This is a genomic window from Leifsonia sp. NPDC014704 (genome assembly GCF_043083605.1).
In the GTDB taxonomy this organism is placed as follows: Bacteria; Actinomycetota; Actinomycetes; order Actinomycetales; family Microbacteriaceae; genus Leifsonia.
Map to the genome: position 1 here is coordinate 1,175,657 of NZ_JBIBYW010000001.1, position 113,829 is coordinate 1,289,485.

The 113,829-nt window shown below is 70.2% G+C and carries 101 protein-coding genes, 2 tRNA genes and 1 pseudogene (1 of these 104 running past the window's edge); 58 read left to right on the forward strand and 46 right to left on the reverse strand.

Annotated features, from left to right (window positions below; all coding sequences use genetic code 11):
* The 10 genes from ACF1AJ_RS05745 to ACF1AJ_RS05790 all read right to left on the reverse strand — a co-directional run.
* Positions 1–290, reverse strand: partial view of an FHA domain-containing protein gene (locus ACF1AJ_RS05745; protein WP_391506486.1) — the 5' portion only. It extends 199 nt beyond the left edge of the window; 290 of the gene's 489 nt are visible here — the first part of the coding sequence; it begins with the start codon at positions 288–290; the stop codon falls past the left edge of the window.
* 58 nt (positions 291–348) lie between these two features.
* The gene (locus ACF1AJ_RS05750; protein WP_391506487.1) at positions 349–2,712 is read right to left on the reverse strand and encodes a transglutaminase family protein; all 2,364 of its coding nucleotides are present in this window, start codon (positions 2,710–2,712) and stop codon (positions 349–351) included.
* Positions 2,709–4,025 carry a DUF58 domain-containing protein gene (locus tag ACF1AJ_RS05755; RefSeq protein WP_391506488.1) on the reverse strand — a complete coding sequence of 439 codons (1,317 nt, stop codon included), beginning with the start codon at positions 4,023–4,025 and terminating at the stop codon, positions 2,709–2,711. Before ACF1AJ_RS05755 ends, ACF1AJ_RS05750 begins: the two co-directional genes overlap by 4 nt.
* Positions 4,026–4,078: 53 nt before the next feature.
* Positions 4,079–5,041, reverse strand: a complete 963-nt coding sequence (locus tag ACF1AJ_RS05760) for an AAA family ATPase (protein ID WP_391507445.1) — start codon at positions 5,039–5,041, stop codon at positions 4,079–4,081.
* Between the two features lie 18 nt (positions 5,042–5,059).
* Positions 5,060–10,333 carry an Ig-like domain-containing protein gene (locus ACF1AJ_RS05765; RefSeq protein ID WP_391506489.1) on the reverse strand — a complete coding sequence of 1,758 codons (5,274 nt, stop codon included), beginning with the start codon at positions 10,331–10,333 and terminating at the stop codon, positions 5,060–5,062.
* 131 nt (positions 10,334–10,464) lie between these two features.
* Positions 10,465–11,235 carry a hypothetical protein gene (locus ACF1AJ_RS05770; RefSeq protein WP_391506491.1) on the reverse strand — a complete coding sequence of 257 codons (771 nt, stop codon included), beginning with the start codon at positions 11,233–11,235 and terminating at the stop codon, positions 10,465–10,467.
* On the reverse strand, positions 11,223–12,929 hold the full coding sequence (locus ACF1AJ_RS05775; protein WP_391506492.1) for a serine/threonine-protein kinase: 1,707 nt from the start codon (positions 12,927–12,929) through the stop codon (positions 11,223–11,225). Before ACF1AJ_RS05775 ends, ACF1AJ_RS05770 begins: the two co-directional genes overlap by 13 nt.
* A gap of 5 nt (positions 12,930–12,934) precedes the next feature.
* Positions 12,935–14,224 (reverse strand): FHA domain-containing protein, encoded by a 1,290-nt coding sequence (locus tag ACF1AJ_RS05780; RefSeq protein ID WP_391506493.1) that lies wholly within the window; start codon positions 14,222–14,224, stop codon positions 12,935–12,937.
* 7 nt (positions 14,225–14,231) lie between these two features.
* Complete coding sequence (locus ACF1AJ_RS05785; RefSeq protein WP_391506494.1) at positions 14,232–15,047, reverse strand: PP2C family protein-serine/threonine phosphatase; 816 nt, start codon at positions 15,045–15,047, stop codon at positions 14,232–14,234.
* The gene (locus ACF1AJ_RS05790; protein ID WP_391506495.1) at positions 15,044–16,111 is read right to left on the reverse strand and encodes a TerC family protein; all 1,068 of its coding nucleotides are present in this window, start codon (positions 16,109–16,111) and stop codon (positions 15,044–15,046) included. Before ACF1AJ_RS05790 ends, ACF1AJ_RS05785 begins: the two co-directional genes overlap by 4 nt.
* A 212-nt stretch (positions 16,112–16,323) precedes the next feature.
* Between ACF1AJ_RS05790 and ACF1AJ_RS05795 the strand changes: the two genes are divergently transcribed.
* From ACF1AJ_RS05795 to ACF1AJ_RS05815, 5 genes are all read left to right on the forward strand, one after another.
* Positions 16,324–16,551: a KTSC domain-containing protein gene (locus ACF1AJ_RS05795; RefSeq protein ID WP_391506496.1), complete on the forward strand. Its 228-nt coding sequence runs from the start codon at positions 16,324–16,326 to the stop codon at positions 16,549–16,551.
* Between the two features lie 90 nt (positions 16,552–16,641).
* Positions 16,642–17,457, forward strand: coding sequence for an alpha/beta fold hydrolase (locus ACF1AJ_RS05800; RefSeq protein ID WP_391506497.1), 816 nt, complete (start codon positions 16,642–16,644; stop codon positions 17,455–17,457).
* Positions 17,454–18,845 carry a diguanylate cyclase gene (locus ACF1AJ_RS05805; RefSeq protein ID WP_391506498.1) on the forward strand — a complete coding sequence of 464 codons (1,392 nt, stop codon included), beginning with the start codon at positions 17,454–17,456 and terminating at the stop codon, positions 18,843–18,845. Before ACF1AJ_RS05800 ends, ACF1AJ_RS05805 begins: the two co-directional genes overlap by 4 nt.
* A gap of 44 nt (positions 18,846–18,889) precedes the next feature.
* A complete protein-coding gene (locus ACF1AJ_RS05810) occupies positions 18,890–19,462 on the forward strand; it encodes an XRE family transcriptional regulator (protein ID WP_391506499.1) in 573 nt (190 codons plus the stop codon).
* 75 nt (positions 19,463–19,537) lie between these two features.
* Entirely contained in the window at positions 19,538–19,780 is a 243-nt protein-coding gene (locus ACF1AJ_RS05815) for a hypothetical protein (RefSeq protein ID WP_391506500.1), read from the forward strand.
* Here the strand turns inward: ACF1AJ_RS05815 and ACF1AJ_RS05820 are convergent.
* From ACF1AJ_RS05820 to ACF1AJ_RS05835, 4 genes are all read right to left on the reverse strand, one after another.
* Entirely contained in the window at positions 19,750–20,544 is a 795-nt protein-coding gene (locus ACF1AJ_RS05820; RefSeq protein WP_391506501.1) for an HTH domain-containing protein, read from the reverse strand. The genes ACF1AJ_RS05815 and ACF1AJ_RS05820 overlap by 31 nt on opposite strands.
* A 185-nt stretch (positions 20,545–20,729) precedes the next feature.
* Positions 20,730–20,805 (reverse strand) — tRNA-Glu (locus ACF1AJ_RS05825).
* 74 nt (positions 20,806–20,879) lie between these two features.
* Positions 20,880–21,782, reverse strand: coding sequence for a diacylglycerol kinase family protein (locus ACF1AJ_RS05830; protein WP_391506502.1), 903 nt, complete (start codon positions 21,780–21,782; stop codon positions 20,880–20,882).
* A 76-nt stretch (positions 21,783–21,858) separates the two neighbouring features.
* Entirely contained in the window at positions 21,859–23,967 is a 2,109-nt protein-coding gene (locus tag ACF1AJ_RS05835; RefSeq protein ID WP_391506503.1) for a copper-translocating P-type ATPase, read from the reverse strand.
* A gap of 86 nt (positions 23,968–24,053) precedes the next feature.
* Here ACF1AJ_RS05835 and ACF1AJ_RS05840 point away from each other — a divergent pair, with 86 nt between their 5' ends.
* Both ACF1AJ_RS05840 and ACF1AJ_RS05845 read left to right on the forward strand, forming a co-directional pair.
* Positions 24,054–24,692, forward strand: a complete 639-nt coding sequence (locus ACF1AJ_RS05840) for an MBL fold metallo-hydrolase (protein WP_391506504.1) — start codon at positions 24,054–24,056, stop codon at positions 24,690–24,692.
* Complete coding sequence (locus ACF1AJ_RS05845) at positions 24,689–26,065, forward strand: cryptochrome/photolyase family protein (protein WP_391506505.1); 1,377 nt, start codon at positions 24,689–24,691, stop codon at positions 26,063–26,065. The genes ACF1AJ_RS05840 and ACF1AJ_RS05845 overlap by 4 nt, the downstream gene beginning before the upstream one ends.
* A 19-nt stretch (positions 26,066–26,084) precedes the next feature.
* Here ACF1AJ_RS05845 and ACF1AJ_RS05850 read toward each other — a convergent pair whose 3' ends face one another.
* Complete coding sequence (locus ACF1AJ_RS05850; protein WP_391506506.1) at positions 26,085–26,348, reverse strand: hypothetical protein; 264 nt, start codon at positions 26,346–26,348, stop codon at positions 26,085–26,087.
* Between the two features lie 107 nt (positions 26,349–26,455).
* Here ACF1AJ_RS05850 and ACF1AJ_RS05855 point away from each other — a divergent pair, with 107 nt between their 5' ends.
* Together ACF1AJ_RS05855 and ACF1AJ_RS05860 are read left to right on the forward strand one after the other, a co-directional pair.
* Entirely contained in the window at positions 26,456–26,644 is a 189-nt protein-coding gene (locus tag ACF1AJ_RS05855; RefSeq protein WP_391506507.1) for a hypothetical protein, read from the forward strand.
* Positions 26,645–26,708: 64 nt separating this feature from the next.
* Complete coding sequence (locus ACF1AJ_RS05860) at positions 26,709–27,470, forward strand: nuclease-related domain-containing protein (RefSeq protein ID WP_391506508.1); 762 nt, start codon at positions 26,709–26,711, stop codon at positions 27,468–27,470.
* Positions 27,471–27,579: 109 nt separating this feature from the next.
* Here the strand turns inward: ACF1AJ_RS05860 and ACF1AJ_RS05865 are convergent, their stop codons facing one another.
* Entirely contained in the window at positions 27,580–28,458 is an 879-nt protein-coding gene (locus ACF1AJ_RS05865) for a metal-dependent hydrolase (RefSeq protein WP_391506509.1), read from the reverse strand.
* A gap of 85 nt (positions 28,459–28,543) precedes the next feature.
* Here ACF1AJ_RS05865 and ACF1AJ_RS05870 point away from each other — a divergent pair, with 85 nt between their 5' ends.
* The 3 genes and pseudogenes from ACF1AJ_RS05870 to ACF1AJ_RS05880 all read left to right on the forward strand — a co-directional run.
* On the forward strand, positions 28,544–29,509 hold the full coding sequence (locus ACF1AJ_RS05870) for a Dyp-type peroxidase (protein ID WP_391506510.1): 966 nt from the start codon (positions 28,544–28,546) through the stop codon (positions 29,507–29,509).
* 296 nt (positions 29,510–29,805) lie between these two features.
* Positions 29,806–30,573 carry a hypothetical protein gene (locus ACF1AJ_RS05875; protein ID WP_391506511.1) on the forward strand — a complete coding sequence of 256 codons (768 nt, stop codon included), beginning with the start codon at positions 29,806–29,808 and terminating at the stop codon, positions 30,571–30,573.
* A gap of 471 nt (positions 30,574–31,044) precedes the next feature.
* A pseudogene (locus tag ACF1AJ_RS05880) lies at positions 31,045–31,449 on the forward strand (Dyp-type peroxidase); the annotation flags it as partial.
* Here the strand turns inward: ACF1AJ_RS05880 and ACF1AJ_RS05885 are convergent.
* Positions 31,359–32,270: a DMT family transporter gene (locus ACF1AJ_RS05885; protein ID WP_391507446.1), complete on the reverse strand. Its 912-nt coding sequence runs from the start codon at positions 32,268–32,270 to the stop codon at positions 31,359–31,361. The pseudogene ACF1AJ_RS05880 and the gene ACF1AJ_RS05885 overlap by 91 nt on opposite strands.
* A gap of 75 nt (positions 32,271–32,345) precedes the next feature.
* Here ACF1AJ_RS05885 and ACF1AJ_RS05890 point away from each other — a divergent pair, with 75 nt between their 5' ends.
* Entirely contained in the window at positions 32,346–32,855 is a 510-nt protein-coding gene (locus tag ACF1AJ_RS05890) for a MarR family winged helix-turn-helix transcriptional regulator (protein WP_391506512.1), read from the forward strand.
* A 126-nt stretch (positions 32,856–32,981) separates the two neighbouring features.
* Entirely contained in the window at positions 32,982–33,263 is a 282-nt protein-coding gene (locus ACF1AJ_RS05895; protein ID WP_018190622.1) for a hypothetical protein, read from the forward strand.
* Between the two features lie 15 nt (positions 33,264–33,278).
* On the opposite strand, the gene sufU is transcribed toward ACF1AJ_RS05895, so the two are convergent.
* Together sufU and ACF1AJ_RS05905 are read right to left on the reverse strand one after the other, a co-directional pair.
* A complete protein-coding gene (gene sufU / locus ACF1AJ_RS05900) occupies positions 33,279–33,716 on the reverse strand; it encodes a Fe-S cluster assembly sulfur transfer protein SufU (RefSeq protein ID WP_391506513.1) in 438 nt (145 codons plus the stop codon).
* Entirely contained in the window at positions 33,713–35,002 is a 1,290-nt protein-coding gene (locus ACF1AJ_RS05905) for a SufS family cysteine desulfurase (RefSeq protein ID WP_391506514.1), read from the reverse strand. The genes sufU and ACF1AJ_RS05905 overlap by 4 nt, the downstream gene beginning before the upstream one ends.
* 182 nt (positions 35,003–35,184) lie before the next feature.
* Between ACF1AJ_RS05905 and ACF1AJ_RS05910 the strand changes: the two genes are divergently transcribed.
* The 3 genes from ACF1AJ_RS05910 (at position 35,185) to ACF1AJ_RS05920 (ending at position 37,964) form a co-directional block, all read left to right on the forward strand.
* Positions 35,185–36,858 carry an HAD family acid phosphatase gene (locus ACF1AJ_RS05910; RefSeq protein ID WP_391506515.1) on the forward strand — a complete coding sequence of 558 codons (1,674 nt, stop codon included), beginning with the start codon at positions 35,185–35,187 and terminating at the stop codon, positions 36,856–36,858.
* 67 nt (positions 36,859–36,925) lie between these two features.
* On the forward strand, positions 36,926–37,123 hold the full coding sequence (locus tag ACF1AJ_RS05915) for a hypothetical protein (protein ID WP_391506516.1): 198 nt from the start codon (positions 36,926–36,928) through the stop codon (positions 37,121–37,123).
* A 37-nt stretch (positions 37,124–37,160) separates the two neighbouring features.
* Positions 37,161–37,964 (forward strand): alpha/beta fold hydrolase, encoded by an 804-nt coding sequence (locus ACF1AJ_RS05920; RefSeq protein WP_391506517.1) that lies wholly within the window; start codon positions 37,161–37,163, stop codon positions 37,962–37,964.
* A gap of 132 nt (positions 37,965–38,096) precedes the next feature.
* On the opposite strand, the gene ACF1AJ_RS05925 is transcribed toward ACF1AJ_RS05920, so the two are convergent.
* Positions 38,097–39,497: an MFS transporter gene (locus tag ACF1AJ_RS05925; RefSeq protein WP_391506518.1), complete on the reverse strand. Its 1,401-nt coding sequence runs from the start codon at positions 39,495–39,497 to the stop codon at positions 38,097–38,099.
* Between the two features lie 126 nt (positions 39,498–39,623).
* Complete coding sequence (locus ACF1AJ_RS05930; RefSeq protein WP_391506519.1) at positions 39,624–40,502, reverse strand: oxidoreductase; 879 nt, start codon at positions 40,500–40,502, stop codon at positions 39,624–39,626.
* 102 nt (positions 40,503–40,604) lie between these two features.
* Here ACF1AJ_RS05930 and ACF1AJ_RS05935 point away from each other — a divergent pair, with 102 nt between their 5' ends.
* The 3 genes from ACF1AJ_RS05935 (at position 40,605) to ACF1AJ_RS05945 (ending at position 44,944) form a co-directional block, all read left to right on the forward strand.
* Complete coding sequence (locus tag ACF1AJ_RS05935; protein ID WP_391506520.1) at positions 40,605–41,489, forward strand: helix-turn-helix domain-containing protein; 885 nt, start codon at positions 40,605–40,607, stop codon at positions 41,487–41,489.
* A gap of 69 nt (positions 41,490–41,558) precedes the next feature.
* Positions 41,559–44,135 carry a DUF4062 domain-containing protein gene (locus tag ACF1AJ_RS05940; protein ID WP_391506521.1) on the forward strand — a complete coding sequence of 859 codons (2,577 nt, stop codon included), beginning with the start codon at positions 41,559–41,561 and terminating at the stop codon, positions 44,133–44,135.
* Entirely contained in the window at positions 44,132–44,944 is an 813-nt protein-coding gene (locus ACF1AJ_RS05945; protein ID WP_391506522.1) for a hypothetical protein, read from the forward strand. Before ACF1AJ_RS05940 ends, ACF1AJ_RS05945 begins: the two co-directional genes overlap by 4 nt.
* A 62-nt stretch (positions 44,945–45,006) precedes the next feature.
* Here the strand turns inward: ACF1AJ_RS05945 and ACF1AJ_RS05950 are convergent, their stop codons facing one another.
* Positions 45,007–45,843, reverse strand: a complete 837-nt coding sequence (locus tag ACF1AJ_RS05950; RefSeq protein WP_391506523.1) for an alpha/beta fold hydrolase — start codon at positions 45,841–45,843, stop codon at positions 45,007–45,009.
* 99 nt (positions 45,844–45,942) lie between these two features.
* Between ACF1AJ_RS05950 and ACF1AJ_RS05955 the strand changes: the two genes are divergently transcribed.
* The 8 genes from ACF1AJ_RS05955 (at position 45,943) to ACF1AJ_RS05990 (ending at position 54,110) form a co-directional block, all read left to right on the forward strand.
* Positions 45,943–46,512, forward strand: coding sequence for a TetR/AcrR family transcriptional regulator (locus ACF1AJ_RS05955; protein ID WP_391506524.1), 570 nt, complete (start codon positions 45,943–45,945; stop codon positions 46,510–46,512).
* Between the two features lie 163 nt (positions 46,513–46,675).
* A complete protein-coding gene (gene hpaH / locus ACF1AJ_RS05960; RefSeq protein ID WP_391506525.1) occupies positions 46,676–47,461 on the forward strand; it encodes a 2-oxo-hept-4-ene-1,7-dioate hydratase in 786 nt (261 codons plus the stop codon).
* Positions 47,446–48,258 (forward strand): aldolase/citrate lyase family protein, encoded by an 813-nt coding sequence (locus tag ACF1AJ_RS05965; protein WP_391506526.1) that lies wholly within the window; start codon positions 47,446–47,448, stop codon positions 48,256–48,258. Before hpaH ends, ACF1AJ_RS05965 begins: the two co-directional genes overlap by 16 nt.
* A gap of 77 nt (positions 48,259–48,335) precedes the next feature.
* Complete coding sequence (locus ACF1AJ_RS05970; RefSeq protein WP_391506527.1) at positions 48,336–49,769, forward strand: fumarylacetoacetate hydrolase family protein; 1,434 nt, start codon at positions 48,336–48,338, stop codon at positions 49,767–49,769.
* A complete protein-coding gene (locus ACF1AJ_RS05975; protein WP_391506528.1) occupies positions 49,751–50,449 on the forward strand; it encodes a GntR family transcriptional regulator in 699 nt (232 codons plus the stop codon). Before ACF1AJ_RS05970 ends, ACF1AJ_RS05975 begins: the two co-directional genes overlap by 19 nt.
* Before the next feature lie 26 nt (positions 50,450–50,475).
* The gene (gene hpaE, locus ACF1AJ_RS05980) at positions 50,476–52,023 is read left to right on the forward strand and encodes a 5-carboxymethyl-2-hydroxymuconate semialdehyde dehydrogenase (RefSeq protein ID WP_391506529.1); all 1,548 of its coding nucleotides are present in this window, start codon (positions 50,476–50,478) and stop codon (positions 52,021–52,023) included.
* A gap of 56 nt (positions 52,024–52,079) precedes the next feature.
* Positions 52,080–53,213: a 3,4-dihydroxyphenylacetate 2,3-dioxygenase gene (hpaD, locus tag ACF1AJ_RS05985; RefSeq protein ID WP_391506530.1), complete on the forward strand. Its 1,134-nt coding sequence runs from the start codon at positions 52,080–52,082 to the stop codon at positions 53,211–53,213.
* A gap of 57 nt (positions 53,214–53,270) precedes the next feature.
* Positions 53,271–54,110 carry a hypothetical protein gene (locus tag ACF1AJ_RS05990; protein ID WP_391506531.1) on the forward strand — a complete coding sequence of 280 codons (840 nt, stop codon included), beginning with the start codon at positions 53,271–53,273 and terminating at the stop codon, positions 54,108–54,110.
* Between the two features lie 18 nt (positions 54,111–54,128).
* On the opposite strand, the gene ACF1AJ_RS05995 is transcribed toward ACF1AJ_RS05990, so the two are convergent.
* Complete coding sequence (locus tag ACF1AJ_RS05995) at positions 54,129–54,611, reverse strand: GNAT family N-acetyltransferase (RefSeq protein ID WP_391506532.1); 483 nt, start codon at positions 54,609–54,611, stop codon at positions 54,129–54,131.
* 51 nt (positions 54,612–54,662) lie between these two features.
* Here ACF1AJ_RS05995 and ACF1AJ_RS06000 point away from each other — a divergent pair, with 51 nt between their 5' ends.
* Together ACF1AJ_RS06000 and ACF1AJ_RS06005 are read left to right on the forward strand one after the other, a co-directional pair.
* The gene (locus ACF1AJ_RS06000; protein ID WP_391506533.1) at positions 54,663–54,875 is read left to right on the forward strand and encodes a hypothetical protein; all 213 of its coding nucleotides are present in this window, start codon (positions 54,663–54,665) and stop codon (positions 54,873–54,875) included.
* Between the two features lie 287 nt (positions 54,876–55,162).
* Positions 55,163–55,771: a DUF1349 domain-containing protein gene (locus tag ACF1AJ_RS06005; protein WP_391506534.1), complete on the forward strand. Its 609-nt coding sequence runs from the start codon at positions 55,163–55,165 to the stop codon at positions 55,769–55,771.
* Between the two features lie 34 nt (positions 55,772–55,805).
* Here the strand turns inward: ACF1AJ_RS06005 and ACF1AJ_RS06010 are convergent, their stop codons facing one another.
* Positions 55,806–56,132, reverse strand: a complete 327-nt coding sequence (locus tag ACF1AJ_RS06010) for a hypothetical protein (RefSeq protein WP_391506535.1) — start codon at positions 56,130–56,132, stop codon at positions 55,806–55,808.
* A gap of 112 nt (positions 56,133–56,244) precedes the next feature.
* On the opposite strand from ACF1AJ_RS06010, the gene ACF1AJ_RS06015 reads away from it, so the two are divergent.
* Both ACF1AJ_RS06015 and ACF1AJ_RS06020 read left to right on the forward strand, forming a co-directional pair.
* Positions 56,245–56,571, forward strand: coding sequence for a hypothetical protein (locus tag ACF1AJ_RS06015; protein ID WP_391506536.1), 327 nt, complete (start codon positions 56,245–56,247; stop codon positions 56,569–56,571).
* A gap of 399 nt (positions 56,572–56,970) precedes the next feature.
* Positions 56,971–57,660 carry an alpha/beta fold hydrolase gene (locus ACF1AJ_RS06020; RefSeq protein WP_391506537.1) on the forward strand — a complete coding sequence of 230 codons (690 nt, stop codon included), beginning with the start codon at positions 56,971–56,973 and terminating at the stop codon, positions 57,658–57,660.
* A 49-nt stretch (positions 57,661–57,709) separates the two neighbouring features.
* Here ACF1AJ_RS06020 and ACF1AJ_RS06025 read toward each other — a convergent pair.
* The 8 genes from ACF1AJ_RS06025 to ACF1AJ_RS06060 all read right to left on the reverse strand — a co-directional run bounded on the left by ACF1AJ_RS06025 (position 57,710) and on the right by ACF1AJ_RS06060 (position 65,973).
* Positions 57,710–57,781: transfer RNA gene (locus ACF1AJ_RS06025), tRNA-Gln, on the reverse strand.
* Positions 57,782–57,838: 57 nt separating this feature from the next.
* Positions 57,839–58,804: an NAD(P)/FAD-dependent oxidoreductase gene (locus tag ACF1AJ_RS06030; RefSeq protein WP_391506538.1), complete on the reverse strand. Its 966-nt coding sequence runs from the start codon at positions 58,802–58,804 to the stop codon at positions 57,839–57,841.
* 4 nt (positions 58,805–58,808) lie between these two features.
* Complete coding sequence (gltX, locus tag ACF1AJ_RS06035) at positions 58,809–60,326, reverse strand: glutamate--tRNA ligase (RefSeq protein WP_018190589.1); 1,518 nt, start codon at positions 60,324–60,326, stop codon at positions 58,809–58,811.
* Positions 60,327–60,350: 24 nt separating this feature from the next.
* Positions 60,351–61,136 carry a fumarylacetoacetate hydrolase family protein gene (locus ACF1AJ_RS06040; protein ID WP_391506539.1) on the reverse strand — a complete coding sequence of 262 codons (786 nt, stop codon included), beginning with the start codon at positions 61,134–61,136 and terminating at the stop codon, positions 60,351–60,353.
* Positions 61,133–62,008 carry a ketopantoate reductase family protein gene (locus tag ACF1AJ_RS06045; protein ID WP_391506540.1) on the reverse strand — a complete coding sequence of 292 codons (876 nt, stop codon included), beginning with the start codon at positions 62,006–62,008 and terminating at the stop codon, positions 61,133–61,135. Before ACF1AJ_RS06045 ends, ACF1AJ_RS06040 begins: the two co-directional genes overlap by 4 nt.
* Before the next feature lie 153 nt (positions 62,009–62,161).
* Positions 62,162–63,292 carry a branched-chain amino acid aminotransferase gene (locus ACF1AJ_RS06050; protein WP_391506541.1) on the reverse strand — a complete coding sequence of 377 codons (1,131 nt, stop codon included), beginning with the start codon at positions 63,290–63,292 and terminating at the stop codon, positions 62,162–62,164.
* 25 nt (positions 63,293–63,317) lie between these two features.
* Positions 63,318–64,373 (reverse strand): 3-isopropylmalate dehydrogenase, encoded by a 1,056-nt coding sequence (locus ACF1AJ_RS06055; RefSeq protein WP_391506542.1) that lies wholly within the window; start codon positions 64,371–64,373, stop codon positions 63,318–63,320.
* A gap of 73 nt (positions 64,374–64,446) precedes the next feature.
* Positions 64,447–65,973: an MFS transporter gene (locus ACF1AJ_RS06060; RefSeq protein ID WP_391506543.1), complete on the reverse strand. Its 1,527-nt coding sequence runs from the start codon at positions 65,971–65,973 to the stop codon at positions 64,447–64,449.
* A 59-nt stretch (positions 65,974–66,032) separates the two neighbouring features.
* On the opposite strand from ACF1AJ_RS06060, the gene ACF1AJ_RS06065 reads away from it, so the two are divergent.
* Complete coding sequence (locus tag ACF1AJ_RS06065; RefSeq protein ID WP_391506544.1) at positions 66,033–66,683, forward strand: TetR family transcriptional regulator; 651 nt, start codon at positions 66,033–66,035, stop codon at positions 66,681–66,683.
* Between the two features lie 254 nt (positions 66,684–66,937).
* On the opposite strand, the gene serA is transcribed toward ACF1AJ_RS06065, so the two are convergent.
* Entirely contained in the window at positions 66,938–68,530 is a 1,593-nt protein-coding gene (gene serA / locus ACF1AJ_RS06070) for a phosphoglycerate dehydrogenase (RefSeq protein WP_309858550.1), read from the reverse strand.
* A gap of 147 nt (positions 68,531–68,677) precedes the next feature.
* Here serA and ACF1AJ_RS06075 point away from each other — a divergent pair, with 147 nt between their 5' ends.
* Entirely contained in the window at positions 68,678–69,061 is a 384-nt protein-coding gene (locus ACF1AJ_RS06075) for a DoxX family membrane protein (RefSeq protein ID WP_391506545.1), read from the forward strand.
* Between the two features lie 21 nt (positions 69,062–69,082).
* On the opposite strand, the gene ACF1AJ_RS06080 is transcribed toward ACF1AJ_RS06075, so the two are convergent.
* The 9 genes from ACF1AJ_RS06080 to ACF1AJ_RS06120 all read right to left on the reverse strand — a co-directional run bounded on the left by ACF1AJ_RS06080 (position 69,083) and on the right by ACF1AJ_RS06120 (position 79,274).
* Positions 69,083–69,814 (reverse strand): copper homeostasis protein CutC, encoded by a 732-nt coding sequence (locus tag ACF1AJ_RS06080; RefSeq protein WP_391506546.1) that lies wholly within the window; start codon positions 69,812–69,814, stop codon positions 69,083–69,085.
* Between the two features lie 85 nt (positions 69,815–69,899).
* Positions 69,900–70,928, reverse strand: coding sequence for a ketol-acid reductoisomerase (gene ilvC / locus ACF1AJ_RS06085; RefSeq protein ID WP_391506547.1), 1,029 nt, complete (start codon positions 70,926–70,928; stop codon positions 69,900–69,902).
* A gap of 57 nt (positions 70,929–70,985) precedes the next feature.
* Positions 70,986–71,495: an acetolactate synthase small subunit gene (gene ilvN, locus ACF1AJ_RS06090; protein ID WP_309858537.1), complete on the reverse strand. Its 510-nt coding sequence runs from the start codon at positions 71,493–71,495 to the stop codon at positions 70,986–70,988.
* 2 nt (positions 71,496–71,497) lie between these two features.
* Positions 71,498–73,312, reverse strand: coding sequence for an acetolactate synthase large subunit (locus ACF1AJ_RS06095; protein ID WP_391506548.1), 1,815 nt, complete (start codon positions 73,310–73,312; stop codon positions 71,498–71,500).
* A 44-nt stretch (positions 73,313–73,356) separates the two neighbouring features.
* Positions 73,357–75,051: a dihydroxy-acid dehydratase gene (ilvD, locus tag ACF1AJ_RS06100; protein ID WP_309858532.1), complete on the reverse strand. Its 1,695-nt coding sequence runs from the start codon at positions 75,049–75,051 to the stop codon at positions 73,357–73,359.
* A 72-nt stretch (positions 75,052–75,123) separates the two neighbouring features.
* Positions 75,124–75,948: a trehalose-phosphatase gene (gene otsB / locus ACF1AJ_RS06105; protein WP_391506549.1), complete on the reverse strand. Its 825-nt coding sequence runs from the start codon at positions 75,946–75,948 to the stop codon at positions 75,124–75,126.
* 52 nt (positions 75,949–76,000) lie between these two features.
* A complete protein-coding gene (gene otsA / locus ACF1AJ_RS06110) occupies positions 76,001–77,503 on the reverse strand; it encodes an alpha,alpha-trehalose-phosphate synthase (UDP-forming) (protein WP_391506550.1) in 1,503 nt (500 codons plus the stop codon).
* Between the two features lie 131 nt (positions 77,504–77,634).
* Complete coding sequence (locus ACF1AJ_RS06115; protein ID WP_391506551.1) at positions 77,635–78,552, reverse strand: SGNH/GDSL hydrolase family protein; 918 nt, start codon at positions 78,550–78,552, stop codon at positions 77,635–77,637.
* A 35-nt stretch (positions 78,553–78,587) separates the two neighbouring features.
* On the reverse strand, positions 78,588–79,274 hold the full coding sequence (locus ACF1AJ_RS06120) for a helix-turn-helix domain-containing protein (RefSeq protein WP_309858520.1): 687 nt from the start codon (positions 79,272–79,274) through the stop codon (positions 78,588–78,590).
* Positions 79,275–79,395: 121 nt separating this feature from the next.
* Between ACF1AJ_RS06120 and ACF1AJ_RS06125 the strand changes: the two genes are divergently transcribed.
* Together ACF1AJ_RS06125 and ACF1AJ_RS06130 are read left to right on the forward strand one after the other, a co-directional pair.
* The gene (locus ACF1AJ_RS06125) at positions 79,396–82,314 is read left to right on the forward strand and encodes an MMPL family transporter (RefSeq protein ID WP_391506552.1); all 2,919 of its coding nucleotides are present in this window, start codon (positions 79,396–79,398) and stop codon (positions 82,312–82,314) included.
* Positions 82,314–84,191 carry a YhgE/Pip family protein gene (locus ACF1AJ_RS06130; RefSeq protein ID WP_391506553.1) on the forward strand — a complete coding sequence of 626 codons (1,878 nt, stop codon included), beginning with the start codon at positions 82,314–82,316 and terminating at the stop codon, positions 84,189–84,191. The genes ACF1AJ_RS06125 and ACF1AJ_RS06130 overlap by 1 nt, the downstream gene beginning before the upstream one ends.
* Before the next feature lie 79 nt (positions 84,192–84,270).
* Here ACF1AJ_RS06130 and ACF1AJ_RS06135 read toward each other — a convergent pair whose 3' ends face one another.
* Positions 84,271–85,425, reverse strand: a complete 1,155-nt coding sequence (locus ACF1AJ_RS06135) for an SLC13 family permease (protein ID WP_391506554.1) — start codon at positions 85,423–85,425, stop codon at positions 84,271–84,273.
* A gap of 62 nt (positions 85,426–85,487) precedes the next feature.
* On the opposite strand from ACF1AJ_RS06135, the gene ACF1AJ_RS06140 reads away from it, so the two are divergent.
* Positions 85,488–85,706, forward strand: coding sequence for a hypothetical protein (locus ACF1AJ_RS06140; protein WP_018190568.1), 219 nt, complete (start codon positions 85,488–85,490; stop codon positions 85,704–85,706).
* A gap of 129 nt (positions 85,707–85,835) precedes the next feature.
* Positions 85,836–86,297, forward strand: a complete 462-nt coding sequence (locus tag ACF1AJ_RS06145) for a hypothetical protein (RefSeq protein WP_391506555.1) — start codon at positions 85,836–85,838, stop codon at positions 86,295–86,297.
* A 9-nt stretch (positions 86,298–86,306) separates the two neighbouring features.
* On the opposite strand, the gene ACF1AJ_RS06150 is transcribed toward ACF1AJ_RS06145, so the two are convergent.
* Positions 86,307–87,683, reverse strand: a complete 1,377-nt coding sequence (locus tag ACF1AJ_RS06150) for a glucose-6-phosphate dehydrogenase (protein WP_391506556.1) — start codon at positions 87,681–87,683, stop codon at positions 86,307–86,309.
* 29 nt (positions 87,684–87,712) lie between these two features.
* Between ACF1AJ_RS06150 and ACF1AJ_RS06155 the strand changes: the two genes are divergently transcribed.
* Genes ACF1AJ_RS06155 through ACF1AJ_RS06165 form a run of 3 tightly spaced genes read left to right on the forward strand, consistent with a single transcriptional unit; the run spans position 87,713 to position 90,290 of the window.
* Entirely contained in the window at positions 87,713–89,488 is a 1,776-nt protein-coding gene (locus ACF1AJ_RS06155) for a glycoside hydrolase family 15 protein (RefSeq protein ID WP_391506557.1), read from the forward strand.
* Entirely contained in the window at positions 89,485–89,787 is a 303-nt protein-coding gene (gene clpS / locus ACF1AJ_RS06160; RefSeq protein WP_391506558.1) for an ATP-dependent Clp protease adapter ClpS, read from the forward strand. The genes ACF1AJ_RS06155 and clpS overlap by 4 nt, the downstream gene beginning before the upstream one ends.
* Positions 89,784–90,290 (forward strand): DUF2017 family protein, encoded by a 507-nt coding sequence (locus tag ACF1AJ_RS06165; protein WP_391506559.1) that lies wholly within the window; start codon positions 89,784–89,786, stop codon positions 90,288–90,290. Before clpS ends, ACF1AJ_RS06165 begins: the two co-directional genes overlap by 4 nt.
* A 278-nt stretch (positions 90,291–90,568) precedes the next feature.
* Here the strand turns inward: ACF1AJ_RS06165 and ACF1AJ_RS06170 are convergent, their stop codons facing one another.
* A complete protein-coding gene (locus tag ACF1AJ_RS06170) occupies positions 90,569–91,690 on the reverse strand; it encodes a hypothetical protein (RefSeq protein ID WP_391506560.1) in 1,122 nt (373 codons plus the stop codon).
* A gap of 185 nt (positions 91,691–91,875) precedes the next feature.
* Here ACF1AJ_RS06170 and ACF1AJ_RS06175 point away from each other — a divergent pair, with 185 nt between their 5' ends.
* The 10 genes from ACF1AJ_RS06175 (at position 91,876) to ACF1AJ_RS06220 (ending at position 104,416) form a co-directional block, all read left to right on the forward strand.
* A complete protein-coding gene (locus ACF1AJ_RS06175) occupies positions 91,876–93,963 on the forward strand; it encodes a hypothetical protein (protein WP_391506561.1) in 2,088 nt (695 codons plus the stop codon).
* A 7-nt stretch (positions 93,964–93,970) separates the two neighbouring features.
* Positions 93,971–94,993 carry a LacI family DNA-binding transcriptional regulator gene (locus ACF1AJ_RS06180; protein WP_391506562.1) on the forward strand — a complete coding sequence of 341 codons (1,023 nt, stop codon included), beginning with the start codon at positions 93,971–93,973 and terminating at the stop codon, positions 94,991–94,993.
* A 36-nt stretch (positions 94,994–95,029) separates the two neighbouring features.
* Positions 95,030–96,322: an ABC transporter substrate-binding protein gene (locus ACF1AJ_RS06185; RefSeq protein ID WP_391506563.1), complete on the forward strand. Its 1,293-nt coding sequence runs from the start codon at positions 95,030–95,032 to the stop codon at positions 96,320–96,322.
* A gap of 2 nt (positions 96,323–96,324) precedes the next feature.
* Entirely contained in the window at positions 96,325–97,302 is a 978-nt protein-coding gene (locus tag ACF1AJ_RS06190; protein WP_391506564.1) for a carbohydrate ABC transporter permease, read from the forward strand.
* Positions 97,299–98,210, forward strand: coding sequence for a carbohydrate ABC transporter permease (locus tag ACF1AJ_RS06195; RefSeq protein ID WP_309858479.1), 912 nt, complete (start codon positions 97,299–97,301; stop codon positions 98,208–98,210). The genes ACF1AJ_RS06190 and ACF1AJ_RS06195 overlap by 4 nt, the downstream gene beginning before the upstream one ends.
* 39 nt (positions 98,211–98,249) lie before the next feature.
* Positions 98,250–99,275 carry a hypothetical protein gene (locus ACF1AJ_RS06200; RefSeq protein WP_391506565.1) on the forward strand — a complete coding sequence of 342 codons (1,026 nt, stop codon included), beginning with the start codon at positions 98,250–98,252 and terminating at the stop codon, positions 99,273–99,275.
* Positions 99,272–100,330, forward strand: coding sequence for a glycosidase (locus ACF1AJ_RS06205; protein ID WP_391506566.1), 1,059 nt, complete (start codon positions 99,272–99,274; stop codon positions 100,328–100,330). Before ACF1AJ_RS06200 ends, ACF1AJ_RS06205 begins: the two co-directional genes overlap by 4 nt.
* Positions 100,331–100,437: 107 nt before the next feature.
* Positions 100,438–102,528, forward strand: a complete 2,091-nt coding sequence (locus ACF1AJ_RS06210) for an acyltransferase family protein (RefSeq protein ID WP_391506567.1) — start codon at positions 100,438–100,440, stop codon at positions 102,526–102,528.
* Positions 102,529–103,176, forward strand: coding sequence for an SGNH/GDSL hydrolase family protein (locus ACF1AJ_RS06215; RefSeq protein WP_391506568.1), 648 nt, complete (start codon positions 102,529–102,531; stop codon positions 103,174–103,176).
* A gap of 94 nt (positions 103,177–103,270) precedes the next feature.
* Positions 103,271–104,416 (forward strand): hypothetical protein, encoded by a 1,146-nt coding sequence (locus ACF1AJ_RS06220; RefSeq protein ID WP_391506569.1) that lies wholly within the window; start codon positions 103,271–103,273, stop codon positions 104,414–104,416.
* Here ACF1AJ_RS06220 and ACF1AJ_RS06225 read toward each other — a convergent pair.
* Positions 104,325–106,217 carry a glycoside hydrolase family 15 protein gene (locus tag ACF1AJ_RS06225; protein ID WP_391506570.1) on the reverse strand — a complete coding sequence of 631 codons (1,893 nt, stop codon included), beginning with the start codon at positions 106,215–106,217 and terminating at the stop codon, positions 104,325–104,327. The two genes, ACF1AJ_RS06220 and ACF1AJ_RS06225, sit on opposite strands and share 92 nt — an antisense overlap.
* A gap of 153 nt (positions 106,218–106,370) precedes the next feature.
* Here ACF1AJ_RS06225 and ACF1AJ_RS06230 point away from each other — a divergent pair, with 153 nt between their 5' ends.
* The 7 genes from ACF1AJ_RS06230 to ACF1AJ_RS06260 all read left to right on the forward strand — a co-directional run bounded on the left by ACF1AJ_RS06230 (position 106,371) and on the right by ACF1AJ_RS06260 (position 113,010).
* Positions 106,371–107,768 (forward strand): MFS transporter, encoded by a 1,398-nt coding sequence (locus tag ACF1AJ_RS06230; RefSeq protein ID WP_391506571.1) that lies wholly within the window; start codon positions 106,371–106,373, stop codon positions 107,766–107,768.
* A 100-nt stretch (positions 107,769–107,868) separates the two neighbouring features.
* Positions 107,869–108,210, forward strand: a complete 342-nt coding sequence (locus tag ACF1AJ_RS06235; RefSeq protein ID WP_391506572.1) for a YciI family protein — start codon at positions 107,869–107,871, stop codon at positions 108,208–108,210.
* A gap of 14 nt (positions 108,211–108,224) precedes the next feature.
* Positions 108,225–109,502: an RNA polymerase sigma factor gene (locus ACF1AJ_RS06240; protein ID WP_391506573.1), complete on the forward strand. Its 1,278-nt coding sequence runs from the start codon at positions 108,225–108,227 to the stop codon at positions 109,500–109,502.
* 44 nt (positions 109,503–109,546) lie between these two features.
* Entirely contained in the window at positions 109,547–110,389 is an 843-nt protein-coding gene (locus tag ACF1AJ_RS06245) for an NAD(P)-dependent oxidoreductase (RefSeq protein ID WP_391506574.1), read from the forward strand.
* 26 nt (positions 110,390–110,415) lie between these two features.
* Positions 110,416–111,525, forward strand: coding sequence for an acyltransferase (locus tag ACF1AJ_RS06250; RefSeq protein ID WP_018190545.1), 1,110 nt, complete (start codon positions 110,416–110,418; stop codon positions 111,523–111,525).
* A gap of 93 nt (positions 111,526–111,618) precedes the next feature.
* Complete coding sequence (locus tag ACF1AJ_RS06255) at positions 111,619–111,789, forward strand: hypothetical protein (protein WP_018190543.1); 171 nt, start codon at positions 111,619–111,621, stop codon at positions 111,787–111,789.
* A gap of 99 nt (positions 111,790–111,888) precedes the next feature.
* On the forward strand, positions 111,889–113,010 hold the full coding sequence (locus ACF1AJ_RS06260; protein WP_391506575.1) for a fatty acid desaturase family protein: 1,122 nt from the start codon (positions 111,889–111,891) through the stop codon (positions 113,008–113,010).
* Positions 113,011–113,829: the final 819 nt, after the last annotated feature.

Below are 113,829 nucleotides of genomic sequence, written 5' to 3' on the forward strand. Positions count from 1 at the left end.
AGCGCGATCGGCTCGGCATCGCCGGCGTGCGCGCCTCGAGACGGATTGCGGCCCAGGAGCACGGCTCGGGTCAGCGGCACGACCCGGCCGCCGGGCAGGAGGAGACGCCAGACGGGCCGGACAGGAGCGGCGGGGCCGTTCGGTCCGGGCGGCGGGCTGAAGGCCGGAAGGGCCCGGCCGGGAGCGACCGCCTCGATCCGTTCGGCCGAGGGCGCCGGTGTGTGCGTCGGCTGGGATGGACGTGACGGGATGAGGCCAGGTGGCGGAACGATGAACCCGCGGTCGTCCATGCCGCCCACTATACGGAAACGGGACGACCGGTCGAGGGGTCTGCGGCGCGCGCCCGCCTCACGCGCGGCGGGCGCGTCGGTAGCGGAAGGCCGCGAGCCGGGCGCGTAGCGGGCCGGCCGCCTTCGTGGCACGGGTGAGGGCGTCGTCGGCTGTCGTCCACGCATGCTGGACGCGCTCCTCGTCGACGACGCTGCCGTCGAACACGGCGGCGTCGACGTGCCGGGCCAGGTCGCGGAGGCCGCCGTCCGGAACCGGGAGATCCTGTGCGGCGGATTGCTCCTCGAGCGCGGCGGCCGCCTGGAGCCGCGTAGCACGCTCCGGGACGGCGAGCCCCAGCTCGGCGTATCCGTCGGTCAGCTCGTCCCAGGCGCCGGCCGCGCGCCGGTCGGGCGGCCCGGCGCTCTCGCGCTTGCGCCGTCGCCGGCGTTTGAGTGCGGCGATGATCAGCAGCGGGATGAAGTACGCCAGCAGCGGGATGCCGATGACCCCGAGCAGCACCCATGCCCAGACCGGCAGACGGAACGCCGACGCCTTGTCTTTCGGGTCGTTGTCCTTCGTTTTGACGGGCGTCAGGAGATCTTCGGCGCGCGGATCGGCGGGCGGCGGCTGCCGGACCTGCGGCTGCGGCTCGAGCTTCGGCTTCGTGGTCTGGTTCTTCGGCGCATCCGTCTTGGTCGGCGTCGGGAAGAACGGCACCCATCCGACGCCCTCGAAGGCGACCTCGTCCCAGGCGGTCACGTCATCGCCGGTGACCGTGGTGGTGCTGCCCGAGACCTTCGGCGCGAAGCCCATGACCACGCGGGTCGGGTAGCCGAGCCGTCGGGCCATGAGCGCGAACGCGCTCGGGTACTGCTCCTGGTCGCCGACCATCGGCGACTTGGACAGCAGGTCGGTCATGCGGTCGGCGCCCTGACCGGCGCGCGAGGGAACCGGGTCGGACGCCCGCCCGTGGCTGAGGTAGCCGAGCGACTTGAGCGACCGCTCGATGTTGCGCAGCTTCTGGATGGCCGTGTCGGCGGATCCGGCGTACTCCTCGGCCTTCGCCGACACCACGTCGGGGACGTTGGTGACCGACGGGAGTGTCAGCTTGGCCGGCGGGACCTTGGCGAGCGCCCGGTCGTTCGGGATCTTCTGCGCGGTCGCCCCGACCGTATAGGCGAGGCCGTTGCGCACACCGCTCGTGACAGCCGCCGTTCCCGTCGCGGTGTTGACGCGCACCGTCGATGTCGGGTCCTGGCCGGTGTGCGCGTCGAACGTGAGCGTGTTCGTGTAGCCGAGCGTCGGCAGCCACACGTCCGAGTAGCCGAGGACGTCGATGGCGGCGGTCGACGACGCACCGGGCGTGAACAGCGGTGGCCGCGGGATGGTGCTGCCGAGCAGCTCGAACGCGCCGGACGCGTCGCTGTCGCTCCCCGGGGACGCGACGGACCAGACGACGCCGTCGTAGCTGTCCATGGTGGCGAGCCGGATCACCTGGCCTTGTTTGAGCCCGGTGACGGTGAAGAGCTTCGTCTTCTGCAGTTCTTTCGTGTACTTCCGGAACCCGGCCAGAGGGCTCGGATAGTCGAGCGGATCGAATGGCGGCGTGATCTCGTCGCGCACGACGAATCGCGAGGCGGCCGGCGGCGCGAGCACCGACCCCGCCAGCGCTCCGACGAGCACCGCACCGAGCACGACCGCGGCGCCCCCGAGCAATCGGCTGCGCCGGACCCCGGAGTCGGTCTCCACACGGTCGCGCGCGAAGCGCGCGCGACGCCAGGCGAGCCACACGAGAGCCACCCCTGCGAACAGGACGCCGCGTATCCCGGCGAAGAACGCATCCCGCGTACCGAGCAGGATGGCCGCGAGCAGGAGCAGCGCCGGCCCGGCGAGCAGTACGGCTGCGCGACCCGAGGACGGACGCCGCACGCGCGGCAGCCAGCGGACGGCGAGGGTGACGGACACCAGGGAGACCAGCCACCCGGCGACGTAGGGCACCACCGCGACGTACGGAGGCGCCTCGAGCGGAGCCTGCAGGGTCACCGCGTCGGACCAGCCGAACACAGCGCCGATGACCAGCCCGGAAAGACTGTCGAGCGACGGCAGGACCCCGTACAGCGCCTGGCCGGGAAGCGCGAGCGGCGTGCCGAACAGGAAGTAGGCGGCCAGCGCGATGACGGTCGTCAGCGGCCACGACAGTCGCAGTAGCCGGCCCAGCAGCGCGACTCCCCCGCCGACCACGATGCCGCCGATCGCGGCCTGAGCGAAGGCGTAGTGCCCGAACGCCGGCTCGAATCCGGCGACCGCGAGCAGGCTGAGGCCGGTGAGGACGGCGACGTCGATCCATGTCGTCCGTGGCAGCGTGTCGAACAGCGGGGTCGTCGCGGAGGCGGGTCGCGCGTCCCGCCGACGGCCCGAGCCGGTGCCCGTCGCCGCGCTCATCGACCGGCTCGCTTCAGCAGGGACGGCAACTCGGGCAGGGCGGAGACGGTGATCAGCATCGAGCGCCCGAGCCGGGTCAGGCGCGGCTCCGCGGCCTCGTCGACCCGGATCACGATGGTCTCCGTGTCGGTCGACCACAGCGCGGAAGCGCCGCGAAGCTCGGCCGCGTCGACCTGCGAGCCGACAACGGTGACAGCGAGGCTCGGAGCGGGCAGGCGCAGGGTGGCCTGGCGCAGGAACTCGCGCAGGGTGGGGTGCGCCCCATCCACCGACTGGATGCGGCAGGAGTCGTCGAGCAGGGCGGTCGGCGTCTCGACGCGCATCGGTCCGCCCTGCCACAGGGCGCGGATCTCGGTCTCCTCGCGGATCACCTGGCACCCGACTGAGGCGAGGACCGAGACGCCGAGCTCGAACTCGTCGTCCGAGGCGAAGTGCGGGCGCTCGGCGTCGAACGCCAGCAGCAGCTGCGAGCGACGGGTCTCCTGGTACTGCCGGACCATCAGCTGACCCGTCCGTGCGGACGTCCGCCAGTGCACGTTGCGAATGTCGTCGCCCGGCTCGTAGGTGCGCAGGGCGTGGAACGCGAGGTCGCTGTCGGTGATGACCTTGGTGGTCTGCCCCTCGAGGTCACGGACGAGGCCGCGGGCCGTTGCGGCGAGCCGCACCGTCTTCGGGTGGACGAACAGCTCGATCTGCTCGGTCCACTGGTTCGTACGGCGCAGCAGTCCCAACTGGTCACCGCGCACGGACAGCGCGGGGCCGGCCAGGATGAGTGCCCGCCGCTCGGTCGGGACGGCGAACAGCTCTTCGGTCTCGGCCCCGGGGGCGAGCCGTGGGATGGTGAAGTCGGCCTGTCCCTCGCCGACGGGCAGTTCCATGCGTGTCGGCAGAACCGGCCGCGATCCGCTGTTGGCGACGGTCAGCCGTCCGAGAGCCCGGCCGCCGGCGACCACGCGGCGCGGGTTCAGCTCGATTCCGACCCGGTACGTCGAGCGGCCGAAGACGAAGGCGGCCGCGATCACGAACGCAGCGAGCAGCGTGGCCGCGATATAGACGAATTCCGCCCATCCGAGCCACACCGCCAGGACGATCGACGCCGCTGCGCTGGCGAGCACGATCCAGCCGAGGGTGCTGACAACGCCGACGACCGGCGCGATGCGGCGACCGACCGCACGCCCGAGGGGCGCGACCCGCGAGGTCACCGCGCCGGCCGCACGCGCGAGCGCTCCGCCGACGAGTTCCGCCGCGATGCGCGCCTGATCGGCGCCGGGTGTGCGACGACGCCGTCCGCGAGCGGGGCTGTCGGTGGTCATGGTTACGAAATCCTGTTGGGTCGATCGGGACGGAGAGAGGAGGGCGAGGCGGCTCAGGCTGCCCGATAGGCGGGCGGGGTGGCCGAAGCGACGGCCCGCTCGACGATGTCGGCCGCTGTCACTCCCGCGAACTCCGACTCCGGGTCGACGATGACGCGGTGAGCGAGCACCGGCTGGGCGAGATCGCGGATGTCGTCCGGTGTCACGAAGGTGCGACCTGCGGAGATCGCCCACGTCTTCGCCGCACGTGCCAGCGCCAAGGCGCCGCGGATGCTGACGCCGAGCGCCGCATCCTTGTCGTCGCGGGTCGCGGTGACGATCTCGCTCAGGTACCCCATGACGCTGGCGTCGGTGTGCACCTCCGACGCGAGCTGGGCGAGCGTCGTGACCGAGTCCGACGCGATGATCGGCCGCACGGCCGACGCGCGGGAGCGGTTCGACGAGTCGAGCAGCAGGTCGACGGTCGTCGCGTGATCCGGGTAGCCGAGCGAGGTCTTGATCAGGAAGCGGTCGAGCTGCGCCTCGGGCAGAGAGTACGTTCCGGCCTGCTCCACCGGGTTCTGCGTCGCGATCACGATGAACGGCGCGCCGACCGGGTGGCCGACGCCATCCACCGTCACGACGCCCTCTTCCATCACCTCCAGTAGCGCGGACTGCGTCTTCGGGCTCGCCCGGTTGATCTCGTCCGCGAGCACCACCGACGCGAAGATCGGTCCGGGGTGGAACTCGAACCGACCGCTTGACTGGTCGTAGATCGTCACGCCGGTGACATCGGACGGCAGAAGGTCGGGGGTGAACTGAATACGCAGTTGCGTGCCCTCGACCGTGTTGGCGAGCGCCTTGGCGAGTACCGTCTTGCCGGTACCCGGCACGTCTTCGAGCAGCACGTGGCCGCCGGAGAGCATGGCCGTGATCACCAGGCGGATGCTGTGCTCCTTGCCGAGGATCGCCTTGTCGACGTTCGCCACCAACTGCGTGAACGCCCCGGCGAACCAGTCCGCCTGCTCCTGTGTCACTGCCACTGCTGCATCTCCTTACTTGGACCAGTCCTGAACACTGCTCTGCTCACCGTTCACGACCACGTACGCTCCCGGATAGCCGCACCACGGCTCGATGTCGCTTCCGGCGTTGCCGTGGTAGTGGCCGTAGCCGCTCCCGTCGGTCGAGATCGACCGCGTCGACAACGTCCCTCCATTGCAGTGCACCTGCATGCTGAAGGTCCGGTTGGCCGGGAAGTTGTGGAGAGTCACGTCGTACGTGTAGCTGTGGACGAATCCAGGCTTGAGGTCGCCCTTCTTCAGGTCGATCGACGGAGCCGGCGGCGGCGGATCCTTGACCTCGACGCTGCCCGAGGTCGCGTGCGGCCCCTCCTTGTTTCCCGGGTTCGACGCGTATATCTCGAACGAGTACGTGCCGGCGCCCTTGTTGTTCGCCTTGGCACTCGTGCTGGTCGTCGTCTGCCACGACCCGCCGTTGAGACGGTAGTGGTACGTCGCCTGCCCACCGCCCGTGCCGTTCGGATTGGAGAGGGCGTTCCAGCTCATCGTCAGGTCGCTCGGGGCGTTCCCGCTGCTGGTGATCGAGAGTCCGCCCACCTTCGTCGGATTGCCGTAGGGGGTGACCGGCGTGCTTCCGGCCGACTCGTCACTCCATCCGTCCGCGTTCTGCGCCCGGACAGTGAACGAGTACGACTTGCCGTTCGTGAGCCCGCCGATCGTCACGTCGCCGACGGACGTCGTGGTCGCCGTGTGCCCCACACCGTCCGTCACCTCGTACTGCGTGATCGGCTTCCCGTTGTCCGCCGGCGCCTTGATCGAGACGGTCACCTTCCCGTCGCTCGCGCGCGGATTGGACGGAGCACTGGGCTTCGACGGCACGTCGTGGACGGTCACACGCAGCTGCCCGATGGCCGACGCGGTGCGCTTCGGGTCCTTCGTCGCATCCTCGACGTGGTAGACCACGTTCACGGCGCCGATCGCCGCCCCGGAGGACGCGCTGACGCTGATCGACGACCCGGTGTGGGTCACCGTCACGCCGGCCGGAGCGCTCTGCGCTGTCGCGTCGGTGATCGTGAGCGGCTGCCCCGGGAACGGGTTGACCCACTGGGCGTCGCTCGACGCGCCTGTGACCGTCGCGGTGTCCCCGCGCTTGACCTCGGCCGTCTGTGGCGGGTTCTTCTGCGTGGCGACCGGCCTGCTCGAACTCACCACCTGCACGTTCACCGTGCCGGAGATCGTGTGCGTCCCCGAGCTGATCGTCACCGCAATCGTCGCCGTCTCCCCCGCCTGCACCCCCAGCGGCGCCGACAGGGTCAGCGTCGACCCGCTCAAGGCCGACTGGATCTTCGGGTTGGACGACGTGCCGCCCGAGTACGTCAGCTTGTTGAGGATCTCGGGGTTCGGGTGGAAGCTGGACGCCCGCAGGTCGACCGACAGCGGCGCCTCCCCCGGCTCGATCTTCTCGCTGGGCGAGGTGAACGTCGGCGCGACATCGGACTGGTCCGGCTCCCCGACCGTGATCGGAAGGACCAGCGTGGTGATGCGGTCCGAACTCTGGCCGGCCTCCCGTCCGTCGTTCACCTTGAAGGTGATCGCCGCCGGTCCCCGGTATCCCTTCGCCGCCGTGAAGGTCAGCGTCTGCTCGTCGCCGTACGACGATCCACCCCAGCTGTTGGTGGCGCTGACGCCGGAAGCGCCAGTGAGCTTGTAGTCGCGGCCGGACGGGACGGTGAGGATGTCGGACAGCTTCCAGCTCTTCGACCCGTCGGCCTGCACGATCTGCTGCGGCAGGCCGTCCTTGATGCGCGGCGGGGCCGTGGCGTCGCCCTTCGGCGGGACCACGATGAACGCGGTCCCCTTCAGACCGGTGACGGTGTCGGTCAGCGTGTAGGCGATCGCGATCCGCTGCTCGCCGGGCTTCACGGTGATGGCGCCGTCCTGGCCGACGTCTGCGGCGGAGGCGTTCGGCCCGGTGACCTCGACCTTCAGGTCGTCCACGAGTCCGGACGGGTTCGTCGCGCCCTGGAGCGCGTTCACCTTGACGCTCTGCTTGTTCGCCACCTCGTCGGGCTCCAGGACATGGTCCACGGCGGTCGGCGGCACATCCTTGGCGTTCGGGGTCACCGTGACCTGGATGAACGCGCTGGCGACGCCGCCCTGCCCGTTGGTGATCTGATAGCGCACGACGAACGAGCCTTCGTCCTTCGGAGCCGTGACGAGAACGATCTTGCCGTGCACGGACGCCTTGAGACCCTCGTCCACCTGCAGCAGCTTCTTCTGCAGCGCGATCGCGTACCCGTTCGGGTCGGAGTCGTTGTCGAGTACGGGCACCGCGATGGTCCGGCCCGGCTTCACCTGAACCGGATCGTTGACCGCGATCGGAGGCCGCACCTGGCTCGGGCGCGGGATGACGGCGATCGACACCGTGCCTGTCGCCGTCTTCCCGTACGTGTCTTTCACCTGGTACGTGAACGTGTCGGTCCCGGCCGAGTCGGGGTACGCCTCGTAGGTGAAGGAGCGGCTGGTGGAGTCGGAGATCCGGCCGAGCGTCGGCTGCGTCGCGAGTCCCGAGAGCGAGACCGAGTCGCCGTCCGGGTCGATGCCGTCGAGCGGAACCTCCACCGGCACGGACGAGCCGGCGAAGGCACGCACGGTGAGCGGCTGCGGCTGAGGCGCACGGTCGGAGCCCTTCTCCGGGGCGCCGACGACGAAGGTCACGGTGGCCTGCGCCTTCTGGCCGTACTTGTCGGTGATCCCGTAGACCACGGTGTACTGGCCGGGCGTCGTCGGCGCCTGGTAGCGGACGGACTCGCCGCTGACGAAGGCGGTCGCGCCTTGGCCGGCACCGCTTGCGTCGCGCAGCTGCGTGTCGAGGGTGAAGGGGGCGTTGTCGGGCGAGTAGTCGTTCTCCATCACGGCCACCGTCGCGACATCGCCCGCTCGGACCGGCACCTGATCGTCGACGGCGACCGGCGGCTGGTGCTGCACGAGCGGAGGGACGGGGACGACGGTGATGCCGGCGGTCGCCTCGTTGATCCCGTCCGAGACGACATAGGAGAGCTGCACCTGCTGGGTGAGCACGGTCGGAGCCGTGACCTTCACCACCGCGTTGTCGAGCACTTCCACGTTGAGGTCCTCGGCGCCCTTGCCGACGGACACGGACCGCACGGCGAGCACGCGGCCGGACGGCGAGACGTCGTTCTCGAGGACGGCGACAGAGGTGGGCTCTCCGGGCCGGACGTAGGCCTTGTCGGTCACGGCGATCGGCGGAGCCTCGCTCGCACCCTGTGGCGCGATGTCGACGCGCGCGAGCCCCGTCGTCGTCTTGGGCCCCGCCCCGAGCGTGTAGACGAGGTAGTACTCCCCCGGCGCGTTGCTGCGGACGGTGATCGTGCCCCGCGAGCTGTCGGCCGTGACCTGGGCGCCGCTCCCGCCGTCAAGGCCCGCGCCGACCAGCGACAGCGGCTCACCCGACGGCGACTGGTCGTTGTCGAGGGGATGCAGCACCACCGGTCGCCCGGTGAACCCGTCGGCGAAGTCCGTCACGGCGACCGGGTCGAGCGTTCCCGCGGGCTTCACCGTCACGATCAGGCTGCCCGTGGCCGAGGCGCGGCCGTCGGAGATGGTGACGCGCACCTCCTTGGAGCCCGCCTGACCGGTCTTGCTGGTGAAGGTGACGTCGCCGTTGGGCTTGAACCGCACGTCGTCCTCGGTGGTCGCGGACGCGGCGACCAGGCTGAGGTCGTCACCGTCCGGGTCCGTCCAGTCGTTCAGCACGTTGTAGGTGACCGACTGGCCGACCTCGGTCTGGGCGGTGCTCGACCGGGTGGATGCGGGAGCCTCGTTCACGGCGGGCTGCTTGAGCGTCGCATCCACCTGAGCGGACGACGTTCCTCCGCGGCCGTCGTCGACCGAGTAGCGGAACGAGATCGTGCCGCTCAGGCCGTCCTTCGGCGTGAACTGGATGGCGCGGCCGCCCTCGACGAGCTGCAGCACGCCCTGATCCACCGGGATCGCCGTCACGTCCGAGATCGTCAGGACGTCGCCGTCCGGATCCGTGTCGTTCGTAAGCACGTGAAGCACTGTGGATCGGCCCGGGCGCACGCCGTACGTGTCGTTCACGGCGATGGGTGGCCGGTTCTGATCGGTCCGCTGCGCAAGAGTGTCGGCGAAGGACTGCACGACCGGCTTCTCCTCGCCGGTCTCGCCCTGCACGGTGGTGTCGTTCGGCTTGAGCTGCGCCCAGTTCTGCACGAGCCGCATGTTGGAGGAGACGACCCACGCGTTGCCGTCGCGCAGATTGTTCAGCGCGATGACGCCGTGGTTGACCCGGAACTCGAGGTCGTCGCCCGCGACCGGCTGGTCGATGTCGATGCCGACCGGCTTCTTGCCGTCGCACGCGTAGAGGTAGCGGCCGGAGCCGGACCACGCGCCGTACGAGCAGGCGCCGAGACGCACGGGGGCGGACACCGCATCGGCGCCGCCCTTCGAGGTCGCGCCGGCCGGGCTCGCGGTGACGGTCCCGCCGCCGAGCGGGACGCTGAGGAGGCTGTTCGCCGTGGCGACGACGGCGGCACGGTCGTCGGGCCCGGGCTGCTGGAGCCGGAGTCCCTTGGCGGGAAGGTCGACCGTCGTGCCGCCACCGGTGATCATCCGGTTGCGCTGCGTGTCGAGCACGACCGCCTGGTCGCCCACGGCGCTCACCTGGAACGCGCCGGGCACCGCGAAGTCGCGGGTCTCCGGCTTCGCGCCGGGCCCGTCAACCGTGATCAGCCGCTTGCCCTTCGGCGCGACCACGAACGTCGTGCCCGACTTCGCGACGGCGAGCTTCGCGCCGGCTCCTGCCTTCACGACCGGCTTCGTCTTGGTCTTGTCGAAGTCGAGACGGCCCGACGCATCCAGCACCCAGAGGTTGCCGTTCGGCGCCAGCACGGAGAGCGTCGTCCCGCCGTAGCCGACCTGCGAGTCCTCCGGAACCTGGATGCGTCCCCCGAGCGAGACGAAGGCCGGGTCGATCCTGTCCACGGTTCCGTGCGGGAGGTCGGTGAGGAAGTACGCGGATCCGTCCTGCAGCACGTCCAGATCGGCGCTCGCGCCCGTGACCGCGGCATCCAGCTCGTCGATCTGGTGATTGAGCCGGCCGCCGAGCAGCTTCTCGCCGTTGGTGACCCAGACGTCGCGGGTGTCGAGCTCGACCGCGTTGACGGGGAAGCCCTTGTGAAGGACGGCGATCGTCAGCGGGACCCCCGCGACGACCGCGAGTGCGGTGATCACGGCGGCGGTCTTCCGCTGCCGGAACCACGCACTCACTGAAACCAAGACTCTGCAATCCCTCGGGCCGGAAACCGCGTCTACGCTAACACGACCCCCCGACGCGTCCGGTATGGGGAGCACTCCCCATGCAGGCCGGTTCGATCCCGCCGGGCCACGCGGGAAGCGCCTCAGTCGTCCGTGCCACCGTCCTCCCCGGACGGCGTCCGGTCAAGTGCGGCGTCGGCATTGGTGTCGTCGTGCTGGTCGAGCAGCGGGAGGTCTTCGACGCCGACGAGACGGGTCGTCACCGCATACTCGACGAGCCGGGCGCGGCGGTTCGTCGCCAGCTTGCCACGGCCGCCGCGCAGCCCGGCGACGCCCAGCTTGTCGAGCTTGTCGCAGACGTTGTCGAGCTTGCGGTTGAAGGTCGTCATGCTCCAGCCCAGGCGCTCGGCGGCCTCGGCGGAGGTCGGGATGGTGCCGCGGCCGGGAACGGTCTGCGTCAGCACCCCCTCGGCGAGAGCGACGATCAGCTGGCGCTGGCTGGTGGTGAGCGTGACCGGCAGGACCGTGGTGGAGCCGCCCGCCGCATCCACCTGGACCGCGGTGTTGAAGTAGTCCTCGTCACTGGAGATGGTGAAGTCGTACGTCGTCGCGCCCGCGCTGAACATGACGTGCATCGTCTGGAACACGATCGGCAGCTTCGCGCCCGGCGCGAGCCACGCCTGCATCGTGCCGGTCGCATCGGTGACCGTTGCCGTCAGCAGGGTGCCCACGTTGCTCAGCCACCACATCCCGTAGTCGTGCCCGACGGTGAGGAAGCGGCGGTGCAGGTACGGGTTGTCGTCGATGGTGAGCTCGGCCTCGCGGCCGATGCCGAACTCGCTGCCCGGCTCGACGCTGTAGAGCTCGCCGCAGAACTCGACCGTGAGCGGCTTCGCGGCGGTCACGGTGCGCACGCTTTCAGCTGCTCGGAGGTGCGGCCGGCGCGGACCGTCGCGACGTCGATGCAGACCGGGACGCCGGGCGTGAGGTTCGTGAGGGTGACCTTCCGCTCGGCCGTGACGGAGGGGCCGTTGGTCGTGCCCTCCTGCTGCCAGGTGAACTGGTCGTCCTTCTGGGCGTCCGCCGTCTTCCACGTGAAGGTCGCGCTGGCGCCGTCCGGGGCGCGGACGGCGGAGACCAGCACCGGCGGCGGGACGACGGTGACGGCGATGCTGCCGCCGTCGGTCGGCTGGGCGCCCGGGCCGGTGGATGGAGAAGGAGCGGCGACGAGGTTGGCCACGATGGCCGCCGCGACCGCCAGGACGACCACGGCCGCGGCACCGACGCCGATCCAGGTGAGGAGGCGGCGTCGCGGGTCGCGCGGAGGGGCCGGTGCGTCTTGGGTGGATGCGTCGTCCGCGCCGTCCCGCGCCGCCCCGTCGCCCTCTTCGGCGGCCGGGCGCGAGCGGAGGATGGTGTGGTCCTGCACCGGCTCGGCCGACGGGTGGTCGTCGGTCGTGGCGGAGCGCGCGGGGGGCTGTGCGGAGATGGGCACGACGCCGCGGACGCGGGTGGCCTCGGGCTCAGGCGCCGCGGGCACGGCAGGGGCGGCCTGTCGCTCGGCAGACCGCGCGCCGACCGCAGTCGGCGCGGGCGCCGGCTGCTGCGCCCGGATCGTGGCCACCGACCGCGCCCGGGTCTCCTGCTCCCCGCCGTCCGGCGACGGGCCGGGGTGCGCATCCCCCACACTGAGGTTCGGCACGTCGATGCTGGTCGGCGCGAGGCCCAGCTCCAGCTCGACGCGCTGCAGGGCGCGGGCGAAGTCGACGGCGGTCTGGTAGCGGTCCTCGCGGCGGGTCGCCATGCCCCGTCGCAGGACGGAGGCCAGCGACGCCGGCACATCCGGCCGGTCGAGCGGCGTGATCATCCCGCGCTCGATGCGGCCCATCAGGTCGAGGGTGCCGTTCGAGCGTCCGGGGACCTCGAACGGCGTCCGCCCGGCGAGGAGGGTGTGCACGGTCGCGGCGAGCGAGAAGATGTCGCTGCGCACATCCGGGTCCGGGTCGTCCGAGAACATCTCGGGCGGCGACCAGGGAACGCTGAGCCCGACGCTGCGGCTGCCGGAGGTCGCGGTGTCCGACGGCGAGCTGCGCAGCTCGGACAGCGTCGTCGTGTGCACCGGCAGCTCCTCCAGCGCGGAGGCGATGCCGAAGTCGGTCAGTGCCGGCCAGCCGAGCGCGTTGGTGAGCACGTTCGCGGGCTTGATGTCGCGGTGCAGGATGCCCGCCGCGTGGGCGGTCGCGACCGCGCTCGACAACCGAACGCCGGTGCGCAGGGCGTCCTCGACGCCGATCCGCTCGCGCTTCAGGCGGTCGGCAAGCGACGGCCCGGAGCAGTACTCCATGACGAGGAAGGGGCGGTCGTCTCCGGCCACGCCCGCGTGGAAGATCGTGACGATGTAGGGGTGCGCGGAGAGCCGCGCCATCACGTTCGCCTCGGCGACGAAGCGGGCTCGCGCCGACTCGTCCACGCCGTCCGTCAGCAGCACCTTCACGGCGACGCTGCGCTTCGGCAGCTGCTGCTCGTAGAGGAAGACGTCCGAGAACCCACCGGATCCGAGCAGACGGATGAAGTGGAAGCCGTCGAGCTCGGGCGGCTGCGAGGCCATGCGCCTCATCCGGCTGCCTCGACGGTCAGCGTCGCCCCGCTGCCGAGGTCGATCACGGTTCCGAGGACGACGGTGGTCGGCTCGCCGCTGCGGAGCTTCTGCGGCGTCTTGCCCGGCAGCACGATCATGGTGCCGTTGCGCGAGTGCAGGTCGGTGACGACGACACTGTCGCCCTCGACCGCGACCGCGACGTGGGAGCGCGAGATGTCGTCCTCGGCGGTGGTGAGCGTGACCGGACGGGCGCCGCGGAGGGCGGGGACGGCCGAGACGCTCGGCGCACGGCCGACGACGACCGGTGCCGACAGCGGCTCCCTGCGGCCGTCGGAGAGCAGCACGGCGAAGGTCTGCGGCGCGGGCTCGCGCGCAGGCTCCCGCTCGGTCTCCGTCGGTCGTGCACGCTGCGGCAGGTCGCCGCTCATGACGGTGAGTCCGTCGTGATCGCCCGCGAGACGCCCCGCGGCCGGCGGGAAGGAGTCCGTGATGAAGCCCGGCAGGTCGATCTTCGGCGGGGCGGCGTCGCCCTCCTCCTCCGGGCGGACGGCGGCGTCCTCGACACTCCGCACCATCGTCGCCCCGAAGAGGTGGTCGTAGCCGGGCGCCTCGGACTGCGGCGCGGGCGCCGGGGCCGCGTCGGCGGACGGGACGTCGGCGAAGGTCGCCTCGGGGACGCGTGTGTGCGGATCGGGCTCAATTGGAGCTGGCGCGGGCTCGAACGCCTCGACGGCCGGTCCGGCGATCACCGGCTCGGGATCGACCTGCCCGGTGGCTGCCGATTCTGAGCCGACCGCGCGGCCGTCGAGGGCCAGCGCATCCACCGGTCCGGTCTCGCGCTCACGACGGGGCGGGGCCGCAACGGTCGCGCCGACATCCTCGGCCTGCTCCGCGGCGGACCAGACGACGCCGCCGGACCGCACGACGCCCTCCCCGAGCGGGAGCGTCTCCCCCGCGGCAGCGCCCAGGGTCACGGCGGTCGCGTCGGTCAGCTGCGTCTCGACCCACGACGAGACCCCGGAGGCCCGCACCGTGCGTTCGGCTCCGCCGTCGGCGACGGTCGCGCTGGCCGTCCCCCGCACCGCCAGCAGCACGGGCCCGGTGGATGCGTCCAGCAGGGCGAAGGACGGCGTACGGCTCAGCCCCCGGGCGACGAGCGCATCCAGTGTCTCGGCGAAGCCCGCGCGGACCGCCCCGAAGAGCGCTCGCAGCCGCGCGGGGTCGGTCTCGGCCACCAGCAGCGCCCGCGCACCCCCCGCGACGACCGCCCACTCCCCGGCTGCCGCCTGCTGCACTTCGAACACGGACGACCTACTCCCTCGGCTGCGTGTCTTCGAACTCCCGGCCGCTGCCGTCGGCGCGTTCTCGCGTGTCGACGGGGGCCGTGGCGTCCTCCCCGGTCACCGATTCAACCACGATCACGGTGATGTTGTCGTGGCCGCCGGCCTCGTTCGCCGCGTCCACCAGGGCGGACGCCGGGTCGGAGGGCCCGTGCGCGAGGATCTCGGCGATCCGCTGGTCGCTGAGCTCGCGCGTCAAGCCGTCGGAGCAGATGAGGAAAATCTGGCGGCCGCTCTCGGCGACCAGCTCGCTGTCCGTGTCCACGAAATCCTCGGCGCCGAGGGCTCGCGTGATGACGTTGCGCTCGGGGTGCACCGCGGCCTGCGCCTCGCTGATGAGGCCGGCATCCACCAGCTCCTGGACGGCGGAATGGTCCACGGTCAGCTGGCGCAGCTGCCGGCCGTCCCACGCGTAGACGCGCGAGTCGCCGACGTTGACGACCATCCACTGCTCCGCTGCCAGCTCCGGCACCCGGACGCGCACGATCCCCGCCAGCGTGGTGCCTGCCACGGCCGCACCCGACTCGTCGGCGCCGGAGAGCGACCGCACGGCGGCGTTCGCCTCGTCGATGGCGCGGATCACCTCGTCCGGTGTCGGCCGCGAGCCAGGCTGCAGGGTGCGCGCGAGGCTCTCCACGGCCGTCCGGCTGGCCAGGTCGCCGCGCGCGTGACCGCCCATGCCGTCGGCGACGACGAACACCGGATCCTGCGCAAGAGCGCTGTCTTCGTTGACGTGCCGGACCGCGCCCGTGTCGCTGCGGACGGTCACGCCGACGAGAGAGCTCATGTGCGGGGGTCCTCCTGCGTGCCGTCGACGACCGTTTCCTCGGCCTCGTCCTCGTCGGATTCGTCACCGTGAATGGCCTCGGCGACGCTGGTGCCGCTCATCCGCAGCTTCACCAGACTTGCAATCGTAGCGACAACCATGGCGCCCACGATCACCAGGAGCGAGGTCCAGGTGCTGATGTCGGGCGCCCACTCAATGTGCTCGCCGCCGTTGATGAACGGCAGCTCGTTCTCGTGCATGGCGTGGAACACCAGCTTCACACCGATGAAGGCGAGGATGAACGCGATCCCGTACTTGAGGTACACCAGCTTGTCGAGCAGGTGCCCGAGGAGGAAGTACAGCTGCCGGAGACCCATCAGCGCGAACACGTTCGCCGTGAACACGATGAACGGGCTCTGGGTGATGCCGAAGATTGCGGGGATGGAGTCGAGGGCGAACAGCAGGTCGGTGGTGCCCAAGGCGATGAACACGATGATCAGCGGCGTGAACATCCGTCGGCCGTCCACCACCGTGCGGAGCTTGTTGCCGTTGTACTGGGTCGACACCTTCAGGTGCTTGCGGGCGAACGTGATGAACCAGGAGTCCTCTGCGCCCTCGTCGTCGTGCTTGCCGAAGGCCTGGTTGAACGCCGTCCACAGCAGGAACGCGCCGAACAGGTAGAAGATCGCGCTGAAGCTGGCGATCAGACCGGCTCCCAGCAGGATGAACACCCCGCGGAAGATCAGCGCCAGGATGATGCCCACCATCAGGACTTCCTGCTGGTACTTCCTCGGCACAGCGAACCTGCCCATGATGATCACGAACACGAACAGGTTGTCGATGCTGAGGCTGTACTCCGTCAGCCACCCGGCGAGGAACTGCCCGGCGTGTTCCGCATCCCCCACCAGCAGCATCAGCAGGGCGAAGATCAGCGCCAGCGCCACATAGAAGGCGACCCAGAGCGCGGACTCGCGCGGGCTCGGGATGTGCGGCCTCTTGAAGATGATCAGCAGGTCGAAGGCGAGGATCAGCAGGAGGACGACGAAGGAGCCGATCTCGAACCAGAGGGGAAGCGCGGTGTGCAACAGGAGACCTTTCGGAGGGCGCGGAAAAACCACCGAAAGTCTCTCCTGCACCTCGTTGGTGCCGCTGTGCCCGGGTCCGCTGCTTCGCAGACCGTGCTGACGTGCACAGCGCCGGCCGGGCACAGGTTCGCACCTGCCGCCGAGCCGTCCGGGATACTCCCCTTCGCTTCGGACATCCTAGTGCCGTCGGCGGCCGGGCGTAGGGTGCGGACGTGGAGCGGGTGGCATTCGACAGCACGGTGATCGCGACGGCCGGCTACGACGCGGCGCTGCGCACGCTGGAGGTCGAGTTCGTGTCGGGTGAGGTGTACCGCTACTTTCTGGTACCCGCACGGGTGTGGCGCGAACTGCGCGACGCGGAATCGGCGGGCTCCTATTTCAACACCGCGGTGCGCGACCACTACCCGGAGGAGTGGATGCCGGGGTCGCGTACCACCTGAACGGCCGCGATCCCCGCTAGGCTCGGGATGCGGAGACGGCCCATTGACGCCGGAGAGGGGCCGTTCCTCACACCGAAGATGGGACCCTGGATGCTGCAACCGACCGATGCTGTCGACGTCCGACGTCGCAACAGCGTCCGCGAGTCCGGTGATCCGTCCGGACGCCCGATCGTCTTCGCGCACGGCTTCGGCTGCAGCCAGGAGATGTGGCGGCGGGTCCTCCCGCACTTCGAATCCGACTTCCGCGTGATCGTGTTCGACCATGTCGGCGCGGGCGATTCGGACGTGAGCGCCTATGACCGGGCGAAATACGACTCGCTCCACGGCTACGCCGACGACGTGCTCGAGATCCTCGAGGCGCTGGACCTCGATGACGCCGTCTTCGTCGGCCATTCCGTCAGCGCGATGATCGGCGTGCTGGCCGCCAACCGCTCCCCCGAGCGCTTCGGCCGCCTGGTGCTCGTCGGTCCGTCGCCGCGCTACATCGACGAAGGCGACTACGTCGGCGGTTTCACCCGCTCCGACATCGAGGGCCTGCTCGACACCCTCGACGACAACTATCTGGGGTGGTCGGAGGCGATCGCGCCCGTCATCGCCGGCAACCCCGACCGACCGGAGCTCGGCGCCGAGCTGACCGCGAGCTTCTGCCGGACCGATCCGGCGATCGCCGGGCACTTCGCCCGCGTCACGTTCCTCTCCGACAACCGTGCCGACCTTCCCGACGTCACCGTGCCCACCGTCGTGCTGCAGTGCTCGGAGGACGCGATCGCGCCCGCGCCGGTCGGGCGCTACGTTCACGCGCAGATCCCCGGCAGTGTGTTCGTGCAGCTCGACGCCACCGGGCACTGCCCGAACCTGTCCGGACCCGACGAGCTGGCCGCGGCCATCCGGAGCTCGCTGGCATGACGGCGGAGGAGATCCCGTCGGAAGGACTTGCGGCGGATGCGCTCTACGACCGCGCGCCGTGCGGTCTCGTCACGCTGACCGAGGGCGGCCGCATCCTGCGCGTCAACGCCACCTTCGCCGCGTGGACCGGTCGCCCGGCCGACGACCTCGTCGGGGCGGCGCTCACGGACCTGCTCGAGCCGGGTGCGCGGATCTTCTACGAGACCCGCTTCCTCCCGGTCCTCCACCTCCAGGGCGAGGTGCGCGAGGTCGCCCTGTCGTTCCGTACGGCCCACGACGACGCTCTGCCCGTGCTCGTCAACGCGGTGGTCGACGAGGCCGAGGCCGGCCCTCTCATCCACGTCGCCGTCTTCGACGCCAGCCGCCGCCAGGACTACGAGCGCCAGCTGCTCGCCGCCCGCCGCATCGCGGAGGGGTCGGAGGCGCGCACCCGCGTGCTCCAGAACGCGACCACCGCCTTCGGCGAGAGCGACACCGTGGAGATGCTCGCGCAGGCGCTGGCGGAGAGCGCGCAGCAGGGTCTGGGCGCGATGGCGGCCGCCGTCTTCCTCGACGGCCACGAACCGCACCTGGTCGGCGGGACCGTCCCGTTGGATGCCGCGCTGCTCCCCGGCGGGCTCCCCGCGGGCGGCCCCGCGCTCGCGACCTGGTCCGTCCGGGATGAGCTGGCCCACCCGGACGTGGCGGCGGCCCTCCGCGCGGCTCGACTCGACTCCCTCCTGACCGCTCCCCTCATCCACGCGGGTGCTTCGATCGGGACGCTGGCCTGCTACTTCTCGCGGCCTCCGGAGCTCGATGAGCACGCCGTCGAACTGCTCGGCTCGCTGTGCCGCCAGGCGACGCAGACGGTCGCGCGCCTCCAGTTGCAGGCGCAGCTCGCCGCGATCGCCCTGCACGACCCGCTCACCGGGCTCGCCAACCGGGTGCTTCTCCGCAGCCACATCACGGCGAGTGTCGCCTCGGCGATGGAACGACAGGAGCCGCTCGCCCTGATCTTCGTGGACCTGGACGACTTCAAGTCCGTCAACGACGAACTCGACCACACCGCCGGCGACACCGTGCTGAAGCTGATCGCCGCGCGCCTCGTCTCGGCGGTCCGCGGCGACGACCTGGTGTGCCGGTACGGCGGCGACGAGTTCATCATCGTCTGTCAGAACACCGACCACGAGCGTGCCTCCGCGATCGCCGAGCGCATCCGTGTCGCGGTCAAGCAGCCCCTCCACGACGACGGCTGGCAGCGTGTCATCACCGCCAGCGTCGGCGTCACCGTGCACGCGGCCGGACCGTCGCGCGTGCTGAGCGGCCCGGATCTGCTGCGGGTCGCCGACAAGGCGATGTACCGGTCGAAGGATGCCGGCAAGGACCAGGTCAGCGTCATCACGGTGTGAGGCGCCGGCTGTTATGCTTATCGAAAACGATAAGGAGGCGCGAGATGTCGATTGCAGAGATCGCCGGATCGGTGCGGCGCGCGCGGAGGATCCCGCAGACGGTCGTCGCATCGCGAACCGGCGAGGCCGCCTCCAACCTGTCGGTCATCGAGAACGGCCGCCGCTCCCCGCGCGCCGACAAGCTCGACAGCATCCTGCGCGCATCGGACGCGCGGCTGGCCGCTATCCCGACGACCCGTCCCGGTGCGCTCGAATCGAGTGCAGCCATCCGCCGTGCACTCCTGAGGTCGGACGACGCCGCCGCGTTCCGCGACTGGCTCACCTACAACGATGGTCTCGCTGCCGAGGACGCCGTCAATCGCGTGGTGCTTGCCGCGTTTCCTCCCGAGCCGACCGGCAGCAGCCTGTACGACGCGGCGCTTGCCGCGATCACCGAGTACCGCCTGTCGGAGACGCGGTCACCGATTCCGCGCTGGGTCGCAGAGGCGCGCACGCTCGATGAGCCGACCATCTTCGTCGGCTCGCGCTACGTGACGCACGTAGACGCAAACGAAGTTCCCGAAGCGTTCCTGCGCCGAGGCGTGTTGATTCCCGAAGCCACCCTGCGGAGCGTGTGACGTGAACTCTCTCAGTCGCGAGGACGTCATCGTCGGGCTGCGGCAGGTGGTTCATGAGACACGGTCTCTGTGTGGGTGGCCACACCTCCGTGCCTGCTCGCGATGAAGCTGAAGGCGGCGCGACGAGGTCGTGACGACGATGATGTGGCGGTGCTCCTCGCCTACCTCGGCATCGACTCGATCGACGAAGCCGAGGCGGTGTTCGAGTCGCAGTACCCCGGTGAGCTTCCGCCGCAGCGCGCGTACGACATGCTTGGCGACATCCTCCGGATCGGGATCCCCGAGATTCAGAGGCCTCCGGCGGTCGACCTGCGGTAGCGGTCGAGTCGCCCACATTGCGCGCATAAACCAGGTTGCCTGGCAGGTCGAGCGAATTGGGCTGAAGCCGTCGCCCACGAGCGTTGCAGTTGTGGCTCTGACTTCCGGTCATCTTGCTCGATACTGCCGAAGCGGATCCTTCTGCGGCCGACGGCCGCCATACTGTCCGTGTGGGCGAACGAAGCGAGAAGTTCCTGGACTGGGCGGCGAAGCCGCTCGGGCCGAATGGCGGCAAGGACCTGCGGATTTTCTGGAACGCCGTCCCACACCGGGCCGAGACAGCGAATCCAAAGGACAAAGACTGGTCGCAGAGCGAGCCCGATCCCAAAGCCCCCTAGCTCTCTGTGCCCGCGCGTGGTCTCGCCTCTGACGTCCGAGGCCATCGCAAACTTGGCTTCCCACGGCACCGAATCGGGATCAACGAAAAACGCTTCCAGGTCCTCCACCCGGATTCGGGTGAGGCGTGCGATGTTCTCGTGAGTCAGCTCGAACTGCGTCGTCAGCGTCTCGACGATCGCACGGATGCGCTCATAGTCGCCGATCTCTGCTCCCACAGTCAGCTGCCCGGCAAGCGTGGAGACGCGCAGAATCTCATCCTCCGAGAAGTCGTTCGCGGCTGCAGAGAGACCCAGGTCCAGATCCAAGAGACTTTTCAGGCGTGCGGGTGCAATACCGGTGATTGCCGTGAGGGCTTGCATCGAGATGCTTCCCTCCGCAATGAGCCGTCCGAACTCGTCCCCGACGTTCAATGCCTGCGCTGTCATGGCGGTTACCCTCGTGATCTTCAGAGCAAATGTGGTTCCCCGTATGCAGGGCCGACGCCACCCGAGCGCCGACCCTGCATCCCACAGCGAATCAGAGTCAGACGCAACGCAGGCCCGCTATTCGACGTCCGCGGTCGGGTAAGAAAAAAGCCCGCTTCCCTTGTGAATCAAGGGAAACGGGCTGTTGGTGACCCCAGCGGGATTTGAACCCGCGTTACCGCCGTGAGAGGGCGACGTCCTAGGCCGCTAGACGATGGGGCCGTCTGGCAACTAGAAGATCATGCCACAGATGGGCGTGCGGTGCCAAAACGGGGCCGGCGTCCCGGGCGCGTCGCTCAGGCGAGCACGCGAAGCGCGCCGGCGGCGACCGAGACCTCCACCGGGAGCGGTCCGATGCGCTCGCCGTCGGCGTAGGCGATGACGCCCTCCGCCTCGATCCGCACCGACGCGACACGGAGGATGCTGACCTCCGGGAGGCCGGTGTGCTCGCCACGGAAGACCTTCGGGAACATACGCAGGAACCGCACACGTGACATCGGCCCGACGATGAAGAGGTCGAGGAGGCCGTCGGAGAGGTCCGCGTCCGGGACGATGCGCATGCCGCCGCCGAGCGAGCGGTTGTTGGCGACCGAGACGAGCATGGCATCCACCTCGATCGTCCGGCCGTCGGCATGGATGCGGTAGGGTCGCGGCCTCAGCGTGGCCAGCTCTCGGAGCAGCGCGATGATGTACCGGCTGCGGCCCCGCGGTCGGGACATCAGGTTGGCGCGCTCGTTGACCGTCGCGTCGAAACCGGCGGAGACGACACAACCGAACCACGTGGTCAGTTCGCCGTGACGGATCGTCCCGGCGTCGATCGTGCGGGGCTCGCGCTGCAGCGCATCCAGGAGCCCGTCGATGGCCGCCTCCGTGTCGTCGATCGGGATGCCGAGGCCGTCGGCAAGGTCGTTACCGGTGCCGCTGGGGACGATGCCGAGCGGGATGAGCGTGTTCGCGACGAGGTCGATGCCGAGGTTGGCCATCCCGTCGCCGCCGACGACGACGAGCGCGTCGGCGCCGTCCGCCAGCACGCGGGCGGTCTCGCGGCGGAGCAGCTCGATGTTCGCCTCCCCCATCGCGACAACCCGGAGGCCGGCGTCGCGCAGGCGCTCGATGACTCGCGGGCCGACCTCGCGGCGGTGGCCGAAGGAGGCCATGGGGTTGACCGCGACGACCACGGCCAGCGGGAGTGCGGTCACGGTCCCGATGATGGCACAGGCGGCGCCCCGCCTGCCGAAGGCGGGGCGCCGGTGCGTCGGAGCAGACGGCCGCCCGTCAGAGGCGGACGCGGCGCAGCAACTGGGCGTTGATCGCGACGACGATGGTCGAGAGCGACATGAGCACTGCTCCGAACGCCGGCGACACCACGATGCCGACCCCGATCGCGACACCGGCCGCCAGCGGGAGGGCGATCACGTTGTAGCCGGTCGCCCACGCGAGGTTCTGCAGCATCTTCCGGTAGGTCGCGGCGGAGAGCGTGATCACCTTCGCGACGCCGCGCGGGTCGCTGGAGGCGAGGACGACGCCGGCCGACTCGATGGCCACGTCCGTCCCGGCGCCGATCGCGATCCCGACGTCCGCCTGCGCGAGGGCCGGGGCGTCGTTGACGCCGTCACCGACCATGGCCACGCGGGAGCCGTCCGCCTGGAGCCGGGCCACCGTCCCGGATTTGTCCCCAGGAAGGACCTCGGCGAACACCTCGTCGATGCCCAGCTGGGCGGCGACCGCGTCGGCCACGGCCTGCGCGTCGCCGGTCAGCATGGCGACCCGGACACCGCGATCCCGCAGCGACCGGACGGCCTCCCGCGACTTCGGTCGCACGACATCGGCGAGCGCGATCATGCCGGCGACACGGTCGCCGCGCAGGACGTAGACGACGGTCTGCCCCTCGGCCGAGGCCCGGTCGGCGGCCGCGCGGACCGCGTCGCCCGGGGTCGGGCCGCCCTCGGTCAGCAGCCGGGGCGCACCGACGGCGACCCGCTCGCCGTCGACGGTCGCGGCGGCTCCGCGTCCCCCGAGGGCCTCGAACCCGGACACCGGCTCGATCGTCACGCCGCGCTGACGCGCCTCGCGGACGATGGCGGCGCCGATCGGGTGCTCTGCCGGCGCCTCGACGGACGCGGCGAGCGCCAGCAGGGCGTCGGCATCGCCGTCGTCGGCGACCGCTGCGGTCACGCCCTGGCGGCCCTCGGTGAGCGTCCCGGTCTTGTCGAAGAGGACGACGTCGACGCGGCGGGCGTCCTCCATGGCGTGGCGGTCACGGATCAGCAGCCCGTTGCGGGCGCCGATGGCGGTGGAGATCTGGGCGACCAGCGGGATGGCGAGGCCGAGTGCGTGCGGGCACGCGATGATGAGCACGGTGACGACCCGCTCGAGAATGAACGCGGGGTCACCCGGCCGCAGCAGCGTCCACGCGATCAGGGTGACGGTGGCGACGGCGAGCGCGACGTAGAACAGCCACGCGGCCGCGCGGTCGGCGAGCACCTGGGTGCCCGACTTGCTGGCCTGGGCGTCCGCGACGAGCTTCATGATGCCGGCGAGCGCGGTGTCCCCGCCCGTGCGCCCGACCCGGACGACGAGCGACCCGCTCCCGGAGATGCTTCCGGCGACGACCTGCTCCCCCGGCCCGCGTGTCACCGGCTTCGACTCCCCGGTGAGGAGGGACTCATCCAGATCGCTGCGGCCATCGACGATCTCGCCGTCGGCGGGCACGGCCGATCCGGGACGCACGCGCACCAGCTCGCCGACGCGCAGCTCGGAGACCGGCACGGAGATGGGCTCGGCGTGGATGTCGGGCAGCCGCTCTGCCGTGTCGGGAAGGAGCTTGGCGAGCTCGCCGAGCGCGTCCTGTGCGCCCATGACGGCGGACATCTCAATCCAGTGACCGAGCAGCATGATCAGGATGAGGGTGGCGAGCTCCCACCAGAAATCCATGCCCGGGAGGCCCAGGGTCACGGCGACGCTGTAGCCGAAGGCGACCACGATGGCCAGCGAGATGAGGGTCATCATGCCCGGCTTCTTGACTCTCAGCTCGTCCACGGCGCCGCGCAGGAATACGAGCCCGCCGTAGAAGAAAATGATGACGCCGAAGACTGCGGGGATGTACTGGCTGCCCGGGAAGCGCGGCCCGTCGAGCCCGAGGATCTCCTGAAGGCCCTGCGAGAAGACCAGGGTCGGGATGGTGAAGACCAGCGTCAGCCAGAACTTCCGCTTGAAGATCGCCGGGTCGTGGCCCGCATGACCGGAATGGCCGTGCCCGGCGTGATCGTGCGCGGCGTGATCGTGCGCGCCGTGGTCGTGCCCAGCGTGACCGGAGTGGTCGTGCGCACCGTGATCGTGCTCGCCGTGGTCGTGGACCGTCGTGTGCTCGTTCTTCTCGTCCATGTCACCCGCAACAGTACCCCCTAGGGGTATATTCCTCAATCGTGTCGTCCTTGCATGCGCATCCCATCCGGTATTTCCTGGGAACCATGAGACTCACCAAGTTCGAGCACGCCGGCCTCCTCCTCGAGCAGGACGGACAGAAGCTGTTCGTCGACCCGGGCAGCTTCACCTCTCCCCTCACCGACACCGCGAACGCCGTCGCCGTGGTCATCACGCACGAGCACCCCGACCACTGGACCCCGGAGCAGCTGAATCGCGTTCTCGACCTCTCCCCCGACGTGAAGATCTTCGGCCCGGAAGGGGTGGCCGCGGCCGCTTCGGACTTCGACATCACGGTGGTCCACCCGGGCGACACCGTCGAGGTCGGCCCCTTCACGCTCCGATTCTTCGGCGGACGCCACGCGGTCATCCACGAGAGCATCCCCGTCGTGGACAACGTCGGCGTTCTGATCAACGATGTGCTGTACTACGGCGGCGACTCGTTCTCGGCTCCGGAGGGCGTCGAGGTGGATGTGCTGGCCGCCCCCGCCGGCGCCCCCTGGATGAAGATCGCCGAGACCATGGACTACGTCCTCGCGGTGAAGCCGAAGCGCGCTTTCCCCATCCACGAGATGGTGCTCTCTCGGGCGGGCAAGGACATGTCGAACGGGCGCCTGGCGTGGGCGACCGAGCAGAACGGCGGCACCTTCTACCCGCTGGAGCCCGGCGACTCCCTCGACCTGTGAGCGACCGCCCGGCGGTCGTCTGGTTCCGCGACGACCTGCGGATCGCGGACAACCCGGCTCTGCACGCGGCCGTCCAGACGGGCAGCCCGGTGCTCTGCGTCTTCGTGTGGGACGACGAGACGCCGGAACTCCGGACGCCCGGCGCCGCCAGCCGGTGGTGGCTGCACCACAGTCTGGCGTCGCTGACCGAGTCGCTGGAGCGTCTGGGCGCCGGGCTCGTCCTGCTGCGCGGGCGGAGCGAGACCGTGATCGAGACGGTGCTGCGCGAGGCACACGCGTCCGCGATCTTCTGGAACCGGCGCTACGGCGGGGCGGAGCGGCGCATCGACGAAGCGGTGAAGACCGCGGCACGTGCGTCGGGCGTCGAGGCCACGAGCTTCGCTGCCAACCTGCTCTTCGAGCCGTGGACGATCCGGACCGGGCAGGACACCCCGTTCTCGGTCTACACGCCGTTCTGGCGGGCCTGTCTCGCGGCCCCCGCGCCGCGGAAACCCGGACCCGCACCCCGTGACGTGCGTGGAGGAACCGCGCCCCGGTCCCTCGAGACCGTCGCACTCGACGACCTCGGGTTCCTGCCGACGCATCCTGACTGGGCCGGCGGCCTGCGCGAGACGTGGGAACCGGGCGAAAAGGCGGCGCACGAGCAACTGAAGCGCTTTCTCGCCGACGATCTCGGCGACTACCGCGAGCAGCGCGACGTACCCGGTGTGGATGCGACCTCGCGGCTCTCTCCCCGGCTGCGCTGGGGAGAGCTCAGCCCGCACCAGGTCTGGCACGCCACCGTCGAGAAGCGCCAGGGCGCCACGGCTCACAGCGCGTCGACCTTCCTCTCGGAGATCGGCTGGCGCGAGTTCGCCTATCACACGCTCTTCGAGCACCCCGACCTGGCGACGGTGAACATCCATCGCGAGTACGACTCCTTCCCGTGGCCGCGCTTGCATCCGTCTGCGCTTTGGGCCTGGGAACAGGGTCGCACCGGCGTGCCCCTGGTGGATGCGGGGATGCGCGAACTGTGGAGAACCGGTGTCATGCACAACCGGGTGCGCATGGTGACCGCGTCGTTCCTGATCAAGAACCTGCTGATCGACTGGCGCCACGGCGAGCAGTGGTTCTGGGACACCCTGGTCGACGCCGACCCCGCCAACAACGCCTTCAACTGGCAGTGGGTCGCCGGCAGCGGCGCGGACGCCGCGCCGTACTTCCGCATCTTCAACCCGGAGCTGCAGCGGCAGAAGTTCGACCCGCACGGCGACTACGTGCGCCGCTGGGTGCCCGAGTGGGACACTCCCGACTACCCCGAGCCCATGGTCGACCTCGCCGAGACGCGCCGGGCGGCCCTCGCCGCCTACGACGTCGTCAAACGCTCACGCTGACGCGGGCGCTGCCACGGGTTCAGCGCCCGTGCTCCGCGAGGATCTGATCCACGTCGATGCTGCGCAGCAGGGCCTCCCAGTCGATGGCGCGTGCCTCGTCGGCGACATCCTCGTCGGCGAGCACGCGCCCGGAGCGCTCCACCACGACGCCGCGCGGCAGCAGCCTGTTCAGCTCGGCCAGGATGGCATCATCCACCGCCTCGGTGTCGAAGTCGGCGCCGACGCGCGCGTAGTAGTCGCCGGACAGCGTGTAGGAGACGATCCCGGTTTCAATGCGGCTCATGTGCCGCATGCTAGCCCGTCCCGGCCGCGAATCGTCAAGCGGCTCCCCGATCCGGGCCCGGGCGCCGGTCGTGGGCCGGCGCGACCGACGCGGGTACAGTGCGCCGCATGACCGATCGACCGGATGACACCGCAGCACCCCGCGACGCCGACGAGCTCACCGACGCCGTGAGCGACCTCGGCAAGACCGACACGGATCGCCTCGAGGCGGTGCAGGAGCACAACGACTCCCTGGAGGAGCGTCTCCCCGACAGCAGCGAACTCCCCCGCACTCACGAGACCCCCGGGCAGGGGTAGCCGCGTCGATCCGTCCCCGACCGGGGACTGGGGCCACCGCCGGTGCGCTCGATAGCGTGGCCGGATGAGTGCACAGCGGATGCGAGACCGCGCCCCCGGGACGGCCGTGATGGAGCAGGTGGTCCGGCTGCAGGAGGCGGCTCCGCCGCGCTCGCCGCTTGCCCGGGCGTTCGGGATGGATCCGCTGCCGGCTGACGCCCAGCCGTGGTTCGCCGGTGCTCTGGGCGAGCGCCAGGTCGGTGCGACGCTGGGGCGGCTGCCGAAGGGATGGAGTGCGTTCCACGCCGTCCCGGTCGGCTCAGGGGAGGCGGATGTCGACCACCTCGTCGTCGGCCCGGGCGGCGTGTTCGTCATCAACACGAAGCACCATCGCGGCGCACGTGTGTCGGTCTACGACCGGTCCGTGCTGGTCAACGGCGTCAAGCAGCCCTACCTGCGGAACTCCGACCTCGAGGCCTCGCGCGTCCGAGGCCTGCTGGTGCGCGCCGGGATCGAAGCGCCCGTCCACGCGGCGATCGTGGTCGTCGGCGCGAAGGAGGTACGCATCCACCGCAAGCCCGTCCGCACCGCCGTGGTGCGCTCCGAGGTGCTCGTGCGCTGGCTCACCCGCCGGCCGGCGGCTCTGGATGCGGAGACCGCCGCGCGAGCGGCCCGCCTGTTCGACGACCCGGCCAGCTGGCGGGCCGTCGCCTCGCCGGGCGACACCGCGGAGCGCTTCGGCGCGATCGAGCGTGAGGTGCGCAGCGCGCAGCTGGTGCGCGCCGGCTGGGGACTCGCCGCCGGCCTCGCCCTCGCCGCTGCCGCCCTCCCGTTCCTCTCCCACTGACGACCCCGCCCACCGACGACCCACACCGACAGCTCCTGAGTTTTTCCGCGTTTTCGGCGACGAAAGACCGAAAAACTCAGGAGCTGATGGCGGGAGGGACGACGCGGGGTTAGGCGAGGTGCGCTGTGGTGCGCATCGTCAGGGTGACGGCACCCTCGGCGTCGGCGAGGTCGAGAGCGATGTCGGCGCCGGTGAGCTCGGTGAGAGACCGCAGGTGGGTGCCGCCGCAGGGGATCTCGACCGCCCCCTCGGACAGCTCGGCACGCCAGCGGCGCCGGTCGCCGAGACCCTGGCGAGCGCCCTCGCGCACGATCGAGATGGCGGCGCCGCTCGCGATCCAGTTGGCGAGCGTGCGATTCGCCGCGGCGGTCACCTCATCCAGCTGCGCCGGGAGGTCGGCGGCCGCGAAGCCCTTCTTCCGCAGGCTCTTGCCGATCCGGTACTCGTCGAGCGAGCCGCCCTCGAGGATGCGCGAGCTGGTGATGCCGAGCTGGTCGAAGTTCGGGCGTCCGCGGCCGTCGACGGCGACCTCCTTCGTCCACAGGCCGGCGAGCGCGTCGTTCAGCGCGAGGGACGCCAGATGGCAGGCGGTGTGCCCGGCGGAGAGGGCGCGACGACGAGCCGGGTCGACGCTGACGACAGCGGCGGTCCCAGGCTCGATGCCTGCAGCATCCTCGATCAGGTGGCACACGACGAAAGCCCAGCCCTCTGTTCCGGTGCGGACCGGCGCGTCGCCGACGTGCAGGGTGGTGCCGTCGGTCGCGCCGACCACCGCATCCACCACCTCGTAGGTACGCCCGTCGACGGTCAGCGTCCCGGCGTCGGCGGGCTGATCCGGCCACACCGGGTCGATCGGATGGAAAGCCGTCCGGTCGAGCACCACGGCGGAGCGGCCGTCCGGCAGCGGTTGGACGAGGACGACGGTCCCGGTGGAGGTCAGATCGCCGTCGGGATAGGTGACGGCGGTGTCGATGGAGGGCAGGCTCATCCCTCCAGCCTAGGTCGGAGCGGAACGGCACGCCCGTTCGTCCGGCGAGTGGCGACGCGACGCCCCGATACGGCAGCATGGCGGCATGGCGAACACCGGCGACCAGCCCTGGCAGCGCGTCCCCATCGATCCGCAGAGCGTCGACGCACCGCTCTCGCGCGCCGCCGTCTTCCTGGTGGTGACGGTCGACGACACGCCGGAGGCGCTCGCCACCGTGAAGGATGTGCTCGGCGGCATCACCGACCAGGTGAAGACGGTCGGATTCCGCGACCTCGGCGCCCGGCTCTCGTGCAACGTCGGGATCGGCGCCGCGCTCTGGCCGCGTCTCACCGACATGCCGCTCCCGCGCGAGCTGCACCCGTTCCGCGAGATCGCCGGGTCGGTGCACACCGCCGTCTCGACGCCGGGCGACCTAATGTTCCACATCCGCGCCGAGCGGAGCGACTTCACGTTCGAGCTGGAGCGCCAGCTCCTCGACTCCCTCGCCGGTGCTGTCGAGGTCGTGGACGAGGTGGTCGGATTCCGCTACTTCGACGCGCGCGACCTGCTCGGCTTCGTCGACGGCACCGCCAACCCGGCGGGCGGCGACATGACGCAGGCGACCGTCGTCGGCGACGAGGACCCGGATCACGCGGGCGGCAGCTACGTCGTCGTGCAGAAGTATCTGCACGACCTGGGCGCCTGGAACCGTCTGCCTGTGCCGTCGCAGGAGGGCGTGATCGGCCGCACCAAGGTCGAGAACATCGAGCTGGACGACGCCGAGCACGGCCAGAAGTCGCACAAGACTCTCGCGACGATCGTCGACGAGGCGGGGGTCGAGCACGACATCCTGCGCGACAACATGCCGTTCGGACGCCCCGGACACGGCGAGTTCGGCACCTACTTCATCGGGTACTCCCGCGCGCTCTGGGTGATCGAGCGGATGCTGGAGCGGATGTTCGTGGGCGACCCGGAGGGCAGCTACGACCGCATCCTCGACTTCTCGACCGCGGCGACCGGCTCGACATTCTTCGCGCCCACCCGCAGCTTCCTGGAGTCCCTCGCCGACTGACGGCGTTGCCGACGCTGCGACTCCCTGAACGGCGTGAGCCATAGTGCCGGCCCACAGAGCCCCCGGCTCCATCGCCCTCCCCACGGCGAACCTCAGCTCCACCGCGGTCAACGCATCCATCCGGTAACACAGCCCGACGCACCCACGGTTCCCTCCGACCTGGGTGGATTGGGGGTGCTTTTGTAGGCATAGCCGAATGGCTCGACTATCAGCCCGTCACGATCCCATATACGCCGTCGTCTATCCGGGTAACAGGGTCTTTCCCTGGATGCTCGCGCGAACTCGCGCGTTCAAAGATGAGCGAAGGAGATTCACATGCACCGACTGACGAAGGTGGCTTCGGCAAGCGAATTGCACTGGGCCTAATTCTCGGAACCGGGATCACCGCGGCGAATGCGGACGAGGCACCGGACTCGGCTGAGGCCGTGTTCAGCGACTTCGTGGACGCATTGAACGTCAGTGACGCAACCGATGCCGCCCTCAACCAGAAGTTCGACCAGCTACCTGCGGCTGAACAGGAGCGGGTCGCGGACGTGATCGAGGAGGACCCGCTGTCGCTGATGCAATTCAGCACGGGTGCACCTACCCTGACCTCGGGCAGCGAAACGGTCGCAGAACCGGCGCTTGCACGCAAGGTCGCTAGCTCCATCACGACAGCGGCGCATCACAGTGTTTCTACCAGCAGGCGAGCGTTGGCACGGAGCGTCGCCAGCGGACTTCACATCCACACTGCTGTATCGAGCCCCCGATACACTGCCACATACCCGGTGAACGCAAGCCTCTTCGGGATCACGACGGGCACCTTCAATATGCGTTACGTCTTCGAAGCAACCTCCACCAACGTCACCCGCAACCTGGAGTGCTCGGGGTGGTTCACCGGGGCAGCCGGCGTCTGGAACATCAGCACCAGCCAGAGCAACTACCTCTCCGGCGGTTCAGGCTCATGCACCGTCCGATACAACATGGCGCTCGCCTTCAAGGGATCCTTCTTCAGCACCAATAAGCAGCAGCAGCTCATCTACAAGGGCACCCGACTCACCAGCGCGAGCGTGAAGAACGTTTAGTATGACTGCAACTGCTATGCCGCGAACGCGCCCCGCCGTGACCGACCGATGGCTGCTGGTCGCCTCCGTAGCGGTCGGCGTGCTAGCCCCCGTCGTGTGGCCAGCACTGATCGGTGCGGTCGCCCTTCTGATCTGGGTCTCCGTGCGATTGGCCCGACAGCGGCCTCGGTCGGTAGCACTGCTCACCACTGCGATTGTCGCGCTCTGCCTGTCCATCGTCGGTGCGGTAGCACTCGGTGTGGCCACCGCCGCTACTGTCTCTGACACAGGAGGCGGAGGAGTTACGCTCATCCAGGGCTGATTACCTAGGCAGCCGTCCAACCACTGAAAGACCCCCGCACTCCCCCGGAGCTGCGGTGGTATTTCACGCGAGGAAGTAACGAGTGGGAGCGGGCGTCGTCAGTGGCAGTAGGGTGAGTGCGATCAAGCTCGCCGCCTGTAGAGTTCCCCGACGTAGGCATTTTGGTATAGCTCATGGTGCAGAAGTACCTGCGCGACCTGGGCGCCTGGAACCGGCTGCCCGTGCCGTCGCAGGAAGGCGTGATCGGCCGCACCAAGGTCGAGAACATCGAGCTGGATGACGCAGAGCACGGACAGAAGTCGCACAAGACCCTCGCGACGATCGTCGACGAGGCAGGGGTCGAGCACGACATCCTGCGGGACAACATGCCGTTCGGACGCCCGGGACACGGCGAGTTCGGCACCTATTTCATCGGCTACTCCCGCGCGCTCTGGGTGATCGAGCGGATGCTGGAGCGGATGTTCGTCGGCGACCCGGAGGGCAGTTACGACCGCATCCTCGACTTCTCGACCGCGGCGACCGGCTCGACGTTCTTCGCGCCCACCCGCAGCTTCCTGGAGTCCCTCGGCAGCTGACCGGCCTTCGGCAGCCGACCGAGCGCGATGCCCGCCAGCACGATCGCGAGTCCCACCAGCTGCCGCCCGCTCAGTGCCTCCCCCGCGACCAGCGCGCCGAGCACCACGCCGGTGACCGGGTTGAGCAGCCCGATCAGTCCGACCGTTCCGGCCGGGAGGTGACGTAGGCCCGCGAACCACGCGACGAACGCCAGTGCGGTCGCGATTACCGTGACGTAGGCGAATCCGGCGATCGCCGCGCCGTCCAGCGCCGGAGGCGCGCCTTCCACGATCACGGCGACCGGCAGCACGAGCAGCCCGCCGGCCAGCAGCTGCCAGGCGGTGGATGCGACCAGGTCGACCGCTCCCCAGCGCGTCGCGAGCGCGTAGCCGATCGCCGAGCCGACCAGGGCGGTCACGGCGAAGACGACCCCGAGTCCGTCGACCGCATCCGCTCCCCCGAACAGCATGAGCGCGACGCCCACGATGCCCGCCGCACCGCCCGCGAGAGCCAGCGCGCGCGGCCGCTGCCCGAGGATCACCCGGCCGGCCGCCATCATCACGAGCGGCGACGCCGCCATGACCGTCGAGGCCACGCCGGACGGCAGGCGTTGCGCCACCGCGTAGACCAACGCGAAGAAGCCGCCGGTGTTCAGCACGCCCAGCACGGCGGACCGCCACCACCAGGCACCGTGCGGACGGCGACGGCTGATCACCAGCAGGATCACCCCGGCCGGGAGGGCGCGGATGACGGCTCCCCAGAGCGCATCGTCGGGCAGCACGGCCCGCGTGACGACGTACGTGGAGCCCCACGCGACGGGCGCGATGGCGGTGACGAGCATCCACCGCCAGGTCGAGGCGAACCAATTATCTTCCATGGAAGTTACTTTAGCTTCCGGGGAAGGTATTGTGAAGGGATGGAGCAGGAGACCGGAGAGCAGATCGACGCCGTCGCACGCATCCAGGCCGAGTGGCGGCGCGAACGTCCGGACCTCGACCCGACACCGCAGGGGGTCATCGGCCGACTGCACCGCGTCGCCGCCCGGCTCACCGACGAGCTGGTGACGGTCTACGAGGCGCACGGTCTCGCCGAGGGCGACTTCGACGTGCTCGCCACGCTCCGCCGCGCCGGGGCGCCCTACGAGCGGACGGCCGGAGAACTCGCCGAGCACACCATGATCACCACCGGCGGCATGACGAAACGCATCGACCGCCTGGAGCGCGCCGGCCTCGTCACCCGTCGCGCCTCCGAGACCGACGGCCGCGGCCGTGTCGTGGCGCTCACCTCGCGCGGACGCGAGACCATCGACGCCGCCTTCACGGATCACCTCGCCAACGAGCACCGCCTCATCGACGAATTGAGCGCGCGGGATGCTGCCGAGCTCGAGCGCATCCTCACCGTCTGGCTCTCCCGGCTGGAGCCCTGACCGATGCCCGAGAGCACCCGCGGAATACTCCCCGACACACCTCCCGCGTAACGCGACGCAGGTTTTCGCAACAGGTCGTCATGTTCGTGGCGACGGCGCGCGGCCACGCGGTACAAACGGTCGATCATGTCGCGCATCTTCACGAGCAAGTTCAGTCCGGGACGGGCCCGCTGGGAGCTGGTCGTCAGCCCGCAGGGCGACGTGTACGCCTTCCCGCTCACCCTGCCGCTCGCCCAGCGTCAGGTGCTGGGCGGCCACCGTCGCTACCTCGTGGGGCGCGTCACCCGGGGCGCGCAGGCGTGGACGGCCGCCGGTCCCTCGGGGCTCGTCTACGGCACGACGTTCCCGTCACTGCCCTCAGCGTTGGAGGCGATCGCCGACGAGGTGGACCTGGCACCGGTTCCCTGACGGCGACTGCACCGATCAGGCGGACTTGAGCAGCGCGTCCTCGAGGGCCACCCACGGCAGCATCGCGCACTTCACCCGCGTGACGTACTTGGAGACGCCGGCGAGGACGACCGCGTCGCCGAGCAGTTCCTCGTCGCCCTCCAGCGCGCCCTTCGAGTGCATGAGTTCGCGGAAGGCGGCGATGGATGCGGCCAGCCGCTCGCGGTCCACCTCCTCGACGAGGTCGCTCAGCAGCGACGCGGAGGCCGTCGAGATCGAGCAGCCGTGCCCCTCCCAGCCGATCGAGAGGATGCGCCCGTCGGCCGCGGTGCGGACGCCGACCGTCACCTCGTCGCCGCAGGTGGGGTTGAACTGGTGCGAGGTCGCCGCCTCGTCACCCGCGATGCCGTAGCCGTGCTTCTCGCGGGCGTGGTCGAGGATGACCTGCTGGTACAGGTTCTGCAGGTCGCTCATCGGACTCCTCCGCTCGTGACGCCGAAGAAGACGCGGGCGTCGGCGATCGCCTGGACGGCCGCATCCACCTCGTCGGCGGTGTTGTAGAGATAAGTGCTGATGCGCGTGCTGGCGGTCGCGCCGAACCGGCGGTGCACAGGCTGCGCGCAGTGGTGGCCGACCCGGACCGCGATGCCGCGGTCGTCGAGGAATTGGCCGACGTCGTGCGCGTGGATGCCGTCCACCACGACGCTCGCGAGGCCGACCCGTGGCAGACCGGCACCCGGGCCGAGCACGCGCACGCCCTCGACCTCCGCGAGGCGGGCGAGCAGCCGCTCCCCCAGCGCCTCCTCGTGCGCTTCGATCGCGGGCATCCCGACCGCATCGAGGTAGTCGACGGCGGCGGCGAGGGCGACGGCCTGCGATACGCGCTGAGTCCCGGCCTCGAACCGCTGCGGCGCCGGGAGGTACTCGGCGCCCTCCAGCGTCACCTGCGTGATCATGGAACCGCCGGTGAGGAAGGGCGGGAGAGCGTTGAGCAGCTCGCTGCGGCCGTAAAGGGCGCCGACGCCGGTCGGGCCGAGCATCTTGTGGCCCGAGAACACGGCGAAGTCGACGTCAAGGGCGGGCAGGTCGACCGCCAGATGCGGGACGGACTGGCAGGCGTCCAGCACGACGAGCGCGCCGTGCTCGTGGGCCAGCGCGACGAGCTCCGCGACGGGGGTGATGCCGCCGAGCACGTTGGAGACATGGGCGAACGCGACGACCCGTGTGCGCGGTCCGATGACCTCGGCGGCCTGATCGAGCCGCAGCATCCCGTCGTCGGTCAGGCCGATCACGCGCAGGGTCGCGCCCGTGCGCGCGGCGAGCTCCTGCCACGGAATGAGATTGGCGTGGTGCTCCGCCTCCGTCACGACGAGCTCGTCGCCCGGGCCGAGGCGGAAGCGCTCCGCCTCCGCGCCACCGCGCCCGAGAGAGGCGTTCGACATCCCGTAGGCCAGCAGGTTGATGCCCTCGGTCGCGTTGGAGGTCCACACCAGCTCTTCCGGCTGCGCGCCGACGAATCCGGCGACGCGCGCCCTCGCGTCCTCGAACAGCTCCGTCGCCTCCCCGGCAACCGTGTGCGCGCCGCGGTGCACGGCCGAGGTGAAGCGCTCGGCGAACTCGCGCTCGGCGTCGAGCACCTGGCGCGGCTTCTGCGACGTGGCGCCCGAGTCGAGGTAGACGAAGGGGTGCCCGTTCACCTCTCGCGAGAGGATCGGGAAGTCCGCGCGGAGGGCGGCCGTGTCGAGAGTGTCGGTGCGCATACGGGCGTCAACGTTACCGGGGTCCACTTCAATCCCGCTGAGTGTGTCGTTCGCCTCGCGACCGCCTCCGACGTCCTCTCGCTTCCGCTCCCGTCGACGCTTCGCTAGGCTGCTCCCGGCCCCCGAACGGGGGCAGACATCCAGGCCACACACTGGCCGCCCCCGATGGCAAAGGTGCGATCATGTCCGACTCCCTCCACTCCCCCTCCCGGCTCCGCCGCGTGTTCGTCGGCGCCGCGAGTGCTCTCGTGCTCGTGCTCGGCGTCGGCCTGGCTGACGCCCCTGCAGCGCTCGCCTGGGATCCGGGGCCCGGCAACGGACACGGCCATGGTGACACCGCGCTCGCGCCGCGCACCTCGTTCACCATGGCACCGGACGGGTCGAGCGGAGCGACCCAGGGCGGCGAAGGCATCCCGAACATCGACTCCGTGAAGAAGACGATCGCCACCTACTACGGCGATCCCGGCACCGGTGCCGCGAACAAGACCGATTCGCCGTACATCCGCGAGCTCGGCGGCATCCTGGGCCGCGAGAAGGCGGAGCTCAAGGCCGAGTACGACCGCGCCGTGCAGCAGGGCCAGAAGCCCGCAATCGTCTTCGACGCCGACGACACGACCCTGTGGACGTACGACATGGAGGTCGCGGACATGCACTTCCAGTTCGACCCGGCCGAGCAGGATGTGTGGGTCCAGGGCCAGCGCTTCCCCGCCACTCCCGGGATGGTCGACTTCGTGAACCAGGCCGCCGCGCTCGGATACACCGTGTTCGGGCTGACCGGGCGAAACGACAATCAGAAGGCCGCCACCCTCGGCAACCTCGACAAGGTCGGGTACACCGCGTTCACCTCCGACCGCTTCTACACGAAGTGGACGGGCACCGGCGCCTCCCAGCAGCCCTCCTACATCACGTGCGCGGCGGCCAGCTGCACGACCGTCGAGTACAAGGCGCTGACGCGGAAGCACATCCAGGACCTCGGCTACACGATCACGCTCAACGTCGGCGACCAGTGGTCTGACCTCCAGGGCGGCTACGCCGAGGAGGCGCTCAAGCTCCCGAACCCGACCTACTACCTGCCGTCGGCAGACCTGCCCGGCGTCTCCGAGCCGCAGCTCGCCCCGCGCACCCACTTCACCATGGCGCCCGACGGGTCGAGCGGGGCCACGGAGGGCGGCGAGGGCATCCCGAACATCGACTCCGTCAAGAAGACCATCGCCACGTACTACGGCGACCCGGGAACCGGCATCGCGAACAAGACCGACTCGCCCTACATCCGTGAGCTCCGCTCCATCGTGCTCCGCCAGGCTCCGGTGCTGGCCGCGACCTGCTTCGTCGAGAAGAAGCTGCACAAGAACCCGGCGATCGTGCTCGATACGGACGACACCACGCTCTGGACGTACGACATGGAGGTCGCGGACATGCACTTCCAGTTCAACCCGGCCGAGCAGGATGTGTGGGTGCAGCAGCAGCGCTTCCCGGCCACGCCGCACATGACGACCCTGGCGGCCGTCGCCCAGAAGGCCGGCTGCACGCTGATCGGCCTCACCGGGCGCAACGACGACCAGAAGGCGGCGACGCTCGGCAACCTCGCGAAGGTCGGCTACACCGGCTTCACTGCGCAGAACTTCTACACGAAGTGGACGGGCGTGGGCGCCTCGCAGCAGCCGTCCTACATCACGTGCGCGACGGCCAAGTGCACCACCATCGAGTACAAGTCGCAGACGCGGGCGCACATCGAGTCGCCCGCCGGCGGCCGCTTCGACATCGTCGCCAACTTCGGCGACCAGTACAGCGACCTGATCGGCGGGTACGCCGACCGGGCCGTCAAGCTGCCGAACCCGACGTACTACCTGCCGTAACCGGGAACATGTAACCCCCGTCCGCTCGGCCGTGACCGAACCATCCCCACCCGGATAGGCTCGGAGCATGGTCGAGCGGACGAACGGTTCCCCCTGGTTCTTCATCCTGGGAGTCGCGCTCGTCGTCATCGGGCTCGCGGGTCCGCTGCTGGTGGATGCGCTGACCGATGAGACGCAGTGGCTCGTGCGCGGCGCCGGTGTGCTCGTGGCGATCGGCGGAGCGGTGCTGATCGGATTCGGCGTGCGGCGGCGACAGGGGCGCTGAGCCCGTCCCGTTGAGCGCAGGGGCTACGCTGCACACCATGAGCACCCTCGTCTCCTCCGACGGCAGCACGATCGCATACGAGATCGACGGGACGGGTCCCGCCGTGATCCTGGTCGACGGCGCGATGTGCTTCCGGGATGCCGGGCCGATGCGCCCGATCGCCGCCGCCCTCCGCGACCGGCTCACGGTCGTCCTCTACGACCGCCGCGGGCGCGGCGACAGCGAGGATCGGCTGGCCGATCCGTCCGCACGCGCCGACGCGGCCGCGCGCGAGATCGAGGACATCGCCGCGCTGGTGGATGCCGTGGGCGGCTCGGCCACGGTGTTCGGAATGTCGTCAGGTGGCGCCCTCGCCCTGGCCGCGGCTGCCGCCCTCGGCCCGGACCGCATCCCGCGCGTCGCCGTCTACGAGCCGCCGTACCTGCCCGACGCGATGCTCCCCTCGGCGACCGCCTATACGAGCGAACTCGCGGTGGCGCTCGCGGCGGACGACCGCGCCGGCGCCGTCGAGCTGTTCCTCCGCCGCGTCGGCGTGCCGGATGCCGGAATCGAGGGGATGCGCCGCTCGCCCGGGTGGGAGAGCACGCTGGCGCTCGCCCCGACCCTCGCGTACGACGATGCCGCGATGGGCGACAGCCGCATCCCGGACGACCTGCTGCAGGCGATCAGCGTGCCGGTGCTCGGCCTCGCGGGCGAGCAGAGCCCCGGTTTCCTGCGCTTCGGCGCGGAGGGCGTGGCCGCCGCCGCTCAGGACGGCGAGTTCGCGATCGTGGCCGGCCAGACACACGACGTGTCGGGCGAGGCCATGGGGCCCCACCTCATCCACTTCGTCGCGGGCTGACCCGCGACATTCGTGCCGAATGTGCGCTTTCGACGCGCCATTCCGCACATTCGGCACGAATCTCAGGCCTCCCTGGATACCCCCGCGTGACGATTTGGCGCAAATCTCAGGCCCGATGGGCGAGGTGGCGCGTCAGTTGCGCACCGGCTCCGGCGCCTGGGCGCGGCGGCCGACGCCGCGGATCGGGCTGGCCGCCTGCTCCGCCTCGTGGTCGGGGCCGAGCGGGATGCCCGTGCGGTCGCGCAGCAGCAGGGTCGCGATGAGCCCGAGGAGCGTCATCCCGGCGAGATACCAGGTGACCGAGAGCGTGCTCCCCGTCGCCTGCACGAGCGCGGTCGCGATGGTCGGGGCGAACGCGCCGCCGAGGATGGCCCCGATCGCGTACGAGATCGAGACGCCCGAGAAGCGGATGGATGCCGGGAACAGCTCCGAGTACAGCGCCGCCTGCGGTCCGTACGTGAACCCGAGTCCGATCGTGAGGATGGCGAGACCGACGAACAGCAGGCCGACGTTCGCCGTGTTGACCAGCGGGAACAGCGCGAACACGCCGACCAGCTGCAGGATCCACCCGATGATGTAGGTCGTGCGGCGCCCGATCCGGTCGCTCAGCCAGCCCGCGAACCAGGTGGCTGCCAGCCAGGTCACCGCGGAGGCCGCGACCGCCCACAGCACCGGGCCGCGCTCGAGCTTCAGCGGCCCCTCGGGGTCGGTCGAGTAGTTCTGGATGTATCCCCCGGTCGTCATGTAGCCGACCGCGTTGTTGCCGGCGAAGACCAGCGCGGCGACGACCACGAGGAGAGCGTGCTTGCGGAACACCTTGACGATCGGCATCCGGGTGCGCTCGCGGCGCTCCGCGATCTCGGTGAAGACGGGGCTCTCCTCGACGCGGCGCCGCACCCAGTAGCCGATCGCGATGAGCACGACGGAGAACAGGAACGGCACCCGCCAGCCCCACGCGAGGAACGCGTCGCCGGGGGCGATGACCGTCATCAGGGCCATCGCGCCCGAGGCGAGCAGCAGGCCGAGCGGCACGCCGATCTGCGGTGACGCGCCGAACAGTCCGCGCCGCGCGGTCGGCGCGTGCTCGACCGCCATCAGCACGGCGCCGCCCCACTCGCCGCCGGCCGAGATGCCCTGCAGCACGCGCAGCAGCACCAGGAAGATGGGCGCCGCGATGCCGATCGCCTCGTACGTCGGCAGCAGGCCGACGAGGGCGGTGGCGAGCCCCATCAGGATCAGGGTGACGACCAGCACTTGGCGGCGGCCGTACCGATCGCCGAAGTGCCCGGCGAGGAACGCGCCCAGCGGACGGAACAGGAAGCTCACCCCGACCGTCAGGAACGACAGCACCGTGGCGAACTGCGGCCCGGCGGGCGCGAAGAACAGCTGGCCGAAGACGAGGCCGGCCGCGGAGGCGTAGATGAAGAAGTCGTACCATTCGACCGTCGTTCCGATGACGGTGGCGAAGACGACCCGGCGGCGGTCCGTCTGCGAGCGGATGCTGCCCGTTGGCGTGAAGGGGGATGTGCTCATCGTTGTGTACTCCCAGTGCTGCGACATCGTTGTCCCGGAGCGGCGCTCCGATCCGCCAATGATATACGATTTCGCATTCGAAGCAATGGGGTCCGTGAGATCGAGCGGGCACATCCCCCCAAGGGGTCAGCCGACCGCGTCCAATTCGGCGATCGCGTCATCCGGCAGTTGCAGCCCGGCACCCGCGATGTTGTCGTGCAGGTGCGCCACCGACGACGTGCCCGGGATCAGCAGGATGTTCGGCGAGCGGTGCAGCAGCCACGCCAGGGCGACGGCGAGCGGCGTCGCACCGAGCCGCTCGGCGACCGACGTGAGCGTGCCCGACTGCAGCGGCGTGAAGCCGCCGAGCGGGAAGTACGGCACGTACGCGATCCCCTCGCGGGCGGTCCGGTCGACCAGCGCGTCATCCTCCCGGTTGGCGATGTTGTAGAAGTTCTGCACGGTGACGACCGGTGCGATGGCCTGGGCCTCCGCCAGCTGCTCCGCGCTCACCGTGCTGAGCCCCAGGTGCCGGATGAGCCCCTCCCGCTGCAGGTCGGCGAGAGCCCCGAACTGCTCGGCGAGCGATCCGGGCTCCGGACGATCGAAGCCGCCGACGCGCAGGTTGACGACGTCCAGCGCCTCGAGTCCGAGCGAGCGCAGGTTCTGGTGCACCTGGTCGCGCAGCTGCTGCGGCGAGCGCGCGTGCGGCCAGTTTCCCTCCGCATCCCGCTCCGCCCCGACCTTCGTGACGATGTGGAGGGTGCCGGGATACGGCGCGAGCGCCTCGCGGATGATCTCGTTGGTCACGTGCGGGCCGTAGAACTCGGCCGTGTCGATGTGCGTGATGCCCGCCTCAACGGCCGCGCGGAGCACCGCGATGGCTCCGTCACGGTCGGTCGGCGGACCGAACACGCCCGGGCCGGCGAGCTGCATGGCGCCGTATCCGAAGCGGGTGAGGTCGAGGTCGCCGGTGCGGTAGCTGCCACCGGGGAGGGCGGCGCGAGTGGTGTCGATGTCTGTCATGGCATCCACTCTCCGGCCTCGCCCGCGCGCCAGGCAGTACCGCGACGATCCTGGGGATGGGAGGACCTGGATGCGCTCACCGCTCGCTCCTAGACTCGCGCTGTGGCCACCTCCCGCTCCGAACCGAACTCCCTCGGCGAGTACCTCCGCGCCCGGCGCGAGCTCGTCGACCCGGCCTCCGTCGGCCTCCGGGTCACGGGCGTCCGCCGCACGCCGGGACTCCGCCGTGAGGAGGTCGCGACGCTCGCGGGGATCAGCGCCGACTACTACCTGCGGCTCGAGCAGGGGCGCGACCGTCACCCGTCCGCGCAGGTGCTGACCGCGCTCGCGCGCGTCTTCGACCTCGACGCGGCGGCCACCGAGTACCTCTTGAGCCTGGGCGAGCCGCTGCCCGCGCGCGTCCGCCGCCCTGCCCGTCGTACCGTGCCGAAGGGCATCCTCCAGTTGCTGGAGGTGATCGAGCTTCCCGCGTTCGTGGAGGACCGGATGTTCGACGTGCTGGCAGCGAACCCGCTCGCGACCGCTCTCTCCCCCAGCATCCGCCCGGGCGAGAATCGCCTGCGCTCGCTCTTCCTCGACGAGGAGGAGCGGGCGCTCTACCCGGACTGGGAGCAGGCGACCGCCGGGCTGATCGCGTCGTTCCGGGCCTCCATCGGCAGCGACGTCGACGACCCGCGCATCGCGCAGCTCGTCGGCGAGCTCTCGCTGGGCAGCGAGCACTTCCGCAAGCTGTGGGCGCGCCACGATGTGCGCGGGCTCGGCGGGGGTGCCGCCCGGCTCGACCACCCCCGGGTCGGGATGCTGGAGCTCAGCAGGCAGAAGCTGCCCATCGGCGACTCGGGCGGGCAGCTGTTGGTGATCTATCACGCGGAGGCGGGCTCGGCGTCCGCCGCAGCGCTGCGCGAGCTGGGTGCGTCGGCGTCCGCCCTCGAAGCGACCACGCAGTCGGCGCCCGCGCCCGTCCGCTCGTCCCACCGCTCGCGCTGAGCCCGACCTGTCGGGGCCGTCCGCACAGACCTCTGGTGCACCCCGGGGTGCGTGCAACAGAATGCGTGCATGAACGGCGTCCCGCGGGTGATCCGCACGCCGGACCAGCGGCTGCGCGTCTTCGTCAGTTCGACCCTCAAAGAGCTCGCCCCGGAACGCCGGGCCGCGCGAGCGGCGATCGAGCGCCTGCACCTTGCGCCGGTCATGTTCGAGCTGGGCGCCCGGCCGCATCCACCGCGGGAGCTGTATCGCGCCTACCTCGAGCAGAGCGACGTGTTCGTCGGCCTGTACTGGGAGCGGTACGGCTGGGTCGCCCCGGACGAGGAGGTCTCCGGGCTCGAGGACGAGTACAACCTGTGCCCGCCGCAGCTGCCGCGCCTCATTTACATCAAGGACCCGGCCCCGGGCCGTGAGCCGCGGCTGGCCGAACTCCTCGATCGCATCCGGGCGGACGACCGGGCGTCGTTCAAGTACGTCGAGTCCGCCCAGGAGCTTCAGGTGCTGCTGGAGGCCGACCTGGCGATCCTCTTGGCCGAGCGTTTCGAGCTCAGCAGGCTCGCGACGTCGCCCCCGCATCCGGTGGCGTCCGCAGCGCCGGTCTCGGCGCCCGCGCTCCCGTCGCCCCTCACCCGCTTGATCGGTCGCGAGGCCGATATCGAGGCGGTCCGCGGGATGCTCACCGGCGGCGCCCGGTTGGTGACCATCACCGGGCCCGGCGGGATGGGGAAGAGCCGGCTGGCGATCGCCGCAGCAGCGAATCTGGGCGACCGCTTCCCCGACGGTGCGGTGTTCGTCGACGTCTCCCCCGCGCACGACGCCCCCGGTGTCGTCGGCGCTCTCGCCCAGGCCCTCGGCGTGCGGGACACCGGTGACGCACCGCTCGCCGACAAGGTCGCCACCGCCCTGCGCGACCGCAGGGTGCTGCTGCTGCTCGACAACTTCGAGCAGGCGCTCCCGGCTGCGCCCGTCATCACGGGCCTGCTCGCCGCCGCGCCCGGCGTCTCCGCGATCGTCACCAGCCGTTCGCTCCTGCGCGTGGGCGGCGAGCGACGCTACGACCTGGGGCCGCTGACGTCCGATGAGGCCATGACGCTGTTCGTCGAGCGCGCTCACGCCGTCCGGCCCGATTTCGAGATCACCCCGGACAATTCGGCGGACGTCGCGCGGATCTGCTCCGCGCTCGACGGTGTTCCGCTCGCGCTCGAACTGGGCGCGGCGCGCGTGCGGGTGCTCCCGCCGGCGGAGCTCGCCAGGCGGCTCGACCGGCGGCTCCCGCTCCTCGTCGGCGGCGCCCGCGATCTGCCCGAGCGGCAGCGGACCCTGCGCGCGACGATCGAATGGAGCGCCCAGCTCCTCGATCCGCCGGAGCGGACGCTCCTCGCCCAGCTCGGGGTCTTCGAGGGCGGGTTCTCGCTGGAGGCGGCGGAGTCCGTGGCCGCGGCGGTGGCGGCGGACGGCGAGGCGCCGGACGCGCTGGCGGCTCTCGCGGCGCTCGTCGACAACAGCTTGGTCCGGCAGCACGAGGACACGGCCGCCGCTCGCTTCTCCCTGCTCGCCACCGTTCGCGAGTATGCGATCGAGCAGCTGGAGGCCGAGGGGAGGCTGGACGCCGTCCGCGACGCGCACGCCGCCTTTTTCCTCGCACTGGCCGAGCGCGCGGACGCCGGCCTGGAGGGTGCGGACCAGCACGACTGGGTGAGGCGACTGGGCGCCGACACCGGCAACCTGCGCGCCGCCGTCCGGCACCTTCTCGACCGGCGGGACTGGACACGCGGGGCACACCTGGCGTGGAGCCTCTACGTCTACTGGTGGGTGGCCGGCCTGCTGGGAGAGGTGCGCGGGTGGATGGAGGAGGTCCTCGCCGCCGATGCTGCGCTGGACGACCGCACCCGCGCCATCGCGCTCTACTTCACGCAGGCGATCACGTTCTGGCAGGACCAGGGCGGGACGGTCGCGGCGAGCCTCACGGAGAGCGCCGAGCTGTTCCATCGCTCGGACGACTCCGACGGTGAGGCCCTCGCCCTCATCTCGTTCGCTCTCGCCGTGCTCGCCTCCCCGCAACCGGATCCGGCCGCCGCCGACGACGCCATGGCGACCAGCCTGCGCCTTTTCCGCGGCTGCGGCGACCGGTGGGGGCAGGCGATGGCGCTGGTCATGCTTGGCCGGGTCGCCCTGCTGCGCGAGCAGGTGGATGCGGCGCTCGGGCACTTCGAGGAGAGCCTCACCCTCGCCCACGACAACGGCGACGAGCTGGGCGTGACGATCGCGCAGCACCACCGCGGTTGGGCCCGGCTGCTGCTCGGCGATGCGGCCGGCGCGACCTCCGACTTCTCGGCGTGCCTGGCGCTGTCCCGCCGGCTCGGCCATGTGGAGGGCATCGCCTATGGACTGGAGGGGATGGTCGCGGTCGCCGCTCTCTCCGGCGACGTCGGCCGGGCCGGCCGGCTGCTGGGGGCATCCCGTTCGCTCCGTGAGCGCACCGGCCTGCACAACGCGCCGGCGTTCTCGTTCCACCAGCTCTTCGTCGACCGGATGCTCGCGGCGGCGTCCGCCTCCGACGCCGAGGCCTTCGAGGCCGCCGTCGCGGAGGGCCGGTCCCTGCCCGCCGACCGCGCCGTCGCCGAGGCGGAGGGACACGCCTCATGACGGACCGCGTGCACCCGTACACGCGCGTCGTCGGCGCGATTATCATCCCGTTCCTGATCGCCGCGTTCGTCCTGCTCTACCCGCTGGCCGACACCACCGACCGACTGTTCGCCTGGACCATCCGCCCGCCGATCACCGCGATGCTGCTCGGCAGCGCCTATGCGGGCGGCATCGTGTTCTTCGCCCACGTGGTGCGGCCGAACCGGTGGCACGCCGTGCGTCACGGCTTCCCCGCCGTCCTGCTGTTCGCCACCCTGCTCGCGGTCGCGACGTTCCTGCACTGGGACCGCTTCCATTTCGGCCACCTGTCGTTCATCGTCTGGGTGACGCTGTACGTGACGACGCCGTTCCTGGTGCTGGCCGCGATGATCGTGAACCGCGGGGAGGACTCCGGAGCGGTCGAACAGCAGGATGCGGTCCTGCCCGGCTGGGTACGCATCCTGCTCGCCCTTATCGGGATCTGCTCGCTGGTGGTCGGGCTGGTGCTGTTCGTCGCACCGCAGCTGGCGATCTCGATCTGGGCCTGGCCGCTGACGCCGCTGACCGCCCGCGTCTGCGGCGCCATCCTGACCCTTCCCGGCATGGTCAACCTGTGGATGCTCGGCGACGCGCGCTGGAGCGCGTTCCGGCAGATCTTCCAGGCGCAGCTTGTCGCGCTGGCGCTGATGCTGCTCGCTCTCCTCCTGCGCGGAGGCGAGCTGCTGTGGTCGCGGCCGTCCGCCGCCCTGCTCGTCTGGGGCCTCGTCGGCTCGTTCATCGTCTACGCCGCGCTCTACGTGTGGGCCGAGCGCAGACGCCTGCGGACATGACGAAGCGCGGCGCGGACCGCCCGAGGTCCGCGCCGCGCCCACTCCTGGCCCGTGGGGGCGGGTTACTTCCGGAGGAAGGTCAGGAGCGCCTCGGTGACCTCGGCCGCGTGGGTCCACAGCAGGCCGTGCGGCGCGCCCTCGACCTCCACGTAGTCCGCCTGCGGCAGGAGCTTGTGGAAGGGACGGGCGGTCGCGTCGATCGGGAGGATGTTGTCGGCAGTGCCGTGGAGGATGAGCGCAGGGACGTCGATCTTGGCGATGTCGGCGCGGAAGTCGGTGAACCAGGTGAGCGGCGCGGCTGCCGAGGCCACCGCCCCACTGCCGGCGGCGAGGTTCCAGCTGTTGCGCACGGCCTCCTCGCTGATGCGGGTGCCGAGGTTCTCGTCGAGGTTGTAGAAGTCCTTGTAGAACTGGGTGAAGTACGCGTAACGGTCCGCCTTCACCGCATCCACGATGCCCTCGAAGAACTCGCGCGGGGCGGCGCCGTCGGGGTTGTCGTCGGTCTTGAGCAGGTACGGCTCGAGCGAGGCGAGGAACGCGACCTTGGCGACGCGCTCGGAGCCGTAGAGCCCGAGGTAGCGGCCGACCTCGCCGGTGCCCATCGAGAAGCCGACGAGCACGGCATCCTGCAGGTCGAGGGTGTCGAGCACGACCTTCAGGTCGGCGGCGAACGTGTCGTAGTCGTAGCCGGTGGTGGCCTGGCTGGAGCGGCCGAATCCGCGGCGGTCGTACGTGATCACGCGGTAGCCGGCGTCGAGCAGCGCGGCGGTCTGCTTCTCCCACGAGTGACCGTCGAGCGGGAATCCGTGGATCAGCACGACCGGCTGACCGGAGCCGTGGTCTTCGTAGAAGAGCTCGATGGGGGTGCTGTTCTCGGTCCCGACGGTGATGTACGACATCGTGTCGCATCCTTTCTTCGACAGAGCGAGAACGATCGTTCTCGCCGGTGATCCGACTCTAGCGAGAACTATCGTTCTCAGTCAAGCTACAATCGGAGAATGGCGGATGAAGAGATGCGGACCCGGATCGTGGACGCTGCCGACGCGCTCTACTACGCGCGCGGCTTCCACGCCGTCGGCATGGACCAGGTGCGGGATGCGGCAGGCGTTTCCCTCCGCAGGCTGTACCAGCTGTTCCCCTCGAAGGACGACCTCGTGCTCGCGGTGCTCGCGAAGCGCCACGACCTCTGGACCGACGGCGTCGCCGCCCGGGTCGCGACCGTCGACGGCGCCGCGGCGAAGCTCCTCGCGATCTACGACTACCTGGCGGACTGGTTCGTCGAGGACACCTTCCGCGGCTGCGGCTTCATCAACGCGTTCGGTGAGCTCGGCGCGGCCGACCCGCGGGTCGCGGAGGCCGCCCGGCGGCACAAGGAGTCGTTCCAGACGTTCGTCGCCGAGCTCGCCGCCGAGGCCGGGGCGTCGCCCTCGCTCGCGCCGCAGCTAGCAATCCTCGCCGAGGGCGCACAGACCACGGCCGCGATCGCCGGCACGCCCGACGCCGCGGCCGACGCGCGCGCCGCCGCCCAGGTCCTCATCCACGCGGCGCTCCCCACCCCCGCCGCCTAACCGCCGCCCGCCTCCCCTCCCTCTCCCCCCTTCCCCGACGAGGGGCGAGTAGATGTCGAAATTCAGCACGAATTCCCGCATCTACTCGCCCCTCGTCGGGCAGGAAGATATACGATCCACTCGGGGCCAGTGCGCTCCTCCTCCGACGTCGAAGGGACTCCGAGTGCTCGATCGCCCGACCATCCAGGCCATCGCCGACGAACTCGCGACCGCCGAACGCGACCGCACGACGGTCGCGCTTCTCACCGCCCGCCATCCGGACATGACCGTCGAGGATTCGTACGCGGTCCAACGCCTGCGGGTCGAGCGCGGGCTCGCCGAGGGGCGGCGCCTCGTCGGCCGCAAGATCGGCCTCACGTCGAAGGTCATGCAGCAGGCGACCGGCATCACCGAGCCGGACTACGGCGCGATCTTCGCCGACATGGTCTACGAGACCGGCTCCATCATCCCGTTCGACCAGTTCTCGAACGTGCGCATCGAGGTCGAGCTCGCGTTCGTCCTCGCCGAACCGCTCGAAGGCCCCGACGTCACCCTGTTCGACGTGCTCAGCGCCACCCGCTACGTCGTCCCCGCCCTCGAGATCCTGTCGTCGCGCATCGAGATGCAGGGCCGCACGATCGTCGACACCATCTCCGACAACGCGGCGATGGGCGGCATGGTCGTCGGTGGCCGGCCGGTGGCGGTGGATGCCGTGGACCTGCGCTGGGTCTCCGCCCTGCTGTACCGCAACGAGACGATCGAGGAGTCCGGCGTCGCCGCCGCCGTGCTCGACCATCCCGCCACCGGCGTCGCCTGGCTCGCCAACAAGCTCGCGCAGCACGGCAGCCGCCTCGAAGCCGGCGACATCGTCCTCGCCGGCTCGTTCACCCGCCCGATGTGGGTGGAGCGCGGCGACACCGTCCACGCCGACTACGGAACCCTGGGAGCCGTCACATGCCGATTCGTCTAGAGCCCGCGCCGACGTTCGCCGACCGTCTACGGTCTGCGGACCGCGCTCTGTTCGGGATGTGGTCCTGTGCGGGCAGCCCGCTGGTCGCCGAGATCTGCGCCGGCAGCGGGCTCGACATCGTGCTGATCGACGGGGAGCACTCCCCCGTGAACCTCGAGTCGATCCTCGCCCAGTTGCAGGCGGTCGCGCCGTACCCGGCTGTCCCGGTGGTGCGGGCGCCGATCGGCGATCCGGTCGTGATCAAACAGCTCCTCGACCTGGGCGCCCAGAACATCCTCGTCCCGATGGTCGACAGTGTCGCCCACGCAGAGGCCATGGTGCGGGCGGTGCGCTACCCGCCGCACGGCGTCCGCGGCGTCGGCAGCGCGCTCGCGCGATCGTCGCGTTGGAGCCGCATCCCCGACTACCTCGGGCGCGCGAACGACCTCGTCTCCTTGACCGTGCAGATCGAGACGACCGAGGGGCTCGACCAGGCAGCGGCGATCGCGGCGATCGACGGTGTGGATGCGCTCCTCGTCGGCCCCGCCGACCTCGCGGCCTCGATGGGCCTGCTCGGACAGCAGAACCATCCGGACGTCATCGCGGCCGTCGAGTCCGTGATCGCCGCCGGCCGCGCGACGGGCACCCCCGTCGGCGTGAACGCCTTCGACCCGGCGACGGCAGACCGCTACGCGGCCGCGGGCGCCGCGTATGTGCTCGTCGGCGCCGACGTCACGCTGCTCGCCCGGGCGTCGGAGGCGCTCGCCGACCGTTTCATCGGCGCGACGCCGGACGCTCCCGCCCCGGCCGCGTACTAGCTTGAACAGGCTGCGTGGATTGTATATGATCTCGAATACGGTCTCAGACCGTCCCCGACGATGAGGAGGCACCACCCGTGACGGACATCCCCCGCCCCGGCAAGATCATCGCGGTGCACCTGAACTACCGCTCGCGCGCCGCACAGCGCGGGCGCACCCCCGCGCAGCCCTCCTACTTCTTGAAGCCATCCTCCTCCATCGCCGAATCGGGCGGCGAGCTGGAGCGCCCCGCCGGCACCGAACTCCTCGCCTTCGAGGGCGAGATCGCGCTGATCATCGGCCGCCCGACCCGCCGGGTCTCCCCCGAGGACGGCTGGGCGGCCGTCTCCGGCGTCACCGCCGCGAACGACTTCGGCCTCTACGACCTCCGCGCCGCTGACAAGGGGTCCAACGTGCGCTCGAAGGGCGGCGACGGCTTCACACCCCTCGGGCCCGCGGTCCTCCCGGCCGCCGACCTCGACCCGGACGCCCTCCGCGTCCGCACCTGGCTCAACGGCGACCTGATGCAGGAGGGCACGACCGACGACCTGCTCTTCCCGTTCGGCCGCCTCATCGCCGACCTCTCCCAGCTGATGACCCTGGAGCCCGGCGACGTCATTCTGACCGGCACCCCGGCGGGCTCGTCGGTGACGGTTCCCGGCGACACGGTCGAGGTCGAAGTGGATGCGCCCACAGCGCCGGGCGCGCCGACCACCGGCCGCCTGCTCACCCGCATCACCGAGGGCCGCATCCCGTTCGGCGACTTCGGAACCAAGCCCAGCGTCGACGACCATCAGCGCTCCGAGGCGTACGGCACACCCCCGGAGCCGTCGTCCACCCTGACGGACGAACTGCGGGCGAAGCTCGCGAGCGTCGCGACCGCCACCCTCAGTTCGCAGCTCCGCAAACGCGGTCTGAACAACGTCTCCATCGACGGCCTGACCTCGACCCGGCCCGGCGCCCGGGTCGTCGGCACGGCGCGGACGCTTCGCTACATCCCGAACCGGGAGGACCTCTTCTCCACGCACGGCGGCGGCTACAACGCGCAGAAGCGCGCGTTCGACGCGGTCGGGCCGGGTGAGGTGCTGGTGATCGAGGCCCGCGGCGAGCGCGGCAGCGGAACCGTCGGCGACGTCCTCGCACTGCGCGCGCAGGTCAACGGCGCGGCAGGCATCGTCACCGACGGCGGCGTGCGCGACCTCGCGGTCGTCGCCTCCCTCGACATTCCCACCTACCACAACGGCCCGCATCCGGCCGTGCTCGGGCGCAAGCACGTGCCGTGGGACACCGACGTGACCATCGCCTGCGGCGGGGCGTCCGTGCAGCCGGGCGACGTGATCGTGGGCGACGCGGACGGGCTGCTGGTCATCCCGCCTGCCCTGGTCGAGGAGGTCGTCGACGACGCGATCGAGCAGGAGCGCGAAGAGGAGTTCATCGCCGAGCAGGTGGCGGCCGGTCATCCGGTCGACGGGTTGTTCCCGATGAACGACGAGTGGAGAGAGAGGTACCGCGCATGGCGGACGCAGCGCTGAAGGCCGCGGCCCCGAGCAAGTCGCAGCTCGCCTACGAGTTCATCCGGGCCCGCATCGACGACGGCCGGTACGTCTCCGGCTTCCGCCTGGTGCTCGGGCAGATCGCGGGCGAGCTGGACATCAGCGTCGTGCCCGTGCGGGAGGCCATCCGCCGGCTGGAGGCGGAGGGGCTGGTGACGTTCGAGAAGAACGTGGGCGCCCAGGTCGCCCTGCTGCACGAGGCCGAGTACACGTACACGATGGAGACGCTCGCGCTCGTCGAGGGCGCCGCAACCCAGCTGTCCGCTCCCCTGCTGACCGCCGACCACCTGGAGCGGGCCAGGGCGATCAACCGCGAGATGATCGCGTGCCTCGACGACTTCATCCCGCACCGGTTCACCGAGCTCAACCAGCAGTTCCACGCCGTGCTGTTCGAGGAGTGCCCGAACCCGCACATCCTCGACCTGGTGCACCGCGGCTGGAACCGCCTCACCGTGCTCCGCGACTCGACGTTCAGCTTCGTGCCCGGCCGCGCCCGCGAGTCCGTCGACGAGCACGAGCACATCGTCGAGCTGATCGAATCCGGCGCCGAGCCGCTCGAGATCGAACTCGCCGCCCGGCGCCACCGACTCGCCACCCTGGACGCCCTCCACCGCCGCCAGGAGCAGCAGACGGCGTCGAGCGAACAGCAGCAGCCGTGACCGTTACGACCGACAGGAGGCCGCGCATGGCGCAGCACCACATCCCCGAGAACCTCCCGGACACCATCCGGCACTTCATCGACGGCCGCTTCGTCGACAGCGCCTCGGGCGCGACGTTCGACGTGCTCGACCCGGTGTCGAACGAGACGTACGCGCAGGCTGCAGCCGGTCAGAAGGAGGACATCGACCTGGCCGTGGCCGCCGCCCGCCGCGCCTTCCGCGAGGGCCCCTGGCCGCGGATGAAGCCGCGTGAGCGCGCCCGTGTCCTGAACCGCATCGCCGACGCGGTCGAAGAGCAGGATGCACGCCTCGCGGAGCTCGAGACCTTCGACACCGGCCTCCCCATCACCCAGGCGCTCGGTCAGGCGCAGCGTGCTGCGGAGAACTTCCGCTTCTTCGCCGACCTGATCGTCGCTCAGGCCGACGACGCCTACAAGGTGCCCGGCAGCCAGCTCAACTACGTCAACCGCAAGCCGATCGGCGTCGCCGGGCTCATCACCCCCTGGAACACGCCCTTCATGCTGGAGAGCTGGAAACTCGCTCCGGCCCTGGCGACCGGAAACACGGTCGTGCTGAAGCCCGCCGAGTTCACCCCGCTGTCGGCGAGCCTGTGGGCGGAGATCTTCCGTGAGGCCGGCGTGCCGGACGGCGTGTTCAACCTGGTCAACGGGCTCGGCGAGGAGGCGGGCGACGCGCTGGTCAAGCATCCCGACGTCCCGCTCATCTCCTTCACCGGCGAGAGCCGGACCGGGCAGATCATCTTCGCCAACGCCGCGCCGTTCCTCAAAGGCCTGTCGATGGAGCTGGGCGGCAAATCCCCCGCCGTCGTGTTCGCCGACGCCGACCTGGATGCGGCGATCGACTCCACCCTGTTCGGCGTGTTCTCGCTCAACGGCGAGCGCTGCACCGCCGGCTCGCGCATCCTCGTCGAGCGTCCGATCTACGACCAGTTCCTGGAGCGCTACGCCGAGCGGGCGAAGCACATCGTCGTCGGCGACCCGCATGACCCGAAGACCGAGGTGGGCGCACTCGTGCACCCGGAGCACTTCGAGAAGGTCATGTCGTACGTCGAACTCGGCAAGCAGGAGGGTCGTCTCCTCGCCGGCGGCGGACGCCCGGAGGGGCTCGGGCACGGCAACTACGTCGCGCCGACCGTCTTCGCCGACGTCGCTCCAGATGCGCGGATCTTCCAGGAGGAGATCTTCGGCCCGGTCGTCGCGATCACCCCGTTCGACTCGGACGAGGAGGCGCTGGAGCTCGCCAATGGTGTTCGCTATGGTCTCGCGGCCTACATCTGGACCACCGACCTGGAGCGCGCGCACACCTTCGCGCAGAACGTCGAGGCCGGGATGGTGTGGCTCAATTCGCACAACGTCCGCGACCTCCGCACGCCGTTCGGCGGTGTGAAGGCCTCCGGGCTGGGGCATGAGGGCGGATACCGCTCGATCGATTTCTACACCGACCAGCAGGCCGTCCACATCACGCTGGGCCCCGTCCACACCGCCCGGTTCGGTGCGAGTGCGCACCAGCCGGAAGAAGCAGCGGAAGCGGCCGAGGACGCAGGCGACGCCTGACCGCTCGCAACCCACAGACTCAACCCGCACAGACTCAACGCAGAGGACGCACCACCATGACCATCACCCCCGACTCGCCGGAGCCCACCGTGACCGGCAGCGACCCCATCCCGGCGCCGACCGACCGCATCCCGACGCCGAAGGCCACCCCGCCGGACGTCGTGCGGTGCGCCTATATGGAGCTCGTCGTCACCGACCTCGCCGCCAGCCGCGAGTTCTACGTCGACGTGCTCGACCTCGTCGTCACCGAGGAGGACGAGAACGCCGTGTACCTGCGGAGTTTCGAGGAGTTCATCCACCACAACCTCGTGCTGCGGAAGGGCCCGGTCGCCGCCGTCGCCGCCTTCGCGTACCGGGTGCGCACCCCGGAAGACCTGGACCGCGCCGTCGAGTTCTACACCGAGCTGGGCTGCCGGGTGGAGCGTCGCGCCGAGGGCTTCACGAAGGGTGTCGGCGATTCGGTCCGCGTCGAGGACCCGCTGGGCTTCCCGTACGAGTTCTTCTACGAGGTGGAGCACGTCGAACGTCTGGCCTGGCGCTACGACCTGTACACGCCCGGCGCGCTCGTCCGGATCGACCACTTCAACCAGGTCACGCCCGACGTGCCGCGCGCCGTGAAGTACATGGAGGACCTCGGCTTCCGCGTCACCGAGGACATCCAGGACGAGCACGGCACGACCTACGCCGCGTGGATGCGCCGCAAGCCGACCGTGCACGACACCGCGATGACCGGCGGTGACGGCCCGCGCATGCACCACGTCGCGTTCGCCACCCACGAGAAGCACAACATCATCGCCATCTGCGACAAGCTGGGCGCCCTGCGCCGCAGCGACTGCATCGAGCGCGGCCCGGGCCGTCACGGCGTCTCCAACGCGTTCTACCTGTACCTGCGCGACCCCGACGGTCACCGCGTCGAGATCTACACGCAGGACTACTACACCGGCGACCCGGACAACCCGGTGGTGACGTGGGATGTGCACGACAATCAGCGCCGCGACTGGTGGGGCAACCCCGTCGTGCCGTCCTGGTACACGGAGGCGTCCACCGTCCTCGACCTCGACGGCAACCCGCAGCCGCTGACGACCCGCACCGACGACTCCGAGATGGAGGTCACCATCGGCGCGGACGGCTTCTCGTACACCCGGAAGGGCGAAGAGGCGCAGGGCTTCAAGCTCGGCGCGCAGGTCTAGTCCGTGCGCGAGCCGGTTGCTTCTGCGTGGGCCGGCGGCGTGCGCTAGGGTCGAGCCATGATTCATCGGGGGGTGGGTCGCGGCGCCGCGGCTCTGTTCATCGCGGCCGTCGCTGTGGCCGTCTCGGGATGCTCGTTGCTCGCGCCTGCCGCATCCCGCCCGACGTCGACGCCGACCGAGACGCCGGATCCCGTCCCCATCGCTCAGCAGCTCCCTGAGCTGCGCGTGGCCGGGCAGACCATCGCGACGGGTCAGCTGCAGGCCGTCGAGCACGACCCCGACGACGGGATGCCTGCAGCGCCGCCGCTGACCGGCGCGGTGCGAGTGGTCGTCGACTCGTCGCTCCGGGTCGAGGTGCACGTGCGGCCCGACGCCCCGCTGCCGGCGGGGAGCGGCGACGCATCCCGCCTGCCCGGCTACTCCCTCCTCGTGACGAACGCCCGCCACGATGGCAAGCCGGGTCCGGTGCAGCCCATGGTGTTCGGCCTGGACTCGGACCTCGTCCGCGTCACGCCCGACGGCGAGCTCGTGCTGCCCATCCCGCCGGGCTTCACATCCGAAGGCGATCCGTCGTACCTGCACTCCATCGAGGAGACGGTCGGCGGCTCCGGCGTCGTCGCGGCCGCACCGTTGACGTGGACGCTGCCCTCCCCGTTCCCGAACCTCCAGGCCGTCGACCACGGCCCCGTATCCTTCGCCCGGGGGAAGGCGATCGTGGAGGACGGCGTGCTGACCGGCTACGTCCCCAACCCGTACGACACCCTCTTCGCCGTCTCGCGCCGGTTCGGTCTCACCGAGGTCGAGCTCGTCTGGCTGAACCCCGCCCTCCTGCTCGGTTCTCCGGAGCCGCAACTGAAGTACGACGTCGAGATCACCCTCGACCCGGCGAGCCGCTGACGCGCGAGTCGCTCAGGTCTATGTCGTCGGCGCATCCGGGTGCACGACGTAGACGTGGAGCAGTCGCCCCTCCGAGCTGAAGCCGTGCCGCTCGTACACGGGAACCGCCCGCGGGCTGGAGTGCACGGTCACACGCTCGAGCTGGCGCTCGCGAGCGCGGTCAACGACCGCGTCGATCAGCCGACCGCCGATACCGCGGTTACGGTGCTCGGGGGCGACGTACGCGCACTGCAGGTCGCCGGACGCGCGGTCGAAGGCCCGCGCACTCGGGACCCGCGGGATGACGGCCAGCCACGTCATCCCGATCACCTCGCCGTCCGCGACCGCGACGAAGCACTCGTGGGTGTCCTGGTGACCGCCGGCCCACTCGGCGAACTGCTCGGCGAACACGTCGCGCGGATCGGCGGCCTCTCCCCCGAACTCGAACACCGAATCCCAGCGCAATCCACCCACGGCCGCCCACTCCGTCGGCCGCGCCGACCGCACCTCGACATCGCCCATCCCGCCACCCTATGACGGGCAGGCGGGCGGCCGCAGGCGTAGTGTCGCCGCATGAATCCGCGTCGGCCGCGCAGTCAGTTCGTCGCGCTTGTGGTCATCGGCCTGGTGGTCGCCGTCGGCGAGACGCTTTCGTTGCGCTTCCTCACCGGATCCGGAGGGGTGGATGCGGTGAGCATCCTCATCATCGCCGCGGCCCTCGCCATGCCGATCGTGGGCGTGGTCGGACTACGACGGCGGTCCTCCGACCAGGATCGGAAGCGCTGATGGTCGTCCTCCATCGGGCTGTCGAGCTGTGGTTCCGGATCGTCTCGCCTCTCGGCGGTCTGCTGTTCGGCGTCGTCTTCGTCCTGTGGGGGCTGGGGATGCTCCCGGGCCAGAATGAGCGTGCAGCCGCGCAGCCCGAGTTCGTCACCCTCGGTGCCGCCTCATGGTGCTGGCGCTCACCGGCTTCATCCTGGCCAACACGAAACGCGCTCGGCGCGCCTGGCGGACAAGCCTCGGCGTCGTGCCGGAAGACGACTCGGACGAGCGGGTGCCGTAGCGTTCTCGGTATGTCGATCAGCATCCCCGCCCTGCCCGAGCTCTCCTGGACCCACACCTCCGGCGACGCCGAGTACGACCCCTCGGCTGAGGTGCTCACTCTGACGGCGGCAGCGGGAGTCGACTGGTCCAATGACGCGCTCGGCGCGCACTCGCAGCACGCCGCAACCGCCCTCACCTTCGAGAGCCCGGCCGGCGACTTCACGCTGTCCGCGCGGGTCCGTGTCACCGGGCCGCGCACCACCTTCGACGCCGGTGCGCTCGTGCTGTGGAGCGACGACGACCACTGGGCGAAGCTGTGCTTCGAGTACTCGCCGCAGGGTCAGCCGATGGTGGTGAGCGTCGTCACCGACCGGTACTCGGACGACTGCAACAGCACTTTCGTGACCAGCGGCGAGGTCTTCCTGCGCGTCGCGCGCATCGGGGAGGCATGGGCGTTCCACTCGTCGGCTGACGGCATCCACTGGGACTTCGTCCGCCTGTTCCGGCTGGCGCCCGGCGCGGGCACCTGGAAGCTCGGCTTCCTGTCGCAGGCGCCGATGGGCGACACCTGCACCGCGACCTTCGACAAGATCGCACTCCGCCGGGACCGCCTCGCCGACCTCCGCAACGGGGAGTGAGAGCCTCCGAGACCCATCCTCGACCCGGTCGAGGCTAGTGCGATCCCAGCTGCGAGTCGGCCAGCGAGTAGCCGCCCCTCGGGTTGCGGGAGGGCTCCGGCTCGTCGAAACGCGGGTTCGCCTTGCCCGGGAGGCTCTCAACCGGCACGCGCAGACGCCGCGCTGCGACGATGGCCGCCACCGCGGCCGCGAGCAGCACGACACCGCTCGCCACGAGCAGCCAGCCGACCGCTTCGCCCCGGGTGAGCAGCACAACGCCCCACGGCCCCGTCAGCCACGCTCCTGCACCCGCGAGAATCGCCAGCACCACCAGAAGCGCAGTCCTCCGGCGCCGCCGCTCGTCTCGCTGCAGTTCCGCCATCAGTGCGTTCATATGCCACCCCCTGTCCACACCCTAGCGGCGCGGCGACCGGTCAGGAAGCCTTGTCGGGCACTGTCGCCGGGCATTGGATGGTGTCGACGAAGGGAGATCCATGTCAACGGATCAGTACCACGAGCCCCCCGAGGAGCTCAGCGCAGAGACGAGGACGTTCGCGCGGATGTGCGCCAGCCTCTCCGAGGAGGCCGAGGCGATCGGCTGGTACGAGCAGCGCATCGCGGTTGAGAAGGACGACGTCGCACGCGCGATCATGCTCGACTCGCTGGCGGAAGAGTACAAGCACTTCAGCATGGAGCTCGAGTTCCTGCTGCGGGCCAAGCCGCAGTGGCGGGAGACCGCCAGGGGCATCCTGTTCCGGGAGGGCGACATCGTCCAGCACGGCGAGCAGGCCGAGGAGGCCGCCGAGTCCGCCGCCCCCTAAGCCCCCTCGCCCCCTCCCTCCCGCACCCCTTTCTCCGCCGAGGTGCACGTAGTTGCGGTCGACACGCCGTGCGAGACAGCAACAACGTGCACTTCGGCGAGGTTCCGGTCCGACCGGCAGAGGATCAGGGCCAGGTGGATGCGGCGCCCCGTCCGGGATGAGTCGACTGCACGAGTTCCGGCGTACCGGTCACATCGAGCCGGTCGGAGACGGTTTCTCGGTCATGGGACGCTCTCTCCTGGGGCGATGGTGCCGGAGCGGTGCTCGTTCGGGTGGCCGTCAAAGTAGCAGGTTCCGCCCGCGCTCCACCAGATCCGTCACGATCTGCTTCTGTTGTCGCGGCGGGTGACCCTGCTACCGTGCTGCCACGCTCCACCCGCGCGGCTGAAAGAGGTCGGAATGCCTGAAGCTGCCACCAACGTCGTTCTCGTCCACGGCGCCTACGCCGACGGTTCGTCCTGGTCGAAGGTGATTCCCCGCCTGCAGGCCGCTGGTCTCGGGGTGACGGCGGTGCAACATCCCCTCACCACGCTTCAGGACGGCGTCGAGATCACCCGGCGCGCCATCGCCCTGAACCCCGGCCCGACCGTGCTCGTCGGGCACTCGTTCGCCGGAATGATCGTGACAGAGGCCGGCATCGACCTGGCCGTCTCAGCGCTCGTGTACGTCGCGGCTCGGGCGCCCGACGCCGGAGAAGACTACGGCGCGCTCGCCAAGACCTACCCTCTACCGCCCGCATCCGCCGGAGTGGTGTGGTCCGAGGGATGGGGCCGCCTCAGCGAGGAGGCCTTCCTGCGCGACTTCGCCGGCGACCTCCTGCCGGAAGAGGCGCGAGTGCTGCACGCGGTGCAAGGACCGATTTCCGAGACGCTCTTCTCCGGCAGGACCACGCACGCCGCCTGGCGCGACAAGCCGAGCTGGTACGCGGTCTCGACAGAGGACCGGACGATCAACCCCGACCTGGAGCGCTTCATGGCGAAGCGGATGGGCGCCACCACCATCGAACTCGCCGCCAGCCACGTCTCGCTCGTCTCGCAGCCGGCGGAGGTCTCCGACCTCATCCTTGCCGCGGCCGGACGGGGCGCCTGACCGCTCACGAGGGCAACAAAAAAGCCCCGGAGAACCGGGGCGCTTCTTGCTGGGGTACCTGGACTCGAACCAAGAACAACTGAACCAGAATCAGCCGTGTTGCCAATTACACCATACCCCACCGGCCTGAACCGTAGTCCGGGCACGAGAAACAACTCTAGCCTACCGGCAGGCCGGACTACAAAACGGGGGCGTCCTCCAGAGAGAGCCCGATGAGGTCGCGGTTGACGGCCGCGGCGACCACCGCACCGGAGCCCGCGGCGACGATCAGCTGCTGCGGTCCGGGAGCCGTCGTCTCCCCCGCCGCGTACACGCCGGGCACCGACGTGCGGCCGTCCGCGTCGGTCAGCAGGTAGCCGTCGGCGTCGCGGTCGAGGTCGAGCGCATCCACGAACGACAGGGAGGGCGACCATACCGGGCGCAGGAACCCGCCGGCCCGCTCGACGACCGTGCCGTCCGCGAGCCGGACGCCGGTCATGACGCCCTTCTCGCCCACCACGTCGTCGATCGGGCGCCGGTCGACGCGCACGCCGAGGCGGCCGAGCGTGCGCTCCTCGTCCTCGCCGATGGGCGCGACGCCGTTCGTGAAGACGATGAGGTCGTCCGTCCACTGGGTGAGCAGGAGGGCGCGCTCGGCCAGGTCGTCGGTCTCGCCGATCAGCGCGAGCGGTTGACCGGCCGACTCGAAGCCGTCGCACTCGATGCAGCTGTGCAGCTGGGTGCCGTAGAAGGCGCGGAGGCTCGGGATGGCCGGCATCGTCTCCGTCACCCCGGTCGCGATCAGCACGGTGTCGGCGCGCACGTTCACGTCCGCGCCGCCGCGCACCCCGCGAGCAGCGACCCGGAAGCCGTCGCCCTCCACCGAGACCGCGCCGACCTGGGCGAAGACGACGGTCGCGTTGTCGTACGCGTCCACTTCCTCCCGGCCCATGCGGCGCAGCTCCAGCGGGCTGACGCCGTCGCGGGTGAGGAACCCATGGGCGAGCAGGGTCGCCGCGTGGCGCGGGCGGTTGCCGTCCACCACGAGAACGCGTCGCCGGGCGCGAGCCAGGTTGAGTGCCGCGGACAGGCCCGCGGGGCCTCCGCCGATGACGACGACCTCGTAGGACGGCTCGAGAGCCGGCGCCGCGGTCACACCGGTCATCGCGCTAGCCCAGGTCCGCCGACAGTCGGTCGAGCCGGGCGATGGTCTCGGCCTTGCCCAGGATCTCCATCGACTCGAACAGCGGCGGCGACACGCGACGGCCGGACAGCGCCACCCGCAGCGGGCCGAAGGCGACACGCGGCTTCAGCGCCATCCCCTCGACCAGGGCGTCGCGCAGCGCGGACTCGATGGCCTCGTGGTTCCACTCCGCCTCGGGCACCAGCTCCAGCGCACCGAGGGACGCGGCCAGCACCTCGCCCGCGTTGTCCGGCAGCGAAGCGCGGGCGTCGGGCTCGACCACGAGCGAGGCGGCGTCGGTGAAGAGGAAGCCGAGCATCCCGGGCGTCTCGCCCAGCAGCTGCACGCGCTCCTGAACCAGCGGCGCCGCCTTCGCGAGCACCTCGTGCTGGGCGGGCGTCAGCGGCTCCTCCACCACACCGGCCGCGGCCAGGTACGGGACGGTGCGCTCGGCGAAGTCGGCCACATCCAAGAGCCGGATGTGGTCGCCGTTGATCGACTCCGCCTTCTTCAGGTCGAAGCGGGCGGGGTTCGGGTTGACGTCCTTCACGTCAAACGCCGCAACCATCTCCTCCAGCGAGAAGACGTCGCGGTCATGGGTCAGCGACCAGCCCAGCAGCGCCAGGTAGTTCACCAGGCCCTCGTGGATGAAGCCGCGGTCGCGGTGGTGGAACAGGTTCGACTCGGGGTCGCGCTTGGAGAGCTTCTTGTTGCCCTCCCCCATCACGTACGGGAGGTGGCCGAAGCGCGGGACGAACGTGGTCACTCCCGCGTCGATCAGCGCGTGGTACAGCGCGATCTGGCGCGGGGTCGACGACAGCAGGTCCTCGCCGCGGAGCACGTGCGTGATGCCCATGAGCGCGTCGTCCACCGGGTTCACGAACGTGTACAGCGGGTGGCCGTTCGGGCGCACCACGACGAAGTCGCTGAACGAGCCTGCCTTGAAGGTGATCTCGCCGCGCACCAGGTCGTCGAAGCTGAGGTCGTCGTCCGGCACGCGCAGGCGCAGGGCCGGCTCGCGGCCCTCGGCGCGGTAGGCGGCCTTCTGCTCGTCGGTGAGGTCGCGCTCGAAGTTGTCGTAGCCGAGCTTCGGGTCGCGGCCGAGCGACACGTTGCGCGCCTCGATCTCCTCCGCTGTCGCGAAGCTCTCGTAGATGTGACCGGAATCGCGCAGCTTCTGGATGAGGTCGCGGTAGATGCCGTACCGCTGCGACTGCCGGTAGGGGCCGTCGGGGCCTCCGACGTCGATGCCCTCGTCCCAGTCGAGGCGCAGCCAGCGCAGCGCATCCAGGATCTGCTGGTAGCTCTCCTCGCTGTCGCGGGCGGCGTCGGTGTCCTCGATGCGGAACACCATCTTCCCGCCCGTGTGGCGCGCGTACGCCCAGTTGAACAGGGCGGTGCGGATCAGGCCGACGTGCGGAGTACCGGTCGGCGACGGGCAGAAGCGCACGCGCACATCGGCGCCGGTGGCCTCGGAGAACGGGTGAGCGATCGAGTCAGACATACGTCTTCGATCCTACCGGGGAGGCTACTTCGGGGCGCGCACCGGATTCACCAGCGACCCGAGGCCCTCGACCTCCACCTCGACGGTGTCGCCGGCCTTCATCGGGCCAATCCCCGACGGTGTGCCGGTCAGGATGACGTCGCCCGGCAGCAGCGTGAACACGCTCGACGCGTACGCGATGATCGACGGGATGTCGTGCACCATGTCCGAGATCGGCGCCTCCTGCTTCAGCTCCCCGTTCAGGCGGGTCCGCAGCACCGCGTCGGGCGCGAGCTCCGTCTCGATGACCGGGCCGAGCGGGCAAAAGGTGTCGAAACCTTTGGCCCGTGTCCACTGGCCGTCCTTCTCCTGCAGGTCGCGCGCGGTGACGTCGTTCGCCACGGTGTAGCCGAAGATGTGCTCGGCGGCGTCCTCCGCACGGACGTTGCGGGCGATCTTGCCGATCACCACGGCCAGCTCGCCTTCGTAGTCGACGCGCTCGGACTGCGGCGGCACCACGATCGCGTCGCCCAGGCCGATCACGGCCGTGTTCGGCTTCAGGAACAGCAGCGGCTCCCCCGGCGCCTCCCCGCCCATCTCGGCGGCGTGCTCGCGGTAGTTCTTGCCGACCGCGACGACCTTCGACCGCGGGATGACGGGCGCGAGCAACGACCCGACCTTGCCCAGCGGGACGCGCTCTCCCGTGGTCTCGAATCCGACGAACATCGGGTCGCCGGCGAGCACGACCAGGGCGTCCTCGTCGACGATGCCGTAGTCGATGGCGGGCGTCGACGAGCCTTCGCGGGTGTGGCTGAAACGTGCGATCTTCACGCGTTCGAGCCTAGCGCCGACAGGATGCGCGCAAGGGAGGGCGTCGGGATGCCGTGCCGCTCACCGATGCGCAGGAGCGCTCCGCCGATGGCGTCGAGCTCGCTGGGAGCGCCCGCGGCGAGGTCCTCCTGGAGGGAGGTGCGCATCCCGCCGGGCACGCTGCGGAGGGCGCGCACCAGGTCGAGTTCCGACGCGGGGACCCCCTCGGCGGCGGAGCAGGCGACCACCTCGCGGACGACTCCCTCGGTCAGCTCGGGGTCCTCACTGAGGGCAGGCCCGGCCGGCTGCCGCCAGTAGGAGGTGAGGAGGGCGAGGGAGGCCAGCAGGCGGAACTTCGCCCAGAGGACCTCCGCCTCGCTGCCGCCGACGCGGACGCTGGGCCCGGCGTCGGTGAGCGCGAGAACCGAGGCGAAGCCGGCCGCCGCCTGCGGCGCTTCGATGCGGACGAACGGGCTCCGGTGGTCGATGACGGTGGTGGATGCGCGCAGCGCCGACACCGCGATGGATGCGCCCGCGACCGGCACACCCGGAAGGGCGGCCCGCAGCGGCTCCATGTGCTCGACGCCGTTGAGGAAGGAGATCACCTCGGCGGGTCGCGCCGCCACGACGCCGGGGAGCACGTCATCCAGTCCGTACGCATTGGTCGCGAGCAGGACGCTCGCCCCGGCCGGCACCTCCGTCGCGGCCGGGACACGCTCGACCCCGTCGCCGAAGAGCTCGCTCCGCACCTCGATGCCGTCGCGCCGGATCGCCTCGACCGTGCCAGGGCGGCCCACCGCGACCACGTCGTGCCCGGCGCGATGCAGCAGCCAGGCGAGGAGGCCGCCGACCGCGCCCGGTCCGACGACGGCGAACACGGTCCCGTCACCCATGCCTCGATGCTAGTCAGGGTTCGGCCCGAGGGCATCGTGTTCCCGCCTCATGCGAAAGGGAGGAGTCTGCGGCCGAACCGGCCGCAGACTCCCCCCTTTCGCGCGAAACGCCGACGGACGGAGCGGAAACTCCTCCGTCCGCACAACAGCGGACTACGCGTCGAGACGGTACATCCAGTTGTGACGGTCGCGCTCACGGCCGTACTGGATGTCCGTCAGCTCCTGGCGCAGCGACATCGTCAGCTCGCCGGGAGGCGCGGTGATGTCGCCGACGGTGAACGTGTCCGACTTCAGCTCGCCGATCGGGGTGATCACCGCGGCCGTGCCGCACGCGAACACCTCGACGATGTCGCCGGACTCCACGCCGTCGCGCCACTCGTCGAGCGTCACCTTGCGGCGCTCGACGGCGTGGCCGCGGTCGCGGGCGAGCTGCAGCACAGAGTCGAGGGTGATGCCCTCGAGGATGCTGTCGGACTCGGGCGTGATCAGCGTGCCGTCCTTGCGCACGAGCACCACGTTCATCCCGCCGAGCTCTTCGAGGTACTTGCCCTCGACCGAGTCGAGGAAGAGCACCTGGGCGCAGCCGTGCTCGTACGCCTCCGACTGCGGGAGCAGGCTCGAGGCGTAGTTCCCGCCGGTCTTCGCCGCACCCGTTCCGCCCTTGCCTGCGCGCGACCAGCGGTCGGACAGCCAGATGGACACCGGGGCGACGCCGCTCGGGAAGTACGCGCCGGCGGGGCTCGCGATCAGGTAGTACGCGACCTTGTTGGCCGGGCGCACACCGAGGAACGCCTCCTTGGCGAACATGAACGGCCGGAGGTACAGGCTCGTCTCCGGCGCGTCCGGCACCCAGTCGCCGTCGACGGCGATGAGCTGCTTGATCGAGTCGAGGAAGTGCTCCACCGGCAGCTCGGGGAGCGCGAGGCGGTAGGCCGAGCGCTGCATGCGGGCGGCGTTCGCCTCCGGGCGGAAGCCCCAGATCGAGCCGTCCTCGTGGCGGTACGCCTTCAGGCCCTCGAAGATCTCCTGCGCATAGTGGAACACCGCGGCCGACGGCTCCAGCTGGATGGGGCCGTAGGGCGACACGCGCGGACGGTGCCAGCCTCCCTTCGCCGACCAGCAGATGTCGACCATGTGGTCGGTGAAGTGGTTGCCGAAACCGGGGTCCGCGAGGATCTCGGCCCGAGTCGCCGCGTCTCGGGCGGCCTCGTTGCGGGTGACGTTCCAGAGCAGGCCCGAGGTCTCGGTGGGTCCGCTGGTGAGGGAGATGCTGGTCGAAGTCATGACAGGTCCTTTATGCGACGGTGAATCAATTCTGCGCCACTCGCGCGGCGATCGCTGCGCCGATCTCGGAGGTCGTTCGCGCAGCGCCCGTGCGGGCGGCGAGGTCGGCGGTCACCGCCTGTTCCACGCGTTCGGCGAGCTCCTTCTCGCCGAGGTGGCGGAGCAGGAGCGCCGTGGAGAGGATGGCGGCGGTGGGGTCGGCCTTCTGCTGGCCGGCGATGTCGGGGGCCGATCCGTGAACCGGCTCGAACATGCTCGGGAAGGCCCCGGCCGGGTTGATGTTGCCCGAGGCCGCCAGCCCGATGCCGCCGCTGATCGCGGCCGCGAGGTCGGTGAGGATGTCGCCGAAGAGGTTGTCCGTGACGATCACATCGAATCTAGCAGGATCCGTGACCAGGAAGATGGTCGCGGCGTCGACGTGGAGGTAGTCGACCGTGACGTCCGGATGCTCGGCGGCCACCGCATCCACGATCCGCTTCCACAGCGAGCCCGCGAAAGTGAGCACGTTGGTCTTGTGCACGAGTGTCAGCTTCCGCCTCCGCTGCGCGGCCTGCTCGAACGCGTAGCGCACGACGCGCTCGACGCCGTAGGCGGTGTTCACCGAGACCTCGTTGGCGATCTCGTGGGGCGTGCCCTGCCGGATCGCGCCTCCGTTGCCGACGTACGGACCCTCCGTGCCCTCGCGCACGACGACGAAGTCGACATCGCCGGGGTTCGCGAGCGGGCTGGCGATGCCCGGGAAGAGCGTCGTCGGGCGGAGGTTCACGTAGTGGTCGAGGGAGAACCGCAGCTTCAGCAGGAGCCCCCGCTCGATGTTCGCGCCCGCCAGGCGGGGATCGCCCGGCACACCGCCGACCGCTCCGAGCAGGATGGCGTCGTGCGCCGTGATGGACTCCAGGTCGGCGTCCGTCAGCACGTCGCCCGTCGCCAGGTAGCGGTCGGCGCCGAGCGAGAAGTGGGTCTTCTCGAACGAGAGCCCGCTCCCCTCCGTCACCGCGTCGAGCACCGTGACGGCCTCGGCGATGACCTCCGGACCGATCCCGTCCCCGGGGATGACGGCGAGCTTGACGGTACGGGACATGGCACTCCTGCGCTGGTCGATGGGCGGAACCGGTAGTGCCACCCTATCGCCGCGCCACGACATCCACCCGCGCTTAGGAGCGCACGTGACGCAGGGTGATGAGAGCGACCAGCGCGGCGCTCGCCACCAGGACGATGCCGATCACCGCGGTGACCCCGACACCGCTGTCGAACGCGGCGCGCGCCGAGGCCAGCAGCTGCTCGCCGAGCGGACCCGGCAGGCCGGCCGCCACGGTGACCGCGCCCCCCAGGGTCTCCCCTGCGGCGTCGGCCTGCGCGGCGGTCAGTCCCTCCGGGACGACCAGCGTCGCCCGGTACGAGGCCGTGATCAACGTGCCGAGCGTCGCCGTGCCGAGCACGGCTCCCAGCTCGTACGCCGTCTCCGACACCGCCGATGCGGCGCCCGCCTTGGCGGCAGGAGCGGTCGAGATGACGAGCTCGTTCGAGACCGTCTCGGCCCCGCCGATCCCCGCACCCAGCATCACGAATGCGGCCAGCAGGATGCTCCACGGCGCTCCCCCGCCGGTCAGCGCGACCAGCAGGTAGCCCGCGGCGGAGAGCGTCAGCCCGCCCGCGATCACGTGACCCGGCCGGATGCGACGGGCGATCGGGACGACGACGAGGCCGGCGACGATCATCGTGAGGAGGCCCGGCAGGAGCACGAGCCCCGACTGCAGCGGCGTCAGCCCGATGACGAGCTGGAGGTGCTGCGAGACGAAGAACAGGAAGCCGACGAGCGACACCACGCTCAGCAGGTTGACCACGACGGCTCCGCTGAAGGCGGGACGCGTGAACAGCCGCATGTCGAGCATCGGAACGGGGCGCCGCAGCTGCCGCCGCACGAACAGGAAGCCGCAGCCGGCGCCGAGCGCGATCGCCACCACCGCGACCGGCGAGAAGCCGTCGACCGCCAGCGCCTTGATGCCGTAGACGATGGGCGCCATGGTCAGGAGCGAGAGGACGATGCCGGGCACATCCACCGGTCCCGGCGCCGGGTCGCGCGACTCGCGCACGAGCAGGGGTGCGAGCACGAGCAGCGGGATGAGGACGGGCACCGCCAGCAGGAACACCGAACCCCACCAGAAGTGCTCGAGGAGCACGCCTCCGACGATCGGGCCGAGCGCGGAGCCGGCCGCGAAGCCGGAGGCCCAGATCGCGATGGCGAGACGGCGCTGCTCGCGGTCGAGGAAGATGCTCCGCAGCAGCGACAGCGTCGACGGCATCAGCATCGCGCCGAAGACGCCGAGCGCGGCGCGGGCGGCGATGAGCAGCTCGGCGGTCGGGGCGAAGGCTGCGACGGCTGATACGACCGCGAAGCCGGTGGCGCCGATGAGCAGCAGCCGGCGGCGGCCGATGCGGTCGCCGAGGCTGCCCATCGCCACGAGCAGCCCGGCCAGGACCAGCGGGTAGATGTCGACGATCCACAGCATCCCGGTCGCCGACGGGCGCAGCGCCTCGGAGATGGCCGGGAGGGCGAAGCTGAGCACGGTGTTGTCGACCGACACCAGCAGCGTCGGCAGCATGAGGACGCCGAGCGCCGCCCAGCCGCGCACGCCCGCGCGCGTGATCGCCGGGGTCTGGAGGGTCGGTGTCGTGGTCATGGCCACTACTGTACCGTCTGGACGGTACAGTAGCAAGATCATGCGGCTACCATGGGGGCATGCCGCCTGCCGCAGCGCCGTCCTCCCCCGCACCGCGCGAGTCCGCCGCGACCGCCGCACCCACGGCAGCCGGTGCCGCGGCCACAGCTGCGGCCACAGCGCCGTCAAGCGCGCCGGTGTCCGCGCGCGACCGCGTGCTGGACGCCTTCGAGGAGCTCCTCGCCGAGCAGAGCGAGCGCGCCGCGACCCTCGACGCCGTCGCCGCGCGCGCCGGCGTCTCGAAGGGCGGGCTGCTCTACCACTTCGCCTCCAAGGAAGCCCTGGCGGCGGGCGTGCTCGACCGCTTCGCCGCCCTCATCGACGAGGACGTCGCCGCGATGCGCGCGGCCCCGGACGGCCCGGTCGACTATTTCCTCCGGACGTCGATCCCGACCGACTCACGCTTCGAGCGCGCGATCGTGGCGATCGCCCGGCTCGCACAGGCGGCCGACCCTCAGGCGCGGGATGCCCTCGCCCGCGCGCAGCGGCGCTGGCTGGAAGTGCTTCAGGAGGCGGTGGGCGATCCGCTGGTCGCACGCACCATCATGCTGATCGGCGACGGGATGTACTACAACACGGCACTGCTCCCCGCGGCGAACAACGTGCTTCGCGACGAGACGGACATCGACGATCTGGTCGCCCTGATCCGCCGGTTCGCCGGCGACGCGTAGGTCGGAGTCCGGCCGCACGACGACGGGCGGTCGAGGGCGCAGAGCCGCACCCACGGGTTCTGACGCCGAAAGCCACCGTCGGAGAAAGTGCCCCAGATCTCCGACGGAAGGCGGTCGGGATGGAGATTCGGGTCGCACCCGCGCGGATCTCCGACGGAAGCCGGCGGATCTCCGACAGAAGGGCACAGGTCTCCGGCGGAGGCCGGCCGGAGCGCGGGGCACCGACCGGAGCGGCCGGACGCCCGCGACACCGATCAGGACTCGGTGATGTCGATCTCCTGCATCAGGTCGGCGTCGATCGCGAGGCGCACCTTCTCGAGCAGGCCGTCCGGCACCCGCGAGTCGACGGTGAGGACGCTGAGCGCCTTGCCGCCGGCCGAGGTCCGCGCGACCTGCATGCCCGCGATGTTGATCGCGGCCTCGCCGAACTCGCGGCCGTACACCGCGACGATGCCGGGGCGGTCGTCGTAGACCATGACCACGAGGTGCTCGGCGACCGGCACCTCCACGTCGTAGCCGTTGATGCCGACGATCTTCTCGATCTGCTTCGGGCCGGTCAGCGTGCCCGACACGGAGATCTGCGAGCCGTCGCTGAGCGCGCCGCGCAGGGTGATCAGGTTGCGGTACTCCTCGCTCACGGAGTCGGTGATGAGGCGAACCTCGATGCCGCGCTGGTCGGCGAGCAGCGGGGCGTTCACGTACGACACCGTCTCGCTGACGATGTTGGTGAAGATGCCCTTCAGCGCAGCGAGCTTGAGCACGCTGACGTCGTAGTCGGCGAGCTCTCCGCGCACCTCGACGTCGACGCTCGTCACCGGGCTGCTGGCGAGCCCGGAGAACACCTGGCCGAGCTTCTCGACCAGCGGGATACCGGGACGCACGTACGGGTCGATGACGCCGCCGGCGACATTCACCGCGTCGGGCACGAGCTCACCCGAGAGCGCCAGCCGCACGGAGCGCGCGACCGAGACGCCCGCCTTCTCCTGCGCTTCGTCGGTGGAGGCGCCGAGGTGCGGCGTGACGACGACGTTCTCGAGCGCGAGCAGCGGCGAGTCCTGCGGGGGCTCCGAGACGAAGACGTCAAGGCCGGCGCCGGCGATCGTGCCCGTGGTCAGCGCGCGGTAGAGCGCATCCTCGTCGATCAGGCCGCCGCGCGCGACGTTGACGATGAACGCCGTCTTCTTCATCAGCGCCAGCTGGTCGTCGGAAATCATGCCGGTCGTCTCGGGCGTCTTCGGCATGTGGATGGTGATGAAGTCGGACTGCGCGAGCAGCTCGTCGAGGGTGACCAGCTGGACGCCGAGCTGCTGCGCCCGCGCGCTCGTGACGTAGGGGTCGTAGGCGATGACGTTGGTACCGAACGACTGCAGGCGCGCGGTGATCAGGGCGCCGATCCGGCCGAGGCCGATGATGCCGATCGTCTTCTCGTACAGCTCCACACCGGTGTACTTCGAGCGCTTCCACTGGCCCTGAGCGAGCGCGTTGTGCGCTGCCGGGATGTGGCGGGCGAGGCTCAGGATGTGGCCGACCGTCAGCTCCGCCGCCGAGATGATGTTCGAGGTGGGCGCATTGACGACCATGACGCCCGCGTTTGTCGCCGTCTTGATGTCGACATTGTCGAGTCCGACGCCCGCGCGGGCGACGACCTTCAGCACCGGTGCGGCCGCGATGACCTCGGCGTCGACCTTGGTCGCGGAGCGCACCAGGATAGCGTCGGCGTCGGCAACCGCCGAGAGGAGCGCCGGCCGGTCGGTCCCGTCCACCGAGCGGATCTCGAAGTCGGGCCCGAGGGCGTCGACGGTGGCGGGCGAGAGTTCTTCGGCGATCAGGACGACCGGCTTTGTCACGTGGCAGTTCCTTACAGAGTGCGAGGGCTGGCTTGGGAGGACTGCGCCACGGTCGGTGGGGCGCGGAACGGCTTAACTCTAGCGGGACGCCACCCCCGCCTTTCGCCGCGTTACGCCCGCCTGCGGACAACCTCAGGGGAGGATGGCATGGTGACACTTCTGGAGATCGCACAGCTCATCGTCCGCATCCTGCTCACGGTGGTGTTCGTCGCGATGGGGACGCTGCACTTCGTCCCTGGGCCGGCTCGCGGCATGGCGGCGATGGTTCCGCCGGCCCTGCGGGTCGTGCGTCCGAGCATCCTGGTGGCGTTCACCGGAGTCTGCGAGATCCTCGGCGGCATCGGGCTGCTGATCCCGGCCACGCGCGTCCCCGCCGCCATCTGCCTGGCGATCTTCCTGGTGGCGGTCTTCCCGGCGAACGCCTACGCCGCGGGCAAGACCGAGCGGTTCGGGGTCTTCGCGACGCCCCTCGTCCCGCGACTCATCCTGCAGATCGTGCTGATCGCGCTCTGCCTGTTCTGCGTGCTCTAGCCGCACGCAGAGCGGAGCGCCTCAGCGCCGACGCTTCGCCGTCTCCACCGCCGCATGGACGATCCGGGCATCCGTGATGTCGTAGGTCGCGGCGCCTCCGCCCGGCCCGCTGGGCGCCCCGTGCACCGCGTCGCGCGCGGACAGATGGACCGCATCCACCCCGGTCGCCACGATGTCGGGGATGTCGTCGACGCGCACTCCCCCGCCCGCCATCACCTGCACGCGGCCGCCCACGCGATCCGTCAGCTGCCGCAGCACCGCGACGCCGTCGATGCTGCGCTCGGCGCCGCCGGAGGTGAGGATGCGCGCGACGCCGAGTTCCGCCAGCCGCTCCGCAGCACGCACCGGGTCCGGCGCGACGTCGATCGCGCGGTGGAACGTCACCGTCAGCGGCCCGGCCGCGTCCACGATGGCCGCGACGGCCTCCGCATCCACGGCCCCGCTGTCGTTCAGCGCGCCGACCACCACGCCCGCAGCCCCGGACTCGCGGGCGAACCGCACATCGGCGACCGTCAGCGCCACCTCGTCTGCGTCATAGACGAACCCGCCGCCGCGCGGGCGGACGAGTACGTGGACGAAGCCATCGCGACCGGCGTCGCGCGCTTCCGCGACCGCCCCGGCGATGAGCGCGGCGGAGGGCGTGAGCCCGCCCATCCCGAGCGCGCTGCAGACTTCGACCCGGTCGGCGCCTCCCGCCAGGGCGACGCGAACGCCGACGACGTCCTGCACGGCGATCTCGACGGCGATGCCCATGTGGCTCCTGACGCAGAAGGGTGCCGCACGCCTCGCGTGCGGCACCCTGAGACTACTGCGCAGAGCAGGGACTAGCGTGCCGCGATCAGCGCGCGACCTCGCCGTCGACGTAGTCGTCGTCGTTCGACGCGTTCCACGCGAAGAGCTTGCGCAGCTCGCGGCCGGTGGCCTCGATGGGGTGCTGCTCGCCCTTCTTGCGGAGCTCCAGGAACTCCGGCGCGCCGGCGTCCTGGTCGGCGATGAAGCGCTTGGCGAAGGTGCCGTCCTGGATGTCGGAGAGCACCGCCTTCATGTTCTCCTTGACGTGCGGGTCGATGACGCGCGGGCCGGAGACGTAGTCGCCGTACTCGGCCGTGTCGGAGACGCTCCAGCGCTGCTTGGCGATGCCGCCTTCCCACATCAGGTCGACGATGAGCTTGAGCTCGTGGAGCACCTCGAAGTAGGCGACCTGCGGCTGGTAGCCGGCCTCGGTCAGGGTCTCGAAGCCGTACTGGACGAGCTGCGAGACGCCGCCGCAGAGCACGGCCTGCTCGCCGAAGAGGTCCGTCTCGGTCTCCTCGGTGAACGTGGTCTTGATGCCGCCTGCGCGGAGGCCGCCGATCGCCTTCGCGTACGAGAGGACGAGCGGCCAGGCGTTGCCCGACGCGTCCTTCTCGACGGCGACGATGACGGGGACGCCACGGCCGGCCTCGTACTCGCGGCGCACCGTGTGGCCCGGCCCCTTCGGAGCGACCATGATCACGTCGACGCCCTCGGGCGCCTCGATGTAGCCGAAGCGGATGTTGAAGCCGTGCCCGAAGACGAGGGCGTTGCCCTCCTGCAGGTTGGCCTGGATGTCGTCGGCGTACAGGTGACGCTGCACCTGGTCCGGCGCGAGGATGACGATGACGTCGGCCCAGGCCGCGGCGTCGGAGGCGCTGAGGACGCGGAAGCCCGCCTCCTCGGCCTTCGGCTTCGACTTCGAGCCCTCCTTCAGGCCGATGACGACCTCGACGCCCGAGTCGCGGAGGTTCTGCGCATGCGCGTGACCCTGCGAGCCGTAACCGATGACGGCGACCTTCTTGCCCTGGATGATCGAGAGGTCCGCGTCGTTGTCGTAGTAGATCTCAGCCACTGGTGCTTCTCCTTGCTGGTTGGTTCGTGTGAATGGTCGGCTCGCCGTGCGGCGCGCTCAGTTCCGGAAGACGCGCTCGGTGATGGACTTGCCGCCGCGGCCGATCGCGAGGAGGCCCGACTGGGCCATCTCCTTGATGCCGTAGGGCTCGAGCACCTTGAGCAGCGCCTGAGTCTTTCCGCTGTCGCCGGTGACCTCGATCACCAGCGCGTCCGTCGCGACGTCGACGACGCGGGCGCGGAAGAGGTTCACAGCCTCGAGCACCTGCGAACGCGTGGAGTTGTCCACCCGCACCTTGATGAGCAGGTGCTCGCGCTGCACCGACTGTGCGGGGTCGAGCTCCACGATCTTGATGACGTTGATCAGCTTGTTGAGCTGCTTGGTCACCTGCTCGAGCGGGAGCTCCTCGACGTCGACGACGACGGTGATGCGCGAGAGCCCGTCGACCTCGCTCGTGCCCACCGCGAGCGAGTGGATGTTGAAGCCGCGACGGGCGAACAGTCCGGCCACGCGGGTCAGCAGACCCGGCTTGTCCTCCACGAGGAGGCTCAGAACGTGCGTGCTCATGGTCACTCCCCTCCGAACGACGGGCTGTGGTCGCGGGCGTACTGGACGTAGCTGTTGCTGACGCCCTGCGGGACCATCGGCCACACCATGGCGTCGGCGCTGACCACGAAGTCGATCACCACCGGGCGGTCGTTGGTCTCCAGCGCCAGCTTGATGGCGGCGTCGACCTCCTCCTCCTTCGTGACGCGGATGCCGAGGGCGCCGTACGCCTCGGCCAGCTTCACGAAGTCGGGGACGCGGACGGTGTCGTGGCCCGTGTTCAGGTCGGTGTTGGAGTAGCGCCCGTCGTAGAACAGGGTCTGCCACTGCCGCACCATCCCGAGGGACGAATTGTTGATGATCGCGACCTTGATCGGGATGTTGTTGATCGTGCAGGTGGCGAGCTCCTGATTGGTCATCTGGAAGCAGCCGTCGCCGTCGATCGACCACACCACGCGGTCCGGCTGGGCGACCTTCGCACCCATCGCTGCGGGAACCGAATAGCCCATCGTGCCGGCGCCGCCGGAGTTGAGCCACGAGTTCGGCCGCTCGTATTTGATGAACTGCGCCGCCCACATCTGATGCTGGCCGACGCCCGCCGTGTAGATGCCCTCGGGCCCGGTGAGCTCACCGATCCGCTGGATGACGTACTGCGGAGCGAGCAGGCCATCGCTCGTGGCCGAATACCCGAGCGGGAACTCCTCGCGGAGCCCGTTCAGGTAGGTCCACCACTCGATCAGATCGGGCTTGCCGGAGCGGGTCGCGTCCTGGAACGCGGCGGTCAGATCGACGATGACGTCCTTGGCATCGCCGACGATGGGGACGTCGGCGACACGGATCTTGGAGATCTCGGCAGGGTCGACGTCGACGTGCACGATCTTCGCGTTGGGCGCGAACAGGGAGGTGTTGCCGGTGACGCGGTCGTCGAACCGCGCGCCGAGCGACACGATGAGGTCGGACTCCTGGAGGGAGAGCACCGCCGGCACCGTCCCGTGCATGCCGGGCATGCCCAGGTGCTGCTTGTGCGTGTCCGGGAACGCGCCGCGCGCGGTCAGCGTGGTGACGACCGGCGCACCCGTGGCCTCGGCGAGCTCGAACAGCTCTTGCGAAGCGCGGGCGCGGATCACTCCGCCGCCCACGTACAGCACCGGCTTCTTGGCCTCGGCGAGCAGCTGGGCCGCTGCCAGGACCTGCTTGCCGTGGGCCTTGGTGATCGGTCGGTACCCCGGCAGGTCGACCTTGGGCGGCCACACGAACGGGGCGGTGTTCTGCTGCGCATCCTTGGTGATGTCGACGAGCACGGGACCCGGGCGACCGGTGCCGGCGATGTGGTACGCCGCCGCGATCGTCGCGGGGATGTCCTCGACGTCCTTCACCAGGAAGGAGTGCTTGGTGATCGGCATCGTGATTCCCACGATGTCGGCCTCCTGGAACGCGTCCGTGCCCATCAGGGTCGAGAAGACCTGGCCGGTGATGAACACGACCGGGACGGAGTCCATGTGGGCGTCCATGATGGCCGTGACGAGGTTGGTGGCGCCGGGGCCGGAGGTCGCCATGGCGACACCGACCTTATTGGACGCCACCGCGTAGCCCTCGGCGGCGTGGCCGCCGCCCTGCTCGTGACGGACGAGGACGTGACGGATCCGGGTGGAGTCCATGATCGCGTCGTAGATGGGAAGGATGGCACCCCCGGGGAGCCCGAAGACGTCGGTGACGCCGAGGAGCTCGAGGGTGCGGACGACCGACTGCGAGCCGGTCAGGATCTCGGGCGACGCCTTGGACGGCGTCGCGGACGGCAACACACTGCTGGGGGTTGCATCCGTGGACATGCCTGTCATCAGTCCTTACATACTGCGGTGGTGGGTGGTGGTGCGAACGGCCCCTACCCGGTGACGGCTCCTTCAGCTGCGGAGCGCACGAGCTTGGAGAACTTCGCGAGAACGCCACGGGTATAGCGCGGAGGAAGAGGCGCCCAGCCTTCACGGCGGGCGGTCAGCTCAGACTCGTCGACAAGTAGGTCGAGGGAGCGAGCCGCGATATCGACCCGTATCAGATCACCATCGCGCACGAAGGCGATGGGACCTGCGTCCACCGCTTCGGGTGCTATGTGGCCGATGCACAGGCCGGTTGTGCCGCCTGAGAATCGTCCGTCCGTCAATAGTAGTACATCCTTGCCGAGGCCTGCGCCCTTGATAGCGGCGGTGATCGCGAGCATCTCGCGCATGCCCGGGCCGCCCTTCGGGCCCTCGTAGCGGATGACCACGACGTCGCCGGCCTTGATGCTGCCCTCGGTGAGGGCGTCCATCGCGGCGCGCTCGCGTTCGAACACCCGCGCGGGGCCCTCGAACACGGCGGCGTCGAAGCCGGCCGTCTTGACGACCGCGCCCTCGGGCGCCATCGAGCCCTTGAGGATGGTGATGCCGCCGGTCGGGTGGATCGGGTTGTCGAGGGACCGCATGACCTCGCCGTCCGGCGCGGGCGGGTTGATCTCGGCCAGGTTCTCGGCGACCGTCTTGCCGGTCACGGTGAGGCAGTCGCCGTGCAGCAGCCCGGCGTCGAGCAGCGCCTTCATGACGACCGGGACGCCGCCGTGGCGGTCGACGTCGTTCATGACGTACTTGCCGAACGGCTTGAGGTCGCCGATGTGCGGGACCTTGTCGCCGATGCGGTTGAAGTCGTCGATCGTGAGGTCGACCTCGGCCTCGTGCGCGATCGCGAGCAGGTGGAGCACCGCGTTGGTGGAGCCGCCGAACGCCATCACGACAGCGATGGCGTTCTCGAACGCCTCCTTGGTCATGATGTCGCGCGCGGTGATGCCCTTCTTGAGCAGGTTCACCACGGCCTCGCCAGAGCGGTGCGCGTAGTAGTCGCGGCGGCGGTCCGCCGAGGGCGGCGCGGCCGAACCCGGCAGGCTCATCCCGAGCGCCTCGGCGACGGAGGCCATCGTGTTGGCGGTGTACATGCCGCCGCAGGCGCCCTCACCCGGCGCGATGGCGCACTCGATGCGCTTGAGATCTTCTTCGCTCATCTTGCCGGCCTTGCAGGCGCCGACCGCTTCGAACGAGTCGATGATCGTGACGTCCTTCTCCGTGCCGTCGGAGAGCTTCACCCAGCCGGGCGCGATCGAGCCGGCGTAGAGGAAGACCGCGGACAGGTCGAGGCGGGCGGCCGCCATCAGCATGCCGGGGAGCGACTTGTCGCAGCCCGCGAGCAGGACGGTGCCGTCGAGGCGCTCGGCCATCATGACGGTCTCGACCGAGTCGGCGATGACCTCACGCGACACGAGCGAGAAGTGCATGCCCTCGTGGCCCATCGAGATGCCGTCGGAGACGGAGATGGTGCCGAACTGGAGCGGGTACCCGCCGCCCGCGTGGACGCCTTCCTTAGCGCCCTGCGCAAGACGGTCGAGGGAGAGGTTGCAGGGGGTGATCTCGTTCCACGAGCTGGCGATGCCGATCTGCGGCTTCTCCCAGTCTTCGTCACCCATGCCGACGGCGCGGAGCATCCCGCGGCTGGTGGTGGCTTCGATCCCGTCCGTGACGACGCGCGAACGCGGCTTCCAATCGACTTCTGGCATGGAACAACTCTAGGACGTCTCGAATGCCGCTCCGACCATGCGTCCCGTGCCTGGGGAGAGCTCGCGAAGGCGTCAGTCTGTGGACGAGTTCGTGTGCGCCTCGCGCGCCTGGGCCAGCAGGCCCAGCAGGGTGGCGATCGCGCGCTCGTCCGCGACGCGGTACTGCGCGGCCGTCTCGCCCGTCCCGACCTTGATGCCCACGTCACCGCGCTCGGGGCGCAGCACCGCGAAGCCGTCCTCGTCGGTCACGTCGTCGCCGGCGAACAGGACCGCGGTCGCGTGCGTGTACTCGCGCAGGCGCTCGACGCCGTCGCCCTTGTTCGCGCCGCGGACGGAGAACTCGATGATGTCCTTGCCGTCGCGGATGGTGAGGCCGTCGCTCACCGACGCCGCGGCCTCGCGGGCGCGGGCGACGACCTCCGGTCCGCGCTCGGCGGCCACGAGTCGGTAGTGCACGCCGAAGCCGACCGGCTTGGTCTCGAGCTTGGTGTCCGGGACGTCGTCGACGAGGGCCTGCAGCAGCTCGCCCAGCCGCCCCAGGGTCTCCTGCTCCTCCGGGCTCAGGTCGAGGGAGACGCCGTCGCGGCCGAAGCGGATCTCGACCCCATGCGAGCCGATCAGCAGCGCGTCCTCATCCGCCTCCGTCACGGTCTCGAGGCTCGACAGCGGGCGACCGGAGACGTACGCGACCCAGGTGTCCGGCAAGTGCTCGAGGCGGTCGAGAGCGGCCTTCGACTCCGGGAGCGCGCGGGCGCCGCGCGGCACATCCACGAACGGGGCCAGCGTCCCGTCGAAGTCGAGGGCGAGCAGCAGCCGGTCGGCGCGCGCCAGCTCCTGCAGGGCCGACGCGAGGGCGATGGCGGAGGCGGGCGGGCGGTGCGAAGCGTTGTCGGACATGCGTCTTTCCTGCAGGGAGTGGGACGAGGGATGCGGGTCAGCGCCGGCCGGTTCAGCGCCGGTTGACGGGCGGGTTCTGCAGCGGGTGGTCGCCGTGCGCGCTGCGGGTCAGCGCATCGAGGAAGGACGCCGACCAGCGGGCGACGTCGTTCGTGAGCACCTTCTTGCGCAGGGCGCGCATCCGCCGCGTGCGGTCGCGCCGCGGCATCGCGAGCGCCTGCAGGACGGTCTCCTTGAGTCCCTCGATGTCGTGCGGGTTGATGAGGAGCGCCTGCCGGAGCTCGTCGGAGGCGCCGGCGAACTCGCTCAGCACGAGCACGCCGTCCTCGTCCACCCGGGTGGCCACGTACTCCTTCGCGACGAGGTTCATGCCGTCTCGGAGCGCCGTGACCAGCATGACGTCGGCGGCGAGGTAGAGGGCCACCATCTCTTCGCGCGGGTAGCCGTGGTGGAGGTAGGCGATCGCGGTGTGGCCGAGGGTGGAGTAGTCGCCGTTGATACGGCCGACGGTCAGCTCGATCTCGTCGCGCAGCTGCCGGTAGGTCTCGACGCGCTCGCGGCTGGGGCTGGCGACCTGGACGAGCGTGACGTCCTCCGCGTTCAGCCGGCCCTCTTCGAGCAGCTCGCCGAAGGCCTTGAGCCGGTGACCGATCCCCTTCGTGTAGTCGAGGCGGTCGACGCCGAGCATGATCTTCTCGGGGTTGCCGAGCTCCTCGCGGATCTCTCGCGCGCGGGCCTGGATCTCCGGCTTCCGCGCGAGCTCCTGGTACTGGTCGGCGTCGATGGAGATCGGGAACGCGCGGGCGAGCACCGTGCGCACCAGGCCGCCGCGGCGGTCCGTCGTGACGTGGCGGTGCGAGCCGGCCTCTGGGTCGTCCGTGTCGATCGGCACCTCGATGATGGGGCCGCGCGTCTCGAAGCCCTTCAGCCGGCGGACCGCGCGCGAGAAGTTGCCGGCGTCGGCGACGCGCTGGAAGCCGATCACGTCGGCTCCGAGCAGGCCGTCGATGATCTGGCGGCGCCAGGGCAGCTGCGAGTAGATGCCGTACGGCGGGAACGGGATGTGGTTGAAGAAGCCGATCACGAGGTCCGGCCGCAGCTCGCGCAGCATCGCGGGGACGAGCTGCAGCTGGTAGTCGTGCACCCAGACGACGGCGCCGGGCGCCGAGACGGAGGCGGCGGCCTGGGCGAACCGGCGGTTGACCTTCACATAGGTCTCCCACCACTCGCGGTGGTAGCTCGGCTGCGCGATGACGTCGTGATACAGCGGCCACAGGGTGTCGTTGGAGAAACCCTCGTAGTACTCCTGCAGCTCCTGGTCGGAGAGCGGGACGGGCAGGATGTTGATGCCGCCGGCCTCGAAGGGCTCGATCTCCTCCCCCGCCACGCCGGCCCAGCCGATCCAGATGCCGTCCTGCGACCGCATCACCGGCTCGAGCGCCGCGACGAGACCGCCGGGCGATGGTCGCCAGTCGGCGTTCCCGCTCTCGTCGACCACCCGGTCGACGGGCAGTCGGTTGGACACGATGACGAGGTCGTACGTGTCGTCGTTCATGGTCGTGCTCGCGGTGGTCGTCGTCGATTCAGGCGTCGCGGTGATGGTGGGTCAACTCCCTCGAGGGGTCGGGACGTGGACACCAGCCAGGGTACCAGCGTCCTCCGAGCCCCCTCACGGGGTGCTCGCGGCTAGTGCGCCGTCCCGAGCAGCTGGACGAGCCGGCTCGCGTACTCGGCGTAGCCGGCGCCGGTCGGATGGAAGACATCCGGGCCGGTCGTGTTGAGCCACGGTTTCCGGTCGCCGATCGCATGCCCCGCGAAGTCGACGGGAAGGTAGGTCATCGCCTTGCCGGCCGCCCTCTGTTCGTCGACCGCCTGGCGGATCACCTCGTTCAGCCCCAGTGTCGCGGCATTGATCGCCGCCGCCGTGCCGAAGTCGGGTGCGTTCGGGTCGGACGCGTCGTACAGGAGGGTGTAGCCGGTCACGACGATGCGCGCGTTGGGCGCGGACTGCGCGATCGCGCTGTAGACCGTGTCGAGCCGGTCGGGCAGCACGTTCAGCAGCGAGAGGGCGGCCGTGACCTCGTTGCGGCACGCGGCGGCCTTGCCCGCGGCGCAGTCCCCCGCGATCGCGGCGACGCCGAGGTCGTTGCCGCCGATGCTGACCGTCACGAGATCCGTACGGTCGTCGAGCGCGATCAGCTGGTGCTTGAGGAGGTCGGAGGTGGTCGCCCCGGCACAGGCTGCGTTGACCACGAGGTCGATGCCCGCGTCGCGGGCGAACACCGCGGGGTAGGCGCGCGGGCTCAGCCGGCACTTCCCCTTCTCGTCGCCGCCGCCCATGCCCGCGGCGAACGAGTCGCCGAGGGCGACGTACCGGGTGGATGCGGTGAGCGGCTCCTTCGGGAACGGGTCGGGAGTCGCCGTCGGCGTCGGGACGGCGGTCGACTCGGCATGCGGTGTGTCGGCGCTGGTGGGCGCGGACGAGCACGCCGTCAGGGCCGTGAGGACGGCCGCCGTGGCGAGCAGGGCGACGGAGCGGAGCACACGCGAGGAGCGCGGCGCGCGCACGAGCGCACGCGAGGTCCGGGATGCTTCGGGTCGCATCCCATCGAGCGTAGTCGCCGACGCTTGGCGAACGCTCAAACGCGCTCGGTCAGCGCCAGCAGGATCGCGGGCACCGACTCGGACAGCCGCTCCGTGAAGGTCCGCTCGTCCCCGGCGAGCACCGCGCGGGCTTCGCCGCTCGCGCACAACTCGGCGATCACGCGGACGGCCTCCTCCGGGGCGATGGTGAAGCGGCGCCGCGCGCTCGCGAGTGCTTCGACGACGATCTCGGTGAGGTCGGCGAAGAACTCGTCGTGATACCGCAGATAGTCGGCCGCGATGGCATGGTCACGCAGCGCCATCAGCTGGAACTCGGCCTGTACGAGCCACCAGCGCCGGTCGTCGGACTGCAGCTCCAGGATGTGCGTGATGGTCTGCAGCACATCCTCGTCGGAGAGCCCGGCTCCCTCTGCTCCGACGAGCGGCGCGAGGAACTGCGCGACACCGGTGTTCAGCTGTTCGAGCCGCATGGTCTTCTCGCGCTCCATCAGCGCGAAGAACAACTCCTCCTTGCTGGAGAAGTTCGAGTAGAACGCGCCGCGTGTGAAGCCGGCCGCCTCGGCGATCGTCTCGACGCTGGCGGCGCGGACGCCCTGCTCCGCGAACACGTCGAACGCCGCGTCGAGCAGGCGCGCGCGGGTGCGCTGACGCCGCGCCGACTCGGCCGGGATGTCCTCGGGAACGCCGGCGGCGACGCCCTCGCTGAGAGTCGTGCTTTCCAAGCTGAAACCTTCCTGCAAGGAGCTGTCGATACAGGAGTGTATCCGATACGGTCGTGTACGGATACAAAGGTGTATCGAACCGCTCCTCACCCCTTTTCGGTACTCATCCACTGGAGAACGCGTGTCCTCGCTCCTGTATTCGGTCGGCCGCTGGGCTTACCGCGCCCGCGCCCTCGTCGTCATCGTCTGGATCGGCCTGCTGGCGCTCCTCGGCGGCGGTGCGCTGCTCTTCAACCAGGGTACGGACAACAGCTTCAGCATTCCGGGCACTGAGTCGCAAGAGGCGCTCGACACGCTGAGCCGCACCTTCCCGCAGGTCAGCGGTACGACCGCGCAGATCGTCGTCGTCGCACCGGACGGCCACACGGTCGACGACAGTGACATCAAGCAGCCCATCGAGGACACGGTCGACCAGTTGAAGGACGTCGACGGCGTCTCCGGCGTCAGCTCGCCCTACTCCACCCAGGTCAAGAACCTGATCTCCGACGACCGCTCTGCGGCCATCATCACGGTCCAGCTGAAGGGCCAGATGACCACGGTCACGGATGCGACCAAGACCGCCGTCAAGGACGCGGGGGCCGATCTCAAGGAACAGCTGCCGGACGGCTCGAAGTCGGCCGTGGGCGGTCAGCTGTTCTCGCAGAACCTGCCGACGCTCTCGGTCATCGAACTCGTCGGTGTGCTCATCGCGCTCGTCGTGCTCATCCTGACGTTCGGCTCGTTCCTCGCGGCCGGGATGCCGCTGCTCACCGCGATCCTGGGCGTCGCCATCTCGATGTGCCTGATCTTCATCGCGACGCTGTTCGGCTCGATCTCGTCGACGACGCCGATGCTCGCCCTGATGCTCGGCCTCGCGGTCGGCATCGACTACTCGCTCTTCATCATCTCGCGGCACCAGGCACAGCTGAAGTCGGGGGTGCCGCCGGAGGAGTCCGCCGCGCGCGCGGTCGCGACGGCCGGATCCGCCGTACTGTTCGCCGGCATCACGGTCATCATCGCCTTGGCTGGCCTCGCCGTCGCCAACATCCCGTTCCTCACGACCATGGGCATCGCGGCATCCGTCGGCGTCGCGGTCGCCGTGCTCGTCGCACTGACCATGACGCCCGCCCTGCTCGGCTTCGCCGGGGCGCGGCTCACGCCTGGTCGCCGGAAGGCGGCGCGCGCCGCGAAGCGCGGGGCGACGGCGGCTGCGGTCGAGGGTGCGACGGAGGCTGAAACGGCACAGGCCGATCCTTCCGCTGCGGACTCCCCCGAACCCGTGGATGCGTCCGCCCCCTCGTTCGCGCACGCCGCGAAGGCCGACATCCCGCCCGGGTTCTTCCGCGGCTGGGTGCGCGCCGTCATCCGCTTCCCGATCGTCACGGTCGTCGCCGTCATCGTCGCCCTCGGGATCGCGGCCCTGCCCGCCCTGCAGCTGCGGCTCGCCCTTCCGGACGCCGGCTCGCAGCCCGAAGGCGCCCCGGCGCGCGTCGCTTACGACCTCGTCTCGGACCACTTCGGCCCCGGCTACAACGGTCCCTTGATCGTCACCGGCTCGATCATCTCCAGCACCGACCCGGTCGGCCTGATGACGAAGATCGGGGATGAGATCGCCGACCTTCCCGGCGTCGCCTCCGTCCCGCTCGCCACGCCGAACGCGACCGCCGACACCGGCATCGTGCAGGTCGTCCCGACCACCGGGCCGAACGACCAGAAGACCGCCGACCTGGTCGCCGAGATCCGTTCCCAGCACCAGCACTTCCTCGACGAGTACGGCGTCGACCTCAAGGTCACCGGCAACACCGCCGCCCAGATCGACGTGTCGTCGCGACTGGCCGGCGCGCTGCTGCCCTTCGGCATCCTGGTGGTCGGGCTCTCGCTCATCCTCCTGACGATGGTGTTCCGCTCGATCGCGGTGCCCATCAAGGCAGCGCTCGGCTACCTGCTCTCGGTCGGCGCTGCGTTCGGAGCGGTCACGGTCGTGTTCGAGTGGGGCTGGCTGGCCGATCTCCTGCACGTCGACAAGACCGGGCCGATCATCTCGTTCATGCCGATCATCCTGATGGGCGTGCTGTTCGGGCTCGCGATGGACTACGAGGTGTTCCTGGTCAGCCGCATGCGCGAGGACTACGTGCACGGCGGCGACGCCCGGCGTGCCATCCAGAGCGGGTTCGTCAGCTCCGCCAAGGTCGTCACCGCGGCCGCGATCATCATGATCTCGGTGTTCGCCGCCTTCGTCCCGGAGGGCGACGCGTCCATCAAACCCATCGCGCTCGGCCTCGCCGTCGGCGTGTTCGTCGATGCGTTCATCGTCCGGATGACGCTGGTCCCGGCGGTGCTGCAGCTGCTCGGCGAGAAGGCGTGGTGGATGCCGCGCTGGCTCGACCGCATCCTCCCCTCGTTCGACGTGGAGGGCGACGGCCTGCAGAAGGAGCTGGAGCTCGCGAAGTGGCCGGTGGGCGGACAGAACCTCGTCGCCGCTGCCGACGGGCTGACCGTCAGCACCCGCAAGCGGCGCCTGGTGGGCGACGTGTCCTTCCGGCTCGCCGACGGCGAGGTGCTCGTCGTGCACGGCGACGACCGCACGGCGGCCGTCGCGCTGCTGATGGCCGTCACGGGCCGCACGCCGGTCGACGGCGGGACCGTCAAGGTCGCGGGCCTGGTGCTGCCCGTCCGGGGCGCCGCCGTCCGCTCGCGCACCGCCATCGTGCGGCTGGATGCGGCCGAGACGCCGGTGGAGGACCTCCGCCACGCACTCGCCGGCCGCCCGCAGCTGCTGGCCCTCGACGCCGTCGACTCCGTCACCGACCCGATCGAGCGCCGCCGCATCCGGGCAGAGCTGACCGCAGCGCTGAGCCGCGCCCGGGTCGAGGAGCGCCCGTTCGCGCTCGTCGTCAGCTGCGTCGAGCCCGCGGGCCTCGACGATCTGCTGCCCGAGAGCGCCGAACCGACCGAGGTCGACCTGTCCGCGGGCGCCGGCCCGCGCGCCGTCGCGGCCCCCGATCTCACCGACTCCGACCGCGCCGAGCACGGCGCCCACCTCGAGAAGACGAACGCCTGATGACCACCCCCTCCTCCCGCCTCCGCCGCCCGCGCTCGCTGTTCTCGCTGGAGCGCATGCGCTCCGACAAGCGCGTCACCTGGCTGACGATCGTCGGCCTCCTGCTCGTCCCCATCACCATCGGCGGGCTGCTCGTCTGGGCGCTGTGGAACCCGACCGAACGCCTGCATGACGTCAAGGCGGCCGTCGTGAACCTCGACCAGCCCGTCACGGTGAACGGGCGGACGGTGCCGCTCGGCCGCCAGCTCTCCGCCGGCCTGCTCGACTCCAAGAACGACAACTTCACCTGGGTGCTGACGGACAAGAAGGATGCCGACAAGGGCATCGACAACGGCGAGTACGTGTCCGTGGTCACCATCCCGGAGAACTTCTCGAAGGCCGCGACCTCGACCGCAGGAGCCGCCGCCGACGCCACCCAGGCCACGATCGACGTTCGCACCAGCCCCGACTCGAAGCTGGTCGACCCGGCCATCAGCCAGGCCGTCACGACGACAGCGACCTCCGTGCTCAACAAGCAGCTGACCTCCACGTACATCGAGAACGTCTACGTCGGCTTCAACACCCTCGGCGAGCAGCTCGGCAAGGCGGCGACCGGTGCCGACCAGCTCGCCGGCGGCCTGACCCAGCTGGCCGGCGGCACGCACCAGCTGGCCGACGGCGCAGCGCAGCTCTCGACGGGGGCGTCGTCGCTCGCCGACGGGATCTCGCAACTGTCCGACGGCACCTCGGGGCTCGCCGACGGACTGAACACGCTCGCGTCCAGCGGCGCGGCCGTCGACGGAGGCGCACAGCAGCTGGCGGGGACGGCCGCCACGATGTCCTCCAGCCTCACCGCCGCCACCAACGGGATCAACGCGGCCGTCGCTCAGAACTGCGCGCCACCGGCCGACCCCGCCGTCGGGGCCCTGTGCGCCCAGCTGTCGGCGCAGCTGAAGGACCTTAACACGGCACAGGCCTACGGAGCCGGGCTCGCGTCGGGTACGCAGACCTTCGCGGGCCAGCTCGGGCAATACACAGGCGGCGTTTCGCAGTCGGCGTCCGGCGCGCAGCAGCTGGCGAGCGGCGCATCCCAGTCGGCGGACGGCGCGCAGCAGTTCGCGACCGGGGTGAAGCAGCTCAGCGACGGCATCCCCGTGCTCGCCTCCGGCGCCGACCAGTCCGCCTCCGGCGCGTCGTCGCTCGCCTCCGGCCTGCACGCGGCGGTCGAGCAGCTCCCGAGTTATGACAGCGGCGAGCGGACCAGCCTCGCGAAGGTCGCGGCCGAGCCGGTCACGCAGAAGGCCTCCGGCGAGACCGCGTTCGGCACGGCGAGCATCCCGCTGTTCGCCTCCGTCGCGCTGTGGCTCGGCGCGCTCGCCACATTCCTCGTGCTCCAAGCGCTCTCGCGCCGCGCGCTGCTGACCTCGCGCGCGGCCGGACGCATCGCGCTCGACGGATTCCTCCCCGCCGCAGCACTCGGCGTCGTGCAGGGCGTGCTGGTCGCTGCCGTGCTGGCACCGGCGCTCGCGGTCGACGCGGGCCACTGGTTCGGCTTCGCCGGACTCGCCGCCGCCGCCGGCATCGCGTTCGCCGCGGTCAACCACGGCCTGGTCGCCCTCCTCGGCGGTGTCGGACGGTTCCTGTCGATGCTGGTCGTCGTGGTGACCCTCGCCTCGGGCATCGTGTCGACCGCTCCCGGTTTCTTCGACGCCGCCCTCCCCTGGCTGCCGACCGCACCGGCCATCACCGCGCTGCAGGGGGCGATCGACGGCTCGGCGGACGCCTGGCGTGGCCTGGGCGGGCTCCTGCTGTGGGCCGCATTCGGGTTCGCCCTCGCGCTGATCGCCGTCGCCCGACGCCGGGTCGTGCGCGCCGCGCAGCTGCTGCCGGCGGAGTAGCCGCATCTGTGGGGCGCGACGCGCCGTTATCGCGGGGCGATAACGGCGCGTTGCGGCCCACAGACCGTCGGGGCCGGGGCTAAACGGTCAGCGAGAGCGCCAGGGTCGCGAGGACGACCGTGACCGGAGCCACGATCAGGCCCAGGAGCATGTAGCGGCTCCAGCGGATCTCCACGTCGAACGACGTCAGCCGCTGGTGCCACAGCAGGGTCGCGAGCGACGCCCACGGCGTGATCAGCGGACCGGCGTTGACGCCGATCAGCAGTGCCGCCAGGCGCGCAGGGGTGTCGGCCACCGGCTCCAGCGCGAGATACGCGGGCAGGTTGTCGATCGCGTTCGCCCCCACCAGCCCGGTCAGCGACAGCCGCAGCAGCGCCAGCGGCGACTCCCCCGTGCCCGAGATCGTGGCCATGAGCGTCGCGAGCCCGGCCGCGTGCAGCGCCTCGATGAACAGGAACAGGCCGGAGGCGAGCAGCACCAGCTGCCAGGGCACCAAGCCGAACCGCAGCACGCTGCGGCGTCGGACCAGGAACACCACTGCGAGGACGACCGCGGCGATGCTCGTCGGCAGCCACACAGGCAGACCGGAGACGAGGAGCGGGACGAGCGCCACCACCACGGCGCCCGAGATCCAGAACAGCACCGGATCCTCGATGCCGTCCTCCTCCCCCGTCTCGTAGCGCACGAGCAGCGACTTCCGGGCGATCACGAAGACGACGATCATCGGCACGATCATCGCCACCAGCGCGGGCGCCAGCATGAGGGCCGCGAAGGCTGCGGGGGTCGGGTCGCCCATGGCGTGCTGGGCCAGCAGGTTGGTGAGGTTGGAGACCGGGAGCAGCAGGGAGCCGGCGTTCGCCATCCACACGGTCGTCAGCGCGAACGGCAGCGGGTTGAGCCCGGCGTGCCGAGCCATGACGATGACCACTGGCGTGAGCAGCACCGCGGTGGTGTCGAGCGACAGGAAGATCGTGCTGAGCGCGGCGACCACCACGACCAGCAGCCAGAGCACCCAGGCGCGCCCCCGCCCCCAGCGCGCGGTCTGCTGCGCGAGGACGGTGAAGACGCCCGCTTCGGCCGCGAGTTCCGTCACGACCGTGATGGCGACGACGAACAGCAGGATGGGCCAGACGCGGTCCCACAGCTCGACGGCTTCGGAGACGGGCAGCAGGCCGGTAGCCACGGCGATTCCGCCGAGCACGAGGAGCACGGCGCCCACGACAGCGGTGCGCATCCTCCTCCTCCCGGTCCCGACTGTGGAAGCGTACGCTACGGGACGACCCCGAAAGGAACGGCATGCGCAAGTACCTCTTCAACGGAGCCGTGATCAGTGCGGCGATCGGCCTGTGGACCACCATCCAGTCGTCCAAGAGCGGACCGCGCGACTGGCGCATCCCGCTGATGTGGATCAACGCGGCGATCTCGCTGACGCTGGCGATCGGAGCGGTGCTGCAGGAGTCGAAAGAGGCGTCCGAGCGCGAATCCACGCCGCTGGGTTCGCGAAAAGGGCGTTGACCCGCTGATTTCCGCCGAAATCCCCGGCGTGTTGCGCCGTGTCGCAACACATGTGTCCAGGACACTTGTATACAACGGTGAACCTGGAAGGGGTGCGCGATGTTTGGTCGGAGGCGACACGCTGCGGCAGTGCCGGCGGCTCCTGTTCCGCAGCTGACGGACGCCCAGATCCTCGAGCTCGTGCACACCAAGGTGGCGGAGCTCATCGGCGAGAAGGGCGAGTGGACCGTGGTCCGCCGCGCTCACGACGACACCGACACCATCTTCCACTCGATCCTCGCCCAGTCGGTCTCGGTGGGCATCGCCGCCGCGATCGCCGAGGCGCGCCGTCGCCTCGAAGCCGGTGAGAGCCTCACCGAGCCGCAGCACCTGGCCGCGGCCGTCGCTGACGAGCCGGTCGTCGTCACGGCCGCGGTCGTCGAGACCGCGCCCGCGGCAGCCGTCGTCGAGACCGCTGCCGCAGAGGTCGCGACGCCGGAAGCCGAGCCCGCCGCCTTCGGCTGGGAGCCCGCGCCGATCACGCAGTGGACCGACCTGCGCAAGCCGGTCACCGGCGAGTTCCCGCTCGTCTCGCACCGCTCCGCGGCCTAGCCGGCCGGATCAACCCAGCTGCGCCCAGTCCTCCGGACCCTCCGACCCCGCCGGATACTCCTGCAACGGGACGCTGCCGTCGTGCCAGGCGGTCAGCACCGGCTCCACGATCCGCCAGCACTCCACCGCCGTGTCCGCTCGCACCGACAGCGACGGATCCCCGTCGAGGATGCCCTCAAGCACCTCGCCGTAGGCCAGCAGCGCGCCGGGACCGAAGTCGGCGGTGAGGCTGGCGCGCTCCAGCTCGTACGGGTTGTCGGTGCCGTTGATGTTGATGTCGAGCGACATCGAGTCCGGGGCGAACATCAGCCGGAGCTGGGCCGGCTCCATGGCGCCCTTCAGCCCGGTCGGCACGTGCTGGGCGGGAACGAAGGTGATGACCATCTCACGCCGGCGGCTGCCGAGCGCCTTGCCCGACCGGAGGGTGAACGGCACGCCCTTCCACCGCCAGGTGTCCACCTGCAGCGTTACCTCGGCCAGCGTCTCTGTCTCGCGCGCCGGGTCGACACCGCTCTCGTCGGCGTAGGCCGGGAGCTTCTTGCCGTCGATCTCCCCCGCCGCGTAGCGGGCGCGCCGGCTCGCGGTGACCGGGTCGCCGCCCCACACCTTCGTCGCACGCAGCACCAGCTGCTTGGCGTCGCGCAGGTCGGCCTCGCCCAGCGTCGACGGCGGCTCCATGGCGAGCACCGCCATGACCTGCAGTAGGTGGCTCTGAATCATGTCGATGAGGGCGCCGGCGCCGTCGTAGTAGCGCGCGCGTCCCTCCAAGGCGAGAGTCTCGTCGTAGATGACGTCGACGCGCTCGATGTGCAGGCCGTCCCAGAGCGGCTCCAGGATGCTGTTGGCGAACCGCACGCCGAGGATGTTGAGCACGCTGGAACGCCCGAGGAAGTGGTCGACGCGGTGGATCTGGTCCTCGGGGACGAGCTTCGCCAACTGCGCGTTCAGCCGGATGGCGCTTTCGCGGTCCGTGCCGAACGGCTTCTCCAGTGCGAGCGTCAGCCCCTTCGGGAGGTCGAACGTGCCGAGGGCGTCGCACGCCTTCGCCGTCACGGCCGGAGGCAGCGCGAAGTACAGCGCGGGGACGCCGTCCACGCTCGCGAGGAGCGACTTCAGGTCGTCCGCGCTGGTGGCGTCGCCCTTCACGTAGCGGGTGCCGGCGAGCAGCCGCTCCACCGCATCCCCCTTCGCGTCGACCGTCGCGAACGACGTGGTGACGATCTTCCGCCAGGCGTCGTCGTCGAGGTCGTCGCTGCTCGAGCCGACCAGGGCGAACGCGCGGTCGGGCTGATCGGTGAGCAGCTGTCCGATGGCGGGGAGCAGGAGCCGTGACGTGAGGTCGCCGGATGCTCCGAGAATCACAAGAGTGTCCACGGACTGCGTCATGCCGTTCACAGTACGTCCATACTGGGAATATGTCGCTCCCCATCGAGGATTACGCCCTGATCAGTGACTGCTTCACCGGGGGCCTCGTCGGGAAGGACGGAAGCATCGACTGGCTGTGCCTCCCCCGCTACGACTCGCAGTCCATGTTCGGCGCCCTGCTCGGCACCGAGGACCACGGCCGCTGGCTGGTCGCGCCGGACGACGCCACCGCCACCAGCACGCGCCACTACGAGAAGGACACGATGATCCTCGTCACGCGGTGGCGCACCGCCGACGGCGAGGTGGAGGTCGTGGACGCGATGCCGATGGGCGACCACCGCGCCGACATCATCCGGCGCGTCCGCGGTGTCAGCGGCACCGTGCGCATGCGGCAGGACCTGCGCATCCGCTTCGGGTATGCGAACGCGATCCCGTGGGTGCGCCAGGAGAAGGAGGAGCGGCCCCACGCCCTCGTCGCCGTCGCCGGGCCCGACGCGATCGTCGTCCGCGGCTCCGAGCTCCACGCGGCCAACCACTCCCATGAGGGGTCGTTCACGGTGCGCGCCGGCCAGACCGTCGACCTCGTGCTCACCTGGTTCCCGTCGCACCGCGAGGCGCCGCCCGCGCTCGACGTCGACAACGCCCTGCAGCACACCCGGGAGTGGTGGACCGACTGGGCCAGCGGCTGCGCCCACGAGGGTCCGTACCGCGACGAGGTCGTGCGGTCGCTGCTCCTGCTCCGCGCGCTGTCGCACCTTGAGACCGGCGGCATCGTCGCCGCGGCGACCACCTCCCTGCCCGAGGCGTTCGGCGGTCAACGCAACTGGGACTACCGCTACGTGTGGCTGCGCGACGCCTCGCTGACGATCGGCGTGCTGCTCGAGCACGGCTACAACGACTCCGTCGACCACTGGCGCGACTGGCTGCTCCGCGCGATCGCGGGCGATCCCGGCGACGTGCAGATCATGTACGGCCTCGCCGGAGAGCGCGACCTCTCGGAACGGATCATCGACAGCCTGCCCGGGTACCAGGGCGCGCATCCCGTCCGGATCGGCAACGGCGCATCCACCCAGTTCCAGGCCGACGTGATCGGCGAGGTCATGCTCGGCCTCGACCACGGCCGGCGCGCGGGCAACACCGAGACCCGGTTCTCGTGGGCGCTGCAGCGCGCACTGATGGGCTACCTGGAGCAGCACTGGCGCGACCCGGACCACGGGATCTGGGAGATCCGCGACAAGCCGCAGCAGTTCACCCACTCCCGCGCGCTCGTGTGGGCGGCGTTCGACTGCGCGATCCGCGGCGTCGAGGAGTACGGGCTGGACGGTCCGGTCGAGCGCTGGAAGCGCGAGCGCGATGCCATCCGCGCCGACATCGAGGCGAACGGCTGGGACGCGCATCGCGGCACGTACGTGCAGCACTACGGCACGACCGCCGTCGACGCCTCCCTGCTGCAACTGGCGCAGGTCGGCTACGTCGAAGCGGACGACCCCCGGATGCTCGGAACCGTGCGCGCTCTCGAGGAGGACCTGCTGCGCGACGGCCTGCTGCTGCGCTACCGCACCGAATCCGGAGTGGATGGGCTGCCGCCCGGCGAGCATCCCTTCCTGGCCTGCTCGTTCTGGCTGGTCGAGCAGTACGCCCGCTCGGGCCGCCTGGCGGACGCGACGCGGCTCATGGACCGGCTGGTCGGCCTGGCGAACGATGTCGGTATGCTCTCCGAGGAATACGACGTCGACGGCCGCTCCCACGCGGGCAACACACCGCAGGCGCTGACCCACCTTGCGCTGGTGCGGGCGGCGGACGCGATCGCGGAGGCGACCGGATGACGGACGCCGGCACGCTGGAGCAGACCGGGACGCGCGAGGAGACGGACGAGCTTCTCGAACTCGGCTCGCCGTGGGTGACGATCGTCTGGAACGACCCCGTCAACCTGATGAGCTACGTGACCTACGTGTTCCAGACCTACTTCGGCTTCCCCCGCGCGGAGGCGGAACGGCGGATGATGCTGGTGCACACCGAGGGTCGCGCGGTCGTCGCGACGGGCACCCGCGAGGAGATGGAACGGCACGTGGAGGCCATGCACGAGTACGGGCTCTGGGCGACGCTGCAGAAGGCGGACGCGTGATCCCGTTCCACCGCAGGCGTCGTGACGGGCGGGTGGTCGCCTCCTTCGCGGCGGACGAAGCCCGGCTGCTGCTGTCGCTCGCCGACGAAGCGGCCGAGCTGGCGCGCGCCGCCGCCTCCCCCGACGGCCCGCAGGCGGATCCTGCGCTCGGACGCCTGCTGCCCGACGCGTATCCCGACGACCCGGAGGCGTCGGCGGAGTTCCGCCGGTTCACCGCGGAGGGCCTCGCCGACCGCAAGGAGCACAACGCGCGGCTGATGGCGCAGACGCTCGGCGAGCCGACCGGCAGACGCACCGAGGTGGCGCTCGACGACGCCGAGGCGAGCGCGTGGCTGCGGACGATCACCGACCTCCGGCTGGTTCTCGCGGCGCGCCTCGGCATCCACGAGGACGGCGACGAGGGCGACATCCACGACGAGGAGTCGGCGATGCAGCGCGCGGTCTACGACTGGCTGGCCGCGGTGCAGGAGTTCCTCGTGCTGGCGGTCCGCCCCCGCCGCTGACGCACCGCCGCGGCGCCGAAACGGAGGACGCCCCGCCGGCGCGGCTCGCGCGTCGAAACGGAGGTGGATGCGGCCCGAACCCGGTCCCCGACCCACCTTTTCCTGCCTCGCGTCGGCGTGTCGGCTCATTCGTCCTCCGTTTCCGTTCCCGCGCGAAACGGAGGAGAAACGCCCGGTGGAGGGGCCATTTCGGCACGAACGGAGGGGATGCGGGCGGAATCTGGGCTGTGTACCTCCGTTTCCGTCGGCGTCGGAAACGGAGGAGAAACGGAGCGAGGTCAGACCGGGAAGCGGACGGCGGCCGCGGCCGCACCGCCGCCCGGCACGTCCTCCGCCCGGAGCGCGTACACCTTCGCTTTGGAGGACAGCGCGCGGCGGAGGACCTCATCCACCACGCCGTACTCGCCCGGGGCGTCGTCGTCGCCGAAGGTGATCGCGCCGGTCTCGTCATCGACGGTGCCCGGCACCCGGCGATCGATGTCGATGACGAGCGACTCGACCGCGCCGAAGGTCGCAGCGCGCGCGATGTCACTGAGGTCGACGAGGGCGGTCCCGGCGGCGATCCGCGCCTCGTACGTGTCGCGCAGAGCCGCCACCTTGCTCGCGTACAGCCGGTCGAGCACTCCGCGCGCTGCCGCAGCGAGTTCCTCGTCGGTCTTCTCCTCCGGGTTGCCGCCGATCACCTCGGAGACGAGGTGCGGGTGCTCCCCTGCGCCCTTGAAGATGCCCAGGAGCGGCTCCGCGGCGGCGAGGATGAGCGGCTCGGTCGAGTTGGCGAGCAGCGGATGGAGGGCGCGCTCGATCGCCTGCACGTACTCCAGCATCCGCACCTTGTGGCCCTCCGAGCCCTGGATGCGCCCGTCGGCCTGCCGGCCGCTGATCGACGGGAGCCCGACGGCCGCGGCGGCATCCGTCGGCATTCCCGGCACGTCGATCCGCTCGGGCGACTGGTCGGGAGTGATCCGCAGCAGGCGCACCGAGTTCCCGGCTAGGGCGAGGATGAGCGCCGCCTGCGGGAAGGTCAGCGCACGCAGCAGCGGCTTCACGTAGAAGCGGTCCGCGATCTCGCAGGCCGTGCTGAGCCTGTTCGGCAGCCGGAAGGTCTCGGCCAGCTCGCCGTCGAGGAACACCGCGAGCGACCGCGACTGGTAGCGCCAGAAGTCGCGGTCGTCGAGGATCCGCTCCCCCTCCGCCTGGATGCTCTGGATGCGCGAGCGCGGCACCTCGAGCTTCTCGAGTGCCCGCTGGGCCGACGCCAGGTGGTTCTTGAGCTCGATGCGGGCACGGTCGGCCTCGGCCGGGGTCGTCCCGGTCGGCAGGTAGACGCTGACGCAGCCGGGCTGCCGGAGGCCGGCTATCCGTTCGACGTCGGCCTGGGTCGGGATGTCCTTGTACTCCACGGAAGTCCTCCTGCCCCGCCGTCATGGCGTGGTCGATCGCGGTACGGTGCGGCCAGTCTCGTCGCGCGACGGGGGGCTTCACAAGACTCACGTTGACTTTTGCCGCCAGCACGCCTACCGTCTTTTAAACCGGTTTAGATGATGACCCCCGCTCGGGGGTCGCTCCACCATGAGGGGTCGCGACGATGCGTAACCGAGAACTGAAGACACCGCGGGCTGCGCTCGCTCTCGCGCTCGGCGCGACACTGGCGGTCACCGCCGTCGCCCTGCCCGCGCAGGCCGCGACCACCGCTCCGGCCGCCGTCCGCAGCACCTCCGCCACCGCGGACGCCGCCCCGCCGAAGCTCACCAACTTGGCCCACCTCGACTTCCTGCTCGACGATGTCCCGCTCCTCGCGGGCGTCGCCGGCCACACCACGTACCGTGCCGCCGAGGAGCCGGTCGCCCGAGCGCCGTGGGTCTACGCCGACCGCCAGTCCGACGGCACGTTCCACCGCGTCGGCGGCGGCCCGATCACCGATGCCCCTCGTGGCTGGTACGCCCAGGGCGCGTACGACGCCGACGACATCTCGCGCGCCGCGGTCGTCTACCTGCGCGACTGGAAGCAGAACGGCACGGCATCCAGCCGCACGTCCGCCTACGAGCTGCTCCGCTCGCTCACCTACCTGCAGACGGCGGACGGCCCGAACGCCGGCAACGTGGTGCTCTGGCAGCAGCGCGACGGCACGCTCAACCCGTCCGCCATCCCGAAGGAGCTGCCCGACCCGTCCGACTCGGCCGAGTCGTTCTGGCTCGCCCGCACCGTCTGGGCGCTCGGCGAGGGCTACGCGGGCTTCCGCGACGCCGACCCGGCCTTCGCGTCGTTCCTCGGCGACCGGATGCAGCTGGCGCTCGGCGCCCTCGGCCGCCAGTCGCTCGCCCAGTACCCGCAGACGCAGGTCGCCGACGGCGTCACCGTCCCCGGCTGGCTGATCGTCGGCAGCGCCGGGGCGACGGCGGAGGCCGTGCTCGGCCTGAGCGCGTACGTCTCCGCCCGTCCGGCAGACACCGCAACGCGCACCGCCCTCGCCCACTACTCGGAGGGGATCGCGAAGCTGCAGAGCGGCGGCATCGGCCAGTGGCCGTTCGGCGCCCTGCTGCCCGAGGCGAACTCCCCCACCTTCTGGCACGCCTGGGCCGGGATGCAGCCCGCCGCCCTCACCGCAGCGTCCGCGACCCTCGGCGACGCCTCCCTGCAGCGCACTGCGACCACCGACCTCGCCCAGTTCACCGCGCAACTGCTCGCGACCGGCGGACCGGACAACGGCTGGACGCCGACCCCGGCCGACCGCACCCAGATCGCCTACGGCGTCGACTCGCGACTCGAGGGACTCGTCGCCGCGGCCGACGCGACCGGCGCCGGCGGGCTCGCCGCGCTGGCCGGAGCGCAGGCCGCCTGGTATTTCGGAGCCAACCGCGCCGGTGTCCCGGCCTACGACCCGGCGACCGGTGTCTGCGTCGACGGCATCGCGGCCGACGGCACCGTCAACCGCAACTGCGGAGCCGAGTCGGTCATCCACACCCAGCTGAGCATGCTCGCGCTGGATGCGCATCCCGCCATCGCCCGCGCCGCCACCGCCCTCACCCGCACGACCGCGACGCAGGGCCTGACGGTGGTCGAGGCGGAGTCCGGCACGACCACCGGCGCCGTCACCACCGTCACGCCGCCGTCGGCCTGGACCGGCTCGGCCAACTGGTCGGGCGGTGCCTACCTGCAGGCCTCCGACCGCTCCACCGTCACGGTCACGCTGCCGACGGGCCATCCGGCGGCGCGCATCCTGCCGATCGCCGACCTCGGCCCGGGCGGAGCGGGCACGACCTCCTGGACCGCCTCGGTCGGCCGCTTCACCCTGCCCCTCGGCCGGACCGACAACGTCCGCCCCGGTGAGCAGGGCATCGCGCCCAGCCCGGTCTTCCTGCTGCCGCAGACCCTGCCCATCCCCGTTCCCGCCCAGGCCACGACGGTGACCGCCCGCGTCTCCGGGACCGCCCGGCTGGACGCCCTGCTCGTCCAGCCCGTCGTGTCGCACCTCGGGCTCGCGGGCAGCAGCAGCCTCGACGTCTACGTCAACGCGACGAAGCTGCCGGTGCCGCAGAAGCTGGATGCGACGGGCCCGGTCACCGCGACCAGCTACGACTCCTCCGGCCGCCAGGTCGGCCGCACGCAGACCGTCGGAGCCCACGGCATCATCGTGGTCCTCCCCGGCGGCTTCACCACGGTGACCCCGAAGTGAGCCCCGCATGAGTCCGGCCAACGTCACGATCAACGACGTCGCCCGCGCCGCGGGCGTCAGCAAGTCGCTCGTGTCGCTGACCCTGAACGCGCGGCCGGGGGTCGCGAGCGAGACGCGGGAGCGCATCCTGCAGACCGCCCGCGACCTCGGCTGGACACCGCATCCCGGCGCCCGCGGTCTGAGCACCCGGCGCGCCTACGCCCTCGGGCTGGTGCTGCGGCGCGAACCCCGGACGATCGAGGTGGACCCGTTCTTCGCCTCGTTCATCGCCGGAGTGGAGACCGTGCTTGCCGAACGCGGCAACGTGCTCGTGCTGACCGTCGTGCCCGACCGCGCCGCCGAGGAGCGTGCGTATGAGCGGCTCATCGCCGACAAGCGCGTCGACGGGTTCCTGCTCACCGACCTCCTCGCCGCGGACGAGCGCATCCCGCTGATCTCGCGGCTCGGTTCCTACGCTGTGTCACTCGGCGAACCGCCCGGTGGCAGCCCCTTCCCCGTCATCACCCGCGACTACGACTCCGGCATCGACGAGCTCGTCCGGCACCTCGTTCAGCTCGGGCACCGCCGCATCGCCCACGTCTCGGGCGACGAGCGGATGCTGCACGGGCTCCGCAGGCGCGAGCGCTTCGAGCTCGCCGCGGCGGCGGCCGGGATCTCCCCCGTCGTCGTCACCACAGACTTCTCTCCCGAGCAGGGCGCCGAGGCCACCAAGGCGTTGCTCGAGACAGAGGACCGCCCGACCGCGATCGTCTACGGGAACGACCCGATGGCGATCGCGGGCATGGGCGTCGCTCATGAGCGAGGGCTCGACCTCCCGGCCGAGCTCTCCATCACCGGACTGGACGGCTCGCACATCGGGTCGTTCGTCTACCCCTCCCTCACCACCCTCGACAACGACCCGGCCGGCTGGGGAACCGCCGCCGCCACCGCGCTGCTGCGGCTGGTGGAGGACGGCGAACCCGGCGACGTCGCGCTGCCGCCTGCCCAGCTGGTGGTGCGCGCCTCCACCGCCCCGCCGTCGGCCGGCTGATCGACCCCACCCCCACACCCACCGAAAGGCAGAGACATGCGAAAGCGTAGGATCGCCATCTCCCTCATCACCGCCGGCATCGTCGCCGGCACCCTGGCCGCGTGCGGCTCGAGCGGAGGCGGCAGCACAGACGCCATGAAGGCGCACGGCCCGATCACCATCTGGTACTCCAACAACACCCAGGAGGTGCAGTGGGGCAAGGCGATGGTCTCGGCCTGGAACTCCGCGCACCCGAAGGAGAAGATCAAGGCGCAGGAGGTGCCTGCCGGCAAGAGCACCGAGGAGGTCATCGGCGCCGCCATCACCGCAGGCACCACACCGTGCCTGGTGTTCAACAACCTCCCGGCGGCCACCGGCCAGTGGCAGAAGCAGGGCGGCCTCGTCGACCTGTCGAAGTTCCCGGACGGGAACAAGTACATCGAGGCCCGCAGCGGTGACGCCGCGGCCCAGTACAAGTCGGCCGACGGCGACTACTACCAGATGCCCTGGAAGCAGAACCCCGTCATGATCTTCTACAACAAGGCCATCTTCCAGAAGGCCGGCCTCGACCCCGAGAAGCCCGACCTGTCGACCTACGACAAGTTCCTGGCCGCCGCGCAGAAGATCAAGTCGTCCGGCGCAGCTCCGTACGCGATCTACCCGGCCCCGACGAGCGAGTTCTTCCAGGTGAACTTCGACTACCTGCCGCTGCTCGCCGCCCAGACCGGTGGCAAGACCTTCATCGAGGACGGCAAGGCCACCATCGCCGACCAGGACTCGCTGGATGTCGCCAACTTCTGGAAGACCATCTACAGCGACGGGCTCGCCGGCAAGGAGCAGTACCAGGGCGACGCGTTCCAGGACGGCAAGTCCGCCATGGCCATCGTCGGCCCGTGGGCGATCGCGTACTACGGCGACAAGGTCCAGTGGGGCTCCGTCCCCGTCCCGACCAAGGACGGCACGTCGGCCGACGAGACCTACACCTTCCCGGACGCGAAGAACATCGGCATGTACACCTCCTGCAAGAACCAGGGGACGGCGTGGGATGTGCTGAAGTTCGCGACCAGTCAGGAGCAGGACGGCAAGCTGCTCGACGTCAGCGGCCAGATGCCGATCCGCAAGGACCTCGCCACCACCTACGCGTCGTACTTCGAGTCGCACCCCGCGTACAAGGAGTTCGGTGCGCAGAGCGCTCGCACGGTGGACGACCCGACCGGCACGAACACCATCGCGCAGATGCAGGCCCTGCGTGACGCCTACACGAAGGCGGTCGTCAACGGCAGCGGATCGGTGGAGGACGTCTTCAAGGCGGCAGCCGACAAGATCGACAAGCTCCAGGCCCAGAAGTAGCCATGAGCACCTCCGTCCGCGGTTCTGACACCGCACGGCCGGCGGCGGGCGCCTCGCCCGCCGCCGGGTCGGGGCGCACGCACCGGCCGCCGCTCGTGCAGCGCATCCTGGGCACCAACCCGCTCGGCTGGCTGTTCAGCGCGCCGTACCTCGTCTTCGTGCTCGCCATCTTCGCGTTCCCGCTGTGCTTCGCGGTGTACATGTCGTTCTTCGACTACTTCTTCGCGGCGCCCGGGGCGAACGTGGATCGCCCGTTCGTCGGGTTCGACAACTACGTCCAGGCGTTCACCGACCCCCAGGTGCTGCAGTCGTTCGTCAACGTCGGCATCTTCCTGATCATCAACGTGCCGCTCACCGTCATCCTGTCGCTGCTGCTCGCCTCGGGGCTCAACAGCATCGTCCGGTTCCGCACCTTCCTGCGGGTGAGCTACTACGTGCCGTACGTGACAGCGAGTGTGGCGACCATCGCCGTCTGGCTGTTCCTGTTCGGCCAGAACGGACTCGTCAACCAGATCCTCGGTCCGCTGGCGCCGAGCCCGAGCTGGCTCTCGAACCCGGCGCTGGCCATGCCCTCCATCGCGATCTACGTCACGTGGAAGGGTCTCGGCTTCTACATCCTGCTGTACCTCGCAGCGCTGCAGAACGTGCCGACCGAGCTGTACGAGTCGGCCGCCACCGACGGCGCGGGCAAGATCCGGCAGTTCATGTCGGTGACCGTGCCGGGCGTGCGTCCGGCGACCGTGCTGGTGCTGCTGCTCGCGACGATCACCGGCGCGAACCTGTTCACGGAGCCGTACCTGCTCACCGGAGGCGGCGGCCCGGAGGGACGGTCCGCCTCGCCGGTGCTGCTCATCTATCAGCAGGGCATCCAGCAGGGCCACCCGGGATACGCCTCCGCGATCGGGGTCATCCTCGTCATCGGGGTGCTCATCATCGGCTGGCTGCAGAACCGCTTCGTCGGAGGGAGGAACGAGTCATGACCACGGAGACCACACCGCGCGCCGTCGCACCGGCACGGAAACGGCGCCGGAGGGACCTGGGCACCCCGCGACGGCTGAGCCGCGGGCAGACGATCCTGCAGGGCATCGTGCTGGCGCTCGGCGCCATCGCGTTCCTGTTCCCCTTCTATTACATGCTGGTCGGGTCGCTGCAGACGGCCCCCGACACGACGATCGCGGGTGCCTTCCCGAACCCGGGGAACCTGACGCTGCAGAACTACGCCGAGATCAACTCGCGCATCAACCTGGTGACCGGCCTCGTGAACTCAGGGATCTTCACCGGCGGCGTGCTGCTGGGCACGGTCGTGTTCGGCGTGCTGGCCGGGTACTCGCTCGCCGTGCTGCAGTGGCGCGGACGCGGGGTCACCTTCGCCCTGGCGCTGCTCGTGCAGACCATCCCGTTCCAGCTGCTGATGATCCCGCTGTACGTGCTCATCGCGCGCAACTACGGGCTCGCCGACAACTATCTCGGGATGATCCTGCCGTTCGCAATCAACTCGGCGGCCGTGCTCATCTTCCGGCAGTACTTCCTGCAGCTCCCGAAGGAGTTGTTCGACGCCGCCCGCGTCGACGGCGCCGGCGAGTTCCGGCTGCTGTGGCGGATCGCGCTGCCCCTGGTGCGACCTGCTCTCGTCACGGTGCTGCTGCTCACCTTCATCGGCCCGTGGAACGAGTTCCTCTGGCCGTTCCTGATCACCAAGGAGGCGAGCCTGCAGCCGCTGGCCGTGTCGCTGGCGAACTACATCTCGACGGTCGCGGGTTCCACCGCGAACCCGTACGGCGCGATCCTCTCCGGAGCCGTCGTGCTGGCCGCACCCGTCGTCATCCTGTTCATCGTGTTCCAGCGCTACTTCACCTCCACCGATCTGGGCTCGTCCGTCAAGGGCTGACCCACCGCGTCCATCCACAGAAACGAACCACGGGAGACCATGGACACCGTCCACACTGCACCGGCGGAGCACGACGCCCTGCTGGCGAGCTACCGCGAGGCGCTCGCGCACACCAACGCCCTCACCGACCGCATCTCGACCGACCAGTTCTCGGCGCACTACCCGGTGCGCCCGGACTGGGCGATCGGGCCGTTCGTCCGTGACGACGCGCTGACCTTCCGCCCGGAGGGCCAGTGGGACGACCCGACCGGGGTGGGATGGACGAGCGACTCGGTCTTCAACCCGACCGTCATCCAGCGCGGCGACGACGTGCACCTGTTCTACCGGGCGTCGCCGCGCAAGGAGTCGACCGCCAGCCGGATCGGTCACGCGGTCCGGCGGGACGGCGCGTGGCACGACTCACCCGCCAACCCGATCCTCTATCCGACGCTGGCGAACGAGACGCTCGGCGTCGAGGACCCGAAGGTCTATGCCCTCGACACCGGCTACGTGCTCTTCTACAACGCGATCTGGCGACGGGACGACGGATCCGTCGCCGTCGACATCATGAGCGCGGTCTCGGACGACCTCGAGCACTGGACCAAGCGCGGCCTCGTCGTCCCCTACGAGGTCTCGGAGTACTGGGCGAAGGGAGCCGTCATCCCGCGCGACGAGCACGGCCGGGCGGTGCGCATCGGCGGCCAGTACCTCATGTTCTTGTCCGAGGGATGCGGCGGCCGGCCGACGATCGGACGCTCGACCGACGGCCTCGAGTGGCGCTTCGAGGTGCAGCCCTACCTCGACCTGTCGCCGCTCCCCGGCACGCTGTTCGAGGTCGCCTGCGCCGTCGTCGACGGCGACCGGCTGGTGCTCGACTTCTTCTACGCCGACGCCGACGGCGACTTCGCCGCAGCGCAAGCGCTGTACCGGCTCGACGACCCGTTCACCCAGCTGGAGCTCAACCGCGGCGGCTCGCTCGCCTGGGGCGGGCTCCAGAAGCTCGACGCCCGCTGGTCGTTCGCCCAGGGATGGGATGCTCCGCCCGGGGTCCGCGAACTGTACTTCTACAAGGAGGTGGACGCATGAGCGCGTTCCCATACCGGCTCTCGCGCGCGGGCGTCGTGATGACCCCCGTCGCCGGCGACCTGCTCGAGGCGGAGGGGGTGCTCAACCCCGCCTCCGGCCGCGGCCCCGACGGCGACCTGTACCTGCTGCCGCGTCTGGTCGCCGAAGGCAACGTCTCGCGCGTCGGCCTCGCCCGCGTGATCACGGAGGACGGCGTCCCGGTCGCCGTCGAACGCCAGGGCGTCGTGCTCGAACCGGACCGCCCGTTCGAGCGCGGCCGCTCTAACGCGGGCGTCGAGGACCCGCGCATCACGTTCATCCCGTCGCTCGGGCTGCACGTGATGACGTACGTCGCCTACGGACCGCTCGGCCCGCACACCGCGGTCGCCGTCTCCGACGACCTGCGCGCCTGGCGGCGGCTCGGCCCCGTGTCGTTCGAGTACGACGACGAGCTGGGAGTCGACCTGTCGCTCTTCCACAACAAGGACACGGTGTTCTTCCCTGAGCCCGTCACGGCTCCCGACGGCACGCCGAGCCTCGCCGTGCTCCACCGGCCGGTGTGGGATCTGGGCGAGATCCGTCCGGGCGAGGGCGAGCAACCCCCCGCCGGCGAGGGCCGTCCCAGCATCTGGATCGCGTTCATCCCCGTGGAGGCTGTGCATCGCGACCTGCGCGAGCTCGCCCGCTGGAGGCAGAACCGCTTCCTGGCGGGCCCTGAGTTCCCGTTCGAAGAGCTCAAGATCGGTGCGGGCCCGGCGCCGCGACGCGTCCCCGAGGGCTGGCTGCTCATCCACCACGGTGTGACCGGCCGCCTCGAGTCGGGCGTCGCGCAGCAGAAGAACGTCAACTACGCCGCCGGCGCGATGATCCTCGACGGCGACGAGCCGTGGCGGGTGCTCGACCGCACCACCGAACCGCTGCTCTCGGCCGAGACGGAGGACGAGCGGAGCGGCATCGTGCCGAACGTCGTGTTCCCGACCGCCATCGAAACGGTGGACGGCCGCGACTGGGTGTTCTACGGCATGGCAGACTCGAAGATCGGGGTCGCGCTGCTGGAGCGGGCCGGGGCCGACTGAGACCCGCCGGCCGCCGCAGATGGGCGCTATTGCGCGGATTATGAATATTGCACATGTAAAACGTATAATTCGCGATGAGTCGCCAACGTGCTCTACTCTTGGAACTCGTGAACGAACCCCGGGACCGGTCGGCCGCCCCAGCGACCGCGGCCAAGCCAGGAGCGGGGTTCCGGCCTGAGATCCAGGGTCTCCGGGCCGTCGCCGTGCTCGCGGTGGTGCTCTACCACCTGTGGCCCGAGCGGCTCACCGGAGGCTACGTCGGCGTCGATGTCTTCTTCGTCATCTCCGGCTATCTCATCACGGCGCACCTGTTCCGCGACTTCAGCCGCACCGGGCGTGTTCCTCTGACCGCATTCTGGGGGCGGCGCATCCGGCGTCTCCTTCCCGCATCCCTGCTGGTGCTCGCTGTGTCGTGCGTCGCCGTCTACCTCTGGGCGCCCGCGACCACGTGGGATGCGTCGGCCCAGCAGCTGATCGCGAGCGCGCTCTACGTCCAGAACTGGCTGCTGGCCGCCAACGCCGTCGACTACTCGGCCATGGGCGAGAGCGCGACCGTCGCCCAGCACTTCTGGTCCCTCTCCGTCGAGGAGCAGTTCTACGCCGTGTGGCCGCTCGTCCTGATCGGTCTCTTCTGGATCGCCGGGCGTCGTGCGAAGTCGACGTCCCGGGCCTCCGGTCGCACCGTGTTCATCATCGGCCTCGCCGTCATCTCGGTCCTGTCGCTCGCCTTCTCCATCTACTACACGGCGGTGAACTCCGCCGGGGCGTACTTCGTCACGCCGACCCGTGTCTGGGAGTTCGGGGCCGGCGGGCTCGCGGCGCTTCTGGCGGCCGACCGACGGTTCAGCGGCCCGGCAGCCACCCTGACCGCCTGGGCCGCCGTCTGCGCCCTTGCGTTCGCGGCCACCACCTACACGGCCGTGACGCCGTTCCCGGGGTTCACCGCCCTCGTGCCGGTCGCCGCGACGGTCGCGCTCATCCTCTGCTGCGGCAACCCGCATCCCTACGGTCCCGGATGGTGGCTTTCGCGACGTCCGGCCACGTTCCTGGGTGACGTCTCGTACTCCCTGTACCTCTGGCACTGGCCCGCGATCGTGATCCTCCCGTTCATCCTGGGGCACCCGCTGGGATGGAAGACGAAGATCGCCATCCTGATCGGAGCGACGGCGCTGGCCTGGGCGACGAAGGTCGCCGTCGAGGACCCGGTCCGGCGCGGACGCCTGCTGCGCAGCGGGTGGCGGCCCTACGGGTTCGCGCTCGCCGGCGGAGCCGCGGTGGTGGCGCTCAGCGCGGTGCTCGTCATCGTTCCCACCGTCGGCACCCCGGTTGCGGCAGCACCGCGGTCGGGCACCTGCCAGGGGCCGGCCGCGCTCGACCACGAAGCCTCGTGTTCGCCGGTCACCGGAACCGTCGACATCAGCCGGGTCGCGGTCGCCGTGTCGAAGGAGCAGCCGCTGTGCCTGCCGGGGTTCGAGGGCTCGGAACTCGTGACCTGCTCGTACGGCGCTCCGGCATCGAAGGCGACCAGGAAGGTGGCGATCGTCGGCGACTCGCACGCGTCCGCCTGGATCCCCGCCCTCGACGCCATCGGCAAGAAGCGCGGCTGGCAGGTCGTCTCCTACGTCAAGACCTCCTGCCCGGCGACTCTGGCGCTTCGCGTCCTCCCCAACGAGACGACCGACGCAAATCAGGCGGCGTGCCATCAGTGGGTGAAGAACGTGGACGCCCGCCTCGCGTCCGACCCCACGATCAGCGCCGTTTTCACGGCCTCCTTCTCGTCGGCGTACACCTTCGCGTCGCCGCCCGACCATCCGCTCGCCGATCCTGCGGTCGACGGATTCCTGGCCGAGTGGGAGGGTTGGCGCGCTTCCGGCAAGCGGGTCTATGTGTTCGAGGATGTCCCGCGCACGATCGGGACATCCGTCCCGACGTGTCTTGCCGGCCACGCGAGCGATCCGATGTCGTGTGCCGTGCCGCGGGCCTCCGCCCTCCCGCCGTCGATGGTGATCACCCAGGCCGCCACCCTGGCGGAACAGCAGCACCATGTCACCCGCCTCGCCCTGCGCGACCGGTTCTGCGACGAACAGTGGTGTTACCCTCAGGTCGGTTCGGTCATCGTCTATCGCGACTTCTCGCACCTGAGCAAGGAGTACGCCACGGCTCTGGCTCCCTACATCGACCGGCAACTCGGAGGATGAATGAACGGGCGACGCGTCTGGGTTCGCCTCACCCGATCGTTCGCCCCACTCCTCCTCGCCTCGCTGCTGATCGCCTCCTGCAGCTCCGTCCCGCAGACCGATCGCATCCGCTTCGGTGCGATCGGCGACTCCATCACCGCCTCCACCGACCGCTTCGGCCTGCCGACGCACTGGACGTGGGTCGCCACCGCCGCCACCGGCGACGTCACGGATGTGGGCGGCTACCGTCACTACGGTGACACCACCGCCGACATCCTTCGGCATGTGACGCCTCTTCCCGAGGCCCAAGTGGTGGTCGTCATGGCGGGCACGAACGACGCACCGGTCGACGACCGGCCGGACCCTCGGACACTGACGAACATCACCGCCATCTTCGAGAAGACGGGGGTTCCACGCCGCATCCTCTCGGCGGTCGCGCCACGAAACGACGACCGGGCTGCCGAGACGCTGCAGCTCAACGCGGACCTCCGCCAGCTCGCCCGGCGCTCCGGCTGGAGGTGGGTCGACCCGTGGACGGAGGTGAGGACCGCTGACGGCCGGTGGCGCCCGCACACCTCGGTCGACGGCATCCACCCGACCCCCGCAAGTGGCCGCATAGCGGGCGACGTGCTCCGTGCGGCGATCGTGAAGACGGCGACCGGCGGCTGACGCCCCGCGACCGCACAGCGACAGGAACGATGCCTGGTGCGCGCGCTCCGCACGGCGGTACAGTGAGCGCGTTCCCGGCCGGCGAGGTGGTGACATGGGCGACACCGATGTGCGGATGCGCCGCACTCCGCTGCTCAAGGCGGAGGGAGCCGCCATCGTCGCGGGCGCCGCGGCGTTCGTCCTCGCGGGCATCGTCGCCCTCCCGCTGTTCTGGGGTCGCGACCTGCCGATCGCGGGACCGGACTCGGTCGGCCAGTTCGTCGCGTACGCGGGCGGCATCGTCGCCGTGCTGGCGTACGTGGTCGGGAGGCTGTGGATGCGCGACGGCCTCGCCCCATTCGCCGCCCCCGGCGAGCGGCGGCGGGTGGGCGTCTCCCCCGTCGACGTGTTCGACACCATCGCCATCGCCGTCGCGCATGGCGTCATCGCGCTCCTCGGCTGGCTGGTGCTCGGAACGGTGCTCGCGGACGGGTTCCAGGACGCGACCGTGTACTTCCTCTCCGCGTCCGCACTCGCGGCGACCGCGGCGGCCGTCACCGGGTACGCCGTGTTCCTGTCGGCGGTGAACATGAGCCTGATGCGGCTGTCCACCGTGCTCGCCGCCTTCGTCATCGTCGGCATCCTGACAGCGATGCTGAGCGCGCCGGACCCGCACTGGTGGATGCTGCACCTGAGCGCCCTCGGCATGACCCGGTCGATCTCGTCCCTCTCCTTCAACCTGACCCTGATCATCGCCGGCGTGATCGTCACGGCGATGGCGCGCTACGCGACGGACACGCGCTTCCTGGCCCCGGTATCGGAGGGCGATCCGGTCGCCGACCGTCGGCGTGCCGCGCTCATCCGTGTCCGCGTCGGACTCATCCTCATCGGGGGTCTTCTCGCGGGGGTCGGGCTGTTCCCGCTGAACGTCTCGCAGGTCCTGCACAACGTGTCGGCGGTCGGGATGGTGCTGGTGTTCTCGCTCGTCGTCTTCTGGGTGCGGGCGGCGCTGCCGGAGGCTCCCGTCGCGTTCTTCGTGCTCGGCTACGTGTTCTTCGCGACGATCGTGGCCGTCCTGCTGTTCTTCGTCGTCGGCTACTACGTGCTGACCGCGACCGAACTCGTCGCCGGCGTCGTCGTGTTCGCCTGGCTGATCGTCTACCTGCGCGTCAGCGGCGCGGTCGGCCGGAGGTCGTCCGCGGGGCGCCTGGAGGGGCCGCCTCTCGCTTCTGCTGCCGGTCGAGCGCAGCGTTCAGAGTGATCGCCGCGCGGATCAGCGCGAGATGGGTGAACGCCTGCGGGAAGTTGCCCAGCTGCAGCCCCGCCGGGTCGATCTCCTCGGCGAACAACCCCAGGTGGTTGCCGTAGGTCAGCATCTTCTCGAAGGCGTACTGCGCCTCGTCGATCCTGCCCGCGTCCGTCAGGGCGTTCACGTAGAAGAACGAGCACAGCGAGAAGGTCCCCTCCGCGCCGGGCAGGCCGTCCGGCGACGCGGCCGGGTTGTAGCGGTACACCAGGCTGTCGGTCACCAGCTCCTCGGTGATCGCGTCGAGCGTCGACAGCCACATGGGGTCCTGCGGCGAGATCATGCCCACCAGCGGCATGAGCAGGGTGATCGCATCCACCACGTCGGTGCCCGGGTACTGCACGAACGCCTGCCGGTCCGGGTTCCAGCACCGGGTGAACACCTGCTCGTAGATTGCGTCGCGCGCGTCGAGCCACTCCTCCAGAGGAGCGGGCAGCCCCCGGTCGCGGGCGATGCTGATGGCCCGGTCGAAGGCGACCCAGCACATGATGCGTCCGTAGGTGAAGTCCTTGCGGCCGCCGCGCGTCTCCCACACGCCCTCGTCCGGCTGGTCCCAATACGCCACCAGCCAGTCGAGGATGCGGCACAGCTTGCTCCAGCCGGGATGCCCGATCGGCCGGTAGCGCTCGGTGGCGTACAGCGCGTCGAGCGCCTCCCCATAGATGTCGAGCTGCAGCTGATCGGCAGCGCCGTTGCCGATATTCACCGGACGCGACCCCGCGTACCCCTCGAAGTCCTCCAGTTCACGCTCTTCCAGGTCGGAGGAGCCGTCGATCCTGTACATGATCTTCAGGGGGCCCGAGCTCTCCCCTGCCTGTTCGGCGACCCGGTCGGAGACCCACAGCGCGAACGCGATCGCCTCCTCGGTGTAGCCGAGCGCGAGCAGCGAGAAGACGGAGAACGAGCCGTCGCGGATCCAGGTGTAGCGGTAGTCCCAGTTGCGCACTCCCCCGAGCTGCTCGGGCAGCGCTGCCGTGGGGGCGGCGACCAGCCCACCGCTCGGGGCGTACTGCAGCAGCTTCAGCACCATGGCAGAACGCTCCACCGACTCGCGCCAGCGACCCGCATAGGTGCTGCGCTGCAGCCAATCGCGCCAGAACGCCACGGTCTCGCGGAAGGCCGTCTGTCCGGCGTCCTCGGTGAGCGGCTCGGCTCCGGACTCCGGCGCGGTCTGGAAGACGAAGAGCCGGAGTTCCCCCGCAGAGACCGTGACCGTCGCGTCCACATCGCCGCTGGCGAGGTCGAGGCCGCCCAGTTCATCCGGCGTCAGCCCGGTGAGGGAGGCGCGGACCGCGTCACCCTCGAACACCACGCCGCCGTCGGCCGCGCTCGCCGTGTGGTGAAGCCGGCCGAAGTCGAACCGCGGACGGCACTCGATGTGGAAGTCCAGTTCGCCGCGGACCACCCGGATGCCGCGCAGCACCATGCGGTTGTCGCTCGGGATGGTGGGCTCGTCGGCGACGGGCATGAAGTCGATCACCTCGCCGACCCCGGACGGACACATGAACCGGGTGATGAGCACGGCGGTCTGCGGGAAGTACATCTGCTTGATGCGCATCCCGTCGTCCTCCGCCCGGATGCGGAAGAAGCCGCCCTTCTCACGGTCGAGCAGCGACGAGAAGACCGCGGGCGAGTCGAAGCGCGGTGCGCAGAACCAGTCGATCGACCCCTCGGTCGAGACGAGGGCCACCGTCTGCAGGTCGCCGATCAGTCCGTGGTCGGCGATATCCGGGAACGCGTTCTCGGTTGCGGCCATGATGTGTCCCTTCCGGTCGATGGCGGGATGGTAACCCCGAGGACCCTCGACCGGCGAGAGAGATCTTCGGCGCCGGTGGATTGCCGTCTACCCGAGAGCGCACCCACGGAGCTAGCATCCGGGCGGAGTCCGCCCTCCCGATCGGAGGTCACCATGACCGCAGCAGCCGTCGGCGTCTCGCACGCATCGGTCCGGCGCCTGATCGCGCCGCTCGCGCTCGCGCAGTTCATCTGCAGCTTCGCGGGCTCGAACATGAACGTGATGATCAACGACATGTCGAAGGATCTCGACACGACCGTCCAGGGCATCCAGGTCAGCATCACGCTGTTCCTGCTGACGATGGCCGCCCTGATGATCCCGGCGGGCAAGCTGACCGACAAGATCGGCCGGAAACGCTGCTTCACCCTCGGGCTCATCGTCTACGGCATCGGCGCGATCATCAGCGCGCTCTCCCCCGGGCTGTGGGCCCTCATCCTCGGCAACAGCATCCTCGAGGGGATCGGGACGGCGCTGCTGATCCCACCGGTCTACATTCTGACCACCCTCTACCTGCCCGACATCGCGACGCGTGCCTGGGCGTTCGGGATCATCAGCGCCCTCGGCGGCATCGGCGCCGCCGCCGGACCGCTGATCGGCGGACTGATCACCAGCGCGATCAGCTGGCGCGCCGCGTTCCTGTTCCAGGCGCTCATCATCGTGATCATCCTGCTGCTCAGCCGCCGTCTGACCGACCCGGTTCCGGCCGACCCCGACCGGCCCTTCGACGTCGTCGGCGCCGTGCTCTCCGCCCTCGGACTCTTCGTGCTGGTGCTCGGCATCCTCGCGGCCGATACCAGCGTCCCGCTGATGATCGGGCTCGTCCTCGCCGGGATCGTGATCCTCTTCCTCTTCTTCTGGTGGGTGCGCAGCCGTGAGCGCGCGGGCAAGGAGGTGCTGCTGTCCACTGCCCTGTTCAAGAACCGCGTGTCGAACATCGCGCTGATCACCCAGAACCTGCAGTGGGTGCTCCTGATGGGCACCTCGTTCACGGTGTCGGCCTACCTGCAGGTGGTTCGTGGCCACAACGCCATCGAGACGGGCGTCATCTTCACCGCGGCGACGGTCGGACTGCTCCTGACATCGCTGGTCGCCGGGAGGCTGGCGAAGCGCTTCTCGCAGCGGGGCCTCATCCTGACCGGATTCGTGCTCTGCATCCCCGGCGTCGTGCTGCTGATCTGGCTGGTGGCGGTGAGCACGACGGAGTGGTCGTTCGTGCCCGGGCTGTTCCTGATCGGCGCCGGGCTCGGGCTGATGCTCACGCCGTCGGTGAACGTCGTGCAGTCGGCGTTCCCCGAGAAGGCGCAGGGAGAGATCTCGGGGCTGTCGCGGAGCGTGTCCAACCTGGGATCGACGCTGGGCACGGCGATCGCGGGCACGATCCTCGTCGCCAACATCGACGCAGGCGGTGCCGCGTACGGGACGGCGATGGGCGTCCTGGCGATCCTCGGCGTCGGCGGGCTCATCGCCGCACTCTTCCTCCCGGAGGACCGTCACCGCCGCGGGACCGCCTGAATGGCAGCGGATTCCGCCGCCGCTGTCGAGAATGCGGCAGGGTGTTCGTGTAGACGGTGAGAGCGCCCTTCTAAGCGGCGCTCCGGAGAGGAACACGACAATGACCCAGTACCTGCTCAGCGTCTACCAGCCGGATGGAGCCGCCCCGGCGCCCGAGGTGCTCGCCGCCATCGGGCGCGACCTCGACGCCCTGAACGCCGACATCCGCGCGGCCGGCGCGTGGGTGTTCTCCAACGGCCTCCTCCCGGTCTCGTCCTCCACCGTGCTGCGCCCGCAGGACAGCGACGTGCTCGTCACCGACGGCCCCTTCGCGGAAGGCAAGGAGCATCTCGGCGGCTTCACCATCGTGGAGGCGCCCGACCTGGATGCGGCGCTCGAGTGGGGCAGGCGACTGGCGCTGGCCACCACTCTGCCGATCGAGGTGCGGCCCTTCGCGGAGTGACGGGAGCACCCGGCATGGAGAACAGTGCGACACCTTCGCCCCCGGATGCCGCCGCGATCGCGTCGGTGTTCCGGGAGCAGTACGGCCGCGCCGTCTCCGTGCTGTACCGCGTTTTCGGCGACCTCGACCGCGCCGAGGACGCGGTGCAGGACGCCTTCGCCGTCGCCGCCGAGCGCTGGCCGCGCGACGGCATCCCGCCCGCGCCGGCCGGCTGGATCATCACGACCGCCCGCCGCCGAGCGATCGACCGGCTGCGGCGGGATGCGGTCGGTCGCGAGAAGGAAGCGGAGGCGGCGCTGCTGCGGCAGCTGACCGGCGACGGCCGTGCGGATGCCGCCGACGACGACCCCGCCGCCGACGCCATCGCCGACGACCGCCTCCGCCTCGTCTTCACCTGCTGCCATCCCGCCCTGTCGCCGGAGGCACGCGTCGCCCTGACCCTCCGCCTGCTCGGCGGCCTGACCACCGCCGAGATCGCCCGCGCGTTCCTCGTGCCCGAGCCGACGATGGCGCAGCGCATCTCGCGCGCGAAGGCGAAGATCCGGGACGCGCGCATCCCGTACCGTATCCCCTCCGCCGACGACCTCCCCACCCGGCTGCGCTCCGTGCTGGCCGTGGTGTACCTGGTGTTCAGCGAGGGGTACGCGGCGAGCGCCGGCGACCGGCTCGTACGGGAGGAGCTGTGCACGGAGGCGATCCGGCTGGCGCGCGAACTGCACTGCCAGCTTCCGGACGAGGAGGAGGTGCTCGGTCTTCTCGCCCTCCTGCTGCTGGTGGATGCGCGCCGCGCGGCCCGGGTCGACGCGGCGGGCGCTCTCATCCCGCTCCCCGAGCAGGACCGGTCCCGCTGGAACGCGGAGCAGATCGCCGAGGGCCACGAGCTGGTCCGGAAATGCCTGGCGCGCGGGCGGCCGGGTCCGTATCAACTGCAGGCGGCCATCCAAGCAGTGCATGACGACGCCCCGACGGCCGCAGACACGGACTGGCCGCAGATCGTCGCCCTCTACGACCAGCTGCTGCGCGCCTCCCCCACGCCCGTGGTCGCGCTCAACCGTGCGGTCGCCGTAGCCGAGGTGGAGGGAGAGGATGCGGGCCTGGCCGCGCTGGGCCCGCTGCGTGAACCGCTCGCCGGCTTCTACCTCCTCCACGGCGTGCGGGCCGGGCTCCTGCTGCGCGCCGGGCGGACGGCCGAGGCCGCGGACGAATACGACGTCGCCGCCTCGCTGTGCGGCGGTGACGCCGAGCGCGCGTTCCTGCTCGAGCGCCGGGATGCGCTTGCCCGGCGGGACTGACCGGCCCCTTCCCTGCCCGCGGTCACAGGCGCACAGTGGATGCCATGGATATCGCCTTCCTCGGGCTCGGCCGCATGGGCCGCGAGCTGGTCACCCACCTCATCGACGCCGGTCACCACGTCACCGCGTGGAACCGCTCCCCCGGACCGGCCGATTCCGTCGGACGCCGGGGCGCGCGCATCGCGTCCTCCGCCGCCGAAGCGGTCGAGGGGGCGGACGCCGTCATCACGGTCCTGTTCGGCCCGGAGGCCGTTCGCGAGACTGTGATCGAGCCGTCGCTGCCGATCCCGGAGGGAGCACTGTGGATCGACATCACGACCGTCGCGCCCTCCGACGCGGCCGACTTTGCGGCGTGGGCCGAGGATGCGGGCGTGCGCTACATCCACTCGCCGGTGGTCGGTTCGCTCGCGCCCGCGCGTGCCGGAAGTCTCGCGGTGCTGATCGGCGGCGAGCACGACGCCGCCCGCGAAGCCCGCACCGTCGTGGCCCTCTGGGCCGACCCCGACAAGATCCGCACCTTCGATCGCCCCGAGAAGGCCGCCGCCGCGAAACTGGTCGCCAACCTGGCGCTGGCCATCTCGATGGAGGCGCTCAGCGAGTCCCTCCGGCTCGGCACCGCGGGCGGCCTGTCGCCCGACGAGGTGCTCTCGATGCTGCCACTGACGACCATCGCCCCGATCGCGGGCATGAAGGGACCCGTCGTCGCGTCGGGCGACTTCGACGACACCCAGTTCTCCGCCTCCCTGCTCGCCAAGGATCTCCGGCTGATGATCGGCACCGCCGACACCCCGCTCCCCGCGGCAGCCCTCGTCGCCGCCGAGCTGCAGCGCGCGGTGGATGCGGGCCTCGGCGACAAGGACTTCTCGGTGATCGCGCGCGACCGCTGAGCCGACGTGACCTAGACTCTCTGCCTGTGCAGAGAATCAAGGGACTCGACGGGATCCGGTGCTTCGCCGTCCTCGCGGTGATCGCAGCGCACGCCCATGTCTCGTGGATGCACGGCGGCGGTTTCGGCGTCGACGTCTTCTTCGTCCTGAGCGGCTATCTCATCACGACGCTGCTGCTCCGGGAGCACGAGAAGCTGGGGCGCATCGACCTGCTGCGTTTCTGGGGCCGCCGCATCCTCCGCCTGGTTCCCGCGCTCCTGCTGCTCGTGCTGGTCGTCGACACCATCGCGCTGTTCCTCCCCGGCCGGTTCGGGACGCTCGCCCCGGCGACGTTGTCGTCCACACCGGGCGTGCTGTTCTACTTCTCCAACTGGCTCATCGTCATCACCAACAGCGGAGCGCTCGGCGCGTTCGGACCGCTCTGGTCGCTCTCCGTCGAGGAGCAGTTCTACATCCTCTGGCCGCTGCTGGTCATCCTGGCGCTGCGCTTCCGCCGCCCGCTGCGGGCCCTGACCATCCTCATCGGCGTGCTGGTGCTCGCTGTGGTGGTCTCGCGCTTCCTCGTCTTCGACCCGAGCAACCTGTACCAGACGTTCGCCACCACCTTCCGCGTCGACATGTTGCTGATGGGCGCCCTGCTGGCGGTCGCGTTCCACGCGGGCGCCGGGAACATCCTCCGCCGCGTCTCCGCATGGGCGGTCGGCCCGGCACTCGTCTACCTCGCCGCGGTCGCGGTGCTCGTCCCCGAGTTCAACGTGGCCGGCGCCGAGAAGAAGGTCTACCTGTACTACACGATCGGTCTCCCGGCCGTCGGCATCGCGACCTGCGCGCTCATCGCCTTCCTCGTGACGCACCAGAGCTCGCTGCTCACCCGGATCTTCTCGCTGCCGCCGTTCGACTACCTGGGTCGCATCTCCTACGGCATGTACCTGTGGCACTACCCGATCATCCTGCTGCTCCAGGTGCGCTTCGCCCCGGACCCGAACATCACCCTTCTGCTGGCGCTCCCCCTCACGGTGGCCGCAGCGACGGTCTCGTGGTTCGCGCTGGAGCGCCCACTGGCGCGGCGCTTCCACCACCGCCTGGTCGCGCGTCCGCGGGTGGCGGGCCCGGCGACGGTCACCGGGCGCGTGTGAGCGCCGAGCGGGCTGCCTTCGCCTAGCGCACGAGCCCGCGATCGCCGCTCGCAGCAGGGTTACTTCCTGCCGCCCGCGGAGTACGTTCGAGGCATGCTCATCCTGGTCATCGTCCTCATCGTGCTCTGGCTGATCCTTGCAATCGTCGGCTTCGCCATCAAGGGGCTGCTCTGGCTGGGGATCATCGGCATCGTGCTGGTGATCGCGACCCTGGTGATCGGCCTGGTGCGGCGCTCGACGCTGGCCAAGCGCAACCGCACCTGAGAGCTTGCCGCTACACCGCCACAACGGTGATGGGCGGCGTAGAATCGCAGTCACAGCGTCCAGGACCCCGGCGCGACTCGCAACGATTCGGGGCCCGCAATGTCGCAACTGTCTCCACGCTCGACGGGCCCGCAGCCCACGGGCATTCGCACCACCACCACACGTACGACCGCACGCGACGGGGGCTACTCCGAACTCGCGACGATGGTCCGCGAGGCCGGTCTCCTGCACCGCCGCTACGGCTACTACTGGACCAAGCTCATCCTGGTCCCCGTCGTCACCGCCGCCATGATCGCCGCGTTCGTGATCATCGGCGACAGCTGGTGGCAGCTCGCCACCGCCGTGGTGTTCGCCTTCGTCTTCACGCAGATCGCCTTCCTCGGCCACGACGCCGCGCACCGGCAGATCTTCCGATCCGGTCGCTGGAACGACTGGATCTGCCTCATCGTCGGCGACCTGTTCGTCGGGATGAGCTACGGCTGGTGGCAGCACAAGCACACGCGCCACCACGCCAATCCCAACCAGGAGGGCGCCGATCCCGACATCGAGCTGCCGGTGATGTCCTTCACCCCGGCTCAAGTGGCGGCGAAACGCTCGCGGCCGGTCCGGTGGCTGATCGGACACCAGGGCTGGTTCTTCTTCCCCATCCTGCTTCTCGAGGGTCTGTCGCTGCACGCGTCGAGCGTCCGGCGGGTGTTCGCGCGCGGTGAGCTGCGGCGTCGGGCCGTGGAGGTGTCGTTCCTCGCCGTCCGCATCCTCGGATACCTGGCCCTCGTTCTCCTGGTCCTCCCGCCGGGAAAGGCGGCCGCGTTCCTCGGCGTCCAGCTGGGACTGTTCGGCTTCTACATGGGGATGTCGTTCGCGCCGAACCACAAGGGGATGCCGCTGGTGCCGCACGACATGAAGCTCGACTTCCTGCGCCGGCAGGTGCTGATGAGCCGCAACATCCGGGGCGGACGCACGATCGACTTCCTGATGGGCGGCCTCAACTACCAGATCGAGCACCACCTGTTCCCGTCGATGCCGCGCCCGCACCTGCGCCGGGCCGCACCGATGATCCGCGCCTTCTGCGACGCGAACGGCACCCGCTACACCGAGACGGGCCTGCTGCAGTCGTACGCGATCGTCACGCGCCACATCAACCAGGTCGGCCTCGGAGACAAGGACCCGTTCAGCTGCCCGCTCCTGGAGCTGCGCCAGGTCGCGTCGAAGACGGAGTGACGCACGTGCGATATCACGCCACCCACTTACCCCAAGAGGAGCAGCGGCTCACGACCCGACGACGCGAAAGAGCCGGCCGCGCGTTGCGTGCGACCGGGCTTCCGTTGGTGCGCCTCCAGTGGCTCGAACCCTGAACCCATTGAGTAAGAGACACCAAGTAAGAGACATGAAGCCCGTGTGCGGACTAGGCCGCCCCAGTCGCAGATTCCGCGGAAATGCGCCATTCCTTTGGGGTGTTCCGCCCCAAGAGGCTGCTTTCCCTTCGGGTCGAACTGGCTCTAGTCGGCAGCACTTTGCACGCAGGTTGGTGCGCATAGTGCCTGGCTGCTGCGGACGCGTCTAGCCTCATCCCATGTACATCACTGAGGGATGACTGCGGCAGATCATTCGGGAAGAGCTGCGCGTCGTACTTGAGCCCGCTGACGAACAGCCGGTGGGTGCGGATGAGATAGCTGAATACCTGCACCTGAGCAGCTACACGATCCGACAGCAGGCATTGAGGCGTGACTGCCCGGATCCAAGATCGGGGGTGAGTGGCTACATCAGCGACATTCGCGCATACCTCACGCCGCCATCAGTAACGGATCAGTGGCAGCGCTCCCCGCGGCTCCATCGCCGGCCACAAGGCAGCGGAGACGCGGGCACGAAATGCGCGCGCTCACGAAGCCTGACGCCCAGAAGAGGGTGACCCCACGGATGGCCAGCAACTGAGGATCGCTCTACTCTTCCCTCATGAGCGAACCAGTAGGCGCGTCAGCACCTGCGCCGGATCTGCCACAGCCTCCGACCGGAAGTAAGAAGCCGCTCCCCGCTGACTCT

Coding starts and splice junctions, on each gene's coding strand:
- ACF1AJ_RS05750 (WP_391506487.1), bottom strand. CDS start 2,712: ATGAGCGCGGCGACGGGCACCGGCTCGGGCCGTCGGCGGGACGCGCGA.
- ACF1AJ_RS05755 (WP_391506488.1), bottom strand. CDS start 4,025: ATGACCACCGACAGCCCCGCTCGCGGACGGCGTCGTCGCACACCCGGC.
- ACF1AJ_RS05775 (WP_391506492.1), bottom strand. CDS start 12,929: ATGGCCTCGCAGCCGCCCGAGCTCGACGGCTTCCACTTCATCCGTCTG.
- ACF1AJ_RS05785 (WP_391506494.1), bottom strand. CDS start 15,047: ATGAGCTCTCTCGTCGGCGTGACCGTCCGCAGCGACACGGGCGCGGTC.
- ACF1AJ_RS05800 (WP_391506497.1), top strand. CDS start 16,642: ATGCTGCAACCGACCGATGCTGTCGACGTCCGACGTCGCAACAGCGTC.
- ACF1AJ_RS05805 (WP_391506498.1), top strand. CDS start 17,454: ATGACGGCGGAGGAGATCCCGTCGGAAGGACTTGCGGCGGATGCGCTC.
- ACF1AJ_RS05810 (WP_391506499.1), top strand. CDS start 18,890: ATGTCGATTGCAGAGATCGCCGGATCGGTGCGGCGCGCGCGGAGGATC.
- ACF1AJ_RS05820 (WP_391506501.1), bottom strand. CDS start 20,544: ATGACAGCGCAGGCATTGAACGTCGGGGACGAGTTCGGACGGCTCATT.
- ACF1AJ_RS05835 (WP_391506503.1), bottom strand. CDS start 23,967: ATGGACGAGAAGAACGAGCACACGACGGTCCACGACCACGGCGAGCAC.
- ACF1AJ_RS05840 (WP_391506504.1), top strand. CDS start 24,054: ATGAGACTCACCAAGTTCGAGCACGCCGGCCTCCTCCTCGAGCAGGAC.
- ACF1AJ_RS05850 (WP_391506506.1), bottom strand. CDS start 26,348: ATGAGCCGCATTGAAACCGGGATCGTCTCCTACACGCTGTCCGGCGAC.
- ACF1AJ_RS05855 (WP_391506507.1), top strand. CDS start 26,456: ATGACCGATCGACCGGATGACACCGCAGCACCCCGCGACGCCGACGAG.
- ACF1AJ_RS05860 (WP_391506508.1), top strand. CDS start 26,709: ATGAGTGCACAGCGGATGCGAGACCGCGCCCCCGGGACGGCCGTGATG.
- ACF1AJ_RS05865 (WP_391506509.1), bottom strand. CDS start 28,458: ATGAGCCTGCCCTCCATCGACACCGCCGTCACCTATCCCGACGGCGAT.
- ACF1AJ_RS05870 (WP_391506510.1), top strand. CDS start 28,544: ATGGCGAACACCGGCGACCAGCCCTGGCAGCGCGTCCCCATCGATCCG.
- ACF1AJ_RS05875 (WP_391506511.1), top strand. CDS start 29,806: ATGAGCGAAGGAGATTCACATGCACCGACTGACGAAGGTGGCTTCGGC.
- ACF1AJ_RS05885 (WP_391507446.1), bottom strand. CDS start 32,270: ATGCTCGTCACCGCCATCGCGCCCGTCGCGTGGGGCTCCACGTACGTC.
- ACF1AJ_RS05890 (WP_391506512.1), top strand. CDS start 32,346: ATGGAGCAGGAGACCGGAGAGCAGATCGACGCCGTCGCACGCATCCAG.
- ACF1AJ_RS05895 (WP_018190622.1), top strand. CDS start 32,982: ATGTCGCGCATCTTCACGAGCAAGTTCAGTCCGGGACGGGCCCGCTGG.
- sufU (WP_391506513.1), bottom strand. CDS start 33,716: ATGAGCGACCTGCAGAACCTGTACCAGCAGGTCATCCTCGACCACGCC.
- ACF1AJ_RS05905 (WP_391506514.1), bottom strand. CDS start 35,002: ATGCGCACCGACACTCTCGACACGGCCGCCCTCCGCGCGGACTTCCCG.
- ACF1AJ_RS05910 (WP_391506515.1), top strand. CDS start 35,185: ATGTCCGACTCCCTCCACTCCCCCTCCCGGCTCCGCCGCGTGTTCGTC.
- ACF1AJ_RS05915 (WP_391506516.1), top strand. CDS start 36,926: ATGGTCGAGCGGACGAACGGTTCCCCCTGGTTCTTCATCCTGGGAGTC.
- ACF1AJ_RS05920 (WP_391506517.1), top strand. CDS start 37,161: ATGAGCACCCTCGTCTCCTCCGACGGCAGCACGATCGCATACGAGATC.
- ACF1AJ_RS05925 (WP_391506518.1), bottom strand. CDS start 39,497: ATGAGCACATCCCCCTTCACGCCAACGGGCAGCATCCGCTCGCAGACG.
- ACF1AJ_RS05930 (WP_391506519.1), bottom strand. CDS start 40,502: ATGACAGACATCGACACCACTCGCGCCGCCCTCCCCGGTGGCAGCTAC.
- ACF1AJ_RS05940 (WP_391506521.1), top strand. CDS start 41,559: ATGAACGGCGTCCCGCGGGTGATCCGCACGCCGGACCAGCGGCTGCGC.
- ACF1AJ_RS05945 (WP_391506522.1), top strand. CDS start 44,132: ATGACGGACCGCGTGCACCCGTACACGCGCGTCGTCGGCGCGATTATC.
- ACF1AJ_RS05950 (WP_391506523.1), bottom strand. CDS start 45,843: ATGTCGTACATCACCGTCGGGACCGAGAACAGCACCCCCATCGAGCTC.
- ACF1AJ_RS05955 (WP_391506524.1), top strand. CDS start 45,943: ATGGCGGATGAAGAGATGCGGACCCGGATCGTGGACGCTGCCGACGCG.
- ACF1AJ_RS05965 (WP_391506526.1), top strand. CDS start 47,446: ATGCCGATTCGTCTAGAGCCCGCGCCGACGTTCGCCGACCGTCTACGG.
- ACF1AJ_RS05975 (WP_391506528.1), top strand. CDS start 49,751: ATGGCGGACGCAGCGCTGAAGGCCGCGGCCCCGAGCAAGTCGCAGCTC.
- hpaE (WP_391506529.1), top strand. CDS start 50,476: ATGGCGCAGCACCACATCCCCGAGAACCTCCCGGACACCATCCGGCAC.
- hpaD (WP_391506530.1), top strand. CDS start 52,080: ATGACCATCACCCCCGACTCGCCGGAGCCCACCGTGACCGGCAGCGAC.
- ACF1AJ_RS05990 (WP_391506531.1), top strand. CDS start 53,271: ATGATTCATCGGGGGGTGGGTCGCGGCGCCGCGGCTCTGTTCATCGCG.
- ACF1AJ_RS05995 (WP_391506532.1), bottom strand. CDS start 54,611: ATGGGCGATGTCGAGGTGCGGTCGGCGCGGCCGACGGAGTGGGCGGCC.
- ACF1AJ_RS06000 (WP_391506533.1), top strand. CDS start 54,663: ATGAATCCGCGTCGGCCGCGCAGTCAGTTCGTCGCGCTTGTGGTCATC.
- ACF1AJ_RS06005 (WP_391506534.1), top strand. CDS start 55,163: ATGTCGATCAGCATCCCCGCCCTGCCCGAGCTCTCCTGGACCCACACC.
- ACF1AJ_RS06010 (WP_391506535.1), bottom strand. CDS start 56,132: ATGGCGGAACTGCAGCGAGACGAGCGGCGGCGCCGGAGGACTGCGCTT.
- ACF1AJ_RS06015 (WP_391506536.1), top strand. CDS start 56,245: ATGTCAACGGATCAGTACCACGAGCCCCCCGAGGAGCTCAGCGCAGAG.
- ACF1AJ_RS06020 (WP_391506537.1), top strand. CDS start 56,971: ATGCCTGAAGCTGCCACCAACGTCGTTCTCGTCCACGGCGCCTACGCC.
- ACF1AJ_RS06030 (WP_391506538.1), bottom strand. CDS start 58,804: ATGACCGGTGTGACCGCGGCGCCGGCTCTCGAGCCGTCCTACGAGGTC.
- gltX (WP_018190589.1), bottom strand. CDS start 60,326: ATGTCTGACTCGATCGCTCACCCGTTCTCCGAGGCCACCGGCGCCGAT.
- ACF1AJ_RS06045 (WP_391506540.1), bottom strand. CDS start 62,008: ATGGGTGACGGGACCGTGTTCGCCGTCGTCGGACCGGGCGCGGTCGGC.
- ACF1AJ_RS06050 (WP_391506541.1), bottom strand. CDS start 63,292: ATGACTTCGACCAGCATCTCCCTCACCAGCGGACCCACCGAGACCTCG.
- ACF1AJ_RS06055 (WP_391506542.1), bottom strand. CDS start 64,373: ATGTCCCGTACCGTCAAGCTCGCCGTCATCCCCGGGGACGGGATCGGT.
- ACF1AJ_RS06060 (WP_391506543.1), bottom strand. CDS start 65,973: ATGACCACGACACCGACCCTCCAGACCCCGGCGATCACGCGCGCGGGC.
- ACF1AJ_RS06065 (WP_391506544.1), top strand. CDS start 66,033: ATGCCGCCTGCCGCAGCGCCGTCCTCCCCCGCACCGCGCGAGTCCGCC.
- ACF1AJ_RS06075 (WP_391506545.1), top strand. CDS start 68,678: ATGGTGACACTTCTGGAGATCGCACAGCTCATCGTCCGCATCCTGCTC.
- ACF1AJ_RS06080 (WP_391506546.1), bottom strand. CDS start 69,814: ATGGGCATCGCCGTCGAGATCGCCGTGCAGGACGTCGTCGGCGTTCGC.
- ilvN (WP_309858537.1), bottom strand. CDS start 71,495: ATGAGCACGCACGTTCTGAGCCTCCTCGTGGAGGACAAGCCGGGTCTG.
- ACF1AJ_RS06095 (WP_391506548.1), bottom strand. CDS start 73,312: ATGACAGGCATGTCCACGGATGCAACCCCCAGCAGTGTGTTGCCGTCC.
- ilvD (WP_309858532.1), bottom strand. CDS start 75,051: ATGCCAGAAGTCGATTGGAAGCCGCGTTCGCGCGTCGTCACGGACGGG.
- otsB (WP_391506549.1), bottom strand. CDS start 75,948: ATGTCCGACAACGCTTCGCACCGCCCGCCCGCCTCCGCCATCGCCCTC.
- otsA (WP_391506550.1), bottom strand. CDS start 77,503: ATGAACGACGACACGTACGACCTCGTCATCGTGTCCAACCGACTGCCC.
- ACF1AJ_RS06115 (WP_391506551.1), bottom strand. CDS start 78,552: ATGCGACCCGAAGCATCCCGGACCTCGCGTGCGCTCGTGCGCGCGCCG.
- ACF1AJ_RS06130 (WP_391506553.1), top strand. CDS start 82,314: ATGACCACCCCCTCCTCCCGCCTCCGCCGCCCGCGCTCGCTGTTCTCG.
- ACF1AJ_RS06135 (WP_391506554.1), bottom strand. CDS start 85,425: ATGCGCACCGCTGTCGTGGGCGCCGTGCTCCTCGTGCTCGGCGGAATC.
- ACF1AJ_RS06140 (WP_018190568.1), top strand. CDS start 85,488: ATGCGCAAGTACCTCTTCAACGGAGCCGTGATCAGTGCGGCGATCGGC.
- ACF1AJ_RS06150 (WP_391506556.1), bottom strand. CDS start 87,683: ATGACGCAGTCCGTGGACACTCTTGTGATTCTCGGAGCATCCGGCGAC.
- ACF1AJ_RS06155 (WP_391506557.1), top strand. CDS start 87,713: ATGTCGCTCCCCATCGAGGATTACGCCCTGATCAGTGACTGCTTCACC.
- clpS (WP_391506558.1), top strand. CDS start 89,485: ATGACGGACGCCGGCACGCTGGAGCAGACCGGGACGCGCGAGGAGACG.
- ACF1AJ_RS06175 (WP_391506561.1), top strand. CDS start 91,876: ATGCGTAACCGAGAACTGAAGACACCGCGGGCTGCGCTCGCTCTCGCG.
- ACF1AJ_RS06180 (WP_391506562.1), top strand. CDS start 93,971: ATGAGTCCGGCCAACGTCACGATCAACGACGTCGCCCGCGCCGCGGGC.
- ACF1AJ_RS06185 (WP_391506563.1), top strand. CDS start 95,030: ATGCGAAAGCGTAGGATCGCCATCTCCCTCATCACCGCCGGCATCGTC.
- ACF1AJ_RS06190 (WP_391506564.1), top strand. CDS start 96,325: ATGAGCACCTCCGTCCGCGGTTCTGACACCGCACGGCCGGCGGCGGGC.
- ACF1AJ_RS06195 (WP_309858479.1), top strand. CDS start 97,299: ATGACCACGGAGACCACACCGCGCGCCGTCGCACCGGCACGGAAACGG.
- ACF1AJ_RS06200 (WP_391506565.1), top strand. CDS start 98,250: ATGGACACCGTCCACACTGCACCGGCGGAGCACGACGCCCTGCTGGCG.
- ACF1AJ_RS06205 (WP_391506566.1), top strand. CDS start 99,272: ATGAGCGCGTTCCCATACCGGCTCTCGCGCGCGGGCGTCGTGATGACC.
- ACF1AJ_RS06215 (WP_391506568.1), top strand. CDS start 102,529: ATGAACGGGCGACGCGTCTGGGTTCGCCTCACCCGATCGTTCGCCCCA.
- ACF1AJ_RS06220 (WP_391506569.1), top strand. CDS start 103,271: ATGGGCGACACCGATGTGCGGATGCGCCGCACTCCGCTGCTCAAGGCG.
- ACF1AJ_RS06225 (WP_391506570.1), bottom strand. CDS start 106,217: ATGGCCGCAACCGAGAACGCGTTCCCGGATATCGCCGACCACGGACTG.
- ACF1AJ_RS06230 (WP_391506571.1), top strand. CDS start 106,371: ATGACCGCAGCAGCCGTCGGCGTCTCGCACGCATCGGTCCGGCGCCTG.
- ACF1AJ_RS06235 (WP_391506572.1), top strand. CDS start 107,869: ATGACCCAGTACCTGCTCAGCGTCTACCAGCCGGATGGAGCCGCCCCG.
- ACF1AJ_RS06240 (WP_391506573.1), top strand. CDS start 108,225: ATGGAGAACAGTGCGACACCTTCGCCCCCGGATGCCGCCGCGATCGCG.
- ACF1AJ_RS06245 (WP_391506574.1), top strand. CDS start 109,547: ATGGATATCGCCTTCCTCGGGCTCGGCCGCATGGGCCGCGAGCTGGTC.
- ACF1AJ_RS06255 (WP_018190543.1), top strand. CDS start 111,619: ATGCTCATCCTGGTCATCGTCCTCATCGTGCTCTGGCTGATCCTTGCA.
- ACF1AJ_RS06260 (WP_391506575.1), top strand. CDS start 111,889: ATGTCGCAACTGTCTCCACGCTCGACGGGCCCGCAGCCCACGGGCATT.